Below are 100,100 nucleotides of genomic sequence, written 5' to 3'. Positions count from 1 at the left end.
CCGCCGGGCGCGCGGCACCGGCGCCCGCGCCCCGGCGCGGCGGCGCCGCGGGGCGCATGGGGGCGGGCCCCGGACCGGCCCCCGGCCGGGTCCGGGGGCCCTCCCCACATGCTGTGGGTGCCTACTCGCCAGACTTGGCGACCGGCTTGCGCAGCGCGATGTTCAGCTCGCGCAGGCGGGACTCCTCCAGCTCGGTGGGCGCGCCCATCATGAGGTCCTGCGCGTTGCCGTTGAGCGGGAACGCGATGGTCTCCCGGATGTTCGGCTCGTCGGCGAGGAGCATGACGATGCGGTCCACGCCCGGGGCGATGCCGCCGTGCGGCGGGGCGCCGTACTGGAAGGCGCGCAGCATGCCCGCGAACTCACGCTCGACGGTCTCCCGGGAGTACCCCGCGATCTCGAACGCCTTGAACATGATCTCGGGCTCATGGTTCCGGATCGCGCCGGAGGACAGCTCGACACCGTTGCAGACGATGTCGTACTGCCAGCCCAGGATGTCCAGCGGGTCCTGGGTCTCAAGAGCCTCCAGGCCACCCTGCGGCATCGAGAAGGGGTTGTGCGAGAAGTCGATCTTTCCGGTCTCCTCGTCCTTCTCGTACATCGGGAAGTCGACGATCCAGCAGAACCGGAAGACGTTCTCCTCGAAGTGGCCGGCGCGCTTGGCGGCCTCGACGCGGACCGCGCCCATGATCTTGGAGACCTCGTCGAACGCGCCCGCGCCGAAGAAGACCGCGTGGCCGGGGGCGAGGCCGAGGCGCTCGGTGAGGACCTTGACGTTCTCCTCGGTGAGGAACTTGGCGATCGGGCCGGTGAGCCCGCCGTCCTCGCCCACCCGCACCCAGGCCAGGCCCTTCGCACCCTGCTCGACCGCGTAGTCGCCCAGGCCGTCGAAGAACTTGCGGCTCTGCGACGCGACGTCCGGCACGGCCAGCGCACGCACGTGCTTGCCGGCGAACGCCTTGAAATCCGAGCCCTCGAAGACGTCGGTGATGTCGACGAGCTCCAGCTGGGCGCGCAGGTCCGGCTTGTCGTTGCCGTACTTCAGCATCGCCTCGCGGAACGGGATGCGCGGGAACGGCGAGGTGACGTGGCGGCCCGCGCCGAACTCCTCGAAGAGCTCGGTCATCAGCTTCTCGATCGGCTGGAAGACGTCCTCCTGCTCGACGAAGCTCATCTCGACGTCGAGCTGGTAGAACTCGCCCGGCGAACGGTCGGCGCGGGCGTCCTCGTCGCGGAAGCAGGGCGCGATCTGGAAGTACCGGTCGAAGCCGGAGATCATGAACAGCTGCTTGAACTGCTGGGGCGCCTGCGGCAGTGCGTAGAACTTGCCGGGGTTCAGCCGGGACGGCACCACGAAGTCGCGTGCACCCTCGGGGGAGGTGGCCGTCAGGATCGGCGTGGCCATCTCGTTGAAGCCGAGCGCGGTCATCTTGTGCCGGATGGCGGAGATGACGGCGGTGCGCAGCATGATGTTGCGGTGCATGCGCTCGCGGCGCAGGTCGAGGAAGCGGTACTCCAGGCGGCGCTCCTCGCCCACACCGTCGTCGGTGTTGATCTGGAACGGCAGCTGCTGCGCGGCGCCAAGCAGCTCGACCTCGGACACCTCGATCTCGATCTCACCGGTCGGCAGCTCGGGGTTCACGTTCTCGGCGCCACGGGAGACGACCCGGCCGTCGACGCGGACGACCGACTCCTTGTTCACCTTGTCCAGAGCCTCGTAGGCGGCGGTGCCCGGGCGGGCGACGAGCTGCGTGATGCCGTAGTGGTCGCGCAGATCGATGAAGAGGATGCCGCCCAGGTCTCGGCGGTTGTGCAGCCAGCCGCTCAGCCGGACGTCGGCTGTGACGTCAGAGGCGCGGAGCTCGCCGCAGGTGTGGGACCTGTACCGATGCATCGTCGTTCATCCAGTCTTGGAGATTCGAAGGTGGGCAACCTTTGCAAGGTTACCGCCCGGCTCTCCCGCGGCTCATTGACATAAACACGACACCGTCACATCGGCCGGGCCCGGCTCGTCACATCGGCCGGCCCGCGCGTCGCATCGGCCGTCCCGCCGCGCCGGCAGCCGGTCCGAAGCACCCGGGGCCCTCCTGGCCGAAGGTCCCCGGCACTCTTCCGGCCGAAGCGCCCCGCATCCTCCGGCGCATCGTGATCCTCGGCGCCGGAATAGGGTGAGCCCATGCGTACGGAGGACGTTCTGGCCGCCATCGCGACCGGCATGTGGCGCTGGGACGACGCGTCCGGGACGGTCACGCTCGACGCGGAGGCCGCCCGGCTGATGGAGCTGCCCGCGGGGCCCGGGGACCACTCGGAGTCCGCAGTCCGCTCCCGCTTCCACCCGGTCGACTGGAACGAGGTCAACGGGATCGTCGCCCTCGCGATCGCCGAGGACACTCTCGCCGAGGCGCGGCTGCGCATCGTCGACGGGTCGGGCCGGGTGGTGCGTACCGTCCGCAGCCGCAGCAAGCCCGTCCTCGTCGGGGAGCACTACCAGCTGATCGGCACGATCCAGGAGGTCGCCGAGCCGAAGCCGAGCGCGACGGCGGCCCAGACGTCGATCACCGGCGACTGGCGGCGTTCGCGCGAGGCGTTCCTGCTGGACGCGGGCCGCGCGCTGGCCGAGGCGCGGTCGACCGCCGAGGTGCTGCGCGTCGCCGCGTCCCTGTCCATGCCCGGCTTCTCGCCCGACGGACTCGCCGTCTTCGGCGTGGGCGGGGACCGGCTGACCATCATCGGCCACCACGGGCACAGCGCGGGCGACGACGAGCCCTTCACGCACCTGCCGCTGGACACCGACTACCCGGCCTCCGAGGTCGTCCGTACCGGGCGTGCGATCTATCTGCCCACGCCCGACGACTACCGCCGCCGCTTTCCCGTCACCTGGCCGCTCGCCCAGCGCTTCGGCCGCCGGTCCTGGGCCTTCCTGCCGCTGATCGTGGCCGGGCGCACCATCGGTGCCTGGATGGCCGCCTTCCGGCATCCGGTCGCCTTCACGCCCGACGAGCGCTCGGTGCTGACCACGGTGGCCCGCATGCTCGCCCAGGCGCTGGCCCGCGCGGGCGTCGCCGAGTCCGAGCGGGAGCTCTCGCTGGGCCTCCAGCGCTCGATGATGCCGACGCTGGGCCCGGACATCCCCGGCATGACCGTGGCCGCCCGATACGTGCCCACCGGCGGCGGGCTCCAGGTCGGCGGCGACTGGTACGACATGATCCCGCTGCCGTCCGGACGCGTGGCGCTGGTGATCGGCGACGTCCAGGGGCACGACGTACGCGCCGCCGGGCTGATGGGCCAGCTGCGGATCGCCCTGCGCGCGTACGCCTGCGAGGGCCACCGGCCGGACGCGGTGCTCTCCCGCGCCTCCCGCTTCCTGCACGGCGTCACCGACGCCCACGACAACGGCGACCACTCGGGCCCCCGGTTCGCCACCTGCCTGTACCTGGAGGTCGAGCCGGCCACCGGCCTGGTGGAGATCGCCCGCGCGGGCCACCCCGATCCCGTGGTGGTCACCGCCGACGGCACCGTGCTGTTGCGGGCCACCGAGGGCGGACTCCCGCTCGGTGTCGACCCGGACTCGGACTATCCGACGACCCGGTTCGTGCTGGAGGCCGGCGAGACACTGATGATCTGCACGGACGGGCTCCTGGAGATCGGCGGGCACGATCTGGACACCGGCTGGGCGCGGCTGCGGGGCGTTCTCGAGAAGAACGCGGGCCGCCCTCTGGAGGACCTGGCGGACACCCTCGTCCAGGCGGTCCACGGACCCACCTCGCACTACACGACCGGCCCGCTCGCCGACCGGCGCGAGGACGACATCGCGGTCCTGCTGCTCACCCGTGAGGGCACGCCCGCCCGGCGGCCCACCCGGCGCACCGCGATGAGCGTCGCCCAGGCGGAGCCGGAGCGGATCGCGGCGGCCAGGCAGCATCTGCGGGAGCTGCTGCACGACTGGTCGGACGAGGAGCAGGTCGACTCCGCGGTGCTGATGGTCTCCGAGATGGTCACCAATGTGCTCGTCCACACCGACGGCAACGCCCTGCTGGCCGCCGAGATCGCGCACGGGGACAAGAGCCGCAGGCTGCGCGTGGAGGTCACCGACCCGAGCGACGAGCTGCCGCACAAGCGCCGGCCGGGCGAGATGGCGTCGTCGGGGCGCGGCCTGGTGCTGATGGAGGTGCTGGCGGACGCCTGGGGCGTGGATCCGAGGGGCGAGGGCAAGTCGATCTGGTTCGAGCTCTACGAGCCGGCGGGCGCGGAACCGGACGGTGGACCCGACGGCGGACCGGCCCCGGCGCTGCCCGCGGCGTAACGGGACCGCAGCTCACCGATCACCCCGAACACGGCGGCGGTGACGGGCACGGCGAGCAGCATCCCGAGGATGCCCGCGAGACCGGCCCCCGCCGTGATCGCCAGCATCACCACGGCCGGATGCATCTGGACCGTACGGCTCTGGATCAGCGGCTGGAGCACATGGCCTTCGAGCACCTGCACGGCGAGCACGACGCCCAGCGCCCAGAGCGCGATCACGAATCCGCGGTCGGCGAGGGCGACCAGGACGGCGACCGCGCCGGAGATGAAGGCACCCAGGTACGGGATGTACGCGCCGACGAAGACGAGCGCGCCCAGGCCGACCGCGCCGGGGACGCGCAGGACGAGCAGTCCGACGGTGATGCACAGGGCGTCGATCAGCGCGATGAAGGTGGTCCCGCGCATGAAGCCCTCGACGGCCTCGAAGGCGCGGCGGGCCATCGCCTCCACGGTGTCGCCGGTGGAACGGGGCACGAGAGAGCGCAGGGTCAGCACGGCGCGATCGGAGTCGCGCAGGAAGAAGAAGACCAGGAGCAGCGCCAGCACGGCGACGGCGATCATCTCGCCGACCACGCTCAGTCCGGAGATCACGCCGGACGCGGCGGTCGCGCCGAATTTGCCCAGCAGTTCCCTGGCGTTGCTCGCCAGGTCGTCGAGGGAGGTGCCCGCCGCGCCGAAGTGGTCCGCGAGGTCCTGGGCGGCCCGCCGGAGCGAGGCGACGATCTGGTCACCGGTCTCCAGCAGCGCGTTGACCACGATGTAGACCGCACCGCCGACGACCGCGAGCACGGCGGCGCAGGTCAGCCCCGCGGCGAGCGAGCGCTGCACCTTCATGCGCAGGAGCCGCCGGTACAGCGGGCCGAGCAGTGCGGTGCCCAGCAGCGCCAGCAGGACCGGCGTGACGGCGGTCTTGAGCGTGACGATCAGCCAGAGCGCCACCGCGCCGACCCCGGTCAGCAGCAGCACGACCACGCACCAGGCCGCGAGTCGGCGCACGGCGTCGGGGAGGACGGGCCGGACATGAGGGGGCTGCACGCCACCCAGCCGATCACGGCCCCGGTGCGGCGTCCTGCCGGGACGGGCCAGGGGGGTGACGCTGCGTCAGCCCCCTGGCGGCGGGTCCGTCAGGCGACGGTCGGCCCGGACTCCTGCATGCCGTGGACGGCGGGGACGGTGCCGAGCCGGCCCTTCTGGAAGTCCTCGAAGGCCTGCAGGAGCTCCTCGCGCGTATTCATCACGAACGGCCCGTAGTGCGCCATGGGTTCACGGATCGGCGCGCCGCCCAGCAGCACGATCTCCAGGTCCCCGGTGTGCGAGCCGTTCTGGGTGTCGTCGGCCCACACGGTGAGCGCACCGCCGGCGCCGAACACCGCGGTCTGGCCCATGTGGACCGGCCGCCGCTCCTCGCCGACCGCGCCGCGCCCGGCCAGCACGTAGGCCAGGCCGTTGAAGTCCTCGCGCCACGGCAGCCGGACCTGCGCGCCCGGGCGCAGCGTCGCGTGGATCATCGTGATCGGGGTGTGGGTGATGCCGGGTCCCTCGTGGCCGTCCAGCTCACCGGCGATGACCCGCAGCAGCGCACCGCCGTCGGCCGAGGTCAGCAGCCGGACGTGCCCGCCGCGGATGTCCTGGTAGCGGGGGTTCATCATCTTGTCCTTCGCGGGCAGGTTCACCCACAGCTGGAGCCCGTGGAACAGCCCGCCGGACATGACGAGCTGCTCGGGCGGCGCCTCGATGTGCAGCAGGCCGGAACCGGCGGTCATCCACTGGGTGTCGCCGTTCTGGATGGTGCCGCCGCCGCCGTTGCTGTCCTGGTGGACGAAGGTCCCGTCGATCAGGTACGTGACGGTCTCGAAGCCGCGGTGGGGGTGCCAGGGGGTGCCCTTCGGCTCTCCGGGCGCGTAGTCGACCTCGCCCATCTGGTCCATCATGATGAACGGGTCGAGGTGGCGGTAGTTGATGCCGGCGAAGGCGCGCCGCACCGGAAAGCCCTCCCCTTCGAAGCCGCTGGGCGCGGTGATCACGGTGAGCACGGGCCGCGGGACGGCATCGGCCGGCGCGGCGACGCGCGGCAGGGTGAGCGGGTTCTCGACAGTCACTGCGGGCATGGCGGGACCTCCTTGCGCGACGAGCTTAGTTGAATTCTGAACTTCCTGCCATCGGGAACGACGAACGCCCGGGAGGAATTCCTCCCGGGCGTCCCGGATTCACCAGCCTGCCCGCCGGCCCTTACCCGTACATCCGACGCATCGCGAAATCGACCATCTGCTCCACGGCCTTCGCGTCGAAGACCATCCGGTGATCGCCCTCCATGTCGAGCACGAAGCCGTACCCCGTCGGCAGGAGGTCGATCACCTCGGCACCGGTGATGACGAAGTACTTGGAGTCCTTGCCCGCGTACCGGCGCAGCTCCTTGAGGGAGGTGAACATGGGGATGACCGGCTGCTGGGTGTTGTGCAGCGCCAGGAAGCCGGGGTTGTCACCGCGCGGGCAGTAGACCTTCGACGTCGCGAAGACCTGCTGGAAGTCCTCGGCCGACAGCGACCCCGTCGTGAAGGCCCGCACCGCGTCGGCCAGCGACGGCGGCGACGGCTCGGGGTACAGCGGCTGCTCTCCGTAGGAGGGCTGCTGCGGCACGTACTGCTGCTGCTGTGCGCCCGGGGTCTGGTCGTAGCCGTACATGCACGCAAGAGTAACGAGTCACATGTACCCCGAGAGGGGTTGCATCTTATTACCGACGGGTAGCATCATCGAAGCTACTTACTGGTACGTGGACGACAAGTCCATCTTCCGATCATTTAACGGAGCCGTCGCCATGGGGCACTACAAGTCGAATCTCCGCGACATCGAGTTCAACCTCTTCGAGGTCCTCGGGCGCGACAAGCTGTACGGCACCGGCCCGTTCGCGGAGATGGACGTCGACACCGCCAAGTCGATCCTCGAGGAGATCGCCCGCCTCGCGGAGAACGAGCTGGCCGAGTCCTTCGCGGACGCCGACCGCAACCCGCCGGTGTTCGACCCGGCCACCAACACCGCCCCGGTCCCGGCCTCCTTCAAGAAGAGCTACGAGGCCTTCATGGACTCGGAGTACTGGCGCCTGGGCCTGCCCGAGGAGATCGGGGGCACCACCTCGCCCCGCTCCCTGATCTGGTCCTACGCGGAGCTGCTGCTCGGCTCCAACCCGGCCGTCTGGATGTACTCCTCGGGCCCCGCCTTCGCCGGCATCCTCTTCACGGAGGGCAATGAGGCGCAGAAGAAGGTCGCCCAGATCGCGGTCGACAAGCGCTGGGGCTCCACCATGGTCCTCACCGAGCCGGACGCCGGCTCTGACGTCGGCGCCGGCCGCACCAAGGCGATCCAGCAGGAGGACGGCTCCTGGCACATCGAGGGCGTGAAGCGCTTCATCACCTCCGGTGAGCACGACATGGAGGAGAACATCCTTCACTACGTGCTGGCCCGCCCCGAGGGTGCCGGTCCGGGCACCAAGGGCCTCTCCCTCTTCCTCGTGCCGAAGTACCACTTCGACTGGGAGACCGGCGAGCTGGGCGAGCGCAACGGCGTGTACGCGACGAACGTCGAGCACAAGATGGGCCTCAAGGCTTCCAACACCTGCGAGATGACCTTCGGCGACCAGCACCCCGCCAAGGGCTGGCTGATCGGCGACAAGCACGACGGCATCCGCCAGATGTTCATGATCATCGAGTTCGCCCGGATGATGGTCGGCACGAAGGCCATCGCCACGCTCTCCACCGGCTACCTGAACGCTCTGGAGTACGCCAAGGAGCGGGTCCAGGGCCCCGACCTGAAGAACTTCGCGGACAAGACCGCGCCCAAGGTCACCATCACGCACCACCCCGACGTGCGCCGCTCCCTGATGACGCAGAAGGCGTACGCCGAAGGCATGCGCGCCCTGGTGCTCTACACCGCCTCCATCCAGGACGAGATCGCCGTCAAGGAGGCCGCCGGCGAGGACGCCAAGGCTCTCGTCGCCCTCAACGACCTGCTGCTGCCCATCGTCAAGGGCTACGGCTCCGAGAGGTCCTACGAGCAGCTGGCCCAGTCCCTGCAGACCTTCGGCGGCTCCGGCTACCTGCAGGAGTACCCGGTCGAGCAGTACATCCGCGACGCCAAGATCGACACCCTCTACGAGGGCACCACGGCGATCCAGGGCCAGGACTACTTCTTCCGGAAGATCGTCCGCGACCAGGGCCAGGCGCTGAACACCCTGTCCGAGGAGATCAAGAAGTTCCTCGCCGTCGGCACCGGCGGCGACGAGCTCGCCCCGGCCCGCGACGCGCTCGCCAAGGCGGCCGTCGACCTGGAGGCGATCGTCGGCGCCATGACGAACGACCTGATCGCCACCGGCGAGGACGTCAAGAACATCTACAAGGTCGGCCTCAACACCACCCGCCTGCTGATGGTCTCCGGCGACGTCGTCGTCGCCTACCTTCTGCTGCGCGGCGCCGCCGTGGCCGCGGAGAAGCTCCAGACCGCGTCCGCCAAGGACGTGCCGTTCTACCAGGGCAAGATCGCGGCCGCGAGGTTCTTCGCCGCCAACGTCCTGCCGGGCGTCTCCGTCGAGCGGACGCTCGCCGAGAACGTCGACGGCTCGCTGATGGACCTGGACGAGGCCGCGTTCTGACCTCTTCCTGAGGCTCGGTTCGCCTTTCGGCACAGGGCCGCCGCCCGGCTTCATCGGGCGGCGGCCCTGCCGCGTCAACCGGCCACGGCGGGCCCGGCGCGCCGCCCACCTGGGGAGCCGCTCATCGGCAAACGGCGCACATACACCCCTCGTTAAGGTGAACCCATGAGCAGCCCATCCCCCCGCTTCGACCGCGGTCACACCGACGATCTGATGTCCTTCCTCACGGCCGCGCCCTCGCCGTACCATGCGGTGGCAGAGGCCGCCGAGCGGCTGGAGAAGGCAGGCTTCCGCCAACTGCTGGAGACCGATGCCTGGGACGGCGCCACCGGCGGCAGGTACGTGCTGCGCGGCGGAGCGCTGATCGCCTGGTACGTACCGGAAGGCGCCTCCCCCCACACCCCCTTCCGTATCGTCGGCGCCCACACCGACTCCCCCAACCTGCGTGTCAAGCCCCTGCCGGACACCGGCTCCCACGGATGGCGGCAGATCGCCGTCGAGATCTACGGCGGAACGCTCCTCAACACCTGGCTCGACCGCGACCTTGGCCTCGCCGGCCGACTGACCCTGCGCGAGGGCACCTCCCAGGCCGGAGGCTCCGGGAGAGGGTCCCACCGGCTCGTCAACATCGACCGACCGCTGCTCCGCGTTCCCCAGCTCGCCGTCCACCTCGACCGCTCCGTCAACACCGACGGCCTCAAGCTGGACCGCCAGCGCCACATGCAGCCCGTCTGGGGCCTCGGCGACGTCGAGGAAGGCGACCTGATCCGCTTCCTGGAGCAGGAAGCCGGCGTCGGCGAGGGCGAGATCACCGGCTGGGACCTGATGGTCCACGCCGTCGAACCGCCCGCCTACCTCGGCCGCGACCGCGAGCTCCTGGCCGGCCCCCGCCTGGACAACCTCGTCTCCGTGCACGCCGGCACGGCCGCCCTCAGCGCGGTCTCCGCGGCCGGCGATCTGCCGTGCATCCCCGTCCTCGCCGCCTTCGACCACGAGGAGAACGGCTCACAGTCCGACACCGGCGCCGAGGGCCCGCTGCTCGGCTCGGTGCTGGAGCGCTCGGTGTTCTCGCGCGGCGGCACCTTGGAGGACCGGGCCCGCGCCCTCGCCGGGACGATCTGCCTGTCCTCCGACACCGGCCACGCCGTGCACCCCAACTACGCCGAACGCCACGACCCCACGCACCACCCCCGCACCAACGGCGGCCCCATCCTCAAGGTCAACGTCAACCAGCGCTACGCCACCGACGGCAGCGGCCGGGCCGTGTTCGCCGCGGCCTGCGAGAAGGCCGGCGTACCGTGGCAGACGTTCGTGTCGAACAACGCGATGCCCTGCGGCACCACGATCGGCCCCATCACCGCGGCCCGGCACGGCATCACGACCGTGGACATCGGCATCGCCATCCTGTCGATGCACAGCGCACGCGAGCTGTGCGGCGCCGACGACCCCTACCTGCTGGCGAACGCGCTGGCGGCATTCCTGGAGGGCTGAGCCGCAGCACGGACGGGCCCACCCCCGGCGGGCCCCCGCTTCTCCCCTCCGCTACTGCTGGTCCAGGCCCGCGAGAACGAGCGGCAGCCGGGACGCGCCGCCCTCGGTCACCCGGACCGGAACACCCCAGTCCTGCTGATGGACATGGCAGGCCGGGTAGTCTCCCCCAGAGCCTCCGGCCTCGGAGGTGCCCCCAGCGGTGTCGTCGTCGCAGGACGCCGCCATCGCGGAGACATGCAGCACGCCCTCGGTGATCTCCGGGTTCATCTCCAGCTCCCGGGTCAGATCCGTCCCCGCGCCCCCGCCCGAGAGCAGCAGCTCTTCCGGCGTGGAGGAGACCAGCAGCCGGGTCGAGGGCCCGTACCGCGTGTCCAGCTTCTGCCCGGACGGCGCCTGGAAGACCACGTCCAGCCGGAATGCCCCCGGCGCCACCTCGGTGGCCGCGCGCTGCGTGCGGTGCGCGACCGCCTCCACCCGTACGGCCTCCTCCGGCAGCCGCAGCCGCGTCAGCCGGTGCCGGGCCGACTCCACGACCACGATGTCGTCCCCGACGAGCACCGCCCCGCTCGGCTCGCGCAGATCGGTGGCCAGCGTCGTGACCTCCTTCGTCGCCGGATCAAAGCGGCGCAGCGCATGGTTGTACGTGTCACTGATCGCCACCGAGCCGTCGGGCAGCGCGGTGACTCCGAGCGGGTGCTGGAGCAGCGCCTGGCCGGCCTCCCCGTCGCGGTGCCCGAAGTCGAACAGGCCGGTGCCGACCGCCGTGTGCACCTGGAGGTCCCGGTCGACGAAACGGACCGCGGACGTCTCCGAGTCGGCGATCCACAGCCGGTCCCCGGCGGCGGCGAGACCGGACGGCTGCGCGAACCACGCCTCCGCCACCGGCCCGTCGACCAGGCCCTCGTTGGTCGTGCCCGCCGCGACCTGCACGGTGCCCGCCTCGGGGTCGTACGTCCACAGCTGGTGCACCCCGGCCATCGCGATCCACAGCCTGCCGTCCCACCACGCCACGTCCCACGGCGAGGACAAGGACACCTCGCGCGCGGGCCCCGACGTGGGCGACCCCTGCATCCACTGCTTCCCGGTGCCGGCGAGCAGCTCGATCGCGCCGGAGGCAGGGTCGTACGCGCGGATGGCGTGGTTCACGGTGTCCGCGACGGCGACGCGGCCGTCGGGAAGCAGCGTGAGCCCCTGCGGCTCGTTGAACTCGCCGTCCCCGATGCGCCGCACGACACTCTCGCCGTCCGGCTCCAGCTCCACGAGCTGATGCCGGGTCGAGTCCGACACAAGGAAGTTGCCCGAGGGCAGCAGCAGCGCCTTGCCGGGGAAACGCAGATCGGTGGCCACGGGCTCGGGCGCGACATAGGGCCCGTCCCCGCGCCGCAGCGTCCCCTTGGCCGCGTGCTCGGCCTCCAGTTCCTCGACGAGCCTTTCGATGGCATGCGCATGCCCCTCGCCCGCGTGCTGGGCGACGATGTACCCCTCGGGATCGATGACGACGAGCGTGGGCCAGGCCCGCACGGCGTACTGCTTCCAGGTGGCGAGCTCGGGGTCGTCGAGGACGGGGTGATGGACCTGGTACCGCTCGACGGCGTCGACGACGGCCTGGTGCTCGGCCTCGTGGACGAACTTCGGCGAGTGCACCCCGACGATCACGACGGTGTCGCGGTGCTTCTCCTCGAGCTCGCGGAGCTCGTCGAGGACATGGAGGCAGTTGATGCAGCAGAATGTCCAGAAATCCAAGATCAATACGCGGCCTCGGAAGTCGGCGAGCTTCAGATCCTTGCCGCCGGTGTTGATCCACCCCCCTCTGCCGTTCAGCTCGGGGGCACGGACACGGGCACGGCGGGGCGCGGACGCGGGGGTGGGCGCCGGGGAGGCATCGTTCATGCTTCAAGCTTGCCATCCGGGTATGAACGCCCGATCACACGCGTACGGCAAGGCCAGCGGGCACGGACCTTGAGCGCGCGGGCGCCGCGCGGGCCTGGTACGTCGGCCCTGCCCCCGCGGATGCCCCTCGTACGGGCGGAGAACCCCGACGCCGTCGGCCGGCCGGAGCCCGATGACGGCTCGGCCGTGGTGGCCGAGTGGAACGAGGCCGCGCTGCGCGAATTCGTGAGCAACGAGCACCTGGACGTCCGGCGCTGCACCCTCCCGGGACTGCCGCTCCGGAAGTCGGCCTACCCGCCGGAGCTGCACGGCCTGGTGGACGCGGCGGTTGCGACAGCCCGGTCCCATCCGGACGAGTACATCCGCCACCGCGTGGAACACCAGGTCGGCGACTGACACCCCGCCACGACGACCCGTTGTGTCCGGTCCGCCCGGTGTGCCGGATGCCGGTCAGCTGTGCTCAGCCGGCCGCCGTTGCCGATCGGCTCCGGGGCCCGAACGCGTGCACGTGGAGCCGTACCCCCGTCCAACGGCGCATGCGGGGTACTCATTGCGCCATGAAGTATGTGGTGCGGGACAAGATCTTCGCCATCGGCGACGACTACTGGATCGACGACGAGCACGGCCGGCACGCGTTCCTCGTGGACGGCAAGGCGCTGCGGCTGCGGGACACCCTGGAGCTCAAGGATCGAAACGGGAACGTGCTGATCACGCTGCGCCAGAAGCTGCTCGGCCTGCGCGGCGCGATGACGATCGAGCGGGACGGGGCGGAGCTCGCCACGGTCCGCAGGAAGCGGCTGTCGCTGCTGCGCAACCACTACCGGGTGATGCTCGCCGAGGGCACGGAGCTGGACGTCAGTGGGCGGATCCTCGACCGGGAGTTCGTCGTCGAGTACGAGGGCGAACTCCTGGCGCACATCTCGCGCAGGTGGCTGACGCTGCGGGACACCTATGGCGTGGACGTCGTACGGGAGGACGCCGACGCGGCGCTGCTGATCGCGGTGGCGGTGTGCGTGATCCGGATGGCGGAGAAGGAGCGCGAGGACGGGTAGCGCCTGTCGGGGCGATCTTGCCGACGGGGCCGGCGAGGCAGTGTCCGCAGCTGCGGTCAGCGTCCGCAGCTTCGGTCAGCTGCGCCGGGAAGCGCCGTCCCGCGGCCGGTACGGCGGGGCGGCGCTTCTGCGCACCGTACGGATATGGCCGCAGCCTTCAGCCACCGTCGACGTAGGCGCGCGCTGCCACCATGACATCGCGGTAGCGACCGTCCGCGATCACCACGAGTGGGGCTTCGTCCTCCAGCTGAGGATTCATTCCGATCAGCCAGGCGCGGGCGGTGTAAAGGCTTTCGGCATCCTGAATGAGCTGGAACACCTGAAGGGCCGCACGCAGCCGGTCCTCGGCGTCCTGACGGGGCTTCGTCTCGCCCGATGCCCACTTGCCGACCTGCCGCGGATCGCTGATGTTGGTGATCCGCGCCGTGAGGCGCTGGCCGAGGTTGTCCTGCAGGAAGCGCGCGATATCGGCGATGGACATGCGCACGGTGGCTGCATGGGCCCGTTCGGCGCTGGCCGCACTCTTCGCGGGTGCAGGGTTGTTGACGGTAGGCATGGCTGTGTCTCCCTCGTGTCCTGACTGCGCGCCGAGCTCTTGGAAGCACTGGTCGCGTGTCAGACAGCGGGTGCAGGCGTTTGACCGCGGGTGGTTCGCCCGCTTGCACGCCTGATCCAGAACAAGGCGTGGGCCCACTGCCGCAGAAAATGATGTGACGCTTCTGAGAGGGGGATCCGGGGGAAGCGTGACCTCTACGGATCCTGGAGGCGCTGGGCGCCACTGGTCAGCATGGCTGCGTGCCGGTCTTGAGCAAAGATCCGGTGCAGGGCTTACTGCCAGGCGACAGACTGTGCGCCAACGTGTCGGGGGACCGGCCGGGCGACGAGCTTGTCAGGGGTGGCGCTCCGCACAGTGAGAGCAACGCGATCGTGAGGCTGTCGGCCCCCGATGGTAAGCAGCTCATGGGTGTCCTCATTGGTCCTCCTCAGTAGTCGATGAGTGAAGGCTACCCATTATCCCCCCCTAACTCCACCATTTTTGCGCCGTGTTCATTGTGCTGACGACTCGTCACGGCAGCCGACCCTCGGCGTGAACAGAACCTGACGTGCGGTTCTCTCCTCTCGTCGGCGGCCTGAGACCACGCGCAGACCGCACACGGTTCGCCCGTTCGGGCCACGGTTTTGACGGAGGTTTCCTGGTGGCCGGGGAGTACGGGTCGCTTGGCAGCGTCACCGGATGGTCAGGCCGTACTCCTCGGCGACGCTGCGCAGACCGTCCGTTTCGGGCCAGATGGGTTGGGACTCGACCTCTTCCAGATCGACGTCGCTGAAGATGGCCCAGCACTGACGCATCCCGAAACGGGAGCGGTAGGCGATGCCGTGGATGAGCCGGCCCTGCTCCGCTGTCCGTTGAGCTATCGCCCAGGCGGCGATCTGTCGCGTCACTCTGCGGTTCGGCCCCTGGATGTGCTCGGCGGTCAGACCGTCGACACCCAGTTCCGCCAGCTGCTGCTTGAGTTCCAGTGACAACATGCGGAGGTTGTGCTCGTCATCGACATCCAGGAACCGGGCCTCCTTGGCAGGCTGGAGCCGCACCAGAGTGTGGCGGGTGCGCCAGTCCTGGGGCAGGTTGCCGGGTGTCATGTAGTACGGCTGCTGCCAGTCGTCCCCGATGATCGCGCGCAGTCCGGGCTCCACACGGAACGGCGCGAGAGCTTCGGCGAAGCAACCGTCCAGTTCGGAGGCGCAGTAGAGGGTGCCGTAGCTGACGAGGCTCCACCTGTTGCCGCCGGAGCGCCGATCGTCCTCAGAGCTGATCTTGTTGTACTTGAGCGGCTCCTTGGCCTTTCCCAGACGCCAGACGCCGTTCTCGGGGGCGGGTATGAGACACGCCTCTAAGCCGGTGCCCTCGTTCATTCGTCACTCCTCACTCCAACGGGCTGGGAAGGGTGCGCACCCGCCGGTCTCACACACTGCCTGCCTCCGCGCGGGGTCTCAGGGACGCGGGAGCACTCCGCCGTCCGCACGCACAGGGCATGAACGATCATTCTCTGCTACTGAGGCAGCGGACAGCAGCAATCTTGCGCATTCCATCAGGGGCGCACAAAGGACCTGAGGGGGCGCACGCACGTCAGCCGTCCGCCAGTCCTTCCAGATCGTTCACCGTCAGGGCGAGAACGGCGACCCCTGCTTCTCCCCCGACGGCAAGGACGATCTGCCGGTGGTCCCGGCCCGAGACCTGGACGGACAGGGTCCGTACGCGGCTGCCGGTGGCCAGTTGCAGCACGCACCGGGTTGCGGAGGCGTCCCAGAACCGGATCGTGCCGTCCCGGCCGGCGCTCGCCACGTAGGGGCGTGGTGTGCCTTCGTCCCGGTGGACGGACCATGTCGCGAGGGCGTCGACGGCGTCCGAGTGCCCTCGCAGCGGCTCGCACACGGGCTCGTGCGTGACCAGGTTCCACAGGGCCACAGTGCCGTCGTCCCCGCCGCTCGCCACGTAAGGAGGCAGCGAGGACGGCGAGGCGTTCAGGGCCAGGGAGTTGATGACTCCCTGCCTGCAGGGCAGGACCCGCACGGGCGCCTCGTCGCGTGCCTGCCAGATACGCACCGTTCCGTCGGTGCTGCCGGAGGCGAACCAGTCCTTGCCGTCCCCGGTCGCCGCGGCCACGGCGCGGACGCTGTGGAAATGGCGCCACTGTCGCCGTTCCCGTCCGGTGTCGAGATCCCACATCCGGGCCGTGCAGTCGTCGCCGCCGCTGACGGCCAACCGTCGTCCGTCCCCTGTCAGACAGGCGGCGAGCGCCCGCACCGGCTGGGCATGGCCGGTGAGGGCGATGTCTGCCAGGTGTCCGTTCGCCGGATCCCACATGCGGACGGAGTGGTCCGCCGCCGCCCAGAGGAGCACCTCATCCCCACCGGCTGCCCCCGGTGCCCATGCGAGTGCCCGTACCGGCGGCTCGGGGGAGATGCTCACCGGCTCGACAGACGTGGCGCTGTCGATGTCCCAGACCTGCACCTGAGAGGTGGCGTAGCTGACGGCAAGACGCGCCGCCGTCCCCGGCTCCTGGACGAAGGCGGCTGTCACGGCTCCGGGGGCCGAGACGGAGCCGGCCAGGATCCGCCCCACCGTGCGTGCGTCCCAGAACCGCACCGTGCTGTCCCAGGCGATGGAGACCAGCCGCGAGGAGTCGCCGTCAGGCATCGTGCACAGCGCGGTGACGGTGTCCGCGTGGCCGTCCAGCTGGCCCGTCCACTGCTCAGATCCGATGTCCCACAGGTCGATCGACGAGCCGGAGGTGACCGCGGCAAGCAGATCGACGCCGCCGACGCGCAGCATGGCCAAGGACGTCACGGGTTCTCCCTGGCCCGGGAAGGTGACACGCACGCCCGCCTCCACGTCCCACACCCGGATGGAGCCGTCGCTGTGGCCGGAGACCATCCGGCCGGGAACCGCCGTGCCGGCAAGAGTCCTGATGGCCATGTCGATGGCATGCTCATGCAGCAGGCGGTCGTCTTCGATGTCCCAGACCTTCAGCGTGGCGCCCGCCCCCACCAGCAGCTGCCGACCATCGACGCCGGTAGTGAGAGCGAGGGTGAATGCGGCGGGCTCCAGTGGGTCCGGGCTCATGTCGCCGAGGTGCCGCTTCCCGAACCCCTGCCGCCACACGGTCACCGCTCCCTCTCCGTCGACCGCGACGACCACCAGGCACCCGTCCTTCCGGTATCCCGTGAGATCGGCCGTCCAGGTGTGCCCCGGAAGCCGCTCGTGGCTGACGAGTGTGCCCTGAGCGGTGTCCCAGACACGCACCGTGCCATCCGTGCTGCCCGACACGAGAGCGTCTGCGCCGGCGGAGCCGGGAACGACCAGCAGGTTCCGTACAGCGCCGTCGTGGGCGGGCACACGGTCTCCGACGGCGCTGCCGGTCATGGCGTCGATCAGCTCGATCGCCCCCGTCTCGCTGCCGATGGCGAGCCGTTGGCCGCCGTCGGCGCCTGAGATGACGGCGAGTGACCCGCTCTTGTGGCGGAGAGTCGCCAGCACGTTGGAGGCGGGCGTCCATTGCGACCACAGCACGCGCACCCGCGACCCCGGAAAGACGGCGGCCTCCGGCGGCAGGTCGGCGTGCCCGGTTCCCGCATGCCACAGGGCTGTGTAGGCGAAGTGCAGGCTGGAGCACCGGGACGGCAGATCGGCCTCCTGCACATACGGCTCGACAGCCGACCATGCTGTCAGCCAGCGCCGGTCCGCGTGCTGGGGGTGCGGCAGCCGCAGCAGCCCTCTGACGCCGTCGCCCGTGCTCCATGGCAGCAGTGCGGGCGGCACGTGCCCGTCGTCCAGCACCCCGCCCAGGGCGGCATGCTGAGCCAGGTACCGAGTCAGATACGGGTGCGGCGTGGTCATCGCCCCGTCACCGGCGAGCCGGGCCAGAGCTGCCGCGATCACGGCGTGCGTGCGCCGTTCCGCGTCCGCGGGTCTCTCCGCGTCGTCCGGATTCATTCGCCTGCCCCCCTGTGTGCTGAGCTGTCACCGCCAACGCCGGAGGACGGCCGCCAATTGCTCGTGCGCCGGCCGGTACACGACGCGATCGTCCTCGGTGTCATGAGTGAGATACCCGGCGATGCGGCTTTCCAGAAGCCGCCGGATCTTCTCGTCCGCCTGCTTGATCGGCGCGCCGAGCAGCGCCTCCGCGACAGCCGGCCAGAGCTCGGCCCAGGGCATCCCCCGCCCCAGTCCGAAGGCGGTGGCGCGCAGCAGCGCCACGGCTTCCGCCTTGTCCAGTCCGTCGTCGGCGATCATGTCGAGATCCTGCTCCAGGATTCCTGCCGTGCCGCGGTCCAGCTGCGAGAACCACAGCGGGTCATTCAACAGCGCGGCGCCTTGGCTGCGGCGCAGCTGCTCCGCTGCCAGGCGGGCGTCGAGGAACGACCGGCCCACGTGGGCGGCCACGCGGGCGGCGGCCGAACCCAAGGCCGCCGTATCCGTGTCCAGGGCCGTGCCGGAAAGCAGAGCGGTGATGTAGGCGGCGACGTCGGTCGGAGCCGAGTCGCCGTCCGTACGCAGAACCTGTGCCTGGGGGAAGGCGTGTCTCAATTCCCGGAGTAAGCCACCTGGTTCGGCATCGGTTATCCCGGCTTGGCCGGGGCGACTGCTGCGGATGCCGAGCAGCAGCCGAAGGCCGCGAGCGGGTGCGGCTGGAGTGTCGGGCGCCAAACCGGGCGGTTGGGCGGCGTCCGGCGCGGGACAGGGTGCCTGAGCCGGGATCGTCGCCGTGCCCGAGGCGGCGGTTCCGGCGACGTGGCGAGCCAGCGGGGCGAGCACGTCACGGATGCACGCGGTGGGATCGGAGGATTCGTCCAGGCTGTCGACCACCACGGTGACGGTCTCTCCGTCGCCGCTGAAGAAGGCCCGAAGGCCTTCCTGCCACTGGCGCAGCGGGTCCAGCGCGGGTCGGCTGCGGTCGGGTTCGCAGCCCAGCCGGGATCCGATGGCCTCGATGAGGCTGGTCGCGCCCCGGTTCCTCGCCGACACCGCGGCGTCTATGGACCCGGCGGGCGGTACGCCGTCGGCGGGTGCGTTGCTCACTGCCGCGGCGTAACGGAGTGAGGAACGGAAGGTGGGGTCGCTGAGCGTCACGGCCCGCGCCAGTACGGCGGACTTGCCACTGGCGGCGGTGCCGGTGACGACCAGGACGCCCGCAGGACCGGACAGAAAGCGGACCAGTTGCCGATTGAGCTCGCGTCTCCCGGAGAAGTACCACCCCGGATCGTCACTGTCGACACGTCCGCTCGCCCGGTCGAGCCAGTACTCGAGCTCGTCATAGTCCGCGGACACCTCTTCGCGGGCCCCGGTGACCACGCGCGGCCGCGGCCGGTAGCCCGGGTTGGGCAGCGTCGGGGAACGCACGCCGAGCCTGGCCTGCTGGACGGCTCGCGGGCCGGGCAGCGCCAAGTGCCTTTCCTCGTTGAGCCGTTCCGTGGCGTGCTCAAGAGCGTGGAGGAACTCCATGGTGGACAGATGCGGACGCGTGATCCCGGCCGCGTCCTGCAGCCATTCGGACGCCATGCGAAGAATCAGCGCGAACTCACGGCCCATCACCTGGGAGCGGGCGGAGGTTGTGGCGAGGACGTTCAGCGTTCCTTCGCCGCGCGTGCGGGCCAGGTCACGGACGAGGGCCTTCAGCTCGACGTCGATGCCTTCCGCCTCGCAGGTGTTGACGATCACGAGTACGTGGCGCGCCCACGAGTCGAGGGCGGCCGTCACCACCTCGTTCGTCGGCATGGCCGTCGCCAGCAGCCGAGCATGGTCCGTACCCGGCAGGATCAGAAAGTGCCGAAGGGACGTGCCGATGGCGCCATGTGAGGTGATGTACACGACCAGCGGCTCGTCCTCGGCCGTTTCCCGGATGCCGGAGGTGTGCAGGAACATCTCCACTTCATGACGCTCCTGCGGCGCGCGGAGCACCGTCTGAACGAACCCGGGCTCCGTCGTGGGATCCGTACCCCACCACTGCGTCACGACGGACAACTGCTCGTCGATGGCCTTGGCGAATTCCGGGTCGCCGTCCTCCACCGCGAGAATGACGAGCGAACCGGTGACGCCCGCCGTCCACCCCTCCTGCCGCATCGTCGAACCGGCCGGTCCGGCTGACCTGATCTCGCCCTGCTCCCCCTGCATGTTCTCTATTGTTCACGGCCATGAATCAAGGGCCTTCACATCACGGGAAATCCGGGGCGCAGCCACCGGTCGTGACTCCCGACCTCACCCAGGACGCCGTCGTCGTCGTGCCGGGCATCATGGGCAGCGAGTTGTACGACACTGTCGCCCGCAAGACCGTCTGGGGCTTATCCGGGGTGTCGTGGCTGCTCCGGGCGTGGACACTGCCCAAGGGTCTGGAGCCCCTGCGCATGACTGAGGAGGAGCTGGAAGGAAGGACCGGCCGCATCAAGGCCACCCAGCTCATGCGTCACTCGTCGTGGACGCCGTACCTCCAGGGTCTGGAGCCGTACACCGATCTGGTCGACGCGGTCCTCCGTTGCGTCGCCGACCCGGCGGCCGTCCTCGAGTTCGCCTACGACTGGCGACTGCCGGTGAGTACCAACGGCCGCCTCCTGGCGGAAGCGGCCCGCCGGCACCTGACCGCTTGGCGGCAGCACCCCGCCCATGACGCTGTTCGCCGCGTCCGGGTCGACGAACGGCCCGCACGTCTCGTCTTCGTCGCCCACTCCATGGGCGGCCTCGTCACCCGGGCCGCACTCGGCCCGACCCATGACGCCGACCTGGCGGCCGACACACGCGCGGTCCTCACGCTGGGTACGCCCTTCTACGGGGCGGTGAAGTCGACGGTGATCCTGAATACGGGGCGCGGTACCCCGGTCCCGTTGCCCCACCGGCAGCTGCGCTCCATCTCGGCGACGATGCCCGGCCTGCACGACCTGCTGCCCATGTACACCTGCCTCGTCGACAACGACACCGTCCGCCGTCTGACGCCCGGTGATGTGGCCGGCCTCGGAGGTGACGCCGAACTCGCGAGAGCCGCGGCTGACTTCCATCAGAAGCAGGCACGGATCGTCCTGCCCGGGCACCGCGCCGTCGCCGGGACCGGTCAGCGGACCCTGCAGAGCCTCACGGTCAGCGACGGGGTCGCCGAGCCCCACCACCACGGACCCCGTCAGCACACCACCGGTGAGTTCGTCCGGGACCGGCGGGGCCGTGTCGTCTTCTACGACGTGAAGGGCGACGGCACCGTACACAAGGAGTCGGCGGCTGTCGGCCCCGCGGTCACGCCGCTTCCCCTGCAGCATGGAGCGGTCGCCTCCGACCGCGTCGCGCTGAAGGCGGTCGCGGAGATCCTCAGAGAGGACGAACATCTGGGCCCGCCCCAGGGCGCTCCCGGATGCGGCCTGGAGGTTCCCGACTTCATCGGGGTCGGAACGCCGTGGACCGTCAAGGTCAGCGGCCCGGATTCGCTGGCCGGGCTCGCGTGCGAGATCAGCGACACGACGGGCCAGAACGCCCGGACCGTGAAACTCGGCTGGGGCGACGGAGACATCGTGGCCAGGGTGGTCGTCGACGCACCGGGGCTGTACAGAGTCTCCGCGCGCACGATCGACGGCCACACGGTGACTCAGCTCGTTCTGGCAGGCGACGACGGCACACGGGAGGCTTTGTCGCCGTACTGATGGGAGCGTGCCGCCTGGCGGGAGAGTGCCGCCTGGCGGGAGAGTGCCGTGGCGGCGTGCCCTGACGGGAGCGTGCCGTCCGGGGGCGGCGCCGGGGCCGCTCCCGGACGGGCATGGCTCAGCGGGGCGCGGGCGGGAGGGGCAGGCCGAGGCGGCGGTCCTTGAGTGCCGGGAAGACCTCGCGGGTCTTGTCCACCTTCGACGGGTCGAGGTCCACGGTGAGCACCTCCTCGTCCGGGCCCGCCTCGGCGAGGACCTCGCCCCACGGGTCGACGACGATGCTGTGGCCGGCCTGTTCGACGTCCGCATGGGTGCCCGCGGTGCCGCAGGCGAGGACGTATGCCTGGTTCTCGACCGCGCGGGCGCGAGCCAGCAGGGTCCAGTGCCCGCGGCGGCGGGCGGGCCACCCGGCGGGGACGACGAACGCCTGGGCCCCGGCGTCGACGAGGCCGCGGAACAGCTCGGGGAAGCGCAGGTCGTAGCAGGTGGCGAGGCCGAGCGTGAGCCCGCCGGGCACGGGCACGGTCACCAGGTCCTCACCAGCGCCCATCATCACCGCCTCGCCCTTGTCGAAGCCGAAGCGGTGGATCTTGCGATAGGTGGCGGCGAGTGCGCCGCCGGGCGTGATGACGAGGGCGGTGTTGTAGAGGGTGCCGTCGTCGTCCCTCTCGACGATGGACCCGGCGTGGAGCCAGACGCCCGCATCGCGCGCGGCCTCGGCCATCACCGTGTACGTCGGCCCGGCCGGCGTCTCGGCCTCGGCCTCGAACGCCCGGTATGCGAAGGCGCCGACGGGCCAGAGCTCGGGGAGGATCACCAGTTCGGCGCCTCGTTGTTCGCGTACCAGCGCGGCGGCGCGGCGCCTGCGGGAATCGACCGGTTCGTCCGGGTCTACTGCGATCTGGATGAGGGAGGCGCGCACACTACCACCGTCCTGGCATTCGAGCCGTCAACTCGGGCCTACGATCGTCACACGAAAGCACTGCCGGGGTGCCTTCGGGCAGCGTACTGTGCTCAACCGGGGGGCCGCCCCCGGACCCCCACAGACCGCTGCCAGTCCAGTTTGCCCGCGTACGACCGCCGAGGGGTCCCGTGACCGTCCATCCCAGCCTCCAGAACTACGCCGATGCCTGGACCCATGCAGTCGAGTCGATAGCCGAGCTGGTGCAGCCGCTCGTCGAGGGTGCGTGGAACCGCGCCACGCCGTGTCCCGGCTGGTCGGTGCGGGACATCGTGTCGCATGTCATCGGCATGGAGTGCGAGATGCTCGGCGACCCACGCCCCATCCACTCCCTTCCGCGCGATCTCTACCATGTGCAGAGCGACTTCGCCCGCTACATGGAGATGCAGGTCGATGTGCGCCGGCACCACACGTCTCCGGAGATGACGGCCGAGCTCGAGTACACGTTGATCCGGCGCGCCCGTCAGCTGCGCAACGAGAGCCGCAGTCCCGACACCCTGGTACGCGCCCCGCTGGGCGCCGAGCAGACCCTCGAACTCGCCTACCGGATGCGGGCGTTCGACACCTGGGTGCACGAGCAGGATCTGCGCGTCGCGCTCGGCAGGCCGGGCAACCTCGACTCGCCCGGTGCGTATGTCGCGCGTGACTGCCTGCTCCAGGCGCTGCCGAAGGCAGTGGCCAAGGACGCGGGCGCGCCACCGAATTCGGCGGTGGTCTTCGACGTCAGCGGTCCGATGGAGTTCCTGCGGACCGTACGGGTGGACGCCGACGGGCGTGGCTCGGTGGACGGTTCGCCCTCGCTCGGCCCACTGGTGACGTTCGCGACGGACTGGGAGACGTTCTACCGGCTGACGTGCGGCCGGGTGCGGCCCGCGGCGGTGGCGGACCGGATCAAGGTCGACGGGGACACCGAGATGGCAGAGGCGATCCTGCGGGTCATCGCCGTCACGCCCTGAGGCGCGGTCTTCTTCCGGGGACGCCGGCGGCGTTCCGCGGACGGGTGCCGGCCCCGGCCGCGGAACGGATGCGGGGCCCGCCCCGGCCGGTGTTCCGGCCGACGCCTCCCGGTCGACGCCTCAGACCGGCACGTGCACGGCCTCCACGCGGCTGGCCACGAGGCGCTCCCGCTCGCGCCGCACTGTGCGGGCGCGCAGCCGCAGGATCTGCGCGACCCCGAGCACCTGGAGCACGAACACGGACGAGAACGCGATCCGGTAGTCGTCCCGGGTCGCGTCCAGTAGCACGCCCACGGCGAGTAGCGTGGTCATGGAGGCGACAAAACCGCCCATGTTGACGATGCCGGACGCCGTGCCCTGGCGTTCGGGCGGGTTGGCGGGCCGTGCGAAGTCGAAGCCGATCATCGATGCGGGGCCGCAGGCGCCGAGGACCGTGCACAGGGTGATCAGCAGCCACATCGGGGCATCGTCGCCGGGATACGCAATGGTGACGGCCCACAGCACTCCGCTGGCCCCAATGGTGCCGAGCGCCAGCGGGGTGCGTGCCTCATGGTGGCGCGCAATGATCTGGCCGTAGACGAGGCCGACGACCATGTTGGACGCCACCACAAGGGTCAGCAGGGCGCCGGCGGTCTCCCGTGTGAGGTGCTGCGCCTCGACCAGGAACGGCATCCCCCAGAGCAGCAGGAACACCATGGCGGGGAACTGGGTGGTGAAATGCACCCACATCCCGAGCCGGGTGCCCGGCTCCCGCCAGGACGCGGCGATCTGCCGGCGTACGAACGCGGCTCCGGCGTGCTGGGCAGGAGGCGGCTCGTGGCCCTCGGGGTGGTCCTTGAGGAAGAGGACCAGCAGGACGAGGACCACCAGGCCGGCCGCCGCGCTGCCCGCGAAGGTGGCGGTCCAGCCCATGCCGTGCAGCATGCGGGCGATGACGAGGGTGGAGACGAGGTTGCCCGCCATGCCGAACAGGGCGGCGACCTGTGCGATGAGGGGGCCGCGCCGGGCGGGGAACCAGCGCGTGCCGAGGCGCAGGACGCTGATGAACGTCATGGCGTCGCCGCAGCCGAGCAGCACGCGGGAGGCGAGGGCCGTGCCGTACGAGGGCGACAGGGCGAACCCCAGCTGGCCGACGGTGAACAGCACGACGCCGATCGTGAGGACCTTCTTGGTGCCGAGTCGGTCGACCATCAGGCCGACGGGTATCTGCATGCCCGCGTAGACGAGCAGCTGGAGGATGGAGAAGGTCGACAGGGCGGAGGCGTTCACGTCGAAGCGGTCGGCTGCGTCGAGTCCGGCCACGCCCAGGGACGTACGGAAGATGACGGCGACGAAGTAGACGGCGACGCCGACGCCCCAGACGGCGGCGGCACGCCAGCCGCCGGGGGGATCGCCGGGAAGCGACACCCCGGGGGAGGCCGCGCTCACCTGGACTCACCGCGGGCCAGCACCTTGACGCGGCCGAGGTGGGTGCGCACGCACTTGGCGGCGCCGTCCGCGTCACCGGCCCTGATCCTCTCGAGGATCTCGGCGTGCTCGGTGTGGTTCCTGGTGACCCGGTCCGGGAGTGCCTGCATCATCGCGACACCCATGCGCAGTTGGCGATCGCGCAGCTGGTCGTAGAGCTTGGAGAGGATCTCGTTGCCCGCGTGCCGGACGATCTCCGCGTGGAAGCAGCGGTCGCTGACGGCGAAGGCGGCGAGGTCTCCGGAGTCGGCGTGGCGACGCTGTTCGTCGAGGATCTCTTCGAGGCGGGCGATGAGGGAGGCGGGGGCGGGCACCGCCTTGCGCACCGCGAACTCCTCGATCAGCAGGCGGGTTTCGACGACGTCGGCGATCTCCTGTGCGGAGACGGCGAGGACCAGTGCGCCCTTCTTCGGGTAGAGCTTGATCAGCCCTTCGACCTCGAGCTTGAGCAGTGCCTCGCGCACGGGGGTGCGCGATACGCCGACGGCCTCGGCCAGTTCGCCTTCCGTGAGGAGCGTCCCGCCTTCGTACTGCCGGTCGAGAACGGCCTGCTTGATGTGGGTGTAGACGCGGTCTGCGGCGGGGGGCTGTCGGACGGTGGACACAGAGGCAGACATGCACACAGCATAGATACAACAGACTTCAACCAGAAAGCCCCGTCCGCGATATGGACGGGGCTCCTGTGCCCGGCGGATCACCGGGATGTTTCACGTGGAACAGGCGTCGGGCGCGTCTGACGCGTCGGCGCCTCAGGCCCAGGTGATGAGCTTCTTCGGGTTCTCCAGGATCGCCGCGATGTCCGCGAGGACCTTGGAGCCCAACTCGCCGTCGACCAGCCGGTGGTCGAAGGAGAGCGCGAGCGTGGTGACCTGGCGCGGCTTGACCTTGCCCTTGTGGACCCACGGCTGGAGCTTGATCGCACCGACCGCGAGGATCGCGGACTCGCCGGGGTTGAGGATCGGCGTGCCGGTGTCGACACCGAAGACGCCGACGTTGGTGATGGTCACCGTGCCGCCCTGCATCGCCGCCGGGGTGGTCTTCCCTTCGCGGGCGGTGGCCACGAGCTCGCCCAGTGCCGAGGCCAGTTCGGGCAGGGTCTTGTCGTGCGCGTCCTTGATGTTCGGCACGATCAGACCGCGCGGCGTGGCCGCGGCGATGCCCAGGTTGACGTAGTGCTTCTGGACGATCTCCTGATTGGCCTCGTCCCAGGCGGCGTTGACGCCGGGGTTGCGCTTGATGGCGACGAGCAGGGCCTTGGCGATCAGCAGCAGCGGGTTGACCCGCAGCCCCGCCATGTCCTTGTCGGCCTTCAGCTCCTCGACCAGCTTCATCGTGCGCGTCACGTCGAGCGTGACGAACTCGGTGACGTGCGGCGCGGTGAAGGCGCTGCCGACCATGGCGGCGGCGGTCGCCTTCCGTACGCCCTTGATCGGGACACGGGTCTCGCGTGCACCGGCCGCTGCCGGGGCGGCCGCAGGTGCCTCGGCGGCCGGCTCCGCGACGGCGACGGCAGGGGCGGGCGCGGGGGCCGGGGCGGCCGCGGCGTGCACGTCCTCGCGGGTGATGATCCCGTCGGGGCCGGTCGGCGTGACCGTCTCCAGGTCGATGCCCAGGTCCTTGGCGAGCTTGCGCACCGGGGGCTTGGCGAGCGGGCGCGGACGCTCGGGGGCCGACAGCGCGGCCGTGCCGTGTCCGTTCACCTCGGCCTGGATCGCGGCCGCGGCACCCTGCTCGGGGACGGCGGCGGTCTGCTTGCGCGGGCGGCGCTTGGTGGAGGACTCGGCCACGCCGTAGCCGACCAGGACGGGCTGGCGGCCCTTCGGCTTGGCCTCGGCTTCGGCCTCCGGCTCGGCCTTCGGCTCGGCGGCGGCGAGCGAGGGCTCGGTCGCCGCCGGGGGCGGCTCCTCGACCGGTGCCGACTCGGGAGCCACGTCGATCGTGATGATCGACGTGCCGACGTCGACGGTCGCGCCCTCGGCGAAACGCAGCTCGTGGACGACCCCGTCGTAGGGGATCGGCAGCTCGACGGCCGCCTTGGCCGTCTCGACCTCGCACACGACCTGCCCGTCGGTGACGGTGTCACCGGGCTGGACGTACCACTTGAGGATTTCGGCCTCGGTGAGTCCCTCGCCCACGTCGGGCATCTTGAACTCGCGGAAGCGCAGGGAATTGTCTGCGGTCATGATCACGGCATCCTCAGTACGCGAGCGAGCGGTCGACGGCGTCCAGCACCCGGTCCAGACCCGGAAGGTACTCCTCCTCCAGGCGGGCCGGCGGGTACGGGGCGTGGAAGCCGCCGACCCTCAGCACCGGGGCCTCCAAGTGGTAGAAGCACCGCTCGGTGATGCGAGCGGCGATCTCCGCGCCGGAGCCGTAGAAGACCGGGGCCTCGTGGACCACGACCAGCCGTCCGGTCTTCTCGGCCGACGTCTGGATCGTGTCGAAGTCGATCGGGGACATCGAGCGGAGGTCGATGACCTCCACCGACTTGCCCTCCTCGGCCGCGGCGGCCGCGGCCTCGACGCAGACCTTCACCATCGGGCCGTACGCGGCGAGCGTGATGTCGGTGCCTGCCTGGGCGACGCGGGCCTTGTGCAGCGGCCCGGGGATCGCCTCGGTGTCGACCTCGCCCTTGTCCCAGTAGCGCCGCTTCGGCTCGAAGAAGATCACCGGGTCGTCGCTCTGGATGGCCTGCTGGAGCATCCAGTACGCGTCGGATGCGTTGGACGGGGAGACCACCTTGAGACCCGCGACGTGCGCGAAGAGCGCCTCGGGGGACTCGGAGTGGTGCTCGACCGCGCCGATGCCGCCACCGTAGGGGATGCGGATGACGACGGGGAGCTTGATCTTGCCGAGCGCGCGGGCGTGCATCTTCGCGAGCTGCGTGACGATCTGGTCGTACGCCGGGAAGACGAAGCCGTCGAACTGGATTTCCACGACCGGCCGGTAGCCACGCAGGGCCAGACCGATCGCGGAGCCCACGATGCCGGACTCGGCGAGCGGGGTGTCGATGACCCGGTCCTCGCCGAAGTCCTTCTGCAGCCCGTCGGTGATACGGAAGACACCGCCGAGCTTGCCGACGTCCTCGCCCATGATCAGGACCTTGGGGTCGGTCTCCAGAGCCTTGCGCAGCGACTCGTTGAGCGCCTTCGCGAGGGGAAGCTTCTGTACCGCCATGACTAGTTGCCCTCCTCGGCGAACGACGCCTGGTACGCGGCGAACTGCGCGCGCTCCTCGTCGACGAGCGCGTGCCCGTCCGCGTACACATGGTCGAACATCGCCATGTCGTCGGGGTCGGGCATGGCCCGTACAGCCTCGCGCACCCGCTTGGCGAGCATGTCGCTCTCCTCGTCGAGCGCGGTGAAGAACTCCGCGTCGGCGTGCCCCTCGTTCTCCAGGTACGTCCGCAGGCGCTGGATCGGGTCCTTCGCCTCCCAGGCCGCCCGGTCCTCGTCGTGCCGGTACCGCGTCGGGTCGTCGGAGGTGGTGTGGGCGCCCATGCGGTAGGTGAACGCCTCGACCAGGGTCGGGCCCTCACCGCGGCGGGCGCGCTCCAGCGCCGAGCGGGTGACGGCGAGGCAGGCGAGCACGTCATTGCCGTCGACGCGGATACCGGGGAAGCCGTAGCCCTGCGCACGCTGGTAGAGCGGCACCCGGGTCTGGCGCTCGGTCGGCTCGGAGATCGCCCACTGGTTGTTCTGGCAGAAGAAGACCACCGGGGCGTTGTAGACCGCGGAGAACGTGAAGGACTCGGCGACATCGCCCTGGCTGGACGCGCCGTCGCCGAAGTACGCGATCACGGCCGAGTCGGCGCCGTCCTTGGCCACGCCCATCGCGTAGCCGGTGGCGTGCAGCGTCTGCGAGCCGATGACGATCGTGTACAGGTGGAAGTTGTTGGTGGTCGGGTCCCAGCCTCCGTGGTTGACACCGCGGAACATGCCCAGCAGGTTGGTCGGGTCGACCCCGCGGCACCAGGCGACGCCGTGCTCGCGGTAGGTCGGGAAGACGTAGTCGTCGTCGCGCAGGGCGCGTCCCGATCCGATCTGGGCGGCCTCCTGGCCCAGCAGCGAGGCCCACAGACCCAGCTCGCCCTGGCGCTGCAGGGCGGTGGCCTCCGCGTCGAAGCGGCGCGTGAGGACCATGTCGCGGTACAGCCCGCGCAGCTCCTCGGCGCTCAGTTCGATGTCGTAGTCCGGGTGCTGGACGCGCTCACCCTCGGGGGTGAGCAGCTGTACGAGCTGGGGCTCGGGATTCTGCGGCTTCTTGGCGGCGCTGACGCGCTTGCTGCTACGTCGCGGTTTGCGCGCGGCAGTGCTCTCCACGGTCACGTGCGTGCTCCTCCGTCGGTCCGGCCCCCGGGGTCCGCCGGTGTGGCCAGTGCGGCTCGCCTGGGTCCGAACCGGTGCACGGGGGTGTGTGCCGCGCGGCCGGATTCAGGCGTGACAGGTGCCCCGGCGAACGTCCTGTCAAAGGCACGTTACCCAGTGCGAAGCATTACTGCGAAACCCCATTTGACCTGCGATTTTGCTTGGATTTCCAAGTAAATCGAGGAAATGCGGGAACGCCACTGGTCAGGGCCTTGCGGACGCCGGAACGAAGGCACGGTATCCCGCACACCCCGGGCACGGGAAGAGTCAATATGTGAGACCGCCAGGTACACAAGGAAGGAAAAATCACCTTATTCCTATTCGGCAACCAAGAGGTCGTGCGGCCCGGCGTCCATGAACTGCTTTCGGCCGAGCCCGGTGTCGAGGCCGCGGGCGAGGCGGGTACGGCGGAAGACGCCCTGGTCAGGGTCCCCGCAACGGGGTCCGGACGTGGCGGTGCGCGAGATGCGCCTGCCCGGCGGGAGCGGTGCGGAGGTGTGCCGCGAGGTCCGTTCGCAGAACGAGAAATCACCTGCCCGACGCCCACGTCGGTCGCCGACGACGAGGCTCTTCGCGACGCGATCATGCCCGTGCCTCAGCAACGAGCCCGGCGGGGACGACCGGCCGGCGACCCTCATCCACCCGGAGCGCCGGATCCCGGACCTGACCGATGGAGGCCTGGGCAGAGCCGGCTCCTGGCCAAGCGGCTGCGTCTCACCGAGAAGGCCATCAAGAGCCATGTGTCCGGCCCGCTGTCCGGGCACGGCATGGAGGGCGCTCACAGGCGGCCGCGTACGGGCGCGCGGAGCAGACGAAGCGCTTGGCGGCGCCGGGCCTCCCCGGCAGGCGCCCATGGGCCTCGCGGGGGCCGCCGAGGGTCGCGTCATCGTGACGCGCGGCCGCGGGTTCACCCGTTCGGGCTGACCCGTCGGGACCGTGGGCCGGGAATCAGGGCCCCTGAAGATGAGATCGGCGCCTCTGCCGGGGCCGCCGGTGGCGACGGGCGGAAGGCATGCCCACCGGTCCTGTGGTCCGTGCGGTTCACCGGCACGGCGCGGATCACGGAGATCACGGACGAGCGGGCGGCGGGCCGTTCGGGCCGCGGTCGCCGGGATCGACGGCCACGACTTCGACCCGGCCTCCTGCGGATCGCCCCCGGTTCGTCGCCCTGCACACGTCGACTACGCGAAGGAGCAACAGGCATGCCACGCAGCGTGATCTAACATCTGGCGGGTGCCGCGCTCATCTGCTACCGCTCCGCCCGTCGACGCTCTTCTGCGCCGCTACGACACCGTGGGCCATCCGCTCTCCTGCCGCCCCGTCACCCAGGGCCTCCTCAATCGCGGCTACCGCCTCTCCACCACGCGTGGCGCGTACTTCCTCAAGCACCACCTCGACGGCGACCGGGACGCCATCTCCCGCCAGCACAAGGCCACCCGCAGGCTCCAGGCGCTCGGTGTCCCGGTCGCACCGCCGCTTCAGGACACCGGCGGCGGCACGGTCGCGGTCATCGGCGGCCGCTGCTACGCCCTGCACCCCTGGATCGACGGCAGACACCGCGACGGCGCCCAGCTCAGCACCGCCCAGTCGCGTCGGCTCGGCTCCCTGCTGGGACTGGTGCACACCTGCCTCGCCCAGGTCATGGACCGGGCGGCGAGCCGGGGGGCCGCCTACGACAGCGCCGACCCCGAGGAGACCTTCGCCCTCATCGAGGAGCTGCTGGAACTGGCCCGCGGCAGTCGTCCGCGCGACTCGTTCGACACCCTGGCCGAGCACCGGCTGCTCCAGCGGCGGGCGCTGCTGGAGCAGCACGCGGGCCGCAGGCCGCCGCCTGGTGGCGGGGGCGGCTGGGTGCACGGCGACTTCCATCCGCTGAACCTGCTGTACCAGGGTGCCGAGCCCGCGGCGATCGTCGACTGGGACCGCCTCGGCGTCCAGCCGCGGGCGGAGGAGGCGGTACGGGCCGCGGCGATCTTCTTCGTCCAACCCGCGGGCCAGCTGGAGCTGGCGAAGGTGCGGGCGTACGCGCGGGCCTACCGGCGCGCGGCGGGAGCGGACGCGGCCGAACTGGCCGCGGCCGTGCACCGGGTGTGGTGGGAGCGGCTCAACGACTTCTGGATACTGCGCTGGCGCTACCAGCTCCACGACCGAAGGGCCGACCCGCAGTTTCCTGCGGTGTCGGCCCTGGCGGTCTGGTGGACGCGGGAGTACGAGGCGGTGTGCGACGCCTTCGCCGGATGAGCCGGCGCCTTCGCACGGGACGAGCCGCCTTCGCCGGATGAGCCGGCGCCTTCGCACGGGACGAGTCGCCTTCGCCGGATGAGCCGACGCCTTCGCACGGGACGAGCCGCCTTCGCGGGACAGCCGGCGCCTTCGCGGACGACCGGCGCGTCGGCCGACGGGTGTGCCCGTGCCCGCCCCGTCAGCCGCCCTCGGGACCCGAGGTGTCGCCGTTCCCGCCGTCGGTGCCGCCCGCCGGGTCGGTCGGAACATCCGTCGGGTCGGTCGGGATGTCGGTCGGGTCGTCGGTCGGGGCATCCGTGGGGTCGCCCGTCGGGTCGCCCGTCGGAGTGTCGAACGTCGGATCGCCGGAGGGCGACTGCGAAGTGGTCGGCGGGTACGACTGGCTGTACGAGGGCGTCCAGGAGGGCTGCTGGTTGCCCCCGGTCGAGGTGTCCGGCTCCTGCGACGGGTCCGTCTCCTCGTCGGTCGGTGTCGGCGTCTCGTCCGGCGTGGTCGGCGTCTGCGAGACCGACGGGGCGTTCTCGGGCGTGTTGCCTGTGTCGTTCGCCTTGTTGAGCGCGAACGCGATCCCGGCGACGACCGCGACGACGGCGAGCGCGGCCAGCAGCCACACCTTGCCGCGGCCACGCCGCCCGCCCCCGTGGTGCATGCCGTCGTAGCCGCCGTCGTGCGGGTTCGGCGGCGGCAGCATCGGGCCCTTTGACGTCTCGCCGTGCACGGGGTGCACGGCGGTCGGCCCGGTCATGCCGCCGGCCGGGGTGGCCGAGCCGTCGTACAGGTCGACGGGGCCGGTGTTCCAGGCGCCCGTGTGGCTGCCCTGCTGCTGAAGCATCTGCAGCGCGTACTGGACGAGTCCGCGCATCTCCTCGGCGCTCTGGAACCGGTCGTCCGGATCCTTCGCGAGCGAGCGCATCACCAGGCCGTCGAGCTCCGGCGGCACCGCGTCCAGGACGTGGGACGGCGGGACCGGAATGTCCTGGACGTGCTGGTAGACGACCGAGAGCGGCGTTTCACCGGTGAACGGGGGCCGCAGCGCGAGCAGTTCGTAGAGGAGGCAGCCCGTGGCGTACAGGTCGGAACGGTGGTCGACGGCCTTGCCCAGCGCCTGCTCGGGGGAGAGGTACTGCGGTGTGCCCATGACCATGCCGGTCTGGGTCATCGTGGACTGCGCGCCGTGCAGGGCACGGGCGATGCCGAAGTCCATCACCTTCACGGCGCCGGAGTGCGTGATGATGACGTTGGCGGGCTTGATGTCTCGGTGCACGATGCCGTGCTGGTGCGAGTAGGCGAGGGCCTCCAGCACACCGGAGACGATGATCAACGCCTGTTCGGGCGGCGGGGCTTCGGCGTTGACCAGCAGGTCGCGGATCGTGCGGCCCTCGACGAGCTCCATCACGATGTAGGGGACGGTCTGATTGCCGACGACGTCCTCGCCGGAGTCGTAGACCGCGACCACCGCATGGTGGTTGAGGCCGGCGACCGACTGCGCCTCGCGCGTGAAACGGGCCTTGGAGACGGGGTCCTCGGCCAGATCCGCACGCAGCAGTTTGACGGCTACGGTCCGACCGAGCCGTACGTCCTCTGCCGCGAACACCTCGGCCATGCCGCCTCGTCCTAGACGGTGCGTCAGCCGGTAGCGGCCGTCACCGACCACTCCGCCGATGCCCCAGGCGTCCGCCGACTCCGGCACTCCGCCGCCGTCTGCTTCGGGTTCGGGTGCCATCAGTCCTCGCCGTCGTATCTGTCCGCGTACGTGGTGTGCGTGCGGGGTCCGCTGTCCTCAGGGTGCTGTGCCACGTCACGCTACAGCCTTCACGCGGCGGGCCGGTCTCGAAGGAGACCGGCCATCAAACCCGCAGCCCACCGGCCCGCGCAAATTCCATGCTGTTCCTGTAACGCTTACGAGACTGTTCTTGTGCGTACGGTCACGGAACGGGCACCTGGCTTGACGTGTCCGTGCCCTGGGGGAGACTTGGCCCGTAAATTCGGATCAGCCGCGGCCAAGCGCGCACAGGGGGAAGCACGAAATGAGCCAGGACGGCGCACAGGGCCGCTATGCGGGCGGTTCCGTAGCGGGCGGCCGGTACCAGCTTCGGGACCTGCTCGGCGAAGGCGGCATGGCGTCCGTATATCTGGCGTACGACTCCGCGCTGGACCGCCAGGTCGCGATCAAGACGCTCCACACGGAGCTGGGCCGCGAGCAGTCCTTCCGCGAGCGCTTCCGCCGCGAGGCCCAGGCGGTCGCCAAGCTGTCCCACACCAACATCGTGTCCGTCTTCGACACGGGTGAGGACGAGCTGGACGGCTCACTGATGCCGTACATCGTCATGGAGTACGTGGAGGGCCGGCCGCTCGGCTCGGTCCTCGCCGCGGACATCCAGCAGTACGGCGCGATGCCCGCCGACAAGGCACTCAAGGTCACCGCCGACGTGCTGGCCGCGCTGGAGACCAGCCACGAGATGGGCCTGGTCCACCGCGACATCAAGCCGGGCAACGTGATGATGACCAAGCGCGGTGTGGTCAAGGTCATGGACTTCGGCATCGCCCGCGCCATGCAGTCGGGCGTCACGTCCATGACGCAGACCGGCATGGTCGTCGGCACCCCTCAGTACCTCTCGCCCGAACAGGCCCTGGGCCGCGGTGTGGACGCCCGCTCCGACCTGTACTCGGTCGGCATCATGCTCTTCCAGCTCCTCACCGGACGGCTGCCCTTCGACGCGGACTCGCCGCTCGCCATCGCGTACGCGCATGTGCAGGAGGAGCCCGTCGCCCCGTCCACGATCAACCGCTCCCTCACCCCCGCGATGGACGCACTGGTCTCCCGGGCACTGAAGAAGAACCCGAACGAGCGTTTTCCGAGCGCGGCCGCGATGCGCGACGAGTGCGCCCGGGTCGCCGGCGCCGGCCAGACCGGCGCGCCCGTGATCATCAGCGGTGCGCCCGCGAGCAGCGGTTCAGGAGTCGGCTCCGCCGTCTTCCCTCCGCTGGACCAGTCGACGCCGGCGCCCCAGAGCGTCCAGACCCCGTACCAGCCGGGCCCGTACGGCCCGCCCACCCCGGCACCCGCGCCCGTTCCCGCTCCGCACTACGGCTACCCGACCCCGTCCCCGGCCTACCAGACGCAGCCCCCGGCGGCGTCGACACCCCCTCCGTACACGATGGCGCCGCACACGGCGGCCTCGTCGGGCGGGGGCGGCGGCAAGCGGAACATGCCGGTGATCGTGGGCGCCGTCGCGGTGGCACTCCTCGCGATCGGCGGCCTGGTCACGGCGATCGCGCTGAACGGCGAGGACGACCCGGGGAAGGAGGCCGGCGGCGACCCGTCGACGAGCGAGTCGAAGGAGGCGGGCTACAAGGGCCCGGAGCGCAACCGGACCATCGACAAGACGAAGTGCTCGGACGCCCAGGAGGGCTACGACGACCCGTCGAAGGTCCTCGCCCCCGACTTCGTCTACAAGGACATCCTGTCGGTGAAGGAATGCGCGAACACGCGCGGCTGGAAGATCAACATCGAGGAAGTCGACAACGCCCAGTGGGGCGAGGACGTCGTCATCTCGCAGTTCCCGCTGGCGGACACGGAGATCTCCGAGGACAACGCCACGTTCACCCTTGAGGTCTCCACGGGGTACGCGGACTAGTCCGGGTACCGGGCCTCAGCGGGCGGCCCGCTGATACGCCGTTCGGCCGAGGCCCGGTACACGATCCGTGTACCGGGCCCCGGCCGTCGCACCGCTCCTGGCGACCTTCGGGCCATGACGCCCGAGATGCCGGATTTGCGCAACCATGTGACGCTGAGTCCGTTCCTCGATCAGTCGGCGACTCGGTGCCCCGTCACGGGAGGCCCTCCGGTGATTCCACAGCTCCGCGCCCGGTGCGCGATCACCGTCGCATCGCTCGCGCTGGCGACCCTCCCCCTCGCACCGGCCGCGCACGCCGAGCCGTCCGAACCCCCCGGTCCCCGGCCCGTCGTGAAGCCGTCACCCTCGCCCTCGACCTCGTTCGCCGGGCGGCAGGCCGGTCAGGGCAGGCCGCGGCCCGGGCGGCAGCTGCCGCCCGCGAGCGCCCGCCCCTCCGTGGACCCTGCGCGCAGCGCCACCGCGCCCGCCGCCGCATCTGCGTCCGCGTCGACACCGTCCGGCCGGCCTTCCCGCCCCGCCCGATCGCCCTCGTCCCCTTCGGCGCCGGCCCCCCGCACGGGCGAGCCGGCGGAGCATCCCCCTCCCGCGGATGGCGAGGCGCCCTGGAGGGACGAGGACGCCGGCTACTGGGGCGCATGGTCGCCCGCGGCGCCCACCTCCGCGCCGGCCGACGCCCGTGAGCAGGGGCCTCAGGCTGTGCCCGCTCCCGTCGCCCAGCAGATCTCCCCGCTGTCGCTGGGGGTCGGAATGGCCCTGATGGGCCTCGGGATCGGCTTCCTCGGCATCCGCCTGCGCCGCCGCTGACCCTTCCCGTCCTTCTCAAGACGGATCTCGCACGTCCTTCCGAGGATGGTTGGCCCCGCTCGACATACCCGGTATACATACCGAGTATGTCGATCCGTCACGGGCTTCTCGCCCTCCTCGAGCCCGGCCCGCGCTACGGCTCCCAGCTGCGCTCCGAATTCGAGTCGCGCACCGGCGCCACCTGGCCCCTGAACGTCGGTCAGGTGTACACGACACTGGGCCGCCTCGAACGCGACGGCATGGTCGTCCAGGACGGCGAGGACGAGGCCGGGCACGCGCTGTACGTCATCACCGAGAAGGGCCGCGCCGAGCTGCGGGAATGGTTCGCCACTCCCGTGGACCGCAGCAGCCCGCCCCGTGACGAGCTGGCCATCAAGCTCGCGATGGCGGTGGGGACGCCCGGAGTGGACATCCGTGCGGTGATCCAGTCCCAGCGCCGGCACTCCGTGAAGGCGATGCAGGACTACACCCGCCTCAAGGCCCAGGCGCTGGCCGCGATCGAGGGCGGCGGCTCGCAGGAACGGGACGACGTGGCCTGGCTGCTGGTGCTGGAACAGCTCATCTTCCAGACCGAGGCGGAGGCCCGCTGGCTCGACCACTGCGAGATGCGGCTCATCAGGCTGTCGGCGACGGCCGGGCACACGCCGTCGCCGGCCGCGCCTCCGGAGGAGCCGGCCGTCCAACCGTCCACGCAGGACCGGACGGCGGCTTCGGCCCGTCGCACCAGGCCGGCGTAGGACCGGACGGCGGCTTCGGCCCGTCGCACCAGGCCGGCGTAGGACCGGACGGCAGCCCCGGCCCGTCGCACTGGTCGGAGTCCTCGACGGGTGCGCCCCACCACCCGACCGTCCCCGTCCCGTCCCCGCTCCCCGGGCAGCCGGCCCCGGCTGCCCCTTCGGCCTCTTGAGGCCCATCCCACAGGCCTCTTCAGGCCCACCGATTTCTCGTACACCACCTGTGTGTACTCACCCGCTCAAGGGGGAAACCACCATGTCCCAACAGCAGTCACCACAGTCACTGGCATCACAGCAGCCCGTGCTGCAACTTCAGCAACTGACGCGCGTCCATGGCAGCGGAGCCACCGAGGTGCACGCCCTGCGCGGCGTCAACCTCGACGTCTTCCCCGGCGAACTCGTCGCCGTCATGGGCCCGTCCGGCTCCGGCAAGTCCACGCTGCTCACCATCGCGGGCGGGCTCGACACCCCCACCTCGGGACGGGTGATCGTCGAGAACACCGACATCACCACCGCGGACCGCAAGACGCTCGCCGCCCTGCGCCGCCGCAGCATCGGCTACGTCTTCCAGGACTACAACCTCATACCGGCCCTCACCGCCGCCGAGAACATTGCCCTGCCGCGTGAACTGGACGGCACCTCGGCCCGCAAGGCCCGCGCCGAAGCGGTCTCGGCCCTGGAGGAGATGGAGCTCGGCCAGCTCGCCGACCGCTTCCCCGACGAGATGTCGGGTGGCCAGCAACAGCGCGTCGCCATCGCCCGCGCCCTCGTGGGCCGGCGTCGGCTCGTGCTCGCCGACGAGCCCACCGGCGCTCTCGACTCCGAGACCGGGGAGTCCGTGCTGGCGCTGCTGCGGGCGCGCTGCGACGCCGGAGCCGCGGGCATCCTCGTCACCCACGAGCCCCGCTTCGCCGCGTGGGCCGACCGGGTCGTGTTCCTGCGGGACGGCGCCGTCGTCGACCAGACGGTGCGCAGCGACGCCGACTCCCTGCTCTCCGGCCAGGCGGCCGAGCTGTGACGACCTGGTACCACTCCTGGCGCGCCGCGATCCGGATCGCGCGCCGCGACGCCTGGCGCTCCAAAGGGCGCAGCTTCCTGGTCCTCGCGATGATCGCCCTGCCCATCGTCGGGGTCAGCGCGGCCGATCTCACCCTGCGCAGCGCCGAGTTGTCGACCGAGCAGAGCCTGACGCGTCGGATCGGCGGCGCGGACGCGCGACTGTCCGACCCGGGCATGGGCGGTGTCCCGATCCTGCAGGCCCCGGACGGCCGCAACCACGCACCCGTCCAGGACTTCGACGACCAGCCGTATCCCGAGGGCCGCACGGACATCGCCAAGGCGCTGCCCGCGGGCGCCAAGACCCTGACGGACACGACCGGTTACGCCAAGGTCCGCACGACGCACGGTCTGCTGCAGACCGAGCTGCGCGAACTCAAGGCCGCCGACCCGATGGCTCAGGGCATGATGCCGGTCGTCAGCGGCAGGCTGCCGCAGAAGTCCGACGAGGTCACCGCCACCACGCACTTCCTGGAGAGCAGCGGTCTGAAGGTCGGCTCGAAGCTCACCGCGCGCGGCTTCGACCGCGAGTACACGATCGTCGGTGCGTACGAGCTTCCCGACGCGCTGGACACCGACCAGGTCAACGCCCTTCCCGGCGCCCTGATCGCCCCGCTCGCCAAGGCTCTGGACGCCGCCGGGCTGCCCGGACCCTCGCCAAGCACGACCCTCCTTGCGACCGTCCCCGGTGGTTTCACGTGGAACATGGTCCAGGGCGTCAACACCAAGGGTGTGCTGGTCGAATCGCGTGCGGTCGCGCTGAACCCGCCCGCCGACTCCGAGGTGCCGCTGTACCAGAAGGAGGACTGGGGCAGGTACGAGGAGAGCACCGCCGCCAAGGCGGGCGCGCTCGCCGCCGTCGGCACGGTCGTCGGTCTCGCGATGCTGGAGATCTGCCTGCTCGCCGGTCCCGCGTTCGCCGTGGGGGCGCGCCGGTCCCGTCGTCAGCTGGGTCTCGTCGGAGCCAACGGCGGCGACCGCCGCCACATCCGGGCCATCGTCCTCGCCGGCGGCCTGGTGATCGGCGTCGCCGCGGCCGTCGCGGGCACCGTGCTGGGTCTGATCCTCACCTTCCTCCTCCGGCCCGTGCTGGAGGACTCCCTCGGCCAGCGCTTCGGCAGCTTCGACATACGGCCCCTGGAACTGCTCGGCATCGCCCTGCTGGCCGTCCTGACCGGCCTGCTGGCGGCGATCGTCCCGGCGATCACGTCCTCCCGGCAGTCGGTCCTGGCCTCGCTCACCGGCCGCCGCGGAGTGCGCAGGAGCAGCCGTGTGCTGCCCGTCGTCGGCCTGGTCGCGGTCACCCTGGGCGCCTCGATCGCGCTGTACGGATCGACCATGACCGACCAGTTCGTCGTGGTGGCGGGCGGCAGTGCACTCGCCGAGCTGGGCGTGGTCGCGCTGACCCCGGCCCTGGTCGGCCTCTTCGGCCGGACCGGCCGTCTGCTGCCGCTCTCGCCGCGGCTCGCGCTGCGCGACGCGGTGCGCAACCGGGGCCGCACGGCCCCCGCTGTCGCCGCGGTCCTGGCCGCGGTCGCGGGCACGGTGGCCGTCGCGACGTACGCGGCGAGCAACGACGCGCAGGGCAGGGCGCAGTACGAGGCCCAGCTCCCGCACGGAGCGGTCTCCGTGGTGATCGACGAGGCCGGCGGGCGTGACGTCCCGGGCGTGCGCGCCACCGTACAGAAGCTGCTGCCCGTCGATGTGCGGGCCGATGTGGACCGCATCGCCGTAGGCAAGGGCAACTGCTCGATGTACGAGCCGCGCGACGGCTGCGGCCGCTATGAGGTGGTCGTGCCCAAGGCCCATGAGTGCCCCCTGTGGGCCGCGAACCCGGCCAAGCCCGACGAGGATCCCGCGCAGCGGTTCACCAAGGCCGAACGCCGCAAGCTCGCCGACGACTGGCGGTGCAAGGAGAACGTCGGTTACGGGGCCCCGACCGACGGCGGTGTTCTCGTCGGCGACGCGAAGCTGCTCAAGGTGCTGGGCATCGACGACCCTGGTGCCGAGAAGGCTCTGGCCGCCGGTCAGGTGGTGTCCTTCGACAAGCGCAACGTCAACGCCAGGGGTGCGATCGACATCCGTCTGATCACCGACGCCGAGGCCGCCGACAGGGCTATGGAGGAGGGCAAGGAGGCTCCGGGCGAGATCAAGAGCCTCACCGCCCACCAGGTGGCCGGTACGCCGGACACGTACGGCGTCCGACTGATCGTGCCGTTCGAGGCGGCCAAGGCGGCGGGCATCGACACGGCCCCGATCGGCGCCTACTACTCCACCGACCGCATGCCCAGCAGCGAACAGCGGCAGAAGCTGGACAACGAGCTCGACGAGACGGGCGTGGACATCGACCTCCACATCGAGGAGGGCTACACCAGCGAGAACAGCATCGTGCTGCTGGCGCTGACCGTCTTCGCCGGCCTGATCACCATCGGTGCGGCCGGTATCGCCACCGGCCTCGCCCAGGCCGACGCGGAGGCCGACCTGAAGACGCTGGCCGCCGTCGGCGCCCCGCCGAGGGTCCGCAGGACGCTCAGCGGCTTCCAGTGCGGCGTGGTCGCCGCCATGGGTGTGGTGCTGGGGTCGGCGGCGGGAGTGCTCCCCGCCATCGGCCTGCGGCTCACGGAGAAGCGTCAGCAGATGAACTGGTACGAGCAGGCCCTCGACAACGGCTGGGGCCCGGGCAGCGAACCGTTCGTGCCGATCGTGGTGCCGTGGGCGACACTGGCCGCGCTGCTGGTCGCCGTGCCCGTGGGTGCCGCCCTGCTGGCGGCCCTGGTCACGCGCTCCCGCGGGGCACTGGCCCGCCGCGAGGCGACCTGACCGGCCCCATACCGGCGATGCGCTGCGGTTTTGTGCCCCCGCAGGAGGGTGGATCACCTTCCTGCGGGGGCACACCCTGTGGTGACGCAGTTGTACGAGAGAATGGCCGCATGGAGATGCCGAGGAATGAACGGTCGCAGGAGAGCCCCCATGTCCTCGTGGTGGGCCAGGACGGGATGGCGCTCGGCGGCGGTGACGGTGACGACGAGTCGCGCGAGGTCCCGGTGACGGAGATGGTCGAACAGCCGGCGAAGGTCATGCGCATCGGCAGCATGATCAAGCAGCTGCTGGAGGAGGTCAGGGCGGCACCTCTCGACGAGGCGAGCCGCGTCAGGCTCAAGGAGATCCACGCCGGTTCCGTCAAGGAGCTGGAGGACGGCCTCGCACCCGAACTCGTCGAGGAACTGGAGCGTCTTTCTCTCCCGTTCACCGACGACGCCATTCCCTCGGAGGCGGAACTGCGCATCGCCCAGGCCCAGTTGGTCGGCTGGTTGGAGGGCCTTTTCCACGGCATCCAGACGGCGCTGTTCGCCCAGCAGATGGCGGCGAGGGCGCAGTTGGAACAGATGCGTCGCGCCCTGCCGCCCGGTGCCCCGCATGACGACGACGAAGGCGGACAGCACGGAGCGATCCGCTCGGGCCCGTATCTGTAACCGGAAGCGGGGCGCCCCGGCACGCGTTCCTCGGTGCATTTGACGTGACCGGGCACGCGCTCGTGCGGGGCGTGACCGGGCACGAAGCGTGTGTCCCAGGGTGCGGCGTGACCGGGCACGGAACGTGGATCCCGGGTGTGCGGCGTGACCGGGCACGGAACGTGTACCCCGGGGTGCGGCGTGACCGGGCACGGCGCAGTCGGCGCGGCGTCGTCCGGGCTTCGCGGCCGAACGTGGAGGCCCGGCCCACCTCACCGGTGGGCCGGGCCTTCGGCACATCTCGTACGACCGGGCCCGTCAGCCCTTCTCGGTCCCGATCAGCACCACCTTGCCCACATGGCTGCCGGTCTCCAGCGCCCGGTGCCCCTCGGCGGCGTCCCGCATCGGCACCTGCCGGTCCACGACCGCGCGTACACGGCCCGCGGCGATCAGCGGCCAGACGTGCTCGGCGACGGCCGCCACGATGGCCGCCTTCTCCTCCAGGGGACGGCGACGGAGCGAGGTGGCGGTGACCGCCGCCCGCTTGTTGAGCAGGGCGCCGAGGTTGAGCTCGCCCTTCACACCGCCCTGGAGGCCGATGACCGCGAGCCGGCCGTTGAGGGCCAGGGCCCGAACATTCCGGTCCAGGTACTTCGCGCCGACGATGTCGAGGATGACATCGGCCCCGGCGCCGTCCGTGGCCTTGCGGATCTCCTCGACGAAGTCCTGCTCGCGGTAGTCGATGAGGATGTCCGCGCCCAACTCGGCGCAGCGCGCCAGTTTTTCGGGACCGCCCGCCGTGACCGCCACCCGCGCGCCCACGGCCTTGGCCAGCTGGATCGCCATCGTCCCGATGCCGCTCGCGCCGCCGTGGACCAGCAGGGTCTCGCCCGGCCGCAGGTGGGCGACCATGAAGACGTTGGACCACACGGTCGCAGTGACCTCGGGCAGCGCCGCGGCCGTCACCAGATCCACTCCGTCCGGGACGGGCAGCAACTGCCCTGCCGGAACGGCGACTTTCTCCGCGTATCCGCCACCCGCGAGCAGCGCGCACACCTCGTCACCGACGGCCCAGCCCGAAACTCCGCGTCCGAGCGCGGAGATCCGGCCCGAGCACTCGAGTCCGGGATACGGGGAGGAGCCGGGCGGCGGGTCGTAGAAGCCCTGCCGTTGCAACAGATCGGCGCGATTGACAGCGCTCGCGACGACATCGACGAGGACTTCCCCCTCGCCGGGTACGGGATCGGGCACCTCGGCCCAGACCAGGGACTCGGGACCACCGGGTTCCGGAATCGTGATCGCATGCATGGCGGCGAGGCTACTCCCGGCCACCCGGTGTCTGGTCGTTCCGGGCACGCACAATGGTGATCAGCCGGTCCGTGAGCTGGAGCGGACTCGCCGCGGGGTCGTCGTAGCCGATCAGCCGGTGCCCGCGCAGGACACTCACGACGAGGTCGTCCGTCTCGCGAACGCTACGGCCCACCTCTGCTTTTATCACCGGCCGCTCGATGAGGTCGAGGCCGCTGCCCTGCTGGATGAGATCCTCCAGGACCGTGCCCGCGCTGGGGCTGAGCACGGACAGGCCGAGCAACCGGCCGGCGGCGCCCGAGCTGGTGATGACCGCGTCGGCTCCGGACTGGCGCAGCAGCGGCGCGTTCTCCTCCTCTCGGACCGCAGCGACGATCTTGGCGCCGCGGTTGAGCTGGCGGGCCGTCAGAGTGACCAGTACGGCTGTGTCGTCGCGCTGGGGAGCGACGATGATCTGACGCGCCTTCTGGAGCTCGGCCCTGATGAGTACGTCGCTGCGGGTGGCGTCGCCGACCACACCGACGAAGCCCTCGGCGTTGGCGGCGTCGATCACCTTGCTGCTCGGGTCGACGACGACGATCTGGTCCTTCCGCAGCCCCGTGGCGCAGAGCGTCATCATCGCCGACCGCCCCTTGGTGCCGAAGCCGACGATGACGGTGTGGTCGCGCAAGGTGGACCTCCAGCGGTTCAGTCGCCACTCCTCCCGCGTGCGTTCGGTGAGGACCTCGAGAGTGGTGCCGACCAGAATGATCAGGAAAAGCACACGCAACGGGGTCACCAGCAGCACATTGGTGAGCCGCGCCCCGTCGCTGTGGGGAACGATGTCGCCGTAACCCGTGGTGGAAAGGCTGACGGTCGCGTAGTAGACGCAGTCGAGGAAGTCGACGGACCCGTCGGCGGCGTCGTGGTAGCCGTGGCGGTCGCTCCAGACGATCACCACCGTCATGACCAGGACCGTCAGGGCCATCAGAAGCCGCTTGCTGACCTGGCGCAACGGACGTTCGACGATCCGGCGGGGAAGTTTCACCCGGCCGGTGATCAGGTGTTCGTCGGCATGCCGGGCCATCGCGTCCTGGCCGGGCAGTTTCACGTGAAACATCCTCTCTCGCCCGTCGGTGGCGTCCATGTGGCCCACGGCAGATCGAGGACTTCCAGCTCGTCACCGGGCCGTGCCCCACCGGGCGGGACCACGGCCAGACCGTCGGCCGCCGCGATGCCCCGCAGCATCGCCGGACCGTTGTAGTGGAGCGGCAGGAGCAGATCGTCGGCGTGCACGAAGGGGACCAGCCGGGTGTCATGCGGATGTCCGTGCACCGCCTCCCGTACGGGGAGGCGGTACGGAGCTGCCGGCGGTCGCCCGCAGAGCCCGCGCAGCAGTGGCTCGGCGAGGGTGAGCAGCCCCGAGACGGCGGCCAGAGGGTTACCGGGCAGACCCACCAGATGGCGCCCCGGAGCGAGCCGGGCGAGGAGCATGGGGTGGCCGGGTCGTACGGCGACTCCGTCGACCAGCAGGTCCGCGCCCGCCTTGCGCAGCACGGGGTGGACATGGTCGACGGGCCCGGAGGCCGTACCGCCGGTGGTGATCAGCAGGTCGGCATCGGACGTCGTCACGGCGCGGTGCAGGGCCTCGGCATCGTCCCCGACCCGTCGTGTCGCCACGACCTCGGCGCCCAGCGACCGCAGCCAGGGGCCGATCATCGGACCGAGCGCGTCGCGGATGAGGCCGTCGTGGGGGAGCCCGGAGGAGAGCAGCTCGTCGCCGAGGACCAACACGTCGACACGTGGCCGGGCCACGGTGACGAGTGTGTCGTAGCCGGCGGCCGCCGCCAGCCCCAGGACGGCCGGGGTCACCAGGGAGCCGGGCGGAAGGAGCTGGTCGCCCGAACGGCACTCCTGGCCTCGCGGCCGGATGTCCTGGCCAAGAACCACCTCGCGCTCGGCGTACAGCTGTTGCGAGCCCGCGGGCGGTGTGCCCGTACATGACGTGTCCGTACGTGATGTGTCCGTACGTGATGTGTCCGTACGTGATGTGTCCGTACGTGATGTGTCCGTACGTGATGTGTCCGTACGTGATGTGTCCGCATGGTGTGTGACCGTGTCGGCACGGGCGTGCTCACTGCGGATGACCGCGGTCGTTCCGGGTGGCACCCGGGCACCGGTGGCGATCCGCACCGCCGTGCCGTCGGGGAGGGGCCTCATCTCGCCGTGGCCGGCGAGGATCGACGCCTCCGCGTCCAGACGCCAGGGGCCGGGGCCGGCGACCGCCCAGCCGTCCATGGCGGAGGTGTCGAAGGACGGAAGGTCGCAGAGCGCCACGAGGGGCTCGGCGATGACCTCTCCCAGCGCGTCGCCGAGGGCCGTCCTCCGGGTGCGCGGTGTTGCGCTGCGACCGATCCGGGCGGCGAGGGACCGAGCGTCGGGCCAGGAGGTGGCGCGGTGCCGGGCACGGGCGCCACCGCTGTCGGACGCGCCGACCGGGGCGTGCGGAGCGGGCTTTCGGTCTGGGGGGCCGACCAGCGCGAGCGCCTCCTCCACGCCGTCGAGATCGCCCTCCTGGGCGGGCTGCGGCTGCTCCGGGCCGGACCACAGGTCTTCGTGGACCGGTCCGGCCTTGCGGCGGCCTGATGCGTCGTCGTGACCGGTCATCCGGCTTCGGCCTCGCCGGTCCTGTCGGCGTCACGGGACCTGTCGGCGGCGCTGCCCGGGCTACCGGCGCCGGCGGTGCCGGCTCCTGGGCTGCCGGGGCCGGCGGGCCCTCCGGTCTCCTCGGTCTCCTCGGTCTGCTCGGTCTCCTCCGCCCAGCGAGCCGCGAGCGCGACGGCCTTACGAGCGGCCTCGGCGACCGCTTCCGGTCCGCCGCCGGACCGGGCGGCTGCGTAACCCACCAGGAAGGTGGTCAGCGGGGCTGCGGGGCGGGCGACGCCGTGCGCGGCGTCGCGGGCGAGGTCGAGGAGGACACGGGTGTCGACGTCCAGCTCGACGCCGAGTTCGTCCTTGACTGCGGTGATCCATTCATCCAGCACGTTGCCATGCTCCCTGATACGGGCCCGGGCCGCGGAAACGTCCTCCCAGGTGTCGCAGTCGAAGGAGGCGAGGGGATCGGCCCCGATCCGGGCGAGGTCCAGTTCCTGTGCCAGAAGACGCAGCGGCAGTCCGGAAAGGGTGCCGTGCTCGGTGGCGAGGAGGGCGAGTTCCCGTCGGAGCGGCTCCGTACGGTAGACGGCCACGAGGGGCTGGTCGCGGCCGTCGGCGTCGGTCAGCAGCACCGCCTCGGAAACGCCCTCGTCGAGTGCGGAGATCAGGCGCCGCACCGTTGTCCGCCCGAGGAAGGGCAGGTCGGCGGAGAGGACGAGCACCGCGGGTGCCTCGCACTGCCGCACCCCGGCATCGAGCGCGGCGAGCGGACCGCTGCCCGGTGGGGCCTCACGTGCCCATACGACGGGGCGTGCGGTGGGTCGGCGGCCGCCGACGACGACGGTGCGCCCCGCGTCCCGGCACACTCCGAGGACCCGGTCGAGCAGGGCGCGCCCGCCCACACTCACTGCCGGCTTGTCGGCTCCGCCCAGGCGCTTGGCGGCGCCTCCGGCGAGCACGACGGCGTCGTACGCGGTCTTCGCGGTCACCCATGCAGTATGAGCCGCGATCGTGCGGGCGGGGAGCCCCGTCCCGCTCTCCGGTCGGATCACGGTCCGGGGTCTTCGCAATGACCCCCTACTGGGGTGCGCAGCAGCCGGTGCCCTGCTGGGTGCGCAGCAGCCGATGTCCTGCTGGGTCCGCAGCAGGGCGGTGATGCCCTACAGGGTCCGCAGCAGCACCGAAGGGTGTTCCACACAGTCCGCGACGTACCGCAGGAATCCACCGGCGGTACCGCCGTCGCAGACCCGGTGGTCGAAGGTCAGTGACAGCTGGACCACCTGCCGGACAGCCAGCTCCCCCTGGTGCACCCATGGCTTGGGCACGATCCGGCCGACGCCGAGCATCGCGGCCTCCGGGTGATTGATGATCGGCGTGGAGCCGTCGACGCCGAACACTCCGTAGTTGTTCAGCGTGAACGTGCCGCCCGTGAGATCCGCCGGGGTAAGCGTCCCCTGCCTCGCTGCCTCCGTCAGCCGCGTGAACTCCGCGCTGAGGGACTCCGCCGACCTCGCGTGCGCGTCCTTGACGACGGGCACGACCAGACCGCGGTCCGTCTGTGCCGCGAAGCCGAGATGCACCTCCGGAAGCCGCACGATCTCACGGGCGTCCATGTCGACGGTGGAGTTGAGCTCGGGGTGACGCGCCAGCGCTGCCGTGCAGATACGGGCGAGCAGGGCCAGGAGGGAGATCTTCGGCCCGCCTGCGGCATTCATCGCGGCTCGGGCGGCCATCAGCTCCGTGGCGTCCGCGTCGACCCAGCAGGTGGCGTCGGGGATCTCGCGCCGGCTGCGCGAGAGCTTGTCCGCCACGGCTCCGCGCACCCCGCGCAGCGGGACGCGCTCGCCGTGCGCCGCGGCCGCCGGGGGGCGGGGCGCCTCGGTCGGGGCTGCCGTGACCTGCGACGCGGGGGGTGCCTGGAGCTGTGTGTCGGTGGCTCGCACGGCCCGTTCGACATCGGCCCGCAAGATGAGCCCGTCGGGTCCGGACCCGACAAGGAGCCGCAGATCCAGGGCATGTTGGCGGGCGAGTCTGCGCACGAGCGGCGAGATGACGGCGACGGGGCCGTCCTGCGGGGCCCGCTCGGCCGCCGCCCTGCGCGGCGAGGCGCCATGGACCGGACCCGGCGTCGCGCCTGCCCGGTCACCCGTGGTGGGCCGGATGCGCCGGCGGCGGGCCGCCGGGGCCCCGGTCCCGTAGCCGACGAGCACGTTCCCGGACGTCTCCGAACCGGTGTCCCCCGCTGCGGCCGCCGATCCTGCACGGGCTCCTGCCCCGGCCGGCTCCGCGGTGCCCACGGCACCCGTGTCCATCGCCCCCACCGCAACCGTCAGCAGCGGCGCGCCGACGGGCAGCTCGGTGCCTTCCTCGCCGAAGCGCGCGGTGACGACGCCTCCGTACGGACACGGCACCTCGACCATCGCCTTGGCCGTCTCGACCTCGACAACGGGCTGGTCGATGGCCACGACGTCGCCGACGGACACCAGCCAGCGCACGATCTCCGCCTCGGTCAGTCCCTCGCCGAGATCGGGCAACTTGAATTCGAGCACCTGCGCCATCAGCTCTCCGCCTCCCACTGCAGCCGTGCCACCGCGTCGAGCACCCGGTCCACGCCCGGGAGGTGGTGACGTTCCAGCATCGGCGGCGGATACGGGATGTCGAAGCCGGCGACCCGCAGCACGGGCGCCTCCAGATGATGGAAGCAGCGCTCGGTGACCCGCGCGGCGATCTCGCCGCCGGGGCCGCCGAAGCCGGTGGACTCGTGGACGACGACCGCACGTCCTGTCCGCCGCACGGAGGCGCAGACGGTCTCGTCGTCGAAGGGCACGAGCGAGCGAAGGTCCACGACCTCCAGGTCCCAGCCCTCGGCCTCGGCAGCCTCGGCGGCTTCCATGCAGACCGGCACGGAGGGGCCGTAGGTGATGAGCGTGGCGCTGCGGCCCGGACGCCGTACGACCGCGCGGCCGATCGGCTCGACGGCCGTGGGAGCCTCCGGCGACCACGGGGCCTTCGACCAGTACAGCCGCTTGGGCTCCAGGAAGACCACGGGGTCGTCGGAGGCGATCGCCGTCCTCAGCATCCCGTAGGCGTCCTCGACCGTGGCGGGCGTGACGACGTGGAGGCCCGGCGTCGCCATGTAGTACGCCTCGGAGGAGTCGCTGTGGTGCTCCACGCCGCCGATCCCGCCGCCGTAGGGCACGCGCACGGTGATCGGCAGCGGCATGCCGCCGCGGGTGCGGTTGCGCATGCGGGCGACATGGCTGATGAGCTGCTCGAACGCGGGGTAGGCGAAGGCGTCGAACTGCATCTCGACGACGGGCCGCAGCCCGTACATCGCCATGCCCACCGCCGTGCCGAGGATGCCGGCCTCCGCCAGCGGGGTGTCGGTGCAGCGGTCCTCGCCGAACTCCTTGGCGAGCCCGTCCGTCACCCGGAAGACCCCGCCGAGCGTGCCGACGTCCTCCCCCAGCACATGGACGGTCGGGTCCTCGGCCATCGCGTCGCGCATCGCGCGCTGCAGGGCCTGGGCCATGGTCACCGGCTTCACGGCAGCCGTGGTCATCGTGCTTCTCCCTCGGCGCTCAGCTCGGCGCGCAGCTGCGCCGCCTGCTCGCACAGCTGGCTGGTCTGCTCGGCGTAGACGTGGGCGAACAGGTCCATCGGATCGAGAACCGGGTCCGCGTTCATCCGCGCGCGCAGGTCGGCCGCCATGGATTCGGCGGCGTCGGCGGCTGCCTTGCGGCGGTCGTCGTCGAGCAGCCCTCGCTCCGTCAACGCGCGCTCCAGCAGCAGAATCGGATCGTGGGCTCGCCAGGTCTCGACCTCGCTCTCGCCTCGGTAGCGCGTGGCGTCGTCGGCATTGGTGTGGGCGTCCATGCGGTACGTGACGGCCTCGATCAACGTAGGGCCGCCACCGCGCCGCGCGCGCGCGACGGCCTCGCCGAGCACCTGGTGGACCGCGGCGGCGTCGTTCCCGTCGACGAGGCGGCCGGGCATGCCGTAGCCGACGGCCTTGTGGGCCAGGGACGGCGCGGCCGTCTGCTTGGCCAGCGGCACGGAGATCGCGAAGCCGTTGTTCTGGACGAGGAAGACGACGGGGGCCCGCCATACCGCGGCGAAGTTCAGCGCCTCGTGGAAGTCGCCCTCGCTCGTGCCGCCGTCGCCCACCATGGCGAGCGCGACGACGTCGTCCCCGTTGAGACGGGCCGCGTGCGCCAGTCCCACGGCGTGCGGCAGCTGTGTGGCGAGCGGGGTGCACAGGGGGGCGATGCGGTGCTCGTGCGGGTCGTACCCGGTGTGCCAGTCGCCGCGCAGCAGGGTCAGGGCCTGCACGGGATCGAGCCCGCGGGCCACGGCGGCGAGGGTGTCGCGGTAGCTCGGGAAGAGCCAGTCCCGCTCCTCGAGGGCCAGCGCCGCGGCGACCTCGCACGCCTCCTGCCCGGTGCTCGACGGGTAGACGGCGAGCCGGCCCTGCTTGGTCAGCGCGGTCGCCTGGGCGTTGTACCGCCGCCCGCGGACGAGCTCCGCGTACAGCCGGAGCAGCAGCTCGGGGTCGGCCGCGGCGGCTGCCTCGGTGCCCAGCACGCGGTACGGCTCCGGGTCCGGGAGCAAGGGGGCGGGATCGGTGCGGTGCTGCCAGGCCGGCGGCGGAGTGGGCCGGTAGGCCGCAGCGTCACCGGGCAGCTCCTGGACCGTCATGCTGCTCTTTCTCAACGCGAGCACCTCCTCCTGGGAGCGCCGACGATCAACGAGGACGAAGGCGACGACGAATGCGAACGGGAGGCGTCGCGAGTGTGGCGCGCCTCACCTACCGATTGTTCGGTCGTGGACGCATTTTGGCTACAGGCACGGGCAGCCTGTGGACAAACGGTTCTCCACGGCTTGAGATGGAGACAGGTCGTCCATGCGGGAAAGGCGGGGGGACATGCCGACTGAACAAATGGCCGAGGGCGGGGACCGCGCGGAGCAGGCGCCGCCGCCGCGTCCCCTGGACGCGATCGACCTCGACATCCTCCGGATGCTCCAGACGGACGGCCGCGCCTCGATCCGTTCCGTCGCCGAGCGAGTGCACGTGTCCCGGGCCAACGCGTACGCGCGGATCAACCGGCTCATCGACGACGGCGTGATCCGGGGCTTCAGCGCACGGGTGAACCACGAGCGGGCGGGCCAGGGCGCCTCCGCCTACATCACGCTCAAGATCGTGCAGAACTCCTGGCGCACCGTGCGCGAGCAGCTCCAGGCTCTGCCGGGAGCAGCGCACATCGCGCTGGTGAGCGGCGACTTCGACGTGCTGCTCCTGGTGCACACGCCCGACAACCGCACCCTGCGCGAACTGGTCCTGACCAGGCTCCAGTCGATACCCGAGGTTCTCTCGACGCGCACACTGCTGGTGTTCGAGGAGACGGATCTCGATCCGGTGGCCGGCCCGGCCGGCGCGGCCGCGGGCCTGTCGCCCGACTCGGAGCCCCCGGACAACCCGTAGGAGTCCGGGGCGGGCACGCGGAGGGGGCGCGCAGCGGCTCGGTGGGCGCGGGCCAGGGGCGCACGGGCGATTGGCGGCAGAGGAGCGCCACGGCGAGTCGGCGGACGCGGCAGAGGAGCGCGGCCGCACAAAGGTCACGGGTGCGCCGGGAGGCAGCAGACAGAAGGAGCGCGGCGCGCTGCGGGCTCAGTAGCTGCCGTGCGGGTCCGTACGCAGCCCGTCGAAGGCCATCCGCACGACCGCGTCCGCCACCTGTTCCCCGTCGTGACCGCCCACCGCATGGGGGCGGTACCACTCGACCAGGGAGTTCACCATGCCGAAGAGCAGCCTCGTCGCCAGCCGGGTGTCCACGTCGGCCCGCAGGTCCCCGTCCGCGGCGGCCGCCTTCAGCAGATCGGCGACCCGCTGGTCGAACTCACGGCGGCGTTCCATCGCCCACCGCTCGGTCTTCGTGTTGCCCCGCACACGCAGCAGCAGCGTCACGTAGGGCAATTCGGCCGTGAGCACCTCGACGGTGCGCCGGGTGACGTACTCGACGCACTCGACGGCCCGGCCCTGCCGGGCGCCGTCCTCGTCGAGAACGGCGAACAGGGAGTCCAGGGCGCGGCTCACGGCCCGGCGCAGCAGCTCCTCCTTGCCGGCGACATGGTGGTAGATCGAGGACTTGGAGATGCCCGCCGCACGGGACAGGTGCTCCATGGACGTGCCGTCGTAGCCGCGCTCGTTGAATATCCGCACCGCGACGGTCAGCAGCGTCTCGGGGGTGTACGTGTCCCGCTTGGGCGTGGTCATGACGCATCCTCGCTCGGGGAGCCGTACGACCACTGGTGCAGCCCCGGAGTGCGCGCGTATCGGCCGGTCGGCACCGACTGGTGGAGGTTGGCGAGCAGCTCCCAGGCCCAGTCGCGCCCCAGTCGCTCGTTCCATTCGACCGGCCCGAGCGGGTAGTTGACGCCCAGCCGCATCGCCGTGTCGATGTCCTCGGCGGAGGCGACCCGCCGGGCGACGGCGTCCAGCGCGAGGTCGCCGAGCATCGCCACCGTACGGGCGACGATCATGCCCGGTACGTCAGGGATGACGCTGACCCGCTTGCCGAGTGCCTGGAACAGGCCGGTGGCCTGCGCGAGGGTGTCCTCCTGGACGTCGGCTGCGGCGGCCAGGGCGATCCGGCCCGCCGACCGGTAGTCGAGGGCGAGGTCGAAGTAGACGACGTCGCGGAACTCCGCGGACATCTGTCCGTCCGCGAGCACCAACTGCCCACCGCTGGGCAGAATCAGGCGCGTCCCGTCGTCCTCGTCCTCCTGCCGCACCGTGACGCCGACATCGCGGATCATCCCGATCAGCTCGGCGGCGGGCCCGAGGTCGCCCTCGACGACGACGTACTCGGGCGCATCCTGCGGTGCCGCGTCGGCCGGCGCCGGCTGTTCGGCGTCCTCGGCATACGAGAACCATCCATGGCCGGACTTGCGGCCCAGCCTGCGCGATTCGACGAGCCGGCGCTGGGCGAGGGAGGGCTGGAACTTGGGGCTGTGGAAGAAGGACTCCCACACGGAGCGGGTCACGGCTTCGTTGACGTCCTGGCCGATCAGGTCGGTGAGCTCGAAGGGGCCCATCCGGAAGCCGCCGCACTCGCGCAGGATCGCGTCGATGGTGGCGGGGTCGACGCCGTGCTCCTCGTGGACGGCGAAGGCCTCGGCGTAGAAGGGCCTGGCTATGCGGTTGACGATGAAGCCCGGGAGGTCGGCGCAGCGCACGGGCGTCTTGCCCCAGGCCGCGACCGTCGCCCACGCGCGCGTCGCAGCCTCCTCTTCGGTGGCGTGGCCGCTGACGACCTCGACGAGCGGGAGGAGTGGGGCGGGGTTGAAGAAGTGCAGACCGACGAAGCGACCGGGGTGGCGAAGGGCGCCCGCGACCGCCGTGACCGAGAGGGAGGAGGTGTTGGTGGCGAGCAGGCAGTCTTCGGTGACGATCTTCTCCAGCTCGGCGAACAGCTCCTGCTTGACCGTCAGTTGTTCGAGGACGGCCTCGACGACGAGGGCGGTGTCGGAGAGCTCCGCGATGTCCGCGACCGGGAGGAGCCTCGCGCGGGCGGCGTCGCGCGCCGCGCCGTCCATACGGCCCTTCTCGACCAGCCGGTCCAGACGCGCTCCGATCGCCGCCGCGGCCTCCTCCGCCCGGCCGGGCACGGCGTCGTGGAGGCGCACGGGGTGGCCCGCGACAAGGGCGACCTGCGCGATGCCCTGGCCCATGGTGCCCGTGCCGACGACGGCGACGGCGCGGCTGAAGTCGATGGCGGTCATGGAGCGATCCTCCCCGATGAGTTGTCCACAGGTTCGACAGGCCCCCTTGTACCGACCGATCGTTCGGTTACTCTAACTCTGTCATCACTCCCCTGCCCAGCTCGACGAGGAGTTGGTCCGTCATGCAGCAGCTGACCGAGACCCACCGGCCCACGCTCGACCAGGCCCTCGAAGCGATCCGCACGCGCGCCTACTGGTCCCCGCACCCGGAGCATCCGAAGGCGTACGGCGACAGCGCCCCCGCGGACGGCCTCGCGGCCTTCGAGGCGCTGCGCGGCACCCGCTTCGACCTGGAGCAGCCGGGCACGGACGGCTGGACGGGCGGTGAGACCTCGCCGTACGGGCCGGAGCTCGGCATCGAGTACTCGCACCCCGACCTGGATGTCCTGCTGCCCGCGATGCGCGCGGGCATGGTGGCCTGGCGCGAGGCCGGCCCGGAGACACGCGCCCTTGTGTGCCTGGAGATCCTCGCCCGCATCAGCGCCCGCACCCATGAGTTCGCGCACGCGGTGATGCACACCAGCGGGCAGGCCTTCATGATGGCGTTCCAGGCCGGCGGCCCGCACGCCCAGGACCGCGGCCTGGAGGCCGTGGCGTATGCGTACGCGGAGCAGACCCGCACCCCGGCCGCGGCCGAATGGTCCAAGCCCCAGGGCAAGCGCGACCCCCTTGAGCTGCGCAAGACGTTCACGACGGCGGGCCGTGGCATCGCCCTGGTGATCGGCTGCAACACCTTCCCCACGTGGAACGGCTACCCCGGGCTCTTCGCCTCCCTGGCCACGGGCAACCCGGTCCTGGTCAAGCCGCACCCGCGCGCGGTGCTCCCGCTCGCTCTCACCGTGAAGGTGGCCCGCGAGGTCCTCGCCGAGACCGGCTTCGATCCGAACCTCGTCTGTCTGGCGGCCGAGCGTCCGGGCGAGGGCATCGCCAAGACGCTGGCCACGCGCCCCGAGATCAAGATCATCGACTACACGGGCTCGACCGCCTTCGGCGACTGGCTGGAGGCCAACGCCCGTCAGGCACAGGTCTACACCGAGAAGGCCGGCGTCAACACGGTCGTCATCGACTCCACGGACGACTACAAGGGGATGCTGTCCAACCTGGCCTTCTCGCTCTCCCTGTACAGCGGTCAGATGTGCACCACCCCGCAGAACGTGCTGGTCCCCCGGGACGGCATCACCACGGACCAGGGCCCGAAGACCTTCGACGAGGTGGCCGCCGGCCTGGCGGCGGCCGTCGGCGGTCTGCTCGGCGACGACGCCAGGGCCAATGCCCTCCTGGGTGCCCTGGTCAACCCCGATGTGAAGGCGCGCCTGGAGGCGGCGGCCGATCTCGGCGAGGTGGCGCTCCCCTCGCGCGAGGTGGCCAATCCGGAGTTCCCGGACGCGACGGTGCGCACGCCGGTGATCGTCAAGCTCGACGGCGCCCGGAAGCTGTGGGAGTCGCAGGACGCGGAGCCGGCGTTCCTCTCGGAATGCTTCGGCCCGGTGTCGTTCGTGGTCGCCGTGGACTCCACGGCGGACGCGCTGGACCTGCTGCGGCGCACGGTCCGCGACAAGGGCGCCATGACGGTCGGCGCGTACACCACATCCCCGGCGACGGAGCGCGCGCTGGAGGACGTCTGCCTCGACGAGTCCGCCCAGCTCTCGCTGAACCTGACCGGCGGGGTGTACGTCAACCAGACCGCGGCGTTCTCCGATTTCCATGGCTCCGGAGGCAACCCGGCGGCGAACGCGGCCCTGTGCGACGGAGCGTTCGTCTCGAACCGCTTCCGTGTGGTCGAGGTACGGCGCCAGGCCTGACCCGCCCGGCGGGCCGACCTGCTTGTCGGCCCGCCGGTCACGCCCTCGCCCGCTGTCCGGCGCCGGGGCGCATGGTCAGGGCAGCGGTACGTCCGCGTGCCGCTGCACCCACGCGTGCATCGCGATGGCCGCCGCGGCACCCGCGTTGATCGACCGGGTGGAACCGAACTGCGCGATCGAGCACACCATCGCCGCGTGCTCGCGCGCCTCCTGCGTCAGACCCGGCCCTTCCTGCCCGAAGAGCAGCACGCACCGGCGCGGGAGCTCTGTCCGCTCCAGCGGCACGGCCCCCGGCAGGTTGTCGATACCGATGATCGGCAGGTCCTCGGCCGCGGCCCACGCGGTCAGCGACGCTGTGTCCGGGTGGTGGCGCACATGCTGGTACCGGTCGGTGACCATGGCCCCGCGCCGGTTCCAGCGCCGGCGGCCCACGATGTGGATCTGCTTCGCGAGGAAGGCGTTCGCCGTACGCACCACGGACCCGATGTTGAAGTCGTGGCCCCAGTTCTCGACAGCCACATGGAAGTCATGCCTGCGGGTGTCGAGGTCGGCGACGATCGCCTCGCGGGTCCAGTACCGGTACCGGTCGACGACGTTGCGGCGGTCGCCCTCGGCGAGGAGCTCGGGGGCGTAGCGCTCGTCCTGGGGCCACGGCAGCGGGTGCGGTCCCACGCCGATCTCGGGGCCGTACCCCTCGTCGTACTGCGTCGGTTCCTCGGTGGTGCTCACCCCACGAGCGTACGGGGCACCTCGCCGGGCTCCCCTTCCGGCTGCCCAGGGGCCGGTTTTCGCGAGAGCAGCCGGTCACGCGCCCGGGCCGCACGCGCACCCAGCCACACGAGGAAGGCGGTCGGCAGGAAGACGGCGTCGGCGGCGATCATGGAGAGCGAGAAGATCGGCAGACCGAGCAGCACGGCGATGCCCGCGTGCTCCAGGATCATGGCGACCAGCAGGACGTTCTTGACGCGCCGGTTGAAGAGCGTGAACGGGAACGCGACCTGGACGATGACCGTGCCGTAGGTCAGCACCAGCACCAGCAGCGCGCTGTCGGCCAGAATGCCGGAGAGGGCGGGCCACGGTGTGAAGTAGTCGAGCTCGAGGGGGTAGTACAGGGCCGTGCCGTCCTGCCAGCGTGAGCCCTGGATCTTGTACCAGCCGGCGGTCGCGTAGATCAGGCAGACCTCGGCCATGATCAAGACGAGCGCGCCGTTGTGTACCGCATTGGCCAGGACGTCGAGCAGGACGCGGGGCTCGCTGCGCGGGGCGTACCGGCACACCAGCCACCACAGCCCCTGGGCCGCCCACAGCGCCCACAGGAGTACGAGCACGAAGGGGCCGGTCTCGTTGAGGAGGGTGCCGACGACCAGTCCGACTCCGAGCACCGCCCACAGCAGCGGGCCGACGCGGTCGCGCGAGGAGGCACCGGGCACGGCGCGTGCCGCGCGGCGGGCGTCGAGGGACCAGACCTGGGCACAGCGCGTCAGCACCAGATAGATCGCCATCAGGTGGACGACATTGTCACCGCCGTCGCCGACGAAGATGGAGCGGTTCTGCAGGGACAGCACGCCGAACATGAACAGCGCCGACACGGCACGGGTGCGCCAGCCGAGTATGAGGAGCAGGCTCGCCACTATGGACAGGCCGTAGACCGTCTCGAACCACAGGCTGCTGTCCGACCACAGCAGGCTGGTGAAGGCGTTGTTGTTGGCCACCAGTTCGCGGCCCATGTCCCAGCTCCAAGGGCCCGCGGGCCCGTAGAGCTGATGGCGGTGGGGCAGCTCGACCAGCAGGAAGACCAGCCAGGTCGTGCCGAACCCGATCCGGACGATCGCGCTCTGGTACGGGCCGAAGGCCGTCGCTGTGATGCGCTGGATCGCACGCGCCGCGCCGCGCTCCGCGGTGGTGGTCACCGGCCCGCCTCCGTACCGCCGCTGCCGGCACCGCCCGCCGCACCGCCGTTGCCGGTACCGGCGCTGTTCACACGGCCGCTGTCGACACCGCCCGGGAGATCGGCTTCCGTGATCGTCCACCACGGCATGAGCCGGTGGACCGGCCTGGTGTCCACCCGCTCGCCGCTCCACGCGGGTGCCGCGATCGCCCGGGTCGACGACCTGACCTGGACGCGCTGGACCGGACCGCCCAGGTCGATGTCGTTCAGCCGCAGCATCACGATGCGCCGGATGTAGCGCTCGGAGAGCCTGCCGCGCAGGCCGTCGGGACGGGCCTCGTTGTCGTGGGAGCCGAGGAAGAAGTCCCAGCCGCGGCGCAGCTGGTTCTGGTGGATGTGGCTGGGGACGGGATTGCCGCGGATGGCCTCGCCGTCCTGTGCGGACAGATCGATCCACTCGCTCGTGCGGCGGCTGCCGTCGGCGGCGGTGTACTGCGCCCGCGCCTCCACGGCGATGTTCTGCTGGAGCGGGTTGGGGCCGAAGAGCTTCCAGTTCTGTTCGAACTCGGGGTACACCCAGCCCTGGACCGCCTCGCCATGACGCTTCGTGACCGTGTTGGGCGGGGCGACGTGGAGGAAGACCATGGTCAGGTGGACACAGACGAGAGCGGCGACGAGCGTGAGGGAGACAACGGCCAGGACCTGGTAGGGCATGGAGAGCGCCGCTATGCCACGGGTCGGGCGGGGTGTGCCCGGAGCGGCCGCGGTCGCGCCCGTGCCCGTGTCCGTCATGGCCGGGTCGGCCGGGGTCGCAACAGCCGGCGCCGGGTCGGTCGGCGCCTGGCCGACCGCTGCCATGCCAGACGCTGCCGTGCTGGTGGCGGGGATGCCCGTCGCAGGGCCGGTCGCGGCGGGGGCGCCTTGCGCCGGTACGGCGCCGGGCGGGAGAGCGGGCGCCGCCTCGTCTTCCGGCGGGCGGGGTGGCGGCGGACCGGAATTCAGGCTTCCCCCGCCCGAACCGTCCTTGTGCTCGTAGAGCTCCATCCCCGCCCCGATCCGCTGTATGTCGTCCACGTCAGTTATCCACAGGGTTGACACCCTAAGGGCCCTCGACCCACCATTGAAGTCGATGAACCGAACGATCGGTCGGTAGGTAGGGGGCCCGGATGACGACAGTGACACCGGAGGCGTACGAGGCGGCGTTCGACGCCGCCGTGGCCGCCGACGAGCGCATCGAGCCGCGGGACTGGATGCCGGACGCCTACCGGGCCTCGCTGGTCCGCCAGATGGCCCAGCACGCGCACTCGGAAATCATCGGCATGCAGCCGGAGGCCAACTGGATCACGCGGGCGCCGTCGCTGCGCCGCAAGGCGATCCTCATGGCCAAGGTCCAGGACGAGGCCGGCCACGGCCTCTACCTCTACAGCGCCGCTGAGACGCTGGGCACGAGCCGGGACGAGCTGCTCGACAAGCTCCACACGGGCCGCCAGAAATACTCGTCGATCTTCAACTACCCGACCTTGACCTGGGCGGATGTCGGCGCCATCGGCTGGCTGGTCGACGGAGCCGCGATCACCAACCAGGTCCCGCTCTGCCGCTGCTCCTACGGTCCGTACGCGCGCGCGATGGTCCGGATCTGCAAGGAGGAGTCCTTCCACCAGCGCCAGGGTTACGAGCTGCTGCTCGCCCTGTCCCAGGGCACGCCCCAGCAGCATGCGATGGCCCAGGACGCGGTGGACCGCTGGTGGTGGCCCTCGCTGATGATGTTCGGCCCGCCGGACGACGCCTCGGCGCACTCCGCCCAGTCCATGGCCTGGAAGATCAAGCGTCATTCGAACGACGAGCTGCGCCAGCGCTTCGTCGACATCTGCGTCCCGCAGGCCGAGGCACTCGGTCTGACGCTCCCCGACCCTGATCTCCGGTGGAACGAGGAGCGCGGGCACCACGACTTCGGCGAAATCGACTGGTCGGAGTTCCAGGAAGTCCTCAAGGGCAACGGCCCGTGCAACGAGCAGCGGATCAGCCAGCGCCGCCGGGCACACGAGGCAGGTGCCTGGGTCCGCGAGGCAGCCGCGGCGTATGCCGCCAAGAACCGATCAGCAGCGCAGCACACCGAGCCCGGGGAGGCGACCGCATGAGCAGCTCGACCGAATGGCCGCTGTGGGAGGTCTTCGTGCGCTCGCGCCGCGGCCTGTCCCACACGCACGCGGGCAGTCTGCACGCCCCGGACGCCGAAATGGCTTTGAGAAACGCGCGAGACCTCTACACCCGGCGCAGCGAAGGTGTTTCGATCTGGGTTGTGCCCTCCAGTGAGATCACCGCGTCCTCGCCGGACGAGAAGGACTCGTTCTTCGACCCGGCTGCCGACAAGCCCTACCGCCACCCGACCTTCTATGAGATCCCCGAAGGGGTGAAGCACCTGTGACCAGCACTTCCGTGCCTGCCGCTGCCCTGGCCCTCGGCGACGACGCCCTGGTGCTCTCGCACCGGCTGGGGGAGTGGGCAGGCCATGCGCCGGTCCTCGAAGAGGAGGTGGCCCTCGCCAACATCGCCCTCGATCTACTGGGCCAGGCCCGGGTGCTGCTCTCCCTCGTCGGGGACGAGGACGAGCTCGCCTACCTGCGCGACGAGCGTGAATTCCGCAATCTCCAGCTCGTCGAGCAGCCGAACGGCGACTTCGCCCACACCATCGCCCGCCAGCTCTACTTCTCCGGCTACCAGGCCCTGCTCTACGAGACACTCGCCTCCGGCGACGGCCCCTTCACCGGCCTCGCCGCGAAAGCCGTCAAGGAAGTCGCGTACCACCGCGACCACGCCGAGCACTGGGTGGCGCGGCTGGGTGACGGGACCGCGGAGAGTCATCAGCGCATGCAGCGGGCGTGCGAGGCGCTGTGGCGGTTCACCGGCGAGATGTTCCAGCCGGTCGAGGGCCTCGGCTTCGACCTGGAGACGCTGGAGCCGGCCTGGCTGGCGTACGTCGCGGGCGTGCTCAAGAAGGCGACGCTGACCGTGCCGGACGGGCCCCGCAAGGGTGCCTGGTCGGCGGGCGCGGGGCGGCAGGGCCTGCACACCGAGCCGTTCGGACGGATGCTCGCCGAGATGCAGCACCTGCGCAGGAGCCATCCGGGGGCGTCATGGTGACCGGGACACAGAAGCCGTTCGCCGGCGACACCGCGCTGGAGGCGGAGCTGCGCCGGCTGGCCGGGTCCGTTCCCGACCCCGAGCTGCCGGTTCTGACCCTGGAGGAGCTCGGGGTGCTCCGCGGGGTCCATCTGGTCGGACCGGATCGCGTCGAGGTGGAGCTGACCCCGACGTACACGGGCTGCCCGGCCATCGAGGCGATGACCTCGGACATCGAGCGGGTGCTGCACGACCACGGGATGGCGGACGTCAGTGTCGTCAAGGTGCTCACCCCGGCCTGGTCGACGGACGACATCAGCCCGGAAGGCCGGCGCAAGCTCGACGCGTTCGGTATAGCGCCGCCCCGCCCCCACACGGCGGACGGCCCTGTGGAGCTGACGCTCGCCGTACGCTGCCCGCACTGCGGGTCGACCGAGACCGAGCTGCTCAGCCGGTTCTCCTCCACGGCCTGCAAGGCCCTGCGCCGCTGCATCTCCTGCCGCGAACCTTTCGACCACTTCAAGGAGCTGTAGATGTTCCATCCGCTCCGGGTCGGCGCCGTCGAGCAGCTCACCGACGACTCGGTGGCCGTCACCGTCGAGGTGCCGCCCGAGCTGCGCGAGACCTTCCGCCACATCCCTGGCCAGCATCTGGCCCTGCGCCGGGTCGTGGACGGCGAGGAGATCCGGCGTACGTACTCGATCTGCTCCCCGGTGTCACCGGCCGACGGCGCCCTGGTGCTGCGGGTGGGCATCCGGCTGGTCGACGGCGGCGAATTCTCCACGTACGCGCTCAAGGAACTGGCCGTGGGCGACACGGTCGAAGTCATGCCGCCGATGGGCCGGTTCCTCCTGCCGCCCCGCCCCGGCTACTTCGCCGCGGTGGTCGGCGGCAGCGGCATCACACCGGTCCTGTCCATGGTCACGACGCTGCTCGCCGAGGAGCCGGGTGCCCGGTTCTGTCTGATCCGCAGTGACCGTACGGCGGCGTCGACGATGTTCCTCGAGGAGGTCGCCGACCTGAAGGACCGCTTCCCGGACCGCTTTCAGCTGGTCACCGTCCTGTCCCGGGAGGAGCAGCAGGCGGGTCTGCCGTCCGGCCGGCTGGACCGCCAGCGGCTGACGGCTCTCCTGCCGGCGCTGCTGCCGGTGGCCGAGGTGGACGGCTGGTTCCTGTGCGGGCCCTTCGGCCTGGTGCAGGGTGCGGAGCGGGCGCTGCGCGGGCTCGGGGTGGACCGGGGGCGCATCCACCAGGAGATCTTCCATGTCGACGACGGCTCGGCGCCCGTGGCCGCTCCGGTGGCGGCCCCGGCCCATGCGTCGCTGACGGCGACGCTCGACGGCCGCTCCGGTACATGGCCGGTGCGGGACGGGGAGTCGCTGCTGGACACGGTGCTGCGCAGCCGGGCGGACGCGCCGTACGCCTGCAAGGGAGGTGTCTGCGGCACCTGCCGTGCCTTCCTCGTGGCCGGAGAGGTCCGCATGGACCGCAACTTCGCACTGGAGCCGGAGGAGACCGAGGCGGGCTATGTGCTCGCCTGCCAGTCCCACCCGGTCACCGGAGAAGTGGAGTTGGACTTCGACCGCTGAGGCCGGCAGCGCCTCCGCCCCGAAATCCCGCGCTCGCGCTGTGGTCATTTCCGGCACCGTCCCCTATCTTGACGGTTCGTCAGATATGGCCTCTGGCGGTGCCGTTGTGCCAGTGCGTACGGGAGGGACGGGACAGTGGACTTCACCTTCACCGAGGAGCAGCAGGCGGCCGTCGAGGCAGCACGAGCCGTCCTGTCGGGCGTGGCGCCCGATGCGGTGCCGAGCCCGGCGCTGACCGCGGGTGCGGTGGCCGAGGAGTTCGACCGCGCCGTGTGGGCCGCTCTCGCGGGGGCGGATCTGCTCGGCCTGGTCCTGCCCCCGGAGCACGGCGGCGCGGGGCTCGACCCCATAGCCCTGTGCCTGGTGCTGCGCGAGTCGGCGAAGGTGCTGGCCAGGGTGCCCCTGCTGGAGACGAGTGCGGTCGCCATGGCGGTGGCACGCCACGGCAGCCCCACGCTGTGCGCCGAGATCCTCCCCCGGGTCGGCCGTGGAGAACTGGTTCTCACCGTCGGGGCCAACGGCCGCACCGGCCACGACCTCGCGGAGCTGGCCGTGACCGCACGCCGGGCCGAGGGGAAGGATGGCGGCTGGGTCCTCGACGGGCTACAGACGGGCGTGCCCTGGGCCCCGTGCGCGGACCGCATCGCCGTGCCCGCGCACACCGATGACGGCCGTGTGCTGTTCGCCCTGGTCTCCCCGGCCCACGAGGGACTCACGCTCGCCGAGCAGATCTCCACCAACGGCGAACGGTACGCAGAGGTCGCTCTGGACTCCGTACGCGTCGACGCGGCTGACGTGATCGACGCGAACGGCGCCTGGGAGTGGCTTCGCCACCTGCTGACGACGGGTACCTGCGCCCTGGCGCTCGGGCTCGGCGAAGCGGTGCTGACCATGACGAGCCGATACACGGCACAGCGCGAACAGTTCGGGTTCCCCGTGGCGACGTTCCAGGCGGTCGCCGTCCAGGCGGCTGACCGCTACATCGATCTGCGCGCCATGGAGGCCACCCTGTGGCAGGCCGCCTGGCGCCTCACGGAGCCGGAGGAGACCGGCGCGTCCGGCACGGCGTCAGGAGGAACGCTTCCCGTCGCCGCCGATGTGGCGGTGGCCAAGATCTGGGCGTCCGAGGGGGTGCGTCGCGTGGTGCAGACGGCACAGCATCTGCACGGCGGCTTCGGCGCGGACACGGACTACCCGCTGCACCGCTTCCATGCCTGGGCCAAGCAGCTGGAACTGTCCCTCGGCCCGGCCGCCGCCCACGAAGAGGCGCTCGGCGATCTGCTCGCCGCCCATCCACTCGGCTAGCCGCCGCCCCGCCGGCGGGGCGGCAAGGAGTCCGACCTCGCCGGGCGACCCGGCCGCCGCGGCAGCCGCCGGTGGCCAGGTCAATTCCACGCTGCCCTGGTCAGAGCACGAAGGCAGGGGCACCGTTCTCGGTCACCATCGGACGGCCCGCGCCGTCCCAGGCGAGCATGCCACCGTCGATGTTCACCGCGTCGATGCCCTGCTGCACCAGGTACTGGGTCACCTGGGCGGACCGGCCGCCGACCCGGCACATCACATAGGCGCGGCGCCCGTCCGCCACCGCCTCGGTGACCTCGCCGAAGCGGGCCACGAAGTCACTCATCGGTACGTGCAGCGCACCCTCGACATGACCGGCCGCCCATTCGTCGGCCTCACGGACGTCCAGCACCAGACCGTCGGCCGGTACCGCCGCGGCGTCCACGGAGGGGAGCGGGGCGAAGTTCATGGGGCAATGCCTTCTCTCGTACGGGTACAGCGGACCTGCCGGCCGCTTGGCGGGGGCCTTGAGGAAACCTAGTCCACCAGGCCCGCCAGTTCCTTCTCCCGCTCGGCGACCTGCGCGAGCAGTTGTTCGGCGATCTCGTCGAGCAGCGTGTCGGGGTCGTCGGGCGCCATCTTCAGCATCGCGCCGATGGCGCTCTCCTCCAGCTCCTTGGCCACCCTGGTGAGCAGCTCCTTGCGCTGCGCGAGCCACTCCAGGCGCGCGTAGAGCTCCTCGCTCTCGCTGAGCTGCAGCTCCGGTGCCACCGGCCCCGCCTCCCACTCCGCGGCCAGCTCCCGCAGCCGGTCCGCGTCACCGAGGCCGTAGGCGGCGTTCACCCGGGCGATGAACTCGTCACGCCGTGCCCGCTCCGTCTCGTCCTGCGCCAGGTCTGGATGCGCCTTGCGGGCGAGCTCCCGGTAGAGCTTGCGGGCCTCTTCGCTGGGCCGCACGCGCCTGGGGGCCCGCACCGGCTGTTCGGTGAGCATCGCGGCGGCCTCCGGGGACAGGCCGTCACTGTCCATCCAGCCGTGGAACAACTCGTCCACACCCGGCATGGGAAGCACCATGGCCCGGGCCTCCTGTGCCTTGCGCAGATCCTCGGGGTCACCGCTGCGCGCGGCCCGCGCCTCGGCGATCTGCGCGTCCAGCTCGTCCAGCCGCGCGTACATCGGCCCGAGCTTCTGGTGGTGCAGCCGGGAGAAGTTCTCCACCTCCACCCGGAACGTCTCCAGCGCGATCTCGAACTCGATCAGCGCCTGCTCGGCCACCCGCACCGCGTTCGCCAGCCGGGCCTCGGGCCTCGGCTGTGCGTCCTGGTGCGCGTCGCGCTCTTCGTCGTTCCGGGAGGTCGGTCCACCGGCGGCTTCCTGGGTCACCCGTCCAGACTACGGGCGCACCGGGGCGGCCGGTCACACCCCCAGCTCGGCGGCTGTCCGACCGCTCTTGACCGCGGCCAGCAGATCCGCGTGGTCGGCCTCGGTCCGGTCCGCGTAAGCGACGGCGAAGGACGCGACGGCCTCGTCGAACTCCTCGCTCTTGCCGCAGTAGCCCGCCAGGAGCCGCGGGTCGGCACTGTGGGCGTGCGCCCGCGCCAGCAGCGCGCCGGTCATCCGCCCGTAGTCGTCGACCTGGTCGGGGGCCAGAGCGGCAGGGTCCACGCTGCCCTTGCGGTTGCGGAACTGCCGCACCTGGAACGGCCTGCCGTCCACCGTCGTCCAGCCGAGCAGGATGTCGCTGACAACCTGCATCCGCTTCTGACCGAGGACCACGCGCCGGCCTTCGTGGTCCACCGGCCGCACCGGGAAGCCGACGGCAGGCAGATACGGCTCCAGCGCCGAAGCGCGCGCCTCCTTCACCTGCAGCACCAGCGGATCGCCCCGGTGATCGAGCAGCAGCACCACGTACGACCGGGTACCGACGCTGCCGGTGCCGACGACACGGAAGGCGACATCGTGGATCGCGTACCGCGCGAGCAGCGGCAGCCGGTCCTCGGACACCGTGGACAGGTACGGGCCGAGGGAGGCGGCGACAGCCGCCGCCTCCGCGTCCGGAACCCGCCGCAGCACCGGCGGTGCGTCCACGAAGCGGCGGCCCGCATCGCCGCCCTCGTCGGTCACCGGCTCCGTGGACCTGGCGGCGAAGCGGGCGCTGGTGTTGTTGCGGGCCTTCGCGGCGACACGCTCCAGCGTGCCCAGCAGGTCCCGCGCGTCCGTGTGCGAGACGAGTTCCTCGTCGGCGATGGCGTTCCACGCGTCCAGCGCGGGCAGCTTCGCCAGCAGCCGCATGGTGCGCCGGTAGGCGCCGACGGCATCGAAGGCGGCCGCCCGGCAGACGTCCTCGTCCGCCCCCGCCACCCTCCCGGCCAGTACCAGCGACACCGCCAGCCGCTTGACGTCCCACTCCCACGGGCCGACGACTGTTTCGTCGAAGTCGTTCAGGTCGATGACGAGCCGCCCGCGGGCGTCCCCGTAGAGGCCGAAGTTCGCGGCGTGCGCGTCGCCGCAGATCTGGGCACCGACCCCGGTCACAGGAGTGCCCACCAGATCGTGTGCCATCAGTCCTGCCGAGCCGCGCAGGAACGCGAACGGGGAGGCCGCCATCCTTCCCACTCGTATGGGAGTGAGCTCGGGCACTCGGCCCCGGCTGGACTCCTCCACCGCCCGCACGGCGTCCGGGCGATCGGTGGTGAGAACGAGCGCGTCGTGCCCGGAGCGCGGCACGCGCGCCCGCAGCACCTTGCCGAGCTCCTTCGGCGAGCCGCCGGGCTGCCCGGCCGCCCTTCCCCTCGCCGCCGTGCGCGGCGCGAATCCGGGTACGTCTGGAATGCGCCCCCCGGCCACCACATCCACGGCATCGGCCGCGCCGTCCTCCGGCCACTGCGCGGGCACCAACATCCCGGCCTCGTTCATGCCGCTGCCTCCCCCGGCGTCGTACACCCTCAACATCAACTGCCCAGACCGTACCGCCGGGCCACGACGGCCGTCTGCCCCTGTGGACAACCATGTCCACAGGCCCTGGCGGGGAGCGCCAAGGAGCCACAGCAGTGGGCCCGACCGCCGCGGCATCTTCGAGCCCGACGCCCGCCGGTTCATCGCCGAAACCCTCGCGCACGACGACGCCCTCAACATCATCGCCAGCCGTCGCCAGGCCGGGCCGACGGCCCGGCGGGCACGCCTGGCAGCACATGACGCCGGGTGGCACGACTTAGCGCCACCCGGTGCCATCCTTGCGCCATTCCAGTGCCCACAAAAGCGAATGGGCACGCATGGCGCCACGGTGACCTAGATCGCTGGTCCGTGTTTCCGCAGCTCAGGCGCCTTAGTAAAGGATCACTGCCAGGTGAGGTGCCACCCGGCTTGCATGTGACGCCATTACGGTGCCATGATGGCGTCATGGACCTCACTCCGTATGTGGACACCCTCCGCCGCGAACTCGCGGTGGCCGCCGAAGCCGGCGGGGACGATGCCCGCGAGCTGGCCGAGCGGCTCAGCGCTCCTCTGGAGTCGGCGACCCGCCTGACCATGCTCCACGTCCTCTCCGCCGCGATGGACGAGATCACCCGTGAGCTCGCCCCCGGCTCGGTCGACGTACGGCTGCGCGGGCTGGACCCCGATTTCGTGGTGACGCTGCCGCCCGCCGACGGCGGCCCCGACGAAGCGGCCGCGCCCGTCGAACCGCTCAAGGCGCCGGCGCCCGCCGACGGCGACGAGGGCGGCACCGCCCGCGTCAACCTGCGTCTGCCGGCCCACCTCAAGGCCCGCGCCGAGGAGGCCGCGAGTCGCGAGGGCCTCTCGGTCAACGCGTGGCTGGTACGGGCCGTGTCGGCCGCGGTCGACGGCGGCACGCGGCCGGGCCCGACGCAGAAGACCCAGACCATCGGACAGAGCATCACGGGGTGGGTGCGCTAGCCGCACCCCCACCCCGCACCACTTCACCCACACCGCGTCCCACCAGCGGGGACGTCTTGAAGACCCAAGAGGACGGGACAGCCATGCCTTCTTTCGACACTCCCCAACCGATCTCGGTCACCGCGCACGTGGAGGCCGGTTCCATCCGGTTCACCGCGTTCGACCGCCTCGACACCGTCGTCGAGGTGCGGCCCCGCGACCCGCAGAAGGAGCTGGACGCGCGGGCGGCCGAGCAGACCGAGGTCACGTGCGTGAGCGGCGTACTGACCGTCAGGACGCCCAAGTCCAATCTGTTCGGCCGCACCGGCACCGTCGACGTGGCGGTCGCACTGCCCACCGGCTCGCGCATCGACATGACCGGCGCCTGGGCCCAGGTGCTCGGCGAGGGCCGGCTCGGCGAGCTCCGCGTGAAAACCTCTTCCGGCGACGTCCGCCTCGACACGACCGGCCCGCTGCACCTGAAGGCGTCGCACGGCTCGATCACCGTGGACCGGGTCCAGGGCATGGCCGAGATCACCACCAGCTCCGGCAGCCTGCGCGTCGGCCTCGTCGACGGCCCCGCCGTCCTGAAGAACTCGCATGGCACCACGACCGTCGGCACCGCGACCGGCGAGCTGCGGGTGAGCGGCGCCAACGGCGACATCGAGATCCGGCGCGCCGAGGACTCGGTCACCGCCACCACCGCCCACGGCACCCTGCGCGTCGGCGAAGTGGCCCGCGGCACCGTCCAGCTGGAGACCTCACACGGCGCCATTGAGGTCGGCGTCCGCGAGGGCACGGCCGCCTGGCTCGACGTCAGCTCGGGCTCCGGCCAGGTGCGCAACACGCTCACCGCGTCCGAGGCCCCGGAAGAGACCGAGGACATCGTCAAGATCCGCGCCCGCACCCGGTACGGCAACATCGACGTCCTCCGCGCCAAGGCCTGACCCCACAAGAGCCGACCCCAGCTCAGCCACTCCGCAAGTCACTTCATCCTTCGAACGGGAGGGTCCATGCCTTCTTTTGTCATGCCCACATCCATACGGGGTGACGGTGGTCCGCAGTCGCCCGCCGCCGTCTCCACCGTCGGCCTGCGCAAGTCCTACGGCGACAAGACCGTGCTCGACGGCATCGATCTGCGTATCCCGGCCGGCTCCGTCTTCGCGCTGCTCGGCCCGAACGGCGCCGGCAAGACCACCACCGTGCAGATCCTGTCCACGCTCATCACCGCCGACGGCGGGCAGGCTCAGGTCGCGGGCCACGACGTCGCCACCTCTCCGGACGGGGTGCGCGCCGCGATCGGCGTCACCGGGCAGTTCTCCGCCGTCGACGGGCTGATCACCGGCGAGGAGAACATGCTCCTCATGGCCGACCTGCACCACCTGTCCAAGCGCGAGGGGCGGCGCGTCACCGCCGAGCTGCTGGAGCGCTTCGACCTGGTCGAGGCCGCGAAGAAACCCGCCCAGAGCTACTCCGGCGGCATGAAGCGCCGCCTGGACATCGCCATGACGCTGGTCGGCGACCCCAGGATCATCTTCCTCGACGAGCCGACCACCGGCCTCGACCCGCGCTCCCGGCACAACATGTGGCGGATCATCCGCGAGCTGGTCTCCGACGGCGTGACCGTCTTCCTCACGACCCAGTATCTGGAGGAGGCCGACGAGCTCGCCGACCGCATCGCCGTGCTGAACGACGGCAAGATCGCCGCCCAGGGCGCCGCCGAGGAACTCAAGCGGCTCATCCCCGGCGGACACGTCCGGCTCCGCTTCGCCGACCCGGCCGCGTACCAGAGCGCCGCCGTCGTGCTGCGCGAGGTCACCCGGGACGACGAGGCGCTGGCGCTGCAGATCCCCAGCGACGGCAGCCAGCGCGAGCTGCGCTCCCTCCTCGACTGGCTGGACGCCGCCGGCATCGAGGCCGACGAGCTGACCGTGCACACCCCCGACCTCGATGACGTGTTCTTCGCCCTGACCGGCAGCACCGTGCCGAGCCGGCCCAACCAGCCCAACCAGCCCAACCAGCCCAAGGAGGACGTCCGATGAGCTCCCTCTCCCTCGCCGTACGCGACTCATCCACGATGCTGCGGCGCAACCTGCTGCACGCACGGCGCTACCCGTCCCTGACCCTGAACCTGCTGCTGACGCCGATCGTCCTGCTGCTGCTGTTCGTCTACATCTTCGGCGACGTGATGAGCGCGGGCATCGGCGGCGGCGGCGAAGATCGATCCGAGTACATCGCCTACCTCGTCCCGGGCATCCTGCTGATGACCATCGGCGGCACCACGGTCGGGACCGCGGTGTCCCTCTCCAACGACATGACCGAGGGCATCATCGCCCGCTTCCGCACGATGGCGATCCACCGCGGTTCCGTGCTCATCGGACACGTCATCGGCAGCGTGCTGCAGGCGATCACCAGCGTGGTTCTCGTCGGTGCCGTCGGCGTGGCCATCGGCTTCCGCTCCACGGATGCCACGTTCCTGGAGTGGATCGCGGCGTTCGGGCTGCTCGCGCTGTTCGCCCTGGCGCTCACCTGGATCGCGGTCGGGATGGGCATGGTCAGCCCGAACGCCGAGGCGGCCAGCAACAACGCGCTGCCGCTGATCTTCCTGCCGCTCATCTCCAGCACCTTCGTCCCGGTCGACGCGATGCCGGGGTGGTTCCAGCCGATCGCCGCGTACCAGCCGTTCACGCCGGCCATCGAGACCCTGCGCGGCCTGCTGCTCGGCAGCGAGATCGGCCACAACGGGTGGCTCGCGATCGCCTGGTGCCTGGGCCTGGCGGCGCTCGGCTACCGCTGGTCGAAGGCGGTGTTCAACCGCGACCCGAAATGACCGCGCGGACTGCCTCCCGCAGCTCGTCCCGCCCGGGGGCGGCGTGCCCCGACACCGCGTCGGCGTACGCCGCCCCGCCGGCGTTCACAGCTGAGCGGAGGCTCTGCGTGCGTCGATCCCTCCCTCCGACGGCCGGCCCCAACCCCCGAAGATCTTGAAAAAGCAGACACGTTACGGGCGCCACGGAGCGGGTCCTCCCGCGTGCTGGCCGCGACACATGACGCAGCCCCGGCGCCGCTGCGGCCGCCGGGGCTGTCGATCAACGAGAAACGGGCCCCCACCAAGACTTTCGTCCGGTGGAGACCCGTCTCCTGTGGTGCGCGAGGGGGGAGTTGAACCCCCACGCCCTTGCGGGCACTGGAACCTGAATCCAGCGCGTCTGCCTATTCCGCCACCCGCGCATTGGGTGCTGTCGTCGGGTGCTTCACCGGCTCGGTGCCTGCCCCCTGGCGACATGCAGAAGATTAGCACGGTGCACAGGGTGGCTTCACATCCGTTGTTTCGGAGCCCCGCGGAGCGAACAGGGAACGGAGCGAGCGGCAAGGGAACGGAAGGCGACCTCCCCCCACTCCTCCTGGATGTACTCCGGGTGCGGGACACTGTTCAGAGGCCGCCTCTACGATCCGTGTGAGAGGTGACACTCATCGACGGGGCAGACAAGGGGAACCAGCCGATTTCCCGACGCGTGGATACGATCAGTAAGCAGTACCAGGACGACAACGACGGAGGAGGTGCCCCATGGGAGTCCTGAAGCGTTTTGAGCAGCGCCTCGAAGGCTTGGTCAACGGCACCTTCGCCAAGGTGTTCAAGTCCGAGGTCCAGCCCGTCGAGATCGCGGGCGCCCTCCAGCGGGAGTGCGACAACAATGCGACGATCTGGAACCGCGAGCGGACGGTCGTCCCCAACGACTTCATCGTCGAGCTCAGCGCGCCCGACTTCGAGCGTCTGAGCCCGTACTCGGGCCAGCTCGGCGACGAGCTGTCCGGCCTCGTCCGCGACTACGCCAAGCAGCAGCGCTACACCTTCATGGGTCCCATCAAGGTGCACCTGGAGAAGGCGGACGACCTCGACACCGGTCTGTACCGGGTGCGCAGCCGCACTCTGGCGTCGAGTACGTCACAGAGCTCTCCCGGCCCCGCGGCAGCACAGCAGGGCGCCCCGCGCGGTGGCTACGGCTACCCGCCGGCGGGCGCCCCGCCCATGCCCGTCGCACCGCCGCCCGGCACGGCCGGCGACCGGCGCCCCGGCCCCGCGGCCGGCCAGCGCGCCCCGGTTCCCGGCGCCATGCCGAGCGCACATGTACGACGCTGGATCGAGATCAACGGCACACGCCATCAGATCTCCCGCCCGACGCTGGTGCTGGGTCGCAGCACCGACGCCGATGTGCGGATCGACGACCCCGGCGTATCGCGCCGGCACTGTGAGATCCGGACCGGAACGCCCTCGACGATCCAGGATCTCGGGTCCACCAACGGCATCGTGGTGGACGGGCAGCACACCACCCGCGCTACGCTCCGCGACGGCTCGCGGATCGTCGTGGGCAGCACCACCATCGTTTACCGGCAAGCCGAAGGGTGAAGCGGGGGCAATGTCAGAGCTGACCCTGACGGTCATGCGGCTAGGTTTCCTGGCCGTTCTGTGGCTGTTCGTGATCGTGGCCGTCCAGGTCATCCGCAGCGATCTGTTCGGAACGCGCGTCACGCAGCGCGGCTCACGCCGCAATGCGGACGCCCGTCCCCAGCAGGCGCGCCAGGCCGCTGCGCCGCCGCAGCAGCGTCAGCAGGCGGGCGGCCGCCAGCGCAGAGGGGCACCCACGAAGCTGGTCGTCTCGGAGGGCACCCTCACGGGCACCACCGTCGCCCTCCAGGGCCAGACGATCACCCTGGGCCGGGCGCACGACTCCACCATCGTGCTGGACGACGACTACGCCTCCAGCCGGCATGCCAGGATCTACCCCGATCGAGACGGCCAGTGGATCGTCGAGGATCTCGGGTCCACCAACGGCACCTATCTCGACCGGACCCGGCTCACCACCCCGACACCGATTCCGCTGGGCGCGCCGATCCGCATCGGCAAGACCGTCATCGAGCTGCGGAAGTAGTACGAAAATGAGCGAGCGGAGCGAGCGAGCCGCAGCGGTCCCCACGGGCGACCGGCACGGGCTCCCGACCGGAGGGTGGGCAGTGTGGCTCGAGACCGGCTGGCGCGACAAACGCCTGGCGAGCCGACGGGCGAGGTGCGCATGAGTCTTTCTCTGCGTTTCGCCGCCGGATCGCACAAGGGCATGATCCGCGAGGGCAACGAGGACTCCGGTTACGCCGGCCCCCGCCTCCTTGCCATCGCGGACGGCATGGGCGGCCAGGCCGCCGGCGAGGTCGCCTCCTCCGAGGTCATCTCCACGCTCGTGACGCTCGACGACGACGTGCCCGGCTCGGACATCCTCACCTCGCTCGGCACCGCCGTGCAGCGGGCCAACGACCAGCTGCGGCTGATGGTCGAGGAGGATCCCCAGCTCGAAGGCATGGGCACCACGCTCACCGCACTGCTGTGGACCGGTCAGCGCCTCGGCCTCGTCCATGTCGGCGACTCCCGCGCGTACCTGCTGCGCGACGGCGTGCTGACCCAGATCACACAGGACCACACCTGGGTGCAGCGGCTCGTCGACGAGGGCCGCATCACCGAGGAAGAGGCCACCACCCACCCGCAGCGGTCCTTGCTGATGCGCGCGCTGGGCAGCGGCGACCATGTCGAGCCCGACCTCTCCATCCGCGAGGTCCGCGCCGGCGACCGCTACCTGATCTGCTCCGACGGCCTGTCCGGCGTCGTCTCCCACCAGACGATGGAGGAGACGCTCGCCAGCTACCAGGGGCCGCAGGAGACCGTTCAGGACCTGATCCAGCTCGCCCTGCGCGGCGGCGGACCCGACAACATCACCTGCATCGTCGCCGACGTCCTCGACACCGATTCCGGTGACACGCTCGCCGCACGGCTGAGCGACACCCCGGTCGTCGTCGGCGCGGTCGCCGAGAACCAGCACCAGCTGAACGACGGCGGCGCGATGCAGACCCCGGCCGGCCGCGCGGCGGGCCTCGGCCGTCCCTCGGCACCCCCGGCTCCGGGCGGGAGCTTCGGCCCGCCCGGCTCCGGCGACGGATACGGCGGCATGCCCCCGGAGGGCTCCTTCGGGTCCTTCACCGACGACGACTTCGTCAAGCGCGGCGGCCGCAAGTGGCTGAAGCGGTCGTTCCTGATGGTCCTCGCGCTCGCGGTCGTGGGCGGCGGGCTCTACGGCGGTTACCGCTGGACCCAGACCCAGTACTACGTGGGATCGAACGACGAGCACGTGGCGCTCTACCGGGGCATCAGCCAGGATCTCGCGTGGGTCTCGCTCTCGGCGATGGAGAAGGACCACCCCGAGATCGAACTCAAGTACCTACCGCCCTACCAGCGCAAGCGGGTGGAGGCGACGATCACCGAGGACAACCTCGGCAAGGCCCGGGCAAAGATCGACGAGCTCGCCCGCCAGGCCACCGCCTGCAAGAAGGACGAGCAGCGCCGCGAGGCGGCCGACCGCGCCAGCACCCCGCCGCCCGGCACGGGCGACGCCGAGGCCGAAGACACGGCCGGGACGCCCACCACCCAGAACGCCAAGACCAAGCCGACAGCCGCTCCCTCTCCGGGTCCCACCCTCTCGGAGGAGGAGCAGAAGCTGGCCTCGAACTGCGGCAAGCAGTAACAGGGCCGTAGGGGGCCTTCTCCACCATGAGCGTTGTCACCAACACGACCACGATCGGTGCGATCGACGCACCGAGCCGACGGAACACCGAGCTGATGCTGCTCGGGTTCGCCGTCGCGATTCCGGTGTTCGCCTACCTCAACGTCGGGCTCGCTCTCGACGGCGAGGTGCCTACGGGCATGCTCGGCTACGGGCTCGGCCTGGGTCTGCTCGCAGGCGTCGCCCACCTCGTGGTGCGGAAGTTCGCCAAGTACGCGGACCCGCTGCTGCTGCCGCTGGCGACGCTGCTGAACGGTCTCGGCCTGGTGCTCATCTGGCGGCTCGACCAGTCGCCCCGGCTGCTGGCGCGCAGCGACTTCGCTCCGCAGGCCACCAACCAGCTGATGTACTCGGCGCTCGGCATCGCGCTGTTCGTCGGTGTCCTGCTGGTCCTGAAGGACCACCGCATCCTGCAGCGGTTCACGTACATCTCGATGGCGGCGTCCATCGTCCTGCTGCTGCTGCCGCTGGTGCCGGGGCTCGGAACACCGATCTTCGGCGCCAAGATCTGGATCAGAGTCGGCGGATTCTCCATCCAGCCCGGTGAGTTCGCGAAGATCGTCATCGCGGTCTTCTTCTCCGGGTACCTCATGGTCAAGCGCGACGCCCTCGCGCTCGCCAGCCGTCGGTTCATGGGTCTGTACCTTCCGCGCGGCCGCGACCTCGGTCCGATCATCACGATCTGGGCCATGAGCCTGCTGATCCTGATCTTCGAGAACGACCTCGGTACGTCACTGCTCTTCTTCGGCATGTTCGTGGTCATGCTGTACGTGGCCACCGAGCGGACCAGCTGGATCGTCATGGGTCTGCTGATGTCCATGGCCGGCGCGGTCGTCGTGTCCCAGTTCGCGAGTCACGTCCAGGCCCGTGTGGCCGCCTGGCTCGACCCCTTCGAGTGCCTGGAGACCGCGGAGCCGGGCACCAGCACGGCCTTTGCCTGCGACCAGATGACACAGGTGCTGATGTCGTTCGGCGCCGGAGGAACCCTCGGCACCGGCTGGGGCCAGGGCAACTCCGACCTGATCGCCTTCGCCGCGAACTCCGACTTCATCTTCGCCACGGTCGGCGAGGAGCTGGGGCTGGCCGGTGTGATGGCCTTCCTGCTGCTGTACGGCCTGATCATCGAGCGCGGTGTACGGACCGCGCTGGCGGCCCGCGACCCGTTCGGCAAGCTGCTGGCGATCGGTCTGTCCGGTGCCTTCGCCCTCCAGGTCTTCGTCGTCGCCGGCGGTGTGATGGGCCTCATCCCGCTGACCGGTATGACGATGCCGTTCCTCGCGGCCGGTGGTTCGTCCGTCATCGCCAACTGGGCCCTGATCGGCATCCTGATCCGTATCAGCGACACCGCACGCCGTCCCGCGCCCTCGCCCGCCCCGTCACCCGACGCCGAGATGACCCAGGTGGTCCGACCGTGAACAAGCCCCTGCGCCGGATCGCGATCTTCTGCGGACTCCTCGTCCTCGCCCTGATGATCAGGGACAACTGGCTCCAGTACGTCCGGGCCGACGAGCTGAACGCCAACAAGAAGAACAAGCGCGTCGAGATCGAACGCTACGCGCACGAACGCGGCAACATCATCGTCGACGGCAAGGCGATCACCGGCTCGGTCGAGACGGACGACGAGTACTACAGGTACAAGCGGACCTACACGGACGGGCCCATGTGGGCTCCGGTGACCGGATACGCCTCGCAGGTCTTCGGCGCCAACCAGATCGAGAAGCTCCAGGACGGCATCCTCAGCGGCAACTCCGACCAGCTCTTCTTCGACCGCACGATGGCGATGTTCACCGGCGACAAAAAGAAGGGCGGCAACGTCGTCACCACCCTCAACGGCAAGGCCCAGAAGGCCGCGTTCGAGGGTCTCGGCGACAAGAAGGGCGCTGTCGCGGCGATCAACCCGAAGACCGGCGAGATCCTCGCCCTCGCCTCCACGCCGTCCTACGACCCGTCCTCGTTCGCCGGCCGTCTGAAGAAGGACGGGGAGGCGTGGACGTCACTGACCAAGGACAGTGACAAGCCGATGCTCAACCGCGCGCTCCGCGAGACCTACCCGCCCGGTTCGACGTTCAAGGTGGTCACGGCCGCGGCTGCCCTGGAGTACGGCGCGATCGACGACATCGACGCCCCGACCGAGACCCCGGAGCCGTACATCCTGCCGGGCACCCGGACGCCGATGGAAAACCACGCCAGCGGCTGCGAGAACGCCAGCCTGAACGAGGCGATGCGGGTCTCCTGCAACTCCGTCTTCGCCAAGCTCGGCGACGACGTGAGCCGGGACAAGATGGTCGAGATGGCGGAGAAGTTCGGCTTCAACAACGCGGAGATCGACACCCCGGTCCGTGCCTCGGCGTCCGTCTACGACAAGGAGATGAACCGGGACGGCAACGCGCAGTCCTCCATCGGCCAGTTCAACACTGCGGCCACCCCGCTCCAGATGGCCATGGTCGCGGCGGCGATCGCCAACGACGGCAGGCTGATGAAGCCGTACATGATCGACAAACTGGTCTCCCCGAACCTGGACACCATCCAGCAGAACGACCCGGAGGAGATGAGCCGTCCGCTCTCGCAGAAGAACGCGCAGCTCCTCCAGCAGATGATGGAGAACGTGGTCGAGAGCGGCACCGGCAGCCGTGCGGCGATCAACGGCGTGAAGGTCGGCGGCAAGACCGGTACGGCCCAGCACGGTGAGAACAACAGCAAGAACCCCTACGCCTGGTTCATCTCGTACGCCAAGGACGACAACGGATCCCCCGTCGCCGTCGCTGTCGTCGTCGAGGACAGCAAGGCCCGCCGCGACGACATCTCCGGTGGTGGCCTCGCGGCTCCCATCGCCAAGGCCGTGATGGAGGCGGTGCTCGACCAGCAGGAGTGACCAGGATCACTCCCGACCCGCATACCTGCACATTGCGATACCGGTCGGGTATCAGCATTCGCTCCCGGGCGGATCACGCAGTAGGTGCCCGGTAGCCTTTGCGCGAACAGCACACCGGCGGACCACACACGGGTGCGGTCGGGACTGACGGAGAGGGCTGGAAGGTTATGGAAGAGCCGCGTCGCCTCGGCGGCCGGTACGAACTGGGCTCGGTGCTCGGCCGTGGTGGCATGGCCGAGGTCTACCTCGCCCACGACACCCGGCTCGGCCGTACCGTCGCCGTGAAGACGCTGCGGGCCGACCTGGCCCGCGACCCGTCCTTCCAGGCCCGGTTCCGCCGTGAGGCCCAATCGGCCGCCTCGCTCAACCACCCGGCGATCGTCGCTGTCTACGACACCGGCGAGGACATGGTGTACGACAACGCCTCCGGCGGTGGCGCCGGGGTGTCGATCCCGTACATCGTCATGGAGTACGTCGACGGGTCCACCCTGCGCGAGCTGCTGCACTCGGGCCGCAAGCTGCTGCCCGAGCGCACCCTGGAGATGACGATCGGCATCCTCCAGGCCCTTGAGTACTCGCACCGCAACGGCATCGTCCACCGCGACATCAAGCCGGCGAACGTCATGCTGACGCGCACCGGCCAGGTCAAGGTCATGGACTTCGGCATCGCCCGCGCGATGGGCGACTCCGGCATGACCATGACGCAGACCGCGGCCGTCATCGGCACCGCGCAGTACCTCTCTCCGGAGCAGGCGAAGGGTGAGCAGGTCGACGCCCGCTCCGACCTGTACTCCACCGGCTGCCTGCTCTACGAGCTCCTCACCGTGCGCCCGCCGTTCGTGGGCGACTCCCCGGTGGCCGTGGCGTACCAGCACGTACGGGAAGAGCCGCAGCCGCCCAGCAACTTCGACCCCGAGATCACGCCCGAGATGGACGCGATCGTGTTGAAGGCCCTGGTCAAGGACCCCGACTACCGCTACCAGTCGGCCGACGAGATGCGTGCCGACATCGAGGCGTGCCTCGACGGCCAGCCGGTCGCGGCGACGGCGGCGATGGGTGCCGTCGGCTACGGCGGCGGCTACGGCCCCGACGACCAGCCGACGACGGCGCTGCGCCAGGCCGACCCGGCCGGCCAGACCTCGATGTTGCCCCCGGTGAACCCGGACGACGGCGGCTACGGCGGTTACGACGACCGCCCGGACCGCAGACGCCAGAAGAAGTCGAGCACCTCGACGATCCTGCTGGTCGTCGCGGGCATCCTGGTCCTGATCGGCGCGGTACTGATCGGCCGGTCGATCTTCGGTGACAGCGGCGGCGCCAACAACGTGCCCGTGCCCCAGCTGGTGGGCATGACCCTGGACGAGGCGAAGAACCGCGGCGAGAACGCCAAGGTCGAGGTACAGGAGTCCGGTACCCAGCGCTGCGACCAGCCCAAGGGCAGGATCTGCACCCAGAATCCCGCGTCCGGCGAGATCCCCGAGGGCAGCATCGTCACCGTGGTCGTCTCGGAAGGCGCGCCCAAGGTGAAGGTCCCCGATGTCGTCGACAAGGACGTCGAGTCGGCGACCGAGCTCCTGGAGGAGGACGGCTTCGAGGTCGACGTCAAGGAGGTCGAGTCCGCCGAGGAGGACCCGGGGACGGTCCTGGAGCAGAACCCGCCCGGCCGGAGCATGGCCGAGAAGGGCACCGAGGTCACCCTGACGGTCGCCAAGCAGGCCAAGGAGAACCTGCCGAACGTGGTGGGCCGCCAGTTCGACGCGGCGAAGGTGCAGCTGGAGCTGGCCGGGTTCGAGGTGGTCCGCAGCGACGTCGACTCCAATGAGCCGGCGAACCAGGTCGTCGCCCAGGACCCGCAGCCGGGTCTGGTGGCCAAGGGCTCGAAGGTGACGCTCCAGGTCTCCAAGGGCCCGCAGCAGACCCAGGTCCCGGTGCCCGGGATCGTGGGGAAGCGGGTCGGCGAGGCCAAGCAGATGCTGGCGCAGGCCGGATTCACGAGCGTCCAGTTCGCCGAGGGCAGCAGCTCGGACGACAACGCCCTCGTGGTCGCGTCCAACCCGCCGCCGGGCACACCGGCCGACCCGGCCACCACGACGGTCCTTCTCCAGACGATCGGCGGGGACGGCGGCAACGGCGGCAACGGCGGTGACGGCGGCGGCTTCCTCGGCGGCAACGATGGCGACTGACGCCCTACCGGAACGGTCTGCCTGACCGGCCTTCCCGACCGGCGGAATGCCCCGGCACCCACCCAAGGGTGCCGGGGCATTCCCATGCCGTGCGGCCCGTCCGGCCCGGGCAGCCCAGAACCGCCGGGCCGCCCAAAGCCGTCGGCAGCCCAGAACCGCCGGGCCGTCGAAGACCGCCGGGCCGGCTAGCGCAGCTCCGCCGGCGGCGTCCGCTTCGCGTCCACCTTCTCCGTGCGCTCCAGCTCGCCCCAGACGATGTACCGGTAGTCGGACGTGTAGACCGGCGTGCACGTCGTCAGCGTGATGTAGCGGCCCGCCTTCTGCTTGCCCGACTCCTCCGGGACCGGCTTCAGCACCTCCACGTTGTACTTCGAGGTCTTCGGGAGCGTCTTGTAGACCTTGTAGATGTACCAGGTGCCCTTCGTCTCGAAGACGATCGGATCGCCGGCGCGCAGCCTGTGGATGTTGTGGAACTTGGCGCCGTGGCCGTCGCGGTGCGCCGCCAGCGTGAAGTTGCCCTTGTCGTCCCAGGGGAGCGCCGACTTGATCGGTTCGGTGTAGTAACCGGCGACGCCGTCGTTGAGGGCATCGGTCTCCGTGCCCTTCTTGACCAGCACCTCGCCGTTGTTCATGGCGGGTACGTGCAGGAACCCGATGCCGTCCCTGGTGTCCAGCTCACCCGGGCCGCTGTTCGACCAGCCGTCGCGCATCCGGTCGCCCTGTGCGGAGGCCTCGCGGTCGGCGAGGACGTTCGTCCACCACAACGAGTAGACGACGAAGAGCCCCAGCACCACGCCCGCGGTGATGAGCAGCTCGCCGAAGACGCTGATGGCGCCGGCGATCCGGCCTCGTGCACGTGCCACTGCACCTGTTCCTGTCCTGAAGTGTCTCGGCCGACGTCATCAGCCGACGAGTGCGTCGGGTTTGCCCTTGCTGCGCGGCCGTTCCTCGACCATCTTGCCCCACACGATCATGCGGAAGGTGCTGGTGAATTCGGGCGTGCAGGTCGTCAGCGTGATGTACCGGCCAGGCCGGGTGAAGCCTGAGCCGGGCGGCACGGGGCCGATCACGCTGACGTTCGACGGCGGGGTCTGCGGCAGGATGCTCGCCATCTCGTACGTGTAGTAGGTGTCCTGCGTCTCGACGACGATGGGGTCGCCGGGCTCCAGGCGATTGATGTAGCGGAATGGTTCGCCGTGGGTGTTGCGGTGGCCGGCGACCGCGAAGTTGCCCTGCTTGTCCTGGGGCATCGCGGTCTTGAGCTTGCCCTCGCTGTAGTGGCCCACCATGCCGCGGTCCAGCACGCCGTGCTTGTCGATACCTTCGGCGATGGGGACGACGACGTCCAGTTTGGGGATGTACATGATGGCGAAGCCCTGACCCGGTTCGAAGGCATCGGGCTTGCGTCCGTTGGCCCAGTCGTCCTGGATCCTGTTCGCCGCCTTGTCGGCCTGCTGTCCGGCCAGCACGTTCGTCCACCACAGCTGATAGGTGACGAACAGCAGCATCAGCACGCCGAAGGTGATGAACAGCTCGCCGATCGCCCGGCTGGCGATGACCGCCGGGCTGTCCTTGGCCGCCTTGGCAGCACGCCGGGCCTCGACCCTGGAGAGCGGCTTCGCCGGCTCGGCGGGCGTCTTCGCTGCCTCGGGAGCGGCACGTCTGCGGCCCTTGCCCTTCGCCGCCCTGCGCCGCTCGGCCCGGCCGGGCCCCGGCGGCGCCTCGGCCGCGCGGCGCGTGTCGGACGTGCGCAGCGCCACCGTCTCGTCGTCGGGCACGAGGACGGTGGGGGGCCGGGCCTGCCCTGACGCCTCCGTGACGGGCGCCATCGCTTCGGCAGCCGGTGTATCGGGCACCGGTGGAACGGGCACCGGTGGAACGGGCACCGGTGAATCGGGCACCGGTGAATCGAAGACGGCCGTCCGCGCCGCGGGCTGTTCGCTCCGGTGCCGGCCCTGCTGCCGGGTCACCGGGCCATCCGACGGCAGGCGGTAGGAGTCCGGTTCCGGCTCGCCCGCGGCCCCCTGGCCGTACCAGTCCTGCCGGTACCCCTCGCGGTCGTACCAGTCGACCGGGTCCCCGGACAGCGGTTCCGTGTACGGCGTCGCGGGCGGGGGCTGCTCCTCCTGCCCGGCAGCGATGTCCGATGCCCGGGGCCGCGGGGCAGCGTGCTCGCCCGATGGCAAGGGGTCCGTCAGTGGGTCGTAGCCCCCGCCGCCGAACTGCCGCCCGTGCTCCTGCCCATGCCCGGGGCGCACGGCGCTCACGCCAGTGCCTTGCCCACCACCGGTGCGAGACCTGCCGAACGCCCCACGGCTCCGGCGTCGCCGCACTGCTCCAACCAGTTGGCGAGCATCAGATGCCCGTGCTCGGTCAGAACCGACTCGGGGTGGAACTGCACGCCCTCGACGGGCAGTTCACGGTGGCGCAGGCCCATGATGATGCCGTCGGCCGTACGCGCGGTCACCTCCAGCTCGGCCGGCAGCTCCGCGGGCTCGGCGGCCAGCGAGTGGTAGCGCGTCGCCGTGAACGGCGACGGCAGTCCGGCGAAGACACCCTTGCCCCCGTGGGAGACCAGGGAGGTCTTGCCGTGCAGCAGCTCGGGCGCGCGGTCGACCACACCGCCGTACGCGACCGCCATCGACTGCATGCCCAGGCAGACGCCGAAGACGGGCACGCCGGTGGACGCGCAGTGGCGCACCATGTCGATGCAGACACCGGCCTGTTCGGGCGCGCCGGGGCCGGGGGAGAGCAGCACGCCGTCGAAGCCGTCCTGCGCGTGCTCCAGGGACACCTCGTCGTTGCGCACCACTTCGCACTCGGCGCCCAGCTGGTACAGGTACTGCACGAGGTTGAAGACGAAGCTGTCGTAGTTGTCGACGACGAGGATGCGTGCGCTCATCGGGCCGTCCCCTCTCCGTCGACCGTCACATCGTTGAACGGGAGCAGCGGCTCCGCCCACGGGAAGACGTACTGGAACAGCACGTAGACGACCGCCAGGACCAGCACGAGCGAGATGAGCGCCCGCACCCATGCGTTCCCCGGCAGATGCCGCCAGATCCAGCCGTACATGCCGTCCCTTTCCGTTCGGTACGGCACCAGACTAAAGGGCGGCGAGGGTGGGGGTGGGTCAGCTGTGGAAAGCTCGCGGTTTGCCCTCGGTCACAGGCTCCGTCGTATCGAGGTGGGCCCAGACGACGAGCCGGTGGCTGCTGCCCCACTCCGGCTCGCACGTGGTCAGCGTCAGATAGCGGCCCGGCCCGTCCAGTCCCGCCGCGCCCGCCTCGACCGGGTCGGGCACGGGGGCGATGACGCCGACGTCGGTGGGGAGCGTGCGGTACGGCGTTCGCACGATCCGGTACGTGAACCAGGTCGTCCCGTCCGTCAGCACGACGGCGTCCCCGGCGCGTAGCCGCGGCACGTCCTTGAAGGGGTCGCCGTAGGTGCGGCGGTGGCCGGCGACCGCGAAGTTGCCCTGCTCGCCCGGAGCCGCGGTCCCAGCGTAGTGCCCGAGACCCTTCTTGAGGACCCCCGGGCCCGTGCCCTCGAGGACCGGCCAGTCCCAGTCCTTCCCGAAGCGGGGAATGTACATGACCGCAAACGGCTTCCCGGGCTCGTACGCCCTGGGGGCGGGCGGCCGCGTGGGGCGGGGGGCGGGCATGGCCACGGGCGCCTCGGCCCAGCTCTCCCGCAGCCGGTCGATCTGTCCGTCCGTCGCGCCCTCGGCCTCGATGCCGGTCCAGAACAGCACGTACACGACGAACAGCACGATCACGGTGCCCGCGGTGACGCACAGTTCGCTGAAGGTCCGTACGAGCAGCCGCACCCTCACGTGCACCCCCAGGCTCCACCGACCGGGCGGCACCCGCCGGCGGCCGAGGGCTACCCGGCGGGCTTCGCGTAGTGGAGATCCACTGTGCCCGAGTAACCGGGAAGAGTCACCCGCTCGTCCTCGTCCACTTTCCAGCCGAGGCCGTAGGCCTCCACGTACAGCTGGTAGTTCTGGATCGCGGGGGACTTGGCCAGCGCCTTCTTGAGGGCTTCCTGGTCACCGACAGCGGTGATCTTGTAGGGCGGGGAGTAGACGCGGCCCTGGAGGATCAGCGTGTTGCCCACGCACCGTACGGCGCTGGTGGAGATCAGCCGCTGGTCCATGACCCTGACCCCCTTGGCCCCGCCCTGCCACAGCGCGTTGACCACGGCCTGCAGGTCCTGCTGGTGGATGACCAGGTCGTTGGCCTGGGGCTCGGGATAGCCCGGGGCGGCCTGTGCGTTCGGCGGGGCGTCGTCGAGGGTGACGCTCACGGCCTCGCCGCTCAGCTTCTCGGTGCCCGCGGACGCCTCCAGGGCCGTGAGCTCGGCGTCCTCCGCCTCCGTGGCGCCATTGTCGCGCTGGGCGAGGGCGTCGACGTCCTCCCGTACGGCGGCGGTGGACTCCTCGAGGTCGCCGTTGTCCGCGCTGCGCTGCCTGATCAGGTCGGAGAGTTTCAACAGGGAGTCGTCGGTGCGCAGATCCGTGCCCTTGGCGGCGTTGAAACTGGTTACGAAGATCAACCCGGCGAGGGCGAAGACGGCAGCCGTGAGCAGCCGGACAGGCCGCCACTCGGTGCGGCGAACCGGCCCTTGCGGAGAGTCGGCAGAATTGCTCAACGTACCCTTATCTCCTTCGGCACCGCGGAAGCACTACGCTAACGGACGCCCGGGGGATCAGTGGTCCCCCTCGCGCCGGCCCCGGCGCCAGCCACAGTTACCTGCGCGGTCACGCAAGCGCATCGACAGGAGAGTCCCTCGTGCCGAAGTCACGTATCCGCAAGAAGGCCGACTTCACGCCGCCGCCGGCCTCGAAGCAGTCCACGAACATCAAGCTCACCAGTCGCAGCTGGGTCGCCCCGGTGATGCTCGCGTTGTTCCTGATCGGACTCGCCTGGATCGTTCTCTTCTACGTGACCGAGGGCGATCTGCCGATCCAGAGCTTCGGGAACTGGAACATCGTCGCGGGCTTCGGGTTCATCGCCGCGGGCTTCGGCGTCTCCACCCAGTGGAAGTAGCGTCCGCGCGTCGGCGTCAAGCTCTGCCCTGAGGTTATCCACATGGTTGTCCACAGTCAGGGGAAAAGGTCAGACGATCTGTGGATAACTCTCCGGGCGTTGACGCCGATGTGACTGCTTCGGCCATGCCGGTGAAGCGAACGGCCCCTCGCTCCGACTGGGAATCCCCAGGTCACTGGCGAGGGGCACGCTTGTTCCCCACGGCGTGCACAAGATCCGACACACGCTGTGGACAACTTTGGGGAAAGGTGCCGCTCCGGGTCATGTGAGCGCGGCGGTCCGCGCCAGCGCGATCCCGACGGAGACCAGCAGGACGAGCGCGCACGTACCGAACTGCACCAGGGTGCGCCGCTTGCCCTGCGGGGCGTGGACCATGCCGTAGGCGATGGCGGCGCCGGCGACGAGACCGCCGACGTGGGCCTGCCAGGCGATGCCCGGCGCCACGAAGGTGATCACGAGGTTGATCGCCAGCAGCGCCAGGATGGGGCGCATGTCGTAGCGCATCCGGCGCATCAGGACGATGGTGGCCCCGAACAGCCCGTAGATGGCGCCTGAGGCGCCGAGGGAGCCGACATTGGGCTCGGCGATGAGATAGGTCAGCGCACTGCCGGCGAGCCCGGAGATCAGATAGAGCGCAAGGAAACGCGCGCGTCCCAGCGCCTGTTCCAACGAGCCGCCGAGCCACCACAGCAGGAGCATGTTGAAGAAGATGTGCCACACCTCCTGGTGCAGGAACACCGAGGTCAGCAGGCGGTACCACTCGCCATCGCCCGCCACTCCCACCGGCTCACCCTGATCGAGGGCGTCCCCGATCAGGGTGAGCCGATGGATGAACTGCTCCCCCAGCGCGAGCCCCACGACGTACACCGCGAGGTTGATCGCCAGCAGCACCTTCGTCACCAGCCGCGGATCCGCCACCACCGTTCCGCCAGCGATCGTCCGCGGCCTGCTCGCGTCCGGGGCGTGCCCCGTGCCCGAGCCGGTACGCACGCAGTCCGGGCACTGGAAGCCGACCGACGCGCTGATCATGCAGTCCGTGCAGATCGGCCGCTCGCAGCGGGCGCAGCGGATGCCCGTCTCACGGCCCGCATGCCGGTAGCACGCCGGCAGGCCATGGGTGTCCTGCGGCTCCTGCGGACTGCCTGGCGCCTGGTCCATGAGGTCCCCTCGTCCTTCTGGGCTCGCGCGACATCGCCCTGCCCATCCTTACGGACGGCCAGGGCGAAAAGGTTCCCGTACGGGAATCCCGCGGGATCAGCCCTCGCGCTTCTCCACGACGACCGACTCGATGACGACGTCGTTGAGCGGGCGGTCGGTGCGCGGGTTGGTCGGGGTGGCGACGATGGCGTCCACGACCTTCTTGCCTGCGTCGGTCGCGACCTCGCCGAAGATGGTGTGCTTGCGTGTCAGCCACGCGGTCGGCGACACGGTGATGAAGAACTGCGAGCCGTTGGTGCCCGGGCCGGCGTTGGCCATGGCCAGCAGATACGGCTTGTTGAAGGACAGTTCCGGGTGGAACTCGTCGGCGAACTCGTAGCCCGGGCCGCCCGTGCCGTTGCCCAGCGGGTCGCCGCCCTGGATCATGAAGCCGCTGATCACACGGTGGAAGACGGTGCCGTCGTACAGCTTGTCCGTGGACCTCTTGCCGGTGGCCGGGTGGACCCATTCGCGCTCGCCGGTCGCGAGTTCGACGAAGTTCTTCACCGTCTTGGGCGCGTGGTTCGGCAGAAGCCGGATCTCGATGTCGCCTTGGTTGGTCTTCAGGGTGGCGTACAGCTGCTCGGCCACGGTCTGCCTTCCGTAAGTCTTCTCTGACGTCCCCCGATCCTCGCACGGCAGGACCACGTACACGGAAAAGCAACCGGGTGGCCGTCGCGCCGGTGCGCAGTGCAGGGAGAGGTGGCAGGGTCGTCCGCATGGGCCCGACATGACCCGGATGCCCGCCCCGGGTGCCGGGGGAGCGCTCAACAGGCATGATTTTCAATCGGGTGGAAAGGCGGAACTGTGCCCAACTGGGGATAAACCCCAGTCCCCCAGAACGCCACCGAGGAGGAGGATCCCGTGACCCGCATCGACAGCGTGCGCGCCGCGACCGGTACGGCGAAGGACAGCGTGCGGCACGCCGCGGAAGTGGTGGCGCCCTACGCCGGCACGGCCAAGGAGCAGGCCGCGCACTATGCGCGCGATGCCCGTGTACGGCTCGCGCCGAAAGTCTCGAAGGCCGCTACGCAGGCCCGTGTTCAGTACGGCGCGTACGTGGCGCCGCATGTACCGCCAAAGCTCGACAAGGCAGCGCACCGTGCTGCCGGTCAGGCACGCAAGGCGGCTCGTCAGGCGGCTGACTACACCGTTCCGCGTGTCGGGCACGCGATGGCCGTCGCCCAGCCCGTACGGGAGGAGGCTGCGGCACGTTCCGCAGCCGCGCTGGCCGCGCTGCGCGGACAGGTGACGGCGAAGGAGATCCAGAAGCTTGTGAGGAAGCACGAACGGCGCTCGAAGGCCGGACGTGTCTTCAAGGGTGTCGCACTGGTCGGCGTGCTGGCCGGCGGCGCCTTCGCCGCGTGGAAGTGGTGGGACAAGCAGGCGAACCCCGACTGGCTGGTGGAACCGCCCGCCGCCACGGAGGTCTCCGACCAGGCTCCGCTGACGTCCGTCGACGGCAGCACCAAGGCCGATCTCGATCCCGAGGTCCAGGTGAAGCAGGACGAGGCGGAGTCCGGGGACCGCGACGAAGGTCGCTGACCGCAATCCGTCCTCAAGGGCGACGGCGCCGGGAGAGAAGGACGCTCCCGGCGCCTCACGCCGCTACGGCGTACGCCGTGCGGACGGGGGCGGCAGCCGGGTCACCGGCCGCGGGGTGTGCCGCGCGTGCCACCCGCTGCGAACCGGGTGCGGCGGCCGCGACAGCGGGTGCCGTGCTGACGGCGGACGAGACGGCGGGGACGGCGGCCGCAGAGTCCGCTTCGGTCATGTCGGCGGCGTCGGCTTCGACGGCGGACAGCTGCCGGGTGGCCGGCGAGGCACCGTGTGCCTCGGCACCGATGCGCTGCTTCATCGTCGGCGGCAGCGACCGGCCCCGCGCCGTGGACAGCCAGCGTGTCGGGGCCGCTCTCCTGCTCTGCGCCGGCAGGACCGCGCCGGACACCTGCGAACGGGCCTTCAGGGGCTCGTCGGGCGTCTGTACGGCGGGCTGCGACGTGGCAGCGGCGGCAGTGGCGGTGGTGAGCCCCACCGAGGCAAGCAGTGCGAAGAACGCGGTGACGAACGCGTTCCACAGATTCCTGACCTTGAAGGCGGCCATGACCCCTCACTTTCGGGTTGAGCGCTTTACATACCTTTCTCATGATGTGTACGCATCTCGAGGAGTGTGGGAGCGACGCCGCTCCCGCGCAGTTCTTCGGATGAACACCACCCGTATGGCCCCTCCCGGGTCGCCGTGGGCAGGCAGCACACGGGATGCGCAGTGGACGGCGGTCGTGTAGGCGTGTCTTTCGGCCCTGTCCGGGCACCGAGGCCAGAGGAACCTCGGCCCGGCGCCGCGCCGGCCAGGGGCGACCGGACTCCGGCGCGGCGGTGGAGCGGCGACGCCCCACAGGAATCGCAGCGGAAGGTGAGCACCGCGGCGTCCGTCGGACGGCGCAGTCCGCGGCGGACGGCGGCGGGGCCGGTCCCGGTGCGGCGAGCGAACTCGGCCCGGCCCGTTCGGCCGTCCCGGTTCGTCCGCCGGTGACCGGTCGAATCCGCTGCCCTCGCCCGCACAGCGAGGCACCGGTCCACGACAACCCTGCCCTGCGTATCGCCGCAGTCAGGGGAGTGTCCGACGGCGGACGAGTTCTTCGACGTCGTCACCGGGCTGTGGGACAGCTGGGACGACGACGCCTTCCCGCGGGACAAGGACGGGGGCGTCTTCTACGATCCGGCACGCCGGCACGTACTCGACCACCAAGGCGCTCACTTCCGGGTGCGCGGAGAGCTGAACCTCCGCCGCCCACCCCAGGGTTACCCCGTCGTCGTCCAGGCGGGCTCCTCGGAAGACGGGAAGGAGCTGGCGGCCCGGACCGCCGAGGTCGTCTTCACCGCCCAGTCCGACATCGACAGCGCGCGGGCCTTCTGCCAGGACCTCAAGCGGCGCCTGCCGTCCTACTCCCGGCTGAACGAGGACGTCTTGGTGATGCCCGGTATGTGCCCGTTCATCGGCGCCACGGACCAGGAGGCGCAGGAGAAGTTCGAGGCGTTGCAGGACCTCATCCACCCCCGACTCGGCGTCGCCATGCTGTCCGACCTCGTCGGCGGGTTCGACCTTTCCGGATACGACGTGGACGGGCCGCTGCCCGAGCTACCGCCGTCCAACGGGAACCAGAGCCGACGCGCCCTGATCGAGAAGCTGGCTCGGGACGAGGGCTTGACCATCAGGCAGCTCTACGAACGCATGACGGTCGCCCGCGGCCATCTGGTTCTCATCGGCTCCTACCGAAAGGTCGCCGAAACCATGGCCCGGTGGCTGCGTACCGGCGCGGCCGACGGTTTCAACATCATGCCGTCGTATCTGCCCGGCGGGCTTGATGAGTTCGTCGAGCATGTCGTCCCGGAGCTGCAGAAACTTGGAGTGTACAAGAATTCCTATCGGGACGGCACGCTGCGGACAAAGCTCAATCTCCGCAGGCCACCAGGCCGTTACACCGATGAGCCGACGCATGAGCCGGACGGCATGGCCGAACAGCTGTGACAGGAAGCAAGGGAGCGGGCGTGGAAACCGGGAAGCAGAAGTTCGACACACTGTCCGAGGACTACGAGCGGTACCGCCCTCGCTATCCGGCAGAACTGGTGCGGGAGATCGCACGCCGGACACCGCAGCGGGCCGAGCGACACGTCATCGACGCGGGCGCGGGTACGGGCATCGTGCTGGAGGGGCTGATCCCGGTGCTGGGGCCGGCTTGCCGGTACGAGGCCGTCGATCTGTCGACCGACATGGTGGCCATGGGGAAGGAAAAGTTCCCCCAGGTCCGGTGGGCCGTCGGTGAGGCGGAGCCCTTCTTGGAGCAGGCCACTGACATCGACCTGATCGTCGCCGCCCAGTCCTTCCAGTGGATGGACCGGCCACGGTTCCTGCGCGCGGCCCAGCGGTGCCTGCGGCCCGGAGGCGCTGTCGCGATCATCCAGAACAACCGGAACTTCGCGGTGAGCGCGTTCCTCGACGCATACGAAAGCCTGCTGGAGGAACTCAGTCCCGGCTACAGCCGCCACTACCGCTCCTTCGACTTCGCTTGCGAACTACGCGAGGTCTTCTCCCCCTCGGACGGCGAGGTGGAGGTCACGACCGCCGACTGGGCGATGTCAATGGCGGCGAAGGACTTCATCGGTTTCGCGAAGTCGTCGACACAGGTCCAACGCGGCCTCGCCACCCACGGTGAGGTTCTCCTCGACCGCCTCGCCGCGCTCGTCGCCGCGCACGAGAAGGACGGCGAACTCGCCATCCCATACCACAGCGAACTCTTCACGGCGCAGACTCCGGCGGTCGGCGCTCCGGACCATGAGTGAGGCGACGAGCGGGGAATGCGCCAGGGACGTTTCCGTAGAAGCTGCCGCCGAGCAGGACGTTGCGGAGATTCTCACCGTCCTGAAGGGCGCGTTCGCGCCCTTCTCGGCGGAATTCCGCCCCACTGCCTTGCGGCAGACAGCCGAATCTGTGGGACGGGAGCTCTCGCGCTGGTTGATTGCACGTCACAACGGCCGGATACACGGCTGCGTGATGCAGTACCCGGAGGGGAGCCATTACACACTCTGCTTCCTGGCCGTCAGCCCCGACCACCGAAAGCTCGGACTCGGCTCGGCCCTGGTCGAGGCGGTGATCGAGCGGGCCGGTGCGGCCGGCTGCCGGGAAATCCACATCGCGCTGAGGCGCAGCCTCGCCCAGAACATCGCCTTCTTCGAAAGGCGCGGATTCCGGTTTCTGGCACCCTTCAATCCGCACACGCACGACCTGTACCGACTGACTCTGGGGGCATGACCATGGGCACCGTGATCGTCCTGGGGTACCGCAAGGGCATCGACGATGCCCTGAGGCGGAGAGGACTGGACACCTTCCACGTGGTGGAGAAGTACAAGGAGGCACTCCACGGGCGCGCCTTCCGACGCGTCGCCGACCTGGAGGACGCACAAGAGGTTCTGCGGGCGGTCATCGGTGCGGATGTCCCCGATGTGGTCGGCGTCGCCACTGGCCACGAGCAGGGTGTCTTCACCTCCGCCCTGCTCCGCACACACCTCGCACTGCCCGGTGACCGCGACTACGGCAGGGCACTGCGCTTCCGGGACAAGTTCCTGCAGAAGGCGGCCCTGCCCGGGGAGGTGGCCAGGGCGGACTGCGTATACGTGACGCCGGAGGCCTCCTACACCGCCCTGGTGAGCGACCTCGGAACTCCCTTCGTCGTCAAGCCGGCCAACGGCTTCGGTGCTGCCCGCACCACCGCTGTCCACTCGGCTCAGCAGTTCGCCCGCATCATGGACGACGCCCGGAACAGGTCAGATGTGGCGTGCGTGGCCGAGTCGTTCGTCCACGGCCAGGAGATCCACATCGACGGCGTGCGGTGGGGCGGCCAGGTGCTGTGGAGCTCGGTCGCCCAGTACCACGAGCCACCGATGAAGTGGAACGAAGGCAGCATCCTCGCCTCCCAGATCCTGTCCCCCGAACAGAATCCGGAGCTCGTGCCCAAGGCGCAGCGGTTGTCCGAAGAGGTACTGGCCGCCCTCGACGCGCCGAACTGCGTCTTTCACCTGGAGGCGTTCAGGGACGGCGAGAAACTGGTCTTCAGTGAGTGCGCCACCCGCATCTCCGGCGCCCATCTGCCCGAGATCGTCGAGCTGACCCACGGCGTCAACCTGTACGACGCGGTAGTGAGCCTCGCCCTCGGCGAGGACCCGTCGGCGACGCTGACTCCGAAGGATCCGGAGCGGTTCTTCGCTTACATCTATCTCCGGCGGTTCGAGGGAGCCGAGCTGGCCCAGGCCGACTTCGAGAAACGCTTCCCCTTCCACGAGATCAACTATCCCCACGACGGCACGGCCCGCACAGGGGCGTACGGCCGTGTCGGGCACGCCATCGTGTCCGCTCCCACCAATGCCGAGCTGCGTGAACTCATCACGGAGATCGTCATGTTCAACGAGCGCGGCCGTGACTGAGCCGCGTGCCCTCGTCCTGAACACCGGGAAGGCCCTGTTCGACGAGGCCCGTGCCAAGTTCACCGACGAGATCGAGTATGTGGATCTGCGCGTGGGTTCCCGTGCTGTGTCGCAGGCGGTACCGGCCTTCACCCACGACCGCGAGACGCTGGAGATCGTCGACGCCCTGATGGCACGGCTGCCCTTCCAGCATGTACTGGCGACCTCCGAGAGCAACCTCGCCTTCGCGGCCTTCCTGCGCAGCCGGTACGGGCTGGAGGGAATGGGCTTCGACGAGGCACTGGTGGCCACCAACAAGTGGCGGATGAAGCGTCGTCTCCAACACTTCTTTCCCACAGCGTGCTTCTGGCTCTCCGGCGACTTCGCGGCAGGGGTGGGAAGTCGCACGTACCCGCCGTCCGTCGTGATGAAGCCGCTCTCCGGATCCTCCAGCCGGGGAGTGCGGAAGCTGCCCACCGAGGAGGCACTGTCACTGGCGGCAGCGGGCGACGAACTGCTGCTCGTCGAGGAAGCCATTGACGTGGACGGCGAACTGCACTGCGACGGGGTCATGCGCGACGGGCGGCTCCTCGCGGCCATACCGTCGGCCTACGACCGTCCTGTACTCAGCGCCGTAGGAACCACCAGGGCCAGCATCCATCTGCCGCCGACCGACCCCCGCGGACCGGTCGCTGTGGCAGCTGCGCAGCGCATCACTGCGGCACTCGGCATCCGTGACTTCGTGTTCCACCTTGAACTGCTCCAGTCCAAGGGGAGGTTGCTGTTCGGGGAGATCGGCCTGCGGCCTGCGGGTGGTGGGGTGGCCGAGTCACTAAGGCATTTCTACGGCGTCGATCTCTGGGAGGAGTACGTGCGGCTGCAGCTGGCCAAGCCGTCCGGTCTCAGCCGTCCGCTCCGGCATGCCTTGCCGGGCTACCGCGGAGTAATCGGCATCGCGGCGCCTGAACCCGGCAGCGGACGCTGCGTTCCACCGGACAGCGACCTGCTCGCCGTCCCCGGCGTCGTCAAGGTCTCCCCGGGGATGCACCCAGCTGCTCCGCACGCAAGGACCGACGGATCCTGCGCCTTCTCCCAGCTCGCCTTCTTCACGTGTTCCGGCGAACAGGACGTGCACGACACCGTCGCCCACCTGGACGAGATCACGTACACCTGACCGACGACAGGTTTCCTTCCATGCCGCAGTCCAAGCTCTCCGGCCCTCCGCCGCAATCGGCGGCACGGCTGCTCTTCACCCTGTTCTTCGCGCTGTCCTCATTCGCGGAGGGCGGCCAGGCCGTCGTCCTGCTCTGGCTCACCTACGCGCTGACGAACAATGCCTTCCTCATCGGCGTGATGGTCGTGCTCGGCTATCTGCCCGCGGCGCTGCTGGGTCTGCTGTTCAAGAGGTTCGCCGACCGGGGCAGGGCGGACCTGATGGCTCGCAGCACCAACACGGTGCTGTCCGTGGTGTCTCTCGTCCTTGCGGTGCAGCAGATGTCCTCCGGACGCAACACGGCGTTGTCGATCACCGTCATCGCGCTGAGCCAGGTGGTCCTGTCCATCGCGAAGATGTTCAACAAGGCAGCGCTGAACCGACTGATCAGGGCCTCTTTCGATGGCGGCACAGCCAAGCGCTTCCTGGCGATGTCCCAGTCGGCCTCGCTGATCGGCCAGGTCCTGGGCGCGGGACTGGCCGGGGTGGCTCTCGCTCAGGGCTGGGCCACCACCGGCCTGTTCTGCGCGGCAGCCGCGTACGCCGCGAGCGCGGGCTCCCTGACCCTGGGAACCCGGGGATACGCGGACCGCGTACGGCGTGAGGCACGGGACGAGTCCGTCACGACGACTGCGCAGCCCACCCCGATCCGCTGGCACTACGGACTGGTCGCCGTCCTCGTCTTCTCGGTGCCGGGCAGCGGCGCGCTCCAGTACATGAACACCCTGCTCGTCCCCTTGGCCAGTGGCGTTGCCCCGCACCAGCCCTCGTACTACGCCTTGTTGAACATCGTGACGATCTGCGGCGGCTTCCTCGCCGGCATCCTGCTGTCGACGAACGTGGTCTCGTCGCACCGAGTCCTGGTGTGGGGCTTGCCGTCGACGACCGTATTGGCGGCCACCATGGCGGTGTTCGACACCAGACTCGTGGTCGCCGTGGTCGGCTTCGCACTCTCCCTGGTCATCACCTGCCATGTGATCTGCATGCAGGTCCTGACCAACCAGATTCCTCAGGAGCACGAGGTCGGCCGGTTCGCGGTTGTACGCAATGTCGTGGCCTCGCTGGCCAAAGCGGTGTACGCGTTCGCTGCCGGAACACTGGTCGGGCTGTACGGCGTCACCACGGCCTCGGTCGTTCTCGCAGGCTCGACAGCGTTCTTCGCACTGGTCTGGATGGTGACGCGGCCACGACAGCACCTGTCCATGCCCGGCCGGACCGAGTCCGGGACACATCGAATCCAGCACGAAGGAAAAGAAGGAAGAGCGGTGACGTGATGGTGTTCGACGGGATACGGGCCCGTCAGGGTTTCACGGACTGGTTGCGCGCGGCACGTGACCCGCTGGTGACGGACGGTCCCGATGACCTGGGCTGCCGAAGGGAGCAGGCCCTGAGTCTGCTGGGCCTGGACGACGACGGGCTGGGCGCTTTCGAGAAGGCACAACGTGTCGTGGTGAGTCTGCCGCACGCCAGCCCCAACATCTTCTTCCCTCGGGTCGGGGTCTCCTGGTATGTACGCCACCTCCAGGGGGCCGACGAGTCCGCCTTCCACCTTCGCGTCGTACTGACCCATGTCAACTTCTCGGATCTGGGCTGGCGCCCGTACGCCTGGTGGTTCCTCGACGAGGACGCGAAGCTGACTCGGGAAACCCTGTTCACCAGGAACAAGAAGTCCAAGCATGTCGTCGTCGCCAGTCGTGGCCCGATGCGGACCGTGCCGGAACGGGCCGTGCTCGCTGATCGTGACGCGGCGGAGCTGGCCCGGCACGGAGCCGATCGCGCGGCCTCCTACATGCTGCTGATGGCCGCTGTCGAGCGTTCGGCGGGCCTCGGGGTGAAAGGCAGAACGCTGTACGTACCGCTGGATCTGGTGGTGGCGTACTTCCGGGAGTCGTACCTGCGCTCCAGTCAGGGATCGGAGGAAGGCGTCGAGGCACGGTGGCTGAAGGCGCTGCTCGACGCGCGGGTCGGCGCCCGGAGGTTGGCCGGCACGGGCCGGCTGGAGCACACCGAGTCAGTGTCGGAGGCATTCGTGTTCGACAACTCGTCCAATATCGCGCTGCTTTCGCTCCTCTCGTGCAGCGAGGTAGTGGGGGGAGCGAAGATGGCGGGGTACTGGGACGAGATCGGCGAACGCATTGCCGAAGCCAACCGAACAAGCCGAGCCCAGATCGCCGGCCCCAGGCTGGCACGGCTGCCTGACGTCACCCCGTACGAGCGGCTGATCCCCCCTTCTCCACAGTTGGCCCGAGCCCTGGAGAAGGCGGGAATCCCCTACTCGCAGGGAATGGCGGCCTCGGAACACGGGTGCTTTGCCGAGGACCTGGACCCTTTCGCGTAACCACGTTCGCGACCCACGTCTTTCTGTGAAGGCCATCGCCGCCAGGGCCGGCTCCGCCTCGTTGCCGCGACCGAGCTTGCCGCCTGTGCGCTTCACGTACGTGTCCGCGGTATGGAGGCTGATGCCCAGGCGGCGCGCCGTCCGGGCATGGGTGAAGCCGTCCGCGAGCAGGCATGGCACTTGGTGTTCCCGGTCCGAGAGCTGAGCCTCGTCCTACGGCTGCGGAATTGTCCCGTGGCTGGAGTGCGGACTCACTCGCTGCTGCCTGTACGGCTGCGGTGAGAGCCCCCGGGACATCTTCTCCGACAGACACGGTCGGCCGCCCTGCCTCTCGCGGCACTGCTTGGTGTCACTTGCCGTAGAGGGTGAGCAGGTCGACCAGGAGGAGGTCGTCTCGGCGGGCGCCCAGTTCCATCAAGTCGGGGGTGGAAGCGGTGCAGGCAGTACAGGGCCAGGGTGGTGCCATCCTTGAAGTAAAGGCCGAGGATCTTGGAGTTGAAGGTCGGGCAGCCTGTTGCCGCACCTGCTCGGTGAAACCCTGCTCCACGGCGGCGGCCAGCGGCGGCGTGATCAGCTGGATGGAACGCATCACAGGGTCCGCGAGCGTGATGACCGGATAGCGGGCGCAGGATGTCATGCTCGCATCGGATGGACCCGGTGGATTCCAGGACGCCGAGGCGCGGGCTACGGCGTTACGCGGGCGCTCCAGGGCCGACACCGGTCTTGGTCGGGATGGTAGCGCCCCTGGGCGACAGCGGTGAGGATGTCGTAGTGCAGGGTGTGCTGCCTGATCAGCGGATCCTCGCGCAGCAGGTACTCGGTCTCGGTACGGTCTCGGTACGGGAGTACACCGCCCGGCCGGGTCGAGCAGAGTCCGGGTGAGCCACGCGTCGAAGCCGCCATCAGGGTGCGGGCGGGCCCGCAGCCGACCGGTAACCGGGAGCGCCGCCGATAACCGCATGCACTCTGAGCACGGTCAGCGGATCGGTGATCTGCCAGAAGTCGCGGCTGGCCCGGTAGTCGATGGCGCCCAGGCGCAGGTCGCCACGGCCCGGCCGCGCAACGGCTTCGTCCCCGACAGCAGCTCGTGCATGGCGCTCTCATCGCGGGGCCGCACAGGATCAGCCGGGGTCCCGGTCCCACGCCTGTCCTCGTGGTGCGCCGACGCTCGTCATGGTGTCGCTGGAGCAGGCCCGGGACCGCAGACCGACTCGACACGTAAAACCGTGCGGCGGCGAGCCAACCGACCCACGGGGAGCCTCGAAATCGAGGGCCTCCCCCACGCCCGGCGGGCACCGACGTGCTCACCGATGCGCACAAAAAATGCCCTCCGAACTTGCGTTTCCGCAGGTCAGAGGGCATTTACCCGGTGGAGCCTAGGGGAGTCGAACCCCTGACATCTGCCATGCAAAGACAGCGCTCTACCAACTGAGCTAAGGCCCCGGGAAGGGTGACCGCGACCGAACAGACACGCTCCTCGGTCACCGCCGGGCACCAGAGTACCGGGTCACCCCCGTGATTCCACAAAAGGATTGGGACTGCCGATGGGACTCCCGGTCGACGACCACGCTCCGTAGGATGCACCACTAGGTTCGCAGCAGCGAAGCCGCTTGGGGAAGCGATGGGGAGACGCAATGGACACAGCGCAGCAGGAGACGACCGCAAGAGCCCGGGAACTGCAGCGCAGCTGGTACGGGGAGCCGCTGGGTGCACTGTTCCGCAGGCTCATCGACGACCTCGGGCTGAACCAGGCGAGGCTCGCGGGTGTGCTGGGTCTGTCGGCTCCGATGCTGTCCCAGCTGATGAGCGGCCAGCGCGCCAAGATCGGTAATCCCGCTGTCGTCCAGCGCGTCCAGGCACTGCAGGAGCTGGCGAGCCAGGTGGCCGACGGCAGCGTGAGCGCCGTGGAGGCCACGGACCGGATGGAGGAGATCAAGAAGTCGCAGGGCGGCTCCGTCCTCACCGGCACCAGCCAGTCCGCCGGTACGTCCGGAGGGCCGACCGTGCGCCGTGTCGTGCGGGAGATCCAGTCGCTGCTGCGCTCGGTGTCGGCAGCCGGCGACATCATCGATGCGGCGGACTCCCTCGCCCCCACCCACCCCGAACTGGCAGAGTTCCTCCGGGTGTACGGCGCGGGCCGCACCGCCGACGCGGTCGCCCACTACGAGTCGCACCAGAGCTGAACGAGGCGGACGCCCGCCGCAAGGGAACCAGGAGCTGGCGCAGCACAATGGGTGAGGTCTTCGCTGGTCGGTACGAACTGATCGATCCGATCGGACGCGGCGGTGTCGGCGCGGTCTGGCGCGCCTGGGACCACCGGCGCCGCCGCTATGTGGCGGCGAAGGTGCTGCAGCAGAGCGATGCCCACACCCTGCTGCGCTTCGTGCGTGAGCAGGCGCTGCGCATCGATCACCCGCATGTCCTCGCCCCGGCCAGCTGGGCCGCGGACGACGACAAGGTCCTTTTCACGATGGACGTGGTGAGCGGCGGATCGCTGGCGCATGTCATCGGCGACTACGGGCCGCTGCCGCCGCGCTTCGTGTGCACCCTGCTCGATCAGCTGCTGTCCGGACTGGCCGCGGTGCACGCGGAGGGGGTCGTGCACCGCGACATCAAGCCGGCCAACATCCTGATGGAGGCCACCGGGACCGGCCGCCCACACCTGCGGGTCTCCGACTTCGGCATCTCCATGCGCAAGGGCGAGCCACGTCTGACCGAGACCAATTATGTGGTGGGGACGCCCGGTTACTTCGCGCCCGAGCAGATGATGGGCGCGGAGCCGGACTTCACCGCCGACCTGTTCGCGGTCGGTCTTGTCGGGCTGTATCTCCTGCAGGGCAGGAAGCCGGACTCCCAGGCGCTGATCGAGCACTTCGCCGCCTATGGCACCCCTAGCGCTCCGCAGGGCATTCCGGAGCCGCTGTGGCAGGTGCTCGCCGGCCTGCTGCAGCCGGATCCGCAGGCCCGTTTCCGCACGGCCACGGGCGCGCGGAAGGCGCTCACCGCGGCCGTGGAGATGCTCCCTGAGACTGGGGCCGACGAGGAGCCGGTCGAGATCTTCGACCAACTCGGGCCGCTGCCCGCGGGATTCGGCCCTACGGGTCCTGAGCCGGTCCGGGAGCCGCCCGCCGCCCCCGCTCCACAGCCCGCCCCGGCCTCTGCGACGGGCAGCTTCCACCTGGCCCCGCCCCCGCAGCAGACCTCCGCTCGGCTGCCGCACACGGCGCAGCCCGCCACTCCGCCTGCGATGCCCGTGCAGCCGGAGTCCACGCCGAGCCCGGCGACCGCTGCCGCGCCCGCTCCCGTACCGGCGCATCCCGCCACGCCGCATCAGGCGCCGGCGGATCAGCCTCCCCAGGCCGTCACCGCCCCGGTGCAGTACGAGCAGCCTGCCACCCGCGCCTACACCGCCCAGCGGTCGCAGGCTCCCGGTCACGGCGCGCAGGTTGTCGGGATCCCGCACTCCGCCGCCGCCCAGAAGCGGCCGGGACCGCCCCCGAAGGTCGCGGTCCCGGTGCTGATCCTCGCGCTGCTGTGCTTCGCCGTGGGCATCTGGGCGCTGACCCAGACCTGAGCCCGCGCCGCCGGTGCACTGGATCCGGCGTCTACCTGCCGGGCGGCGGGCCGTACTGCCCGTACCCGTAACCCTGGCCCGGCTGCCCCTGCGGGGGCTGCCCCTGCGCGGGCGGGTAGCCGTACCCGGGCGCCGGCCCGTACGCCGCCGCCGCCCCGTCCTGTACCTGCTGCGCCGCCTGGACGTGTCCCTGTGCCTGTGCCGGGACCACGGCTGGGCCCGCGCCGCCCCGCCGCCGTGCGAGCAGCGTCCATGCGCCGAGCCCCAGCACCAGGACGGTCCCCGCGCCGATGCCCGCCGCGGCGACCAGCGCCATCGTGTCGCTCTGCGCCGCGGCGTCGGCGTTCTTGCCGCTGTCGGCCGCGGCCCTGTCGTCGTCGGTGACCTGGAAGTCGCCCGCCGGACCACTGTAGGAGGGCGCCGGATCGGCCTGCCCGGTCACGTTCACCCGCAACGTCAGCGGCAGCGGCTTCTTGCCGAACGCCTCTGCCATCTCCGGGCTCAGCGTGACCGAGAGGTAGTACCAGCCGGCGAACCGCATCGCGGCCGAGGTGTCGTCGGAGTCGTAGCGGTTCTCGTAGGCGACCGGCGGCAGCGGGTCCAGGGCCAGGGACTTCTGCTTGCCGTCGTAGTAGACGCTGGAGGACTCGTCCACGAACCCGCGCGCCGGGTTGTGCAGGGCCACCGCCATGGCGTTGCTGACACTCCCCAGCCCGTCGCCCGAAGGGCTGTTGCCGAGATCGGCGCTGACGAACAGCTGCTGCCCCCAGTCGACCGGCACCCGGTAGAAGAGCGTCCGGCCGGGCGCGATCTCGTCCCGCCACTCGCCCTGTTCGAGACTGGTCGCGTCGTGGAAGCTCGTACCTCCCGCACGCTTTCGGGGGCCGCCGTCCGGCACAGCGGGCGAGGCGGACGGCCACTCCTCCGGCACGGCCGTGGGCCCGGCCTTCTCCAGCCCCGGCTCGGAGACGAAACGGATCTCCACCTCCCACGGCTCGGGCGTCGAGGTCGCCGCGCTCGTACGCTCCAGAAGGACGTAGTACGCGCCTGCCTCCTGGCAGCTGCTCTTGTCCTTCTCGATCCGCCGGCTCGCGTAGTCGGCGACCGGACGGGCGTACGTCGCCGATCCGAACCTGGCCTCGCCGTCGCCGCACTCGGTGCCCGACCGGTCCTCGATGCTGACCTCGAGCTTGTCGGAGTAGTCGACCTTGGTCACCAGCTTGGGGACGGCCACCGCCGAGACGTACGCGTCGGACGTGGCGTCGAGGTCGATCCGGTAGTAGCGCTTCTCGCCCGGCTCGATGGCGTCCTTGTACGTTGAACCGGCCGTCAGCTCGGAGCCGTTGCTGTTGACGGGCGTGCCCTGGACGGGCTTCGCCTCGTCGTCGAACGTGTACGGGTGGGGCTCGCCCGCCGCCCATGCCTGCCCCGGCAGCGCCGCCACGGCACACATCACCGCCATCGCGGCCAGCGTCACCCGGCCCCTGCCGCGCTGCCTCTTCACGCGTTTCTCCCTGTGGTAGATGAGTCCGACGAGCCCGTGCCCCGGCGTCGCCGCCCGGCCGGCCGGTCCGGTGGGCGCCGCGGTCCTGCGCCGCAGCAGGACGCATGCCACCGCCGCGATCAGGACGGCGCCGCCGCCTGCCGCCGCGGCGATCGCGGCGCCGGACCATCCTGCCCCGCCGGCGGCCGCGCTGTCTGCGCGCCCGGGTGAATCACCCCTCTTGTCCCCCTGTTCGCCCGCACCGCCCGCCGACACGGGGCGTCGTGCTGCGGCCCGGCCAGCCGGTCACCCGCCGCGCGGCAGTGCTGTCGTGTTGTCACGGTCTTCCTCCACCCCACCCGTGAGTTTGCTCTCGCAAGACAATGATTTGCTGAGGTGAACTCAAGGGGATCGCGTCATGGTGTCCGGCAACAGCCCCGCAGTCGCCCGTTCCCCCCGCGAGGCGGCCCTGGACAGCACGAAGCCCCGGCCGCTTCCGCGACCGGGGCTCATGATCCAAAGACGCTGTGTCTCACACACCCGAACCTGCGGGCACGGAGTCGGTCGCCTCCGTCCACAGATCCTGCTCGGCGCGATCCGCCTGGATCTGGCGGTACACGAGGAGCCCGCCGATGGCGGCCAGTGCGACCAGGAGAAGCTTCTTCACCGCGCGACCTCGTCTTTCCTTGACGTATGAGGACCTCTGGCGCCCGACTATACACACCGACCGATACCGATCGGTGACCTACATGCGTCCTCCGGAAACCGGTCCCCGCCTCAACTGCGGGCCGTACACAAGCGATCGGCCCGGACGGAGAAACTCCGTCCGGGCCGATCATCACTGTGGGGCTAACAGGATTTGAACCTGTGGCCTCATCCTTATCAGGGATGCGCTCTAACCAACTGAGCTATAGCCCCTCCGCGCTGCGCGCTGACCTCTGAAGATTAGCGCACACGCGGGGCAGCGCCAAAATCGGAATCCGCGGACCCCGCTGCGGCGCTACTCGTCCTCGGCGAGCGTGAGCTCGACACCGCCCACAAAACCGGCGGAGAGGTTGTAGATGAAGGCCCCGAGGGTGGCCAGCGCTGTGGCGAGC

General features: G+C 70.4%; 85 protein-coding genes, 3 tRNA genes and 3 pseudogenes (1 of these 91 cut by a window edge). 43 read left to right on the top strand and 48 right to left on the bottom strand.

Annotation, left to right across the window (positions count from 1 at the left end):
- Positions 1 to 121: 121 nt before the first annotated feature.
- Complete coding sequence (gene aspS, locus ACH5AF_RS18670; protein WP_398902720.1) at positions 122 to 1,894, bottom strand: aspartate--tRNA ligase; 1,773 nt, start codon at positions 1,892 to 1,894, stop codon at positions 122 to 124.
- A gap of 282 nt (positions 1,895 to 2,176) precedes the next feature.
- On the opposite strand from aspS, the gene ACH5AF_RS18665 reads away from it, so the two are divergent.
- The gene (locus tag ACH5AF_RS18665; RefSeq protein WP_398902719.1) at positions 2,177 to 4,303 is read left to right on the top strand and encodes a SpoIIE family protein phosphatase; all 2,127 of its coding nucleotides are present in this window, start codon (positions 2,177 to 2,179) and stop codon (positions 4,301 to 4,303) included.
- Here ACH5AF_RS18665 and ACH5AF_RS18660 read toward each other — a convergent pair.
- From ACH5AF_RS18660 to ACH5AF_RS18650, 3 genes are all read right to left on the bottom strand, one after another.
- Positions 4,231 to 5,337 carry an AI-2E family transporter gene (locus tag ACH5AF_RS18660; RefSeq protein ID WP_398902718.1) on the bottom strand — a complete coding sequence of 369 codons (1,107 nt, stop codon included), beginning with the start codon at positions 5,335 to 5,337 and terminating at the stop codon, positions 4,231 to 4,233. The genes ACH5AF_RS18665 and ACH5AF_RS18660 overlap by 73 nt on opposite strands.
- An 89-nt stretch (positions 5,338 to 5,426) precedes the next feature.
- On the bottom strand, positions 5,427 to 6,410 hold the full coding sequence (locus tag ACH5AF_RS18655) for a pirin family protein (protein ID WP_398902716.1): 984 nt from the start codon (positions 6,408 to 6,410) through the stop codon (positions 5,427 to 5,429).
- A gap of 121 nt (positions 6,411 to 6,531) precedes the next feature.
- Entirely contained in the window at positions 6,532 to 6,984 is a 453-nt protein-coding gene (locus ACH5AF_RS18650) for an SseB family protein (RefSeq protein WP_215187434.1), read from the bottom strand.
- A 133-nt stretch (positions 6,985 to 7,117) separates the two neighbouring features.
- Here ACH5AF_RS18650 and ACH5AF_RS18645 point away from each other — a divergent pair, with 133 nt between their 5' ends.
- Both ACH5AF_RS18645 and ACH5AF_RS18640 read left to right on the top strand, forming a co-directional pair.
- On the top strand, positions 7,118 to 8,944 hold the full coding sequence (locus ACH5AF_RS18645; RefSeq protein WP_398902715.1) for an acyl-CoA dehydrogenase: 1,827 nt from the start codon (positions 7,118 to 7,120) through the stop codon (positions 8,942 to 8,944).
- Positions 8,945 to 9,109: 165 nt separating this feature from the next.
- Positions 9,110 to 10,435, top strand: coding sequence for a M18 family aminopeptidase (locus tag ACH5AF_RS18640; protein WP_398902714.1), 1,326 nt, complete (start codon positions 9,110 to 9,112; stop codon positions 10,433 to 10,435).
- Positions 10,436 to 10,486: 51 nt separating this feature from the next.
- Here ACH5AF_RS18640 and ACH5AF_RS18635 read toward each other — a convergent pair whose 3' ends face one another.
- Positions 10,487 to 12,325 (bottom strand): NHL domain-containing thioredoxin family protein, encoded by a 1,839-nt coding sequence (locus tag ACH5AF_RS18635; protein ID WP_398902713.1) that lies wholly within the window; start codon positions 12,323 to 12,325, stop codon positions 10,487 to 10,489.
- A 120-nt stretch (positions 12,326 to 12,445) separates the two neighbouring features.
- Between ACH5AF_RS18635 and ACH5AF_RS18630 the strand changes: the two genes are divergently transcribed.
- Together ACH5AF_RS18630 and ACH5AF_RS18625 are read left to right on the top strand one after the other, a co-directional pair.
- Positions 12,446 to 12,721, top strand: coding sequence for a hypothetical protein (locus tag ACH5AF_RS18630; protein ID WP_398902712.1), 276 nt, complete (start codon positions 12,446 to 12,448; stop codon positions 12,719 to 12,721).
- A 161-nt stretch (positions 12,722 to 12,882) separates the two neighbouring features.
- On the top strand, positions 12,883 to 13,377 hold the full coding sequence (locus tag ACH5AF_RS18625) for an LURP-one-related/scramblase family protein (protein ID WP_398902711.1): 495 nt from the start codon (positions 12,883 to 12,885) through the stop codon (positions 13,375 to 13,377).
- A gap of 157 nt (positions 13,378 to 13,534) precedes the next feature.
- Here the strand turns inward: ACH5AF_RS18625 and ACH5AF_RS18620 are convergent, their stop codons facing one another.
- The 4 genes from ACH5AF_RS18620 to ACH5AF_RS18605 form a co-directional block, all read right to left on the bottom strand.
- Positions 13,535 to 13,933: an XRE family transcriptional regulator gene (locus tag ACH5AF_RS18620; RefSeq protein WP_398902710.1), complete on the bottom strand. Its 399-nt coding sequence runs from the start codon at positions 13,931 to 13,933 to the stop codon at positions 13,535 to 13,537.
- 671 nt (positions 13,934 to 14,604) lie between these two features.
- Positions 14,605 to 15,291, bottom strand: a complete 687-nt coding sequence (locus ACH5AF_RS18615; RefSeq protein ID WP_398902709.1) for an RES family NAD+ phosphorylase — start codon at positions 15,289 to 15,291, stop codon at positions 14,605 to 14,607.
- Between the two features lie 214 nt (positions 15,292 to 15,505).
- The gene (locus ACH5AF_RS18610; protein WP_398902708.1) at positions 15,506 to 17,872 is read right to left on the bottom strand and encodes a WD40 repeat domain-containing protein; all 2,367 of its coding nucleotides are present in this window, start codon (positions 17,870 to 17,872) and stop codon (positions 15,506 to 15,508) included.
- A gap of 27 nt (positions 17,873 to 17,899) precedes the next feature.
- Entirely contained in the window at positions 17,900 to 20,050 is a 2,151-nt protein-coding gene (locus ACH5AF_RS18605; protein ID WP_398902707.1) for a hypothetical protein, read from the bottom strand.
- Between the two features lie 71 nt (positions 20,051 to 20,121).
- Here ACH5AF_RS18605 and ACH5AF_RS18600 point away from each other — a divergent pair, with 71 nt between their 5' ends.
- On the top strand, positions 20,122 to 21,555 hold the full coding sequence (locus tag ACH5AF_RS18600) for an esterase/lipase family protein (RefSeq protein ID WP_398902706.1): 1,434 nt from the start codon (positions 20,122 to 20,124) through the stop codon (positions 21,553 to 21,555).
- Positions 21,556 to 21,673: 118 nt separating this feature from the next.
- Here the strand turns inward: ACH5AF_RS18600 and ACH5AF_RS18595 are convergent, their stop codons facing one another.
- Complete coding sequence (locus ACH5AF_RS18595; protein ID WP_398902705.1) at positions 21,674 to 22,477, bottom strand: carbon-nitrogen family hydrolase; 804 nt, start codon at positions 22,475 to 22,477, stop codon at positions 21,674 to 21,676.
- Between the two features lie 170 nt (positions 22,478 to 22,647).
- Here ACH5AF_RS18595 and ACH5AF_RS18590 point away from each other — a divergent pair, with 170 nt between their 5' ends.
- A complete protein-coding gene (locus ACH5AF_RS18590; protein WP_398902704.1) occupies positions 22,648 to 23,472 on the top strand; it encodes a maleylpyruvate isomerase family mycothiol-dependent enzyme in 825 nt (274 codons plus the stop codon).
- A gap of 120 nt (positions 23,473 to 23,592) precedes the next feature.
- Here ACH5AF_RS18590 and ACH5AF_RS18585 read toward each other — a convergent pair whose 3' ends face one another.
- The 5 genes from ACH5AF_RS18585 to pdhA (ACH5AF_RS18565) all read right to left on the bottom strand — a co-directional run bounded on the left by ACH5AF_RS18585 (position 23,593) and on the right by pdhA (ACH5AF_RS18565) (position 29,267).
- Entirely contained in the window at positions 23,593 to 24,900 is a 1,308-nt protein-coding gene (locus ACH5AF_RS18585; RefSeq protein ID WP_398902703.1) for a nitrate/nitrite transporter, read from the bottom strand.
- Entirely contained in the window at positions 24,897 to 25,556 is a 660-nt protein-coding gene (locus ACH5AF_RS18580; protein ID WP_398902702.1) for a GntR family transcriptional regulator, read from the bottom strand. Before ACH5AF_RS18580 ends, ACH5AF_RS18585 begins: the two co-directional genes overlap by 4 nt.
- A gap of 132 nt (positions 25,557 to 25,688) precedes the next feature.
- Entirely contained in the window at positions 25,689 to 27,122 is a 1,434-nt protein-coding gene (locus tag ACH5AF_RS18575) for a dihydrolipoamide acetyltransferase family protein (RefSeq protein ID WP_398902701.1), read from the bottom strand.
- 13 nt (positions 27,123 to 27,135) lie between these two features.
- Positions 27,136 to 28,116, bottom strand: a complete 981-nt coding sequence (locus ACH5AF_RS18570) for an alpha-ketoacid dehydrogenase subunit beta (protein ID WP_398902700.1) — start codon at positions 28,114 to 28,116, stop codon at positions 27,136 to 27,138.
- A 2-nt stretch (positions 28,117 to 28,118) separates the two neighbouring features.
- The gene (gene pdhA / locus ACH5AF_RS18565; protein ID WP_398902699.1) at positions 28,119 to 29,267 is read right to left on the bottom strand and encodes a pyruvate dehydrogenase (acetyl-transferring) E1 component subunit alpha; all 1,149 of its coding nucleotides are present in this window, start codon (positions 29,265 to 29,267) and stop codon (positions 28,119 to 28,121) included.
- 344 nt (positions 29,268 to 29,611) lie between these two features.
- Between pdhA (ACH5AF_RS18565) and ACH5AF_RS18560 the strand changes: the two are divergent.
- Positions 29,612 to 30,198: pseudogene (locus ACH5AF_RS18560) on the top strand (DNA-binding response regulator).
- A gap of 341 nt (positions 30,199 to 30,539) precedes the next feature.
- The gene (locus ACH5AF_RS18555; RefSeq protein ID WP_398902698.1) at positions 30,540 to 31,547 is read left to right on the top strand and encodes a phosphotransferase; all 1,008 of its coding nucleotides are present in this window, start codon (positions 30,540 to 30,542) and stop codon (positions 31,545 to 31,547) included.
- A gap of 181 nt (positions 31,548 to 31,728) precedes the next feature.
- On the opposite strand, the gene ACH5AF_RS18550 is transcribed toward ACH5AF_RS18555, so the two are convergent.
- Positions 31,729 to 33,273 carry a protein kinase gene (locus ACH5AF_RS18550; RefSeq protein WP_398902697.1) on the bottom strand — a complete coding sequence of 515 codons (1,545 nt, stop codon included), beginning with the start codon at positions 33,271 to 33,273 and terminating at the stop codon, positions 31,729 to 31,731.
- 304 nt (positions 33,274 to 33,577) lie between these two features.
- Here ACH5AF_RS18550 and ACH5AF_RS18545 point away from each other — a divergent pair, with 304 nt between their 5' ends.
- The 5 genes from ACH5AF_RS18545 to ACH5AF_RS18525 all read left to right on the top strand — a co-directional run bounded on the left by ACH5AF_RS18545 (position 33,578) and on the right by ACH5AF_RS18525 (position 41,255).
- The gene (locus ACH5AF_RS18545; RefSeq protein ID WP_398902696.1) at positions 33,578 to 35,188 is read left to right on the top strand and encodes a protein kinase; all 1,611 of its coding nucleotides are present in this window, start codon (positions 33,578 to 33,580) and stop codon (positions 35,186 to 35,188) included.
- Between the two features lie 890 nt (positions 35,189 to 36,078).
- Positions 36,079 to 36,729, top strand: coding sequence for a PadR family transcriptional regulator (locus ACH5AF_RS18540; RefSeq protein ID WP_398902695.1), 651 nt, complete (start codon positions 36,079 to 36,081; stop codon positions 36,727 to 36,729).
- 253 nt (positions 36,730 to 36,982) lie between these two features.
- Positions 36,983 to 37,744 carry an ABC transporter ATP-binding protein gene (locus tag ACH5AF_RS18535; protein WP_398902694.1) on the top strand — a complete coding sequence of 254 codons (762 nt, stop codon included), beginning with the start codon at positions 36,983 to 36,985 and terminating at the stop codon, positions 37,742 to 37,744.
- A complete protein-coding gene (locus ACH5AF_RS18530) occupies positions 37,741 to 40,602 on the top strand; it encodes an FtsX-like permease family protein (RefSeq protein WP_398902693.1) in 2,862 nt (953 codons plus the stop codon). The genes ACH5AF_RS18535 and ACH5AF_RS18530 overlap by 4 nt, the downstream gene beginning before the upstream one ends.
- A gap of 110 nt (positions 40,603 to 40,712) precedes the next feature.
- Positions 40,713 to 41,255: a bacterial proteasome activator family protein gene (locus tag ACH5AF_RS18525; RefSeq protein WP_398902692.1), complete on the top strand. Its 543-nt coding sequence runs from the start codon at positions 40,713 to 40,715 to the stop codon at positions 41,253 to 41,255.
- A gap of 297 nt (positions 41,256 to 41,552) precedes the next feature.
- On the opposite strand, the gene ACH5AF_RS18520 is transcribed toward ACH5AF_RS18525, so the two are convergent.
- From ACH5AF_RS18520 to pdhA (ACH5AF_RS18490), 7 genes are all read right to left on the bottom strand, one after another.
- Positions 41,553 to 42,542, bottom strand: a complete 990-nt coding sequence (locus tag ACH5AF_RS18520; protein WP_398902691.1) for an NAD(P)H-quinone oxidoreductase — start codon at positions 42,540 to 42,542, stop codon at positions 41,553 to 41,555.
- A 10-nt stretch (positions 42,543 to 42,552) separates the two neighbouring features.
- The gene (locus ACH5AF_RS18515; protein WP_398902799.1) at positions 42,553 to 43,641 is read right to left on the bottom strand and encodes a potassium channel family protein; all 1,089 of its coding nucleotides are present in this window, start codon (positions 43,639 to 43,641) and stop codon (positions 42,553 to 42,555) included.
- Positions 43,629 to 45,188: a molybdopterin molybdotransferase MoeA gene (locus ACH5AF_RS18510; protein WP_398902690.1), complete on the bottom strand. Its 1,560-nt coding sequence runs from the start codon at positions 45,186 to 45,188 to the stop codon at positions 43,629 to 43,631. Before ACH5AF_RS18510 ends, ACH5AF_RS18515 begins: the two co-directional genes overlap by 13 nt.
- Entirely contained in the window at positions 45,185 to 46,165 is a 981-nt protein-coding gene (locus tag ACH5AF_RS18505) for an NTP transferase domain-containing protein (RefSeq protein ID WP_398902689.1), read from the bottom strand. The genes ACH5AF_RS18510 and ACH5AF_RS18505 overlap by 4 nt, the downstream gene beginning before the upstream one ends.
- A 171-nt stretch (positions 46,166 to 46,336) precedes the next feature.
- Positions 46,337 to 47,734, bottom strand: a complete 1,398-nt coding sequence (locus ACH5AF_RS18500; RefSeq protein WP_398902688.1) for a dihydrolipoamide acetyltransferase family protein — start codon at positions 47,732 to 47,734, stop codon at positions 46,337 to 46,339.
- Positions 47,734 to 48,738, bottom strand: coding sequence for an alpha-ketoacid dehydrogenase subunit beta (locus tag ACH5AF_RS18495; RefSeq protein ID WP_398902687.1), 1,005 nt, complete (start codon positions 48,736 to 48,738; stop codon positions 47,734 to 47,736). The genes ACH5AF_RS18500 and ACH5AF_RS18495 overlap by 1 nt, the downstream gene beginning before the upstream one ends.
- Complete coding sequence (gene pdhA / locus ACH5AF_RS18490) at positions 48,735 to 49,874, bottom strand: pyruvate dehydrogenase (acetyl-transferring) E1 component subunit alpha (RefSeq protein WP_398902798.1); 1,140 nt, start codon at positions 49,872 to 49,874, stop codon at positions 48,735 to 48,737. The genes ACH5AF_RS18495 and pdhA (ACH5AF_RS18490) overlap by 4 nt, the downstream gene beginning before the upstream one ends.
- Positions 49,875 to 50,115: 241 nt before the next feature.
- On the opposite strand from pdhA (ACH5AF_RS18490), the gene ACH5AF_RS18485 reads away from it, so the two are divergent.
- On the top strand, positions 50,116 to 50,658 hold the full coding sequence (locus tag ACH5AF_RS18485) for an Lrp/AsnC family transcriptional regulator (RefSeq protein ID WP_398902797.1): 543 nt from the start codon (positions 50,116 to 50,118) through the stop codon (positions 50,656 to 50,658).
- A 186-nt stretch (positions 50,659 to 50,844) separates the two neighbouring features.
- Here ACH5AF_RS18485 and ACH5AF_RS18480 read toward each other — a convergent pair whose 3' ends face one another.
- Together ACH5AF_RS18480 and ACH5AF_RS18475 are read right to left on the bottom strand one after the other, a co-directional pair.
- Positions 50,845 to 51,450 (bottom strand): TetR/AcrR family transcriptional regulator, encoded by a 606-nt coding sequence (locus ACH5AF_RS18480; RefSeq protein WP_398902686.1) that lies wholly within the window; start codon positions 51,448 to 51,450, stop codon positions 50,845 to 50,847.
- Positions 51,447 to 52,958 carry a 3-hydroxyacyl-CoA dehydrogenase gene (locus ACH5AF_RS18475; protein ID WP_398902685.1) on the bottom strand — a complete coding sequence of 504 codons (1,512 nt, stop codon included), beginning with the start codon at positions 52,956 to 52,958 and terminating at the stop codon, positions 51,447 to 51,449. The genes ACH5AF_RS18480 and ACH5AF_RS18475 overlap by 4 nt, the downstream gene beginning before the upstream one ends.
- A 122-nt stretch (positions 52,959 to 53,080) precedes the next feature.
- On the opposite strand from ACH5AF_RS18475, the gene paaN reads away from it, so the two are divergent.
- Positions 53,081 to 54,760, top strand: a complete 1,680-nt coding sequence (gene paaN / locus ACH5AF_RS18470) for a phenylacetic acid degradation protein PaaN (protein WP_398902684.1) — start codon at positions 53,081 to 53,083, stop codon at positions 54,758 to 54,760.
- A gap of 75 nt (positions 54,761 to 54,835) precedes the next feature.
- Here paaN and ACH5AF_RS18465 read toward each other — a convergent pair whose 3' ends face one another.
- The 3 genes from ACH5AF_RS18465 to ACH5AF_RS18455 are packed head-to-tail and all read right to left on the bottom strand — an operon-like array spanning position 54,836 to position 57,722.
- On the bottom strand, positions 54,836 to 55,489 hold the full coding sequence (locus ACH5AF_RS18465) for a TrmH family RNA methyltransferase (RefSeq protein WP_398902683.1): 654 nt from the start codon (positions 55,487 to 55,489) through the stop codon (positions 54,836 to 54,838).
- Positions 55,486 to 56,670, bottom strand: coding sequence for an HTTM domain-containing protein (locus tag ACH5AF_RS18460; RefSeq protein ID WP_398902682.1), 1,185 nt, complete (start codon positions 56,668 to 56,670; stop codon positions 55,486 to 55,488). The genes ACH5AF_RS18465 and ACH5AF_RS18460 overlap by 4 nt, the downstream gene beginning before the upstream one ends.
- Positions 56,667 to 57,722 carry a DUF5819 family protein gene (locus ACH5AF_RS18455; RefSeq protein ID WP_398902681.1) on the bottom strand — a complete coding sequence of 352 codons (1,056 nt, stop codon included), beginning with the start codon at positions 57,720 to 57,722 and terminating at the stop codon, positions 56,667 to 56,669. Before ACH5AF_RS18455 ends, ACH5AF_RS18460 begins: the two co-directional genes overlap by 4 nt.
- 92 nt (positions 57,723 to 57,814) lie before the next feature.
- Between ACH5AF_RS18455 and paaA the strand changes: the two genes are divergently transcribed.
- The 6 genes from paaA to ACH5AF_RS18425 all read left to right on the top strand — a co-directional run bounded on the left by paaA (position 57,815) and on the right by ACH5AF_RS18425 (position 62,662).
- A complete protein-coding gene (gene paaA, locus ACH5AF_RS18450; protein ID WP_398902680.1) occupies positions 57,815 to 58,786 on the top strand; it encodes a 1,2-phenylacetyl-CoA epoxidase subunit PaaA in 972 nt (323 codons plus the stop codon).
- Entirely contained in the window at positions 58,783 to 59,073 is a 291-nt protein-coding gene (gene paaB, locus ACH5AF_RS18445; protein WP_398902679.1) for a 1,2-phenylacetyl-CoA epoxidase subunit PaaB, read from the top strand. Before paaA ends, paaB begins: the two co-directional genes overlap by 4 nt.
- Entirely contained in the window at positions 59,070 to 59,789 is a 720-nt protein-coding gene (paaC, locus tag ACH5AF_RS18440; RefSeq protein ID WP_398902677.1) for a 1,2-phenylacetyl-CoA epoxidase subunit PaaC, read from the top strand. The genes paaB and paaC overlap by 4 nt, the downstream gene beginning before the upstream one ends.
- The gene (paaD, locus tag ACH5AF_RS18435; protein ID WP_398902676.1) at positions 59,783 to 60,301 is read left to right on the top strand and encodes a 1,2-phenylacetyl-CoA epoxidase subunit PaaD; all 519 of its coding nucleotides are present in this window, start codon (positions 59,783 to 59,785) and stop codon (positions 60,299 to 60,301) included. Before paaC ends, paaD begins: the two co-directional genes overlap by 7 nt.
- Entirely contained in the window at positions 60,302 to 61,357 is a 1,056-nt protein-coding gene (locus tag ACH5AF_RS18430; RefSeq protein ID WP_398902675.1) for a 2Fe-2S iron-sulfur cluster-binding protein, read from the top strand.
- Positions 61,358 to 61,492: 135 nt separating this feature from the next.
- Positions 61,493 to 62,662: an acyl-CoA dehydrogenase family protein gene (locus tag ACH5AF_RS18425; protein WP_398902674.1), complete on the top strand. Its 1,170-nt coding sequence runs from the start codon at positions 61,493 to 61,495 to the stop codon at positions 62,660 to 62,662.
- Positions 62,663 to 62,762: 100 nt separating this feature from the next.
- Here ACH5AF_RS18425 and ACH5AF_RS18420 read toward each other — a convergent pair whose 3' ends face one another.
- The 3 genes from ACH5AF_RS18420 to ACH5AF_RS18410 form a co-directional block, all read right to left on the bottom strand.
- A complete protein-coding gene (locus tag ACH5AF_RS18420) occupies positions 62,763 to 63,107 on the bottom strand; it encodes a rhodanese-like domain-containing protein (RefSeq protein ID WP_215182497.1) in 345 nt (114 codons plus the stop codon).
- 68 nt (positions 63,108 to 63,175) lie between these two features.
- The gene (locus ACH5AF_RS18415) at positions 63,176 to 64,021 is read right to left on the bottom strand and encodes a hypothetical protein (protein ID WP_398902673.1); all 846 of its coding nucleotides are present in this window, start codon (positions 64,019 to 64,021) and stop codon (positions 63,176 to 63,178) included.
- A 33-nt stretch (positions 64,022 to 64,054) separates the two neighbouring features.
- The gene (locus ACH5AF_RS18410; RefSeq protein WP_398902672.1) at positions 64,055 to 65,554 is read right to left on the bottom strand and encodes a DUF2252 domain-containing protein; all 1,500 of its coding nucleotides are present in this window, start codon (positions 65,552 to 65,554) and stop codon (positions 64,055 to 64,057) included.
- Positions 65,555 to 66,037: 483 nt separating this feature from the next.
- Between ACH5AF_RS18410 and ACH5AF_RS18405 the strand changes: the two genes are divergently transcribed.
- The 4 genes from ACH5AF_RS18405 to ACH5AF_RS18390 all read left to right on the top strand — a co-directional run bounded on the left by ACH5AF_RS18405 (position 66,038) and on the right by ACH5AF_RS18390 (position 69,362).
- Positions 66,038 to 66,553, top strand: a complete 516-nt coding sequence (locus ACH5AF_RS18405; protein ID WP_398902671.1) for a hypothetical protein — start codon at positions 66,038 to 66,040, stop codon at positions 66,551 to 66,553.
- Positions 66,554 to 66,636: 83 nt separating this feature from the next.
- The gene (locus ACH5AF_RS18400; RefSeq protein WP_398902670.1) at positions 66,637 to 67,479 is read left to right on the top strand and encodes a DUF4097 family beta strand repeat-containing protein; all 843 of its coding nucleotides are present in this window, start codon (positions 66,637 to 66,639) and stop codon (positions 67,477 to 67,479) included.
- A gap of 81 nt (positions 67,480 to 67,560) precedes the next feature.
- Positions 67,561 to 68,574: an ATP-binding cassette domain-containing protein gene (locus tag ACH5AF_RS18395; RefSeq protein WP_398902669.1), complete on the top strand. Its 1,014-nt coding sequence runs from the start codon at positions 67,561 to 67,563 to the stop codon at positions 68,572 to 68,574.
- Positions 68,571 to 69,362: an ABC transporter permease gene (locus tag ACH5AF_RS18390; RefSeq protein WP_398902668.1), complete on the top strand. Its 792-nt coding sequence runs from the start codon at positions 68,571 to 68,573 to the stop codon at positions 69,360 to 69,362. The genes ACH5AF_RS18395 and ACH5AF_RS18390 overlap by 4 nt, the downstream gene beginning before the upstream one ends.
- A 314-nt stretch (positions 69,363 to 69,676) precedes the next feature.
- On the opposite strand, the gene ACH5AF_RS18385 is transcribed toward ACH5AF_RS18390, so the two are convergent.
- Positions 69,677 to 69,763 (bottom strand) — tRNA-Leu (locus ACH5AF_RS18385).
- Positions 69,764 to 70,100: 337 nt separating this feature from the next.
- On the opposite strand from ACH5AF_RS18385, the gene ACH5AF_RS18380 reads away from it, so the two are divergent.
- From ACH5AF_RS18380 to pknB, 6 genes are all read left to right on the top strand, one after another.
- Positions 70,101 to 70,940 (top strand): FhaA domain-containing protein, encoded by an 840-nt coding sequence (locus ACH5AF_RS18380; protein WP_398902667.1) that lies wholly within the window; start codon positions 70,101 to 70,103, stop codon positions 70,938 to 70,940.
- Positions 70,941 to 70,950: 10 nt separating this feature from the next.
- Positions 70,951 to 71,463, top strand: a complete 513-nt coding sequence (locus tag ACH5AF_RS18375; protein WP_398902666.1) for an FHA domain-containing protein — start codon at positions 70,951 to 70,953, stop codon at positions 71,461 to 71,463.
- A 141-nt stretch (positions 71,464 to 71,604) separates the two neighbouring features.
- Positions 71,605 to 73,098 (top strand): PP2C family protein-serine/threonine phosphatase, encoded by a 1,494-nt coding sequence (locus tag ACH5AF_RS18370; RefSeq protein WP_398902665.1) that lies wholly within the window; start codon positions 71,605 to 71,607, stop codon positions 73,096 to 73,098.
- A gap of 26 nt (positions 73,099 to 73,124) precedes the next feature.
- On the top strand, positions 73,125 to 74,552 hold the full coding sequence (locus ACH5AF_RS18365) for an FtsW/RodA/SpoVE family cell cycle protein (protein WP_398902664.1): 1,428 nt from the start codon (positions 73,125 to 73,127) through the stop codon (positions 74,550 to 74,552).
- Positions 74,549 to 76,009: a peptidoglycan D,D-transpeptidase FtsI family protein gene (locus ACH5AF_RS18360; protein ID WP_398902663.1), complete on the top strand. Its 1,461-nt coding sequence runs from the start codon at positions 74,549 to 74,551 to the stop codon at positions 76,007 to 76,009. Before ACH5AF_RS18365 ends, ACH5AF_RS18360 begins: the two co-directional genes overlap by 4 nt.
- 167 nt (positions 76,010 to 76,176) lie before the next feature.
- Entirely contained in the window at positions 76,177 to 78,192 is a 2,016-nt protein-coding gene (gene pknB, locus ACH5AF_RS18355) for a Stk1 family PASTA domain-containing Ser/Thr kinase (RefSeq protein ID WP_398902662.1), read from the top strand.
- 185 nt (positions 78,193 to 78,377) lie between these two features.
- Here the strand turns inward: pknB and ACH5AF_RS18350 are convergent, their stop codons facing one another.
- The 6 genes from ACH5AF_RS18350 to ACH5AF_RS18325 are packed head-to-tail and all read right to left on the bottom strand — an operon-like array spanning position 78,378 to position 82,842.
- Positions 78,378 to 79,055: a class E sortase gene (locus ACH5AF_RS18350; protein ID WP_398902661.1), complete on the bottom strand. Its 678-nt coding sequence runs from the start codon at positions 79,053 to 79,055 to the stop codon at positions 78,378 to 78,380.
- Positions 79,056 to 79,094: 39 nt separating this feature from the next.
- Entirely contained in the window at positions 79,095 to 80,450 is a 1,356-nt protein-coding gene (locus ACH5AF_RS18345) for a class E sortase (RefSeq protein ID WP_398902796.1), read from the bottom strand.
- 5 nt (positions 80,451 to 80,455) lie between these two features.
- Positions 80,456 to 81,094, bottom strand: coding sequence for an aminodeoxychorismate/anthranilate synthase component II (locus tag ACH5AF_RS18340; RefSeq protein WP_398902660.1), 639 nt, complete (start codon positions 81,092 to 81,094; stop codon positions 80,456 to 80,458).
- Complete coding sequence (locus ACH5AF_RS18335; RefSeq protein WP_215182577.1) at positions 81,091 to 81,291, bottom strand: hypothetical protein; 201 nt, start codon at positions 81,289 to 81,291, stop codon at positions 81,091 to 81,093. Before ACH5AF_RS18335 ends, ACH5AF_RS18340 begins: the two co-directional genes overlap by 4 nt.
- Before the next feature lie 31 nt (positions 81,292 to 81,322).
- A complete protein-coding gene (locus ACH5AF_RS18330; protein ID WP_398902795.1) occupies positions 81,323 to 82,024 on the bottom strand; it encodes a class E sortase in 702 nt (233 codons plus the stop codon).
- A gap of 50 nt (positions 82,025 to 82,074) precedes the next feature.
- Complete coding sequence (locus ACH5AF_RS18325; RefSeq protein WP_398902659.1) at positions 82,075 to 82,842, bottom strand: DUF881 domain-containing protein; 768 nt, start codon at positions 82,840 to 82,842, stop codon at positions 82,075 to 82,077.
- A gap of 140 nt (positions 82,843 to 82,982) precedes the next feature.
- On the opposite strand from ACH5AF_RS18325, the gene crgA reads away from it, so the two are divergent.
- Positions 82,983 to 83,240: a cell division protein CrgA gene (crgA, locus tag ACH5AF_RS18320; protein ID WP_398902658.1), complete on the top strand. Its 258-nt coding sequence runs from the start codon at positions 82,983 to 82,985 to the stop codon at positions 83,238 to 83,240.
- A gap of 261 nt (positions 83,241 to 83,501) precedes the next feature.
- On the opposite strand, the gene ACH5AF_RS18315 is transcribed toward crgA, so the two are convergent.
- Together ACH5AF_RS18315 and ACH5AF_RS18310 are read right to left on the bottom strand one after the other, a co-directional pair.
- Positions 83,502 to 84,398 carry a rhomboid family intramembrane serine protease gene (locus ACH5AF_RS18315; RefSeq protein ID WP_398902657.1) on the bottom strand — a complete coding sequence of 299 codons (897 nt, stop codon included), beginning with the start codon at positions 84,396 to 84,398 and terminating at the stop codon, positions 83,502 to 83,504.
- A gap of 96 nt (positions 84,399 to 84,494) precedes the next feature.
- The gene (locus ACH5AF_RS18310; protein WP_398902656.1) at positions 84,495 to 85,028 is read right to left on the bottom strand and encodes a peptidylprolyl isomerase; all 534 of its coding nucleotides are present in this window, start codon (positions 85,026 to 85,028) and stop codon (positions 84,495 to 84,497) included.
- Between the two features lie 273 nt (positions 85,029 to 85,301).
- On the opposite strand from ACH5AF_RS18310, the gene ACH5AF_RS18305 reads away from it, so the two are divergent.
- The gene (locus ACH5AF_RS18305; RefSeq protein ID WP_398902655.1) at positions 85,302 to 85,982 is read left to right on the top strand and encodes a DUF5324 family protein; all 681 of its coding nucleotides are present in this window, start codon (positions 85,302 to 85,304) and stop codon (positions 85,980 to 85,982) included.
- Positions 85,983 to 86,037: 55 nt separating this feature from the next.
- On the opposite strand, the gene ACH5AF_RS18300 is transcribed toward ACH5AF_RS18305, so the two are convergent.
- Positions 86,038 to 86,541 (bottom strand): DUF6344 domain-containing protein, encoded by a 504-nt coding sequence (locus tag ACH5AF_RS18300; protein WP_398902654.1) that lies wholly within the window; start codon positions 86,539 to 86,541, stop codon positions 86,038 to 86,040.
- A gap of 483 nt (positions 86,542 to 87,024) precedes the next feature.
- Between ACH5AF_RS18300 and ACH5AF_RS18295 the strand changes: the two genes are divergently transcribed.
- From ACH5AF_RS18295 to ACH5AF_RS18265, 7 genes are read left to right on the top strand one after another with little or no spacing between them, the layout of a single operon-like run.
- A complete protein-coding gene (locus ACH5AF_RS18295; RefSeq protein ID WP_398902794.1) occupies positions 87,025 to 87,966 on the top strand; it encodes an NtaA/DmoA family FMN-dependent monooxygenase in 942 nt (313 codons plus the stop codon).
- Positions 87,967 to 87,986: 20 nt separating this feature from the next.
- Positions 87,987 to 88,778, top strand: a complete 792-nt coding sequence (locus tag ACH5AF_RS18290; RefSeq protein ID WP_398902653.1) for a class I SAM-dependent methyltransferase — start codon at positions 87,987 to 87,989, stop codon at positions 88,776 to 88,778.
- A complete protein-coding gene (locus ACH5AF_RS18285) occupies positions 88,771 to 89,247 on the top strand; it encodes a GNAT family N-acetyltransferase (RefSeq protein ID WP_398902652.1) in 477 nt (158 codons plus the stop codon). The genes ACH5AF_RS18290 and ACH5AF_RS18285 overlap by 8 nt, the downstream gene beginning before the upstream one ends.
- Complete coding sequence (locus tag ACH5AF_RS18280; protein ID WP_398902651.1) at positions 89,244 to 90,416, top strand: acetyl-CoA carboxylase biotin carboxylase subunit family protein; 1,173 nt, start codon at positions 89,244 to 89,246, stop codon at positions 90,414 to 90,416. Before ACH5AF_RS18285 ends, ACH5AF_RS18280 begins: the two co-directional genes overlap by 4 nt.
- Positions 90,409 to 91,569 carry an acetyl-CoA carboxylase biotin carboxylase subunit family protein gene (locus ACH5AF_RS18275; protein ID WP_398902650.1) on the top strand — a complete coding sequence of 387 codons (1,161 nt, stop codon included), beginning with the start codon at positions 90,409 to 90,411 and terminating at the stop codon, positions 91,567 to 91,569. The genes ACH5AF_RS18280 and ACH5AF_RS18275 overlap by 8 nt, the downstream gene beginning before the upstream one ends.
- 20 nt (positions 91,570 to 91,589) lie before the next feature.
- Complete coding sequence (locus ACH5AF_RS18270; protein ID WP_398902649.1) at positions 91,590 to 92,882, top strand: MFS transporter; 1,293 nt, start codon at positions 91,590 to 91,592, stop codon at positions 92,880 to 92,882.
- Positions 92,879 to 93,946: a hypothetical protein gene (locus ACH5AF_RS18265; protein WP_398902648.1), complete on the top strand. Its 1,068-nt coding sequence runs from the start codon at positions 92,879 to 92,881 to the stop codon at positions 93,944 to 93,946. Before ACH5AF_RS18270 ends, ACH5AF_RS18265 begins: the two co-directional genes overlap by 4 nt.
- Before the next feature lie 63 nt (positions 93,947 to 94,009).
- On the opposite strand, the pseudogene ACH5AF_RS18260 reads toward ACH5AF_RS18265, so the two are convergent.
- From ACH5AF_RS18260 to ACH5AF_RS18250, 3 genes and pseudogenes are all read right to left on the bottom strand, one after another.
- Positions 94,010 to 94,138, bottom strand: a pseudogene (locus tag ACH5AF_RS18260) (hypothetical protein); the annotation flags it as partial.
- A gap of 157 nt (positions 94,139 to 94,295) precedes the next feature.
- Positions 94,296 to 95,146 (bottom strand): annotated as a pseudogene (locus ACH5AF_RS18255) (ATP-binding protein); the annotation flags it as partial.
- Positions 95,147 to 95,316: 170 nt separating this feature from the next.
- A tRNA-Ala gene (locus ACH5AF_RS18250) sits at positions 95,317 to 95,389 on the bottom strand.
- A gap of 191 nt (positions 95,390 to 95,580) precedes the next feature.
- Between ACH5AF_RS18250 and ACH5AF_RS18245 the strand changes: the two genes are divergently transcribed.
- The gene (locus ACH5AF_RS18245; protein ID WP_398902647.1) at positions 95,581 to 96,129 is read left to right on the top strand and encodes a helix-turn-helix domain-containing protein; all 549 of its coding nucleotides are present in this window, start codon (positions 95,581 to 95,583) and stop codon (positions 96,127 to 96,129) included.
- A 47-nt stretch (positions 96,130 to 96,176) separates the two neighbouring features.
- Positions 96,177 to 97,520, top strand: a complete 1,344-nt coding sequence (locus ACH5AF_RS18240) for a protein kinase (protein ID WP_398902646.1) — start codon at positions 96,177 to 96,179, stop codon at positions 97,518 to 97,520.
- A gap of 31 nt (positions 97,521 to 97,551) precedes the next feature.
- Here the strand turns inward: ACH5AF_RS18240 and ACH5AF_RS18235 are convergent, their stop codons facing one another.
- From ACH5AF_RS18235 to ACH5AF_RS18220, 4 genes are all read right to left on the bottom strand, one after another.
- Entirely contained in the window at positions 97,552 to 99,024 is a 1,473-nt protein-coding gene (locus ACH5AF_RS18235) for a hypothetical protein (protein WP_398902645.1), read from the bottom strand.
- A 511-nt stretch (positions 99,025 to 99,535) separates the two neighbouring features.
- Positions 99,536 to 99,670 carry a DLW-39 family protein gene (locus tag ACH5AF_RS18230; RefSeq protein WP_003958712.1) on the bottom strand — a complete coding sequence of 45 codons (135 nt, stop codon included), beginning with the start codon at positions 99,668 to 99,670 and terminating at the stop codon, positions 99,536 to 99,538.
- A 177-nt stretch (positions 99,671 to 99,847) separates the two neighbouring features.
- Positions 99,848 to 99,921, bottom strand: a tRNA-Ile gene (locus ACH5AF_RS18225).
- Between the two features lie 82 nt (positions 99,922 to 100,003).
- Positions 100,004 to 100,100, bottom strand: the 3' portion of a protein-coding gene (locus ACH5AF_RS18220; RefSeq protein ID WP_398902644.1) for a DUF3566 domain-containing protein. It continues 458 nt past the right edge of the window; 97 of the gene's 555 nt are visible here — the last part of the coding sequence; its start codon lies beyond the right edge, outside the window; the stop codon is at positions 100,004 to 100,006.

Origin of the sequence: Streptomyces sp. NPDC018833 (assembly GCF_044390825.1) — a bacterium.
In the GTDB taxonomy this organism is placed as follows: Bacteria; Actinomycetota; Actinomycetes; order Streptomycetales; family Streptomycetaceae; genus Streptomyces.
Note: the sequence above shows the minus strand (reverse complement) of the source record. Positions and strands in the feature narration are given on the sequence as shown.

Bases quoted from the DNA above. Each gene is read 5' to 3' on its own strand.
- paaB (WP_398902679.1), top strand. From the start codon at position 58,783: ATGAGCAGCTCGACCGAATGGCCGCTGTGGGAGGTCTTCGTGCGCTCG.
- ACH5AF_RS18285 (WP_398902652.1), top strand. From the start codon at position 88,771: ATGAGTGAGGCGACGAGCGGGGAATGCGCCAGGGACGTTTCCGTAGAA.
- ACH5AF_RS18525 (WP_398902692.1), top strand. From the start codon at position 40,713: ATGGAGATGCCGAGGAATGAACGGTCGCAGGAGAGCCCCCATGTCCTC.
- ACH5AF_RS18480 (WP_398902686.1), bottom strand. From the start codon at position 51,450: ATGACCACGCCCAAGCGGGACACGTACACCCCCGAGACGCTGCTGACC.
- ACH5AF_RS18485 (WP_398902797.1), top strand. From the start codon at position 50,116: ATGGCCGAGGGCGGGGACCGCGCGGAGCAGGCGCCGCCGCCGCGTCCC.
- ACH5AF_RS18375 (WP_398902666.1), top strand. From the start codon at position 70,951: ATGTCAGAGCTGACCCTGACGGTCATGCGGCTAGGTTTCCTGGCCGTT.
- ACH5AF_RS18390 (WP_398902668.1), top strand. From the start codon at position 68,571: ATGAGCTCCCTCTCCCTCGCCGTACGCGACTCATCCACGATGCTGCGG.
- ACH5AF_RS18510 (WP_398902690.1), bottom strand. From the start codon at position 45,188: ATGACCGGTCACGACGACGCATCAGGCCGCCGCAAGGCCGGACCGGTC.
- ACH5AF_RS18395 (WP_398902669.1), top strand. From the start codon at position 67,561: ATGCCCACATCCATACGGGGTGACGGTGGTCCGCAGTCGCCCGCCGCC.
- ACH5AF_RS18515 (WP_398902799.1), bottom strand. From the start codon at position 43,641: ATGTTTCACGTGAAACTGCCCGGCCAGGACGCGATGGCCCGGCATGCC.
- ACH5AF_RS18645 (WP_398902715.1), top strand. From the start codon at position 7,118: ATGGGGCACTACAAGTCGAATCTCCGCGACATCGAGTTCAACCTCTTC.
- ACH5AF_RS18570 (WP_398902700.1), bottom strand. From the start codon at position 28,116: ATGGCGGTACAGAAGCTTCCCCTCGCGAAGGCGCTCAACGAGTCGCTG.
- ACH5AF_RS18245 (WP_398902647.1), top strand. From the start codon at position 95,581: ATGGACACAGCGCAGCAGGAGACGACCGCAAGAGCCCGGGAACTGCAG.
- ACH5AF_RS18420 (WP_215182497.1), bottom strand. From the start codon at position 63,107: ATGAACTTCGCCCCGCTCCCCTCCGTGGACGCCGCGGCGGTACCGGCC.
- ACH5AF_RS18550 (WP_398902697.1), bottom strand. From the start codon at position 33,273: ATGGCACCCGAACCCGAAGCAGACGGCGGCGGAGTGCCGGAGTCGGCG.
- ACH5AF_RS18545 (WP_398902696.1), top strand. From the start codon at position 33,578: ATGAGCCAGGACGGCGCACAGGGCCGCTATGCGGGCGGTTCCGTAGCG.
- paaN (WP_398902684.1), top strand. From the start codon at position 53,081: ATGCAGCAGCTGACCGAGACCCACCGGCCCACGCTCGACCAGGCCCTC.
- ACH5AF_RS18410 (WP_398902672.1), bottom strand. From the start codon at position 65,554: ATGAACGAGGCCGGGATGTTGGTGCCCGCGCAGTGGCCGGAGGACGGC.
- ACH5AF_RS18535 (WP_398902694.1), top strand. From the start codon at position 36,983: ATGTCCCAACAGCAGTCACCACAGTCACTGGCATCACAGCAGCCCGTG.
- pknB (WP_398902662.1), top strand. From the start codon at position 76,177: ATGGAAGAGCCGCGTCGCCTCGGCGGCCGGTACGAACTGGGCTCGGTG.
- ACH5AF_RS18300 (WP_398902654.1), bottom strand. From the start codon at position 86,541: ATGGCCGCCTTCAAGGTCAGGAATCTGTGGAACGCGTTCGTCACCGCG.
- ACH5AF_RS18520 (WP_398902691.1), bottom strand. From the start codon at position 42,542: ATGCATGCGATCACGATTCCGGAACCCGGTGGTCCCGAGTCCCTGGTC.
- ACH5AF_RS18315 (WP_398902657.1), bottom strand. From the start codon at position 84,398: ATGGACCAGGCGCCAGGCAGTCCGCAGGAGCCGCAGGACACCCATGGC.
- ACH5AF_RS18655 (WP_398902716.1), bottom strand. From the start codon at position 6,410: ATGCCCGCAGTGACTGTCGAGAACCCGCTCACCCTGCCGCGCGTCGCC.
- ACH5AF_RS18610 (WP_398902708.1), bottom strand. From the start codon at position 17,872: ATGAATCCGGACGACGCGGAGAGACCCGCGGACGCGGAACGGCGCACG.
- ACH5AF_RS18400 (WP_398902670.1), top strand. From the start codon at position 66,637: ATGCCTTCTTTCGACACTCCCCAACCGATCTCGGTCACCGCGCACGTG.
- ACH5AF_RS18340 (WP_398902660.1), bottom strand. From the start codon at position 81,094: ATGAGCGCACGCATCCTCGTCGTCGACAACTACGACAGCTTCGTCTTC.
- ACH5AF_RS18270 (WP_398902649.1), top strand. From the start codon at position 91,590: ATGCCGCAGTCCAAGCTCTCCGGCCCTCCGCCGCAATCGGCGGCACGG.
- ACH5AF_RS18640 (WP_398902714.1), top strand. From the start codon at position 9,110: ATGAGCAGCCCATCCCCCCGCTTCGACCGCGGTCACACCGACGATCTG.
- paaD (WP_398902676.1), top strand. From the start codon at position 59,783: ATGGTGACCGGGACACAGAAGCCGTTCGCCGGCGACACCGCGCTGGAG.
- ACH5AF_RS18370 (WP_398902665.1), top strand. From the start codon at position 71,605: ATGAGTCTTTCTCTGCGTTTCGCCGCCGGATCGCACAAGGGCATGATC.
- ACH5AF_RS18495 (WP_398902687.1), bottom strand. From the start codon at position 48,738: ATGACCACGGCTGCCGTGAAGCCGGTGACCATGGCCCAGGCCCTGCAG.
- ACH5AF_RS18650 (WP_215187434.1), bottom strand. From the start codon at position 6,984: ATGTACGGCTACGACCAGACCCCGGGCGCACAGCAGCAGCAGTACGTG.
- ACH5AF_RS18365 (WP_398902664.1), top strand. From the start codon at position 73,125: ATGAGCGTTGTCACCAACACGACCACGATCGGTGCGATCGACGCACCG.
- ACH5AF_RS18540 (WP_398902695.1), top strand. From the start codon at position 36,079: ATGTCGATCCGTCACGGGCTTCTCGCCCTCCTCGAGCCCGGCCCGCGC.
- ACH5AF_RS18575 (WP_398902701.1), bottom strand. From the start codon at position 27,122: ATGACCGCAGACAATTCCCTGCGCTTCCGCGAGTTCAAGATGCCCGAC.
- ACH5AF_RS18580 (WP_398902702.1), bottom strand. From the start codon at position 25,556: ATGTCTGCCTCTGTGTCCACCGTCCGACAGCCCCCCGCCGCAGACCGC.
- ACH5AF_RS18280 (WP_398902651.1), top strand. From the start codon at position 89,244: ATGACCATGGGCACCGTGATCGTCCTGGGGTACCGCAAGGGCATCGAC.
- ACH5AF_RS18475 (WP_398902685.1), bottom strand. From the start codon at position 52,958: ATGACCGCCATCGACTTCAGCCGCGCCGTCGCCGTCGTCGGCACGGGC.
- ACH5AF_RS18380 (WP_398902667.1), top strand. From the start codon at position 70,101: ATGGGAGTCCTGAAGCGTTTTGAGCAGCGCCTCGAAGGCTTGGTCAAC.
- ACH5AF_RS18635 (WP_398902713.1), bottom strand. From the start codon at position 12,325: ATGAACGATGCCTCCCCGGCGCCCACCCCCGCGTCCGCGCCCCGCCGT.
- ACH5AF_RS18665 (WP_398902719.1), top strand. From the start codon at position 2,177: ATGCGTACGGAGGACGTTCTGGCCGCCATCGCGACCGGCATGTGGCGC.
- ACH5AF_RS18405 (WP_398902671.1), top strand. From the start codon at position 66,038: ATGGACCTCACTCCGTATGTGGACACCCTCCGCCGCGAACTCGCGGTG.
- ACH5AF_RS18620 (WP_398902710.1), bottom strand. From the start codon at position 13,933: ATGCCTACCGTCAACAACCCTGCACCCGCGAAGAGTGCGGCCAGCGCC.
- pdhA (WP_398902798.1), bottom strand. From the start codon at position 49,874: ATGACGGTCCAGGAGCTGCCCGGTGACGCTGCGGCCTACCGGCCCACT.
- ACH5AF_RS18605 (WP_398902707.1), bottom strand. From the start codon at position 20,050: ATGCAGGGGGAGCAGGGCGAGATCAGGTCAGCCGGACCGGCCGGTTCG.
- ACH5AF_RS18615 (WP_398902709.1), bottom strand. From the start codon at position 15,291: ATGAACGAGGGCACCGGCTTAGAGGCGTGTCTCATACCCGCCCCCGAG.
- ACH5AF_RS18500 (WP_398902688.1), bottom strand. From the start codon at position 47,734: ATGGCGCAGGTGCTCGAATTCAAGTTGCCCGATCTCGGCGAGGGACTG.
- ACH5AF_RS18240 (WP_398902646.1), top strand. From the start codon at position 96,177: ATGGGTGAGGTCTTCGCTGGTCGGTACGAACTGATCGATCCGATCGGA.
- paaA (WP_398902680.1), top strand. From the start codon at position 57,815: ATGACGACAGTGACACCGGAGGCGTACGAGGCGGCGTTCGACGCCGCC.
- ACH5AF_RS18630 (WP_398902712.1), top strand. From the start codon at position 12,446: ATGCCCCTCGTACGGGCGGAGAACCCCGACGCCGTCGGCCGGCCGGAG.
- aspS (WP_398902720.1), bottom strand. From the start codon at position 1,894: ATGCATCGGTACAGGTCCCACACCTGCGGCGAGCTCCGCGCCTCTGAC.
- ACH5AF_RS18625 (WP_398902711.1), top strand. From the start codon at position 12,883: ATGAAGTATGTGGTGCGGGACAAGATCTTCGCCATCGGCGACGACTAC.
- ACH5AF_RS18430 (WP_398902675.1), top strand. From the start codon at position 60,302: ATGTTCCATCCGCTCCGGGTCGGCGCCGTCGAGCAGCTCACCGACGAC.